Raw genomic sequence first — 94,166 nt, 5'->3', positions numbered from 1 at the left:
GATGTAAGGAAAGACTTGGCAACCCTTGCATCTTTTCGGCTAACCGGTTTGATGAATTGCTTTCCTTAGGCGATGATGAAGGCGGTAAAAAAATAATCAAAAAGCATCTTGACGAGACTTTGTTTGTGGATATAGAGGATGAGGACGAGCTTTTAGATATTGATACAAAGGAAGTATATCAATATGTTTTAGATAAGATACACAAAGAAACAAGAAAAATATAGAGATATTATGCTGAAAAATTATTGATTATATCAATAAATAGCAGCCTGTATTTATGCAATATTACAGAAATATATTTGACTTATACAGAGATAGATGTTATTATATACATAAGTATTGACTTAAGTTTAATATTTACTTGGATATAAGACAATAATATTTTAGTACAGGACTTATATATGCTCATAATCGGATGAGCGTCTCTACCAATTACCGTAATAATTGACTATAAGCCCACTGACATTGTGGGATTAGTGAGGTGTTTCCATACACAATGTTGGACACCTCATTTTTATTTAGGGGGAAATGTGATAGTTAAGGGGAATTTGATAGATTGTACCGATAAGCGTACAATCCGGATAAGAGAAAAAAGTTGTATATTGATTAAGAATAATGTTATATTTAATGTATATTCAGAGAATATGCTTCCTGATTCCTATAAAGATGAAAAAGTGGTGGACTATAAGGATGCTCTTATTTTTCCGGGGCTTATAGATATGCATTTGCATGCGCCGCAGTTTCCTTTCAGAGGACTCGGAAGTGATATGGAGTTGCTTGACTGGCTGAATACATATACATTTCCCGAGGAAGCAAAATATAGGGATATAGTTTATTCAAAAAAAGCTTATACAAAATTTGTAGACGCACTTAAAAAGAGCTTTACCACAAGGGCAATTATATTTGCAACATTACATAAAGAAGCGACTGTTTTACTTATGGATTTGCTTGAAAAGAGCGGATTGAAGTGCTTTGTAGGTAAGGTAAATATGGATAGAAACTCACCTGAAAATCTTATTGAGAGTACGGATGAGTCGGTAGAGTCTACAAAGGAGTGGCTTGATATTTGTAAAAACAGGTATAAAAATACATTTCCTATAATAACACCGAGGTTTATACCAAGCTGTAGCGATAAGCTTTTGAGAGAGTTGGGTAAGATACGAGGAAGTGAATACGGGCTTCAGTCACATTTATCCGAAAACCCGAAAGAGGTGGAATGGGTAAGAGAACTTTGTTCGGATTCTTTCGGTTATCTTGATGCCTACGACAAAAGGGAGTGTCTACATAAAAGCAGGCTTTCTACGGTTATGGCACATTGCGTATACTCCGATGAGGCTGAAATGAAGCTTTTAAAAGACAGAGATGTTTTTGTGGCACATTGTCCGCAGTCAAATATATGTCTTGCATCAGGTATAGCGCCTGTAAGAAAGTTTTTAGACAGAGGTATTAAGGTGGGACTTGGCAGTGATATTGCGGCAGGATATTCACTTAATATACTTAATCAAGCGGTTGAAGCAATAGGGCTTTCAAAGCTCTATTGGAGATATATAGATAAAAATTCAAGACCTTTAAAACCTGCGGAAGTCTTTTCCATGGCTACAAGAGTTGCAGGGTCTTATTTTGGAAAGGTAGGTGCATTTGAAGAGGGGTTTGAAGCCGATTTATCGGTTGTAGACGATAGTGTTTTAAACGAAGGAATAGATGATGTAAGAAAGCGATTTGAAAGATTTTTATATTTGTCTGATGAGTGTTCTTTGGTTGCCAAGTATGTAGCCGGAGAGCAAATTTTATAATAGAGAGGAATAGATATGGAGGTTGGAAAGAGTATTGTCAGAGTGGATGCATTTGACAAGGTCACAGGCAGAACAAAGTATACTGACGATTTATGTGACGCAAGTGCATATGTGGCAAAGATTTTGCATTCTACGATAGCTCATGGTAGAGTGATTTCAATTGATACCGCAGAGGCTGAAAAAATTGAAGGTGTTGTAAAGATTGTTACCTGTTTTGACTTGGGAGAGTATAAAAACTACTTCCCTACTGCAGGACATCCTTGGTCTACAGATCCGGGTCATCAGGATGTGGCGGACAGACTTTTGCTTACAGATGAAGTCAAATTCTACGGCGATGATATTGCAGCGGTTGTAGCTGAAAATGAAGTGGCTGCAAATCAGGCAATCAGAGCATTGAAAGTTGAATATGAGGAGTATCCTGTAGTTACAGATGTGCTTGTAGCCATAAAGGACGGAGCACCACAGATACACAAAAATTATCCTAACAATATTTTAAAGCATACAAGTATCAGCAAAGGAAACTACGCAGAGGCTATAAAAGAAGAGGGACTTACAGTAGTTGACAGATGGTATGAGACTCCGACCGTACAGCATTGCCATATTGAAAACTTTATCTGCTATGCTTATGCTGAAGGTAAAAGAGTTACGGTAGTTGCATCTACACAGATTCCACATATCGGAAGGAGAGTTGTAGGACAGGCTCTCGGTATTCCGTGGGGAGATGTAAGAATAGTAAAACCGTATATAGGCGGCGGATTCGGTAACAAACAGGATATTTTGTATGAGCCGCTTTGTGCATTCCTTTCACTGAAGGTAGGCGGACATCTTGTAAAGCTTGATTGCAGCAGAGAAGAGACCTTTGTTGCCAACAGAGTAAGACACGGAATCAAGTTCCATATAATTTCTCATGTAAGAAAAGACGGCACATACGCAGCCAGAAAGATAGAAATATTCTCAAATCAGGGAGGATATGCTTCACACGGACATTCAATAGCGGCTAAGGGACTCGGATGTTTCCCGCAGCTTTATCCATGTGACAATATAGAGGGTGATGCATACACCGTATTTACAAACAGACCTGTAGCCGGAGCGATGAGAGGATACGGAATACCGCAGGCTATGTTTGCGGTGGAATCACATACTGAGGATGTAGCCAAGATAATGGGCATACCTTCTATCGAGTTCAGACTTAAGAACCTTATGCCTGTAGGCTTCAAAGACGGATTCTCAAAGAATGTCAACTACTACGATACATTCAGACAGTGTATTGAAAAGGGTAAAGCTTATATGGACTATGACAATAAGCTTAAAGAATATTCAAATCAGACAGGAAGAATCAGAAAAGGCGTCGGAATGGCCGTGTTCTGGTATAATACGGCGGTTTGGCCTATTTCACTTGAGTCTTCATCATCAAGACTTGTACTCAATCAGGACGGTTCCGTATCACTTCAGCTTGGTGAAACCGAAATCGGACAGGGCGCCGATACCGCATTTTCACAGATGGCGGCAGAAGCAATCGGAATCAGAGTGGAGGATGTACATGTTGTATCATGTCAGGATACGGATGTTACTCCTTTCGGTACAGGTGCATATGCTTCAAGACAGACCTATGTCGGCGGATTTTCCATAGCAAAGACTGCAGGACTTTTAAAGAAAAAGATTCTTGACTATGCATATATTCTTACAAATATGCCGCCTGAAATCACAGATATCAAAAACGGTATGATAGTAAGGACTACCGATAATATGGAGCTTATTTCACTTAAGGATCTGGCAACAGAGGCTCTTTATTCAACAAGTGACAGCAGACATATAACAGCCGAGGCTACAGCACAGATAAAATCAAATGCTTATTCATTCGGATGCTGCTTTGCAGAGGTGGAAGTGGATATTGATATGTGCAAGGCAAAGCTTGTAAAGATAATCAATGTACACGACTGCGGTAAGCTTATAAATCCTGCACTTGCAAAAGCACAGGTGGAGGGCGGTATGAGTATGGGTATAGGATATGCGCTTTCCGAAATACAGCTTGTAGATGAGAAGACGGGTAAAGTGCTCAATGATAATTTCCTTGATTATAAATTATCAACCGCCATGGATCATCCTCATCTTGAGACTGCATTTGTGGAAAATCCTGAGCCTACTTCACCGTTCGGAACGAAGTCTTTGGGCGAGCCGCCGGTATGTCCGGTAGCACCTGCCATAAGAAATGCCGTTATGCAGGCTACAGGAGTGGGAGTGAATGAGATTCCGCTTCGTCCGGCAAAATTGTTTGAATATTTTGATAAAGCAGGTTTACTTAAGTAGGAGGAAAAAATGTACGATATAAAAGCTTTATATGAGGCTGAAAGTGTTGATGACGCTTGCAGACTTCTAAAGGAACATCCGGGCTCACAGGTTATTGCCGGCGGAAGCGATGTCTTGGTACAGGTAAGAGAGGGTAAAAGAGCAGGCAAGGAGCTTGTAAGTATCTATATGCTTGACGAGCTTAGAGGAATCTGCCTTGATGAAGGTGAGAATATCAGAATAGGTTCTTTGACCAGCTTTTCACATATCACAAAGAACCCTATTATCCAAAAGTATATAAATGTACTCGGTGAGGCGGTGGATCAGATAGGCGGACCTCAGATCAGAAATATAGGAACTATCGGCGGTAATACCTGTAACGGAGTTACATCTGCAGACTCCGCATCGACTCTTTTTGCATGGGATGCACAGGTTGAGATAGCCGGAGAAGGTTACAGAAGAGTTGTACCTATAAATGAATTCTATATAAAAGCGGGAACTGTGGCATTGAAAGAGGGAGAGATACAGACTGCAATCATTATCCCTAAGAAAGCTTATGAAGGTTATAAGGGTCACTATATAAAGTATGCCATGAGAGAGGCGATGGATATCGCAACTACAGGTTGTTCCGTGAATGTAAAACTTTCGGCAGATAAAAAGATATTTGAAGATGTCAGAATTGCCTACGGTGTAGCAGGTCCTATACCTATGAGAGTTTTTAGTGCGGAGAATTTCCTAAGAGGAAAAGAAGTAAATGATGAGAATATGGAGGCTTTCTCACAGAAGGTACTTGATGATATAAATCCTCGTGATTCATGGAGAGCAAGCAAGGCTTTCAGATGCCATATAGGTGTTGTAATGGCAAAGAGAGCTTGTGAAAAGGCTGTAAAACAGGCAGGAGGTGCGGTCGATGACAGGACAGAGATATAAACTGGTCACTTGTACTATAAACGGTAAAAAGTGTGAGAAGATGGTGGATGTAAGAAGCTCTCTTACAGATATGCTTAGAAATGACTACAGACTTACTTCTGTAAAAAAGGGTTGTGAAGTAGGAGAATGTGGAGCCTGCAATGTGCTTATAGACGGTGAGGCGTTCAACTCATGTATTTATCTGGCAGTATGGGCTGAAGGTAAGGATATTTTGACACTTGAAGGTCTTATGGGACTGAACGGTGAGATTTCCGATTTGCAGCAGGCATTTATAGATGAATCTGCAATTCAGTGCGGTTTTTGTACACCGGGATTTGTAATGTCGGCTACAGAAATCTTAAACAGCGGTAAGCTCTATACAAAGGAAGAGCTTAGAAAACTTCTTTCAGGACATCTTTGCAGATGTACAGGTTATGAAAACATACTTGTAGCGGTTGAAAAGACTATGAAGAAGAGGCTTGGAGTAGAGTAAACTTTATCATGGAGGGGGTATGATAGAGAAGGACAATTTAAAGAAGCTGATAGATGTGGCAGCAGGCAGAAAGAAGGCCGATTTGGTGCTCAAAAACGGCAACATTGTGGACTTGTGTGGAGGAAAAATATTAAAAGCCGATTTGGCAATTGTAAACGGACTTATAGCAGGTTTTGGCGAATATGAAGGTGAAAGAGAGATAGACGTAACGGGAAAGTATATCTCTCCGGGACTTATGGATGCACATATACATATAGAGTCGTCATATACCACACCTGAAGAGTTCGGAAAGATGGTGGTGCCTCACGGTACTACCACGGTAATTGCGGATCCGCATGAGATAGTGAATGTATGCGGACTTAAAGGATTTTCGTATATGCAAAATGCGGCCGGGAATACCGCGCTTGATATAAAATATATGATGCCTTCCTGTGTTCCGGCTACCAATCTGGAGGATTCAGGCTATGTTATATCGGCTGAAGATATGAAGGATGATATTATATCGGATGATGTTTTAGGTCTTGGCGAGTTCATGGACTTTAACGCAGTAATACAAAAAGATGATACTGCACTTGATAAGATACTTTTGGCAGGTCGTTATAAAAAGATTATAGACGGTCACAGTCCGAATCTTAAGGGTAACAGTCTAAACGCCTATGCCTGCACAGGTATAAATACGGACCACGAATGTTCTACACTTGAAGAGATGGAAGACAGGCTGAGCCGCGGTATATATGTCCAGCTGCGACAAGGTTCGGCCTGTCACAATCTTAAGGCGCTGATTCCCGGTATTAACGAGTTTAATTTCAGAAGATGTCTGTTATGTTCTGATGACAGACAGCCTAAGACCATATTTGAAGAAGGTCATCTTGAGTATCATCTGCGTACTTTGGTAAGAGCGGGAATTTCGCCTGTTATGGCACTTGCTATGGCTACAGTCAATGTAAGCGACTGCTATCATCTTTTTGACAGAGGAATTATTGCTCCGGGAAGGAGAGCCGACATTGTTGTGTTTGACGATTTGTACGATTTCCCTGTGTCATCGGTATTTATTTTGGGTGAAGAGGTGGCAAGAGACGGGAATTATTTGAGAGAGACAAAAAGATATGATATCAGTGAAGTATCCGATACCGTGTACCTTAATAATTTCAAAAAAGAAATGCTACAAATGTGGCTTAAATCAGATGATATCTATGCGATAGAGATGATTGTAGGAGGGGTATTGTCAAAGAAATCAAAGATCAAGATAAAAAGGAGAGACGGACTTTTTGTCTTTGATAAGGATATAGATGCCTGTAAATGTGCCGTTATAGAGAGACATCATAATACAGGTAAGGTAGGACTCGGAATAATAAAGGGCTACGGCATCAAGAGCGGTGCAATAGCGGCATCGGTTGCACATGACTCACACAATATCATATGTATAGGTACAAATGATGACGATATGTATCTGGCTATAGAAAACATAAAAGAAAACGGTGGCGGATTTGCACTGGCAAAGGACGGTAAGATATTGGAGAGTCTTTCGTTGCCTGTAGCAGGTCTTATGAGTGATTTGAGTGGCGAGGAAGTATCAAAAAAGCTGCTTGATTTGCATGAAAAGGCTGTAAATGAGCTTGGTGTAAACACGGAACTTGAGCCTATAATGTCACTTACTTTTATGTCTTTGATTGTCATTCCCGAGATAAAGCTGACAGCAAGGGGGATATTTGACGTTTTTGAGAACAGATTTATAGATATTGAGGCATAATAAATTTAAAATATCAAAAGGCAGTGATAAAAGTAATCAAAGACTTATAAAAATAAAACTCCGGGCCGAATACCGGAGTATAATAAAAAAAAGGAGACTATATATGGAAAAGTTTTTTAAGCTAAAAGAAAACAAAACGGATGTTAAGACTGAGATAATAGCCGGTATTACAACCTTTATGACAATGGCTTATATACTGGCAGTCAATCCTAACATTCTCAGTGCGGCAGGTATGGACAGAGGAGCCGTATTTACCGCAACGGCGATAGCTTCATTTGTAGGTACACTGCTTATGGCATTGTTTGCAAATTATCCTTTCGCACTTGCACCCGGTATGGGACTTAACGCATATTTTGCATACACTGTAGTTTTGGGTATGGGATATACTTGGGAGACCGCACTTACAGCGGTATTTGTAGAGGGTATTATATTTATTTTACTTTCTGTTACAAATATACGTGAGGCAATCTTTAATGCTGTTCCAAGAAACTTAAAGTCGGCAGTGAGCGTAGGAATAGGGCTTTTTATAGCCTTTATAGGACTTCAAAACGCCAAGATTGTTATCGGCGGTGCAACTCTTGTAGAGCTGTTTTCCATTAAGGGTTACAATGCCGTACATGGTGTTGAGGGTGCAGTTGCTACAACTAATGATGCCGGAATTACGGTAATTATTGCAATTATAGGTGTGCTTATAACAGCATTCCTTGTTGTAAAGGAGGTAAAGGGAAATATCCTCCTTGGAATCCTGGCTACATGGATAATTGGAATTATTGCGCAGCTTTCAGGGCTTTATGTGCCGAATCCTGCACTCGGTTTTTACAGTGTGTTACCTGATTTTTCAAACGGACTCAGTATTCCGAGTATAGGACCGATTTTATTCAAGCTTCAGTTTGATAAGATTGCATCACTTGAATTTGTAGTGGTAATGTTTGCATTCCTTTTTGTGGATATGTTTGATACCATAGGCACTTTAATCGGTGTGTCTACAAAGGCAGGTATGCTTGATAAGGACGGTAAACTTCCGAATATCAAGGGTGCATTACTTGCAGATGCGGTAGCTACTACAGCAGGTGCGGTACTTGGTACCACTACGGTTACTACATTCGTTGAGTCCGCATCAGGTGTTGCGGAAGGCGGAAGAACAGGACTTACAGCTCTTACAACAGCGGTTTTATTTGCACTTTCATTGCTTTTATCACCTATTTTCCTTGCAATACCTTCATTTGCAACAGCACCGGCTCTTATAGTTGTCGGATTTTATATGTTCTCAAATGTTGTGCATATTGACTTCAGTGATATGGCAGAGGCTATTCCTTGCTATATCTGTATAGTGGCAATGCCGCTCTTTTACAGTATTTCGGAAGGAATCTCAATGGGTATAGTATCATATGTTATCATCAACCTTTGCACAGGAAAGGCAAAAAAGATCACACCTCTCATGTATATACTTTCAGTATTGTTTATATTAAAGTATTTCCTATTATAGATTACCTTGATTCACTGCCTGAATAAATATTTTTATAAAGAGATATGGGGAGACTCGTATCTCTTTTTTATTGGATGATTTAATTGTATAAAGTTATTTTCAAAAACAGTCGGGTTATATCTTTGATAACTTAAGATTATATAGCAAATATAATATAAGATATGCATAAATAGAGTGTGGTAAAAATGGTGATTTTAACGGTGGTTTTGCAAGTTTATGAAAATAAAATCAGAATGAACTGGATATATTGAAATTATTTTTCAAAAGTGGTAATATACTTTCAGATGGAGGTAGTAAAAATGAATGAGAGAATCAAAAACCTAAAAGGGAAACTGATTGTTTCATGCCAGGCACTGGAAAATGAACCGTTACATTCAGACTTCATTATGGGGAGAATGGCTCTAGCAGCGAAAATGGGTGGAGCATGTGGCATCAGAGCAAATTCCGTTGTTGATATCAATGAGATAAAAAAACAGGTGGATTTGCCGATTATAGGAATCATAAAGAAAGATTATGATGACAGTGAAGTGTATATCACACCTACAATGAAAGAAGTTGACGCATTGGGTGAGGTGGGAGTTGATATAATAGCACTTGATGCGACACAGAGATTGCGCCCCGGGAAAAAGAGCTTGAAGGACTTCTTTAGTGAAGTGAGGAAAAAGTATCCGAATCAAATGTTTATGGCTGATTGTTCCACAGTTGCGGAGGCGATTTTTGCAGATGAGATTGGTTTTGATTTCATTGGAACTACTATGGTCGGTTATACAAAGGAGAGTGAGGGACTAAGGATTGAGGCAAATGATTTTGAAATATTGAGAGATATCCTTGCTAAAGTAAAGCACAAAGTCATAGCTGAGGGTAATATCAATACTCCGGCTAAGTGCAAAAGAGTAATAGAGCTTGGAGCATACAGCGTGGTGGTAGGCTCGATTATCACAAGGCCACAGCTGATAACAAAAGAATTTGCAAAAGCATTGGAGAATGTAGAAGTGTAAAAAGTATATTTGTAGTTTTGGAAAGCGCAAAAAATAAATTGGGAAGAGACTCGTAAGGAGGGAATATGAAGAAATTATTGTTGGCAGGTTTGACACTTACAGCGGCAGGAATGCTCGCGGCATGTGGAGGCGGAAAAGCGGATCAGGGCAGTGCTGCAGCCGATTCAAAAGCGGATACAAAGGCACAGGCATCGGCAGACGGCGAAACAGTCATCTCACTTTGGACATATCCTGTAGGTAAGTGGGGAGATGCGGCAACAGTTGACGGAATTGTAAAGAAGTTCAATGAAAAGCATCCTGAAATCAAGGTAACAGTTGAGTATCTTGACTATCAAAACGGTGACGACCAGATCAATACAGCTATTGAAGGAAAGCAGGCACCTGATATCGTACTTGAGGGACCTGAAAGACTTGTAGCCAACTGGGGTGCAAAGGGACTTATGGTAGACTTGAAGGATATGTTTGAAAAGGATGCGGCTTCAGATATCTATGACAGAGTAAAGGCGGCTTGTGAGAGTCCTGAAGGAGCATACTATGAGTATCCGGCATTCATGGTTGCACATTGTATGGCAATCAACAAGACAATGTTTGAGAAGGCAAATGCACTTCAATACCTTGATCTTGACAGCCACACATGGAGTACTGAGGACTTTTTAAAGGCTGTACAGGCTGTATATGATTCAGGACAGCAAAATGTAGGTGCTGTCTACTGTGCATCACAGGGTGGTGACCAGGGTACAAGAGCACTTGTAAACAACCTTTATTCAGGAACATTCACAGATAAGGATCATACAAAGTATACAGCAGATTCACCTGAGAATATTAAGGCATTACAGGCAATCGTAGATCAGGCAGGTTTGAACTTCGATCCTTCTATAGCAGGCGGTGACGAGATAACATTGTTCAGAAACGGAACACTTGCAATGTCATTCTGCTGGAATGCTTCACAGCAGACAAATACAGACAACGGTGCTGCAGGACTTACAAACGCAGGTGATGAGATAATACCTATGTTGTTCCCGAGTGATGACAAGGTTACAGAGCTTTGCGGCGGTATCTGGGGATACGGAGTTTTCAATAACGGAGATGAAAAGAAGATTGAAGCTGCAAAGACATTTATCGACTTTGTATGTAATGACGAGTCCGAGGTAAAGGAAAGTGTTAAGGCATCAGGATTCTTCCCTGTAAGACCTTCTGTAACAGGTGTTTATGACGGAACGGACAATGCTGAAACAATGAAGCTTTTTGAAGATAAGTTCATGCCTTCAATGGGTGACTACTATCAGGTAACAAAGGGATGGACTACAGCTCGTACAGAGTGGTGGAACATGCTTCAAAGAATAGGTACAGGCGGTGATGTAGCAACAGAAGTCGCAACATTTACAAAGAATGCAAATGCGGCAGCGGCTCAATAGTAACTGCTCTTAAATAGAGTTAGATAATCTAACGTGTTATAAATGTTGCTGAAGATTTTCTTTCAGCAACATTTTTTAGAAAGGGGAAACATGGCAAAGGGTGTTTATACCACCAGATCAAAGGAATTGGTAAGAAGAGAGACAACTTCAGCTTATTTATTCTTATTACCAAGCCTTGTATTCTTTATAGGATTTGTAATAATCCCGATGATTATATGTGTATATACAAGCTTCTTTGATTCCACAATGGGAAAGGATGCAAAGGATGTTTTCATCGGATTCGGTAATTATATAGAGTTGTTTAGAGACGGTATCTTTTTAAAAGCACTTAAGAATACCTTTGTTATAGTAATTATTTCAGTTCCTGTAGTTTGTATATTTTCGCTTTGGGTTTCATCCGTAATATACAATCTCAATGATAAAGTGCTTTCGGTTTTCAGATGTATTTTCTATCTTCCTGTTGTAACAGGTTCCGTAGCGGTTACAGTAGTTTGGAAGTGGATGTACAACAACTACTACGGTATTTTCAATTATATAGGAAAGAGCAGCGGTATTTTAAAGACAAATATCAACTGGCTCGGTGACGAGAGATTTGCACTTGCATGTATAATACTTATCCTACTTACCACATCTGTAGGGCAGCCTATAGTGCTTTATGTATCGGCTCTTGGAAATGTAGACAATTCACTTGTAGAGGCTGCCGAGGTGGACGGCGCCAATGAGATGCAATTGTTCTGGAAGATAAAGTGGCCGCAGATAATGCCTACCACACTTTATATACTTGTAATAACCACTATAAACAGTTTCCAATGTTTCGCCCTGATACAGCTTTTGACATCAGGCGGCCCGAATCATTCGACAGATACCGTAATGTATTATATTTACTATATGGCATTTAAGATGTTCAGATACGGATACGGAAATGCAATGGGAGTGGTTTTGGCGATATTCATAGCGGTATTGTCTGCGGTTCAGTTCAGATTGGCAAAGGAGAAATAATATGAAAACTTCAAATTCATTAAAAAAAGTCTATAATATAGTGTCAATCGTTGTGCTGATAGCTTTGGCGATATGCTTTGTATTTCCGCTTTACTGGATTGTTACGGGTGCGTTCAAAACACCGGTTTCCATAAATTCTCCGGTACCTGATTGGATACCGAAAGAGCTGGTAATGGACAATTTCAAAAAATTGTTTTCAAGACAGACAGCACCGATTTTTGAACTGGGCTTTATAAAGGGGCCTCAGGCGCCTGCAGCTGTCAGATGGATGTTGAATACAGTATTTATGGCAATTATGGCAATGGTTTTGACTTGCCTGAGTGCCTCAATGGCCGGATATGCTCTTGCAAAGAAGAGATTTCACGGCAGAGTATTGCTTTTTACACTTATAGTATGTGCTATGGCTTTGCCTAAGCAGGTTATATTGATACCTCTTATCAGAGAGATGTCATCATTGAAACTTTACAATACTATATGGGCTGTTATTTTACCTACTGTAGGATGGCCTTTCGGTGTATTCCTTATGAAGCAGTTTTCGGAGGGTATTCCTACAGAGATGCTTGAGGCGGCAAGAATTGACGGTGCAAGTGAATTCAGAACATTTACGGATATAGTTTTCCAGATGGTTAAGCCGGGAGTCGGAGCTTTGGCAATATTTACATTTATTAACAGCTGGAATGATTATTTTATGCAACTTATAATGTTAAGCTCTACTTCCAATTTGACAATTTCTCTCGGTATTGCTAAACTACAAGCAGAAAACTCGACAGATTTCGGGCTTATAATGGCAGGAGCTACACTGGCGGCAGCACCTATACTGATAGTGTTTATTGCACTGCAAAAGTATTTTACAAAGGGTATTACTTTGGGTGCCGTAAAGGGCTAAGTATAGTAGAAAAGAGGGGAAATGATATACGAAAAATCGGTGATTCCTATAATAGAATCAAAATACACACTATTTACAGCCACAGAAAAGAAGATAGCGGATTATTTCTTACAATGTGATCCGAGTATGGATATAAATATTCAAAATGTAGCTGAGAGACTCTATGTATCACAGGCGTCCATATCAAGATTTGCAAAGAAATGCGGTTTTGTAGGATTTAGAGAGTTTATATTCGCATTCCTTGACAGTGTAAGAGTGAAAAAGCCTAATGCAAATATGATTACTCAGAATGTATTCAACACATATCAGGATTTGCTTAACAAGGCTTATTCAATTCTTGACAACGACCAGATACAAAGGGTTGTAAGAATGCTTGTAAACTCCAAAAAGGTAATTGCAGTAGGAAAGGGCAGTTCCGGATATGCTGCAAGTGAGATGGAAAGCAGATTTGTAAGAGTCGGACTTGATATAGACTCTCTTACAGATTCGGACAGAATAAGGATGCAGTCGGTATTTTTAAAAGACGGAGATACAGTGGTGGCTTTCAGTATCAGCGGAAAGACCGAGGATATACTTTTTCTCTTAAAATCTGCACATGACAGAGGTAAAAAGACTATATTCTTCACATCGGCAGACAGTCAGTCATTACATGAGTTTTGTGACGAGGTGGTGGTTGTCGCATCACTTGAATACCTTGAGAACGGAAACCTTATATCACCACAGTTTCCGATGTTGCTTGTACTTGATCTTGTATACAGCGAGTACATAAATATTGACAGTGTCATAAAGAGCGCCATCCTTGAAGATACCGTAACTACTTTAAATAAGAAGGAAGACGATAAAAGATTCTATTTTTCAAGGCAGGACAGGTTCAGATAAGAGAAAAATCACTTGAAAAACTGCATCAAAAGTATTATAATGTCGATGCAGATAACAAGAAAAATACAATGGTATATGTATACCTTTATATTATTGATAGCTGCAAAAAAGAGGGAAGAACTTAGGTTTTTGCCTCTTTAAGCTTTACAATCTTTTACGGTTGTAATTAAAATAAAAAATAGATATGTCAATTGTCGGCAACTATTTGTGAAGGGATGATCTTAGTGGCTAAAGAAAACCGAAATACTACAGGAAATAAGGCATCAAAAGGCACGGAGAGTGCAAAGAAGAAGATGTCACCGCAGGAGTTCTTACAAAAACTGGAAGACCTTGTAAACAAGGGCATTGCTTCAGATATGAAACTTAATATCGGTGAGATAAATGATTTCTTTGCCGGTATCGAATTGAACGCTGAAAGCATAGAGCAAATATATTCTTATCTTGAGAATAAGGGGATTGAGATCAATGAAAATACCTCGGATGATTTGAATATTGACATTGATAATATAGACAATATCGCAGATGAGGATTCATTACTCTTAGATGACGACGATGAGTTCGATAAGGATTCTGAAGAAGATATTGACCTCAGCGCCATAGATCTTTTGGAAGGTGTGGGTACTGAAGACCCTGTCAGAATGTACCTCAAAGAGATCGGTACGGTACCTCTTTTGACAGCCAATGAAGAACTTGAGCTTGCAAAGAGAAAGCAGGACGGCGATGAATATGCAAAACAGCGCCTTATAGAGGCTAACCTACGTTTGGTTGTAAGTATTGCCAAGAGATACACAGGAAGAGGAATGAGCTTTTTGGATCTTGTGCAGGAGGGAAACTTAGGACTTATAAAGGGGGTTGAGAAGTTTGATTATACTAAGGGATTTAAACTTTCAACCTATGCTACATGGTGGATCAGACAGTCTGTGACAAGAGCGCTTGCAGACCAGGCAAGGACCATCAGAGTGCCTGTACATATGGTGGAGACTATCAACAAGATGAGTAAGATGCAAAGAAAGCTTACACTTGAGCTGGGATATGAGCCGAGTGTGACCGAGCTTGCAAATGCACTTGATATGACTGAAGAGAAAGTAATGGAAATAATGCAGATAGCAAGGGAACCGGCTTCCCTTGAGACTCCTATAGGTGAAGAGGACGACTCAAACCTTGGAGATTTTGTGGCTGATTCCAACGTTTTGACACCTGAGGGAAATGTCGAATCGGTTATGCTTAGAGAGCATATAGATACATTACTTGGAGACTTGAAGGAAAGAGAAAGGCAGGTTATTGTGCTTAGATTCGGTCTTGAAGACGGACATCCGAGAACCTTGGAGGAAGTAGGCAAGGAGTTCAAGGTTACAAGGGAGAGAATCAGACAGATTGAAGCGAAGGCGCTCAGGAAGCTCAGAAATCCTGTCAGATCAAAGAGAATCAGGGACTTTTTGGCATGATAAAGAGAAATTTACAAAAAGAATTGGAAGGTATTATAAAGAAGGAGGAAGCTTTGGGTCATCGCCCAAGGCTTCTTCTGCATGCCTGCTGCGGACCTTGTTCATCATATTGTATGGAGTATTTGGAGAAATACTTTGATTTGACTGTATTTTTCTATAATCCGAATATTGACGATAAAAAAGAGTACAAACACAGAGTCGAGGAGGCAAAGAGGCTTATAGAGGAGATGAACTTTAAAAGTGAAGTGAAGTTCATAGAAGGGGATTACGACCCGAGTATATTTTACAATAAGATAAAGGGCTATGAAAATGAAAAAGAGGGCGGCAAAAGATGTGATATCTGCTTTGAGTTAAGGCTTCATGAGGCTGCAAAGGCGGCATCGGATTACGGATTTGACTACTTTACAACATCACTTACCATTTCACCTATGAAAAATGCGAACAAGCTATGTGAAATAGGCGAGGAGGTGGCAAAGGAGTACAATGTACACTACCTGCCGAGCGATTTTAAAAAGAAAAACGGATATAAGCGTTCAGTGGACCTGTCAAAGGAGCATAATCTTTACAGACAGGACTACTGCGGTTGCTCTTTTTCAAAGCGTGAATCGATAGAAAGGGCTAAGGAAAGAGAGAATAATATTTGACGATTGCTATACTTTGCTTTATAATAATTCAGTAATAGTTATGCGGATATTTAATCCGACATTGTGAAAGGAAGAGTCTTATGTTAAGTAGAAAAATTACTATTAAAAATCCTTCAGGTTTGCACCTTCGTCCGGCAGGAGTTTTGTCACAGACTGCAATGAAGTTCAAGTCAGATATTATTATAGAGTACGGCGAGAAGAAGATAGTTGCAAAGAGCGTGCTTAATGTTATGGCTGCAGGTATCAAGTCAGGCACAGAAGTAAACTTGATAGTTGACGGTGAAGACGAAGAAGAGGCAATGAATACATTAGTTGAGGCTATCGAGTCAGGACTTGGAGAAAAATAACAGATTTTAACATATCACACTTGACAAATTTTAAGCTTAGTGCTTTAATAGGGAATCGTAGCTCAGATAGTTTGAGTTACGTTTTTTGAAAGAGGTGTTGATATGAAGGAAAGAAAAATACGCCTTAAGTCTGTTGAAGATGCTAAGAACTTCGTAAAAGTGACTACCGGATGTGATTTTGATGTAGATCTGTACGATAACAGCATAGTAATCGACGCAAAATCAATTTTAGGAGTGCTCAGCTTAGATCTTAGACATGTTTTAGTAGTATCTTATAACGGCGAGAACGAAGAATTGGAAGCATTCTTAGATGATCATATGAATGGTATTGAAAAGATTGCTTAGTTAATTTTAGATTACAATTTGATATGAAACCGGCTTGTCCGGTATTTACAGGCAGGTCATTGACTTGCCTGTTTTTTTATGAAAGGTAAATATGAGAATAGGACACGGATATGATGTACATAAGCTTGTAGAGGGCAGAAAGTTGATAATAGGCGGTGTGGAAATAGAGCATTCATTGGGACTTTTGGGTCACTCCGATGCGGATGTACTCTTGCATGCGATAATGGACAGCTTGCTCGGCGCCGCAGCCTTGGGAGATATCGGAAAGCATTTCCCGGACAGCGATGAAAGATATAAAGGTATAAGCAGTGTAGAACTTTTGAAAAAAGTTGCTAATATACTTGACGAGAACACATATATAATAGAAAATATAGATGCTACCGTCATAGCTCAAAAGCCGAAGCTTGCGCCATATATTGAAAAGATGAAAGAAGTGATATGTGATACTTTGAGCATTTCACCGAACCAGCTTAATATAAAGGCAACTACGGAAGAAGGACTCGGCTTTACAGGAGATGAAAGCGGTATTGCGGCACACAGCGTTTGTCTTTTGAATTCTGTCAGAGATGCATTTTATGTAAATCCGTCTCTCAGAGATTGCGAAAGCTGTGGAGGCTGCCAAAATAAAGAATAAAAAGGGAAAATATGAAAATTTTTAATACACTTTCCGGAAGAAAAGAAGAGTTTGTGCCTATAGAAGCAGGAAAAGTCAGAATGTATGTCTGTGGACCTACAGTATACAATTTGATACATATCGGTAATGCCAGACCGATGATTTTCTTTGATACTGTAAGAAGATATTTTGAGTACAGAGGTTATAAAGTAAACTATGTTTCAAACTTCACAGATGTTGATGATAAGATAATCAATAAGGCTATAGAAGAGGGCGTAGACGCAGCTGTTATTTCACAGAGATATATAGATGAATGTAAGAAAGATATGGAGGCTATGAATGTACTTCCTGCCACCAAAAATCCGCTTGCCACACAGGAAATAGGCGGAATGGAAGATATGATAGGAGAGCTTATAAAGAGCGGTCACGCCTATGTGGCAAAGGACGGTACAGTTTACTTCAGAGTAAAGAGCTTTAAGGACTACGGAAAACTTTCACATAAGAATATAGACGAGCTTCAGTCAGGTTTTAGAGAAATAAAGGTGACAGGAGAAGACGGTAAGGAAGACAGCAACGACTTCGTACTTTGGAAGCCTAAAAAAGACGGCGAACCGTATTGGGATTCACCGTGGTCAAAAGGCAGACCGGGTTGGCATATAGAGTGTTCCGTAATGAGCAAGAAATATCTGGGAGATCAGATAGATATCCACGGCGGCGGTGAGGATCTTATATTCCCGCATCATGAGAATGAAATAGCTCAGTCGGAGTCTGCAAGCGGCAAGAGTTTTGCAAATTACTGGATGCACAATGCGTTCTTAAATATTGACAATAAAAAGATGAGTAAGTCTGCAGGAAACTTCTTTACTGTAAGAGATATAAGTGAGAAGTATGATTTGCAGGTGCTTAGATTCTTTATGCTCTCGGCACACTATAGAAGTCCGTTAAACTTCTCTGCAGATCTTATGGAAGCTGCAAAAAACAGTCTCGAGAGAATACTTACAGGTGTTGACAACATAAAGAGTGCTATACAAAGGGACAATAAGGCGCCGATTACTGATGCCGAGCTTTCAAATCTTGAGATTGCCAAGGTGCTTAAGGATAAATTTGTAGCTGCAATGGATGATGATTTCAATACTGCAGACGCTATCAGTGCGATATTTGAACTTATAAAGCTTTCAAACACTACATTGAATGAAGATTCAACAGCCGAGTATGCAAAAGGACTTTTAAAAGTAATAGAGCCTCTTTGTGACGTCCTCGGAATTATCACGGAAAGAAAGGCTGAAATCCTTGACAGTGAGATAGAAGATTTGATAGCAAGGAGAACACAGGCCAGAAAGAATAAGGATTTTGCGCTTGCAGATAAAATAAGAAACGATCTTCTTGACAAGGGTATTGTACTTGAAGATACAAGAGAGGGTGTTAAATGGAAGAGATCTTAGATTATCTTCTGAAACCATTTAATATAGAAAGAAAAGAAGCTACAGAGTTTTCGCCTTTGGTACTTGCCTATATAGGTGATGCCGTATACGAACTGATGATAAGAAGTATACTGGTTTCAAGAGGCAACAGACCTGTAAACAAGTTAAACAAAGACGCCACTTCTTTGGTTAAAGCCGCAGCGCAGTCTGAGATTGTAAAGCTGATAAGTGATAATCTGAGCGAGGAAGAGTACATCGTCTTTAAAAGAGGCAGGAACTCTTCGCCTCATACTATGGCAAAAAACGCCAGCGTGAGCGATTACAAGTATGCTACAGGTTTTGAAGCGCTTATAGGATTTTTGTACTTGGACAACAGATGTGACAGAGCATTGGAACTTGTAAAACTTGGAGTTGATCTGTATTTGAATAAAAATGATATTGGAGTAAGGATATGAATGAGAATGCCGTTGAGGGTAGAAATGTGGTAATAGAGGCTTTTAGAAGCGGAAAAACTGTTGATAAGCTGTATATTCAGGACGGACTGAAGGATTATGCTATTTCCACTATTCTTCGTGAAGCGAAAAAGCACGGTACATATGTAAACTTTGTAAATAAGGACAGACTTGACGTCATGAGTGAAACAGGAAAGCATCAGGGTGTCATTGCAATAGTTGCCGCATATGAGTATGCAAGTGTGGAAGATATTTTGGAAAAAGCAAGGCAAAACGGTGAGCCGCCTTTTATATTTATTTTGGACGGTATAGAAGATCCGCACAATCTGGGTGCCATCATAAGAACTGCAAACCTCTGCGGTGCGCACGGTGTGATTATTCCGAAGCACAGAGCCGTAGGGCTTACCGCCGCAGTTGCCAGAGCTTCTGCAGGAGCAATCAATTATACACCTGTAGCCAAAGTTACAAATATCAACAAGACCATGAAAGAGTTAAAGGATGCAGGAATGTGGTTCGTATGTGCTGACATGGGTGGCGAAAAGATGTATAATATAGACTTGACAGGCAGTATAGGCCTCATCATAGGAAACGAGGGGGACGGAGTAAGCGAAGGCGTCAAGAAAAATTGTGATTTCATAGCTTCTATACCGATGAAGGGAGATATAGATTCATTGAATGCATCAGTCGCCTGCGGTGTACTGGCATATGAAATAGTCAGACAGAGGATTGCGAAAGGAGCAAAATATGAGAAGTGATAAAAGAAAAGTCGTACTTGTAGGATGCGGTATGGTAGGTATGAGCTATGCTTATGCCATGTTAAACCAAAATACAGTGGACGAGCTTGTTCTTATAGATGTCAACAGACTTAGAGCTGAAGGTGAAGCGATGGACCTTAACCACGGTCTTGCATTCTCGGGATCACATATGAGAATATGGGCAGGAGACTACAATGACTGTAACAATGCTGATATCGTGGTTATTTGTGCAGGTGTGGCTCAGGCTCCGGGTGAAAGCAGAAGAGATCTTCTAAAGAGAAATATGGAGGTCTTCAAATCAATAATAGACCCTATTACGGAGAGCGGTTTCAACGGTATCTTTTTGGTAGCTACAAACCCTGTAGATATAATGACTGAGATTACATATAAACTTAGCGGTTTCAACCCGAGAAGAGTAATAGGATCGGGTACAGCGCTCGATTCCGCAAGACTAAAATACCTTTTGGGCTCTTATATACAGGCCGATCCGAGAAGCGTACATGCCTATGTCATTGGTGAGCACGGTGACTCCGAGTTTGTGCCGTGGTCAAATGCACTGCTTGCAACCAAGCCTATCGACGACATCATTGTCGAGTCAAAGGGTAAGCTTAAGATGGAAGAGCTCAGCCGTATCGAGGAAGAGGTAAGAACTGCGGCTTACAAGATAATCGAAGCCAAAAGAGCGACATACTACGGCATCGGTATGAGCCTTACAAGGATTACAAAGGCAATACTCGGAAACGAGAACTCGGTCATAACAGTTTCAGCAAACTTGCGTGGTGAGTACGGACAGAACGATGTTTTCGTAGGAGTACCATGTGTAGTAAACAGTTCAGGTATCCAGAGAATACTTGAGATATCACTCACAGACGAAGAGAAGGCAAAGTTCGCGGAGTCATGTGAAGAGCTGAGACAGACATATGATGAGTTGAATGAGAAATAAAAAACGATGTTTTACTGATTTATAAGTATAAGAGTGCCATATTTGATAACAACATAATATGGCACTTTTGACATCTTTGTTTCATTTTGGAGGGGTGACTTGAAGGATAAATATTATTCTATCGGAAAGGTATCTGAGATATGTAATATACCGATAAAAACCTTGAGATATTACGACAAGATAAATGTAATGGTTCCTAACTTAAGACAGGAAAATAATAATTATAGATACTATAGCCATGATCAGATGGTTAGACTGTTTATAATTAAAAGATTAAGATATTTGGGTTTTTCATTGGAAGAGGTTAAAAATATCTTGAAAGAGGAAGATATAAAAAGCGTTGAGCAAATTGTAGAAAAAAAGCAAAACTCCATTAGAGCAGAGATTGAAGAATTGAATAAAAAGTATGAGGAAGCTACAACTTTAAAAAATAAAATTCATACAGCATATGAAATCCTTGAAAATAGTAAAAGTTATAGCACTGAATCATCTTTTAAGTTGGAAAAACAAAGAGAAGTTTATGTATTTAGTAAAACCACTATGATGCAGGCATATAAAAATGAAAATGTTAATCTGGAAAAATGGATTGATATAATAGAATCTGCTAAAGAAAGAAATTTGAATATTCAAGGTGATATACTTGTATCATATCATACAGAGATGTTTGGGCAATTCATAAACAGAGATTGCGAAGTAGAGTTCTCTATTGTTGTAGAAAATAATATTGAAGATGTTGAAGTGAAGAAGTTTGGTGATTTTTTTGCTGCTAATGCAATACATGTAGGAGAGTATAGTGATATAATTCATACATATATTTCATTAAAGAGATGGATAGAAGAGAAAGGTCTTGTGGTAAACGGTCCGGTAACAGAAAGGTTTATGTTGTCACCGGTTGATTTACCGAATACGAAGTCTCATATAGTAAAAATAATAGTTCCTGTAAAGCCGATTGTATGAGAAAATATCAAAAGTATAAAATAATATATTGCACAATAGGAAGTCTCCACTTGATGGAGACTTTTTTTAGTTGTGTTTTTCTGATAATAAAAATTTTTGATAGGCATATTAAACAAAAACATAGATTAGATATTGTATATGATTACTTTTTTAGCTTTGAAATATGTGTAAAAACATGGTTAATGTTACGTACTGTAAATCCAATCTTTTATTAAAATATATTTAAAAGTATAAAACTATAGGAGAATAATTGTAAATTGATTTACAAAATGCAATTTTTTTATAAAATAATGACTTGATTATACAATAGATGTATGTTTTAAGATAATAATTGAAAAAAATAAGTAATAAGTAAATAATAATTATTAAATTAACATTATTAATATAAATATATAGGAAAGGAGGGCAATGTGGCAGGATTTATTATATCAAATACCATATCAAACATAATTGTATGTGGCTTATGGACATATATATCAGCTATGTTTGCAGGTCCACTGATAGCAACTTGGGTAGGATTTGCGGGATGTACATCTTATTATGTAGCCGGCTGTGGTAAAAACGGTTTTATCAGATCACTGTGCAGTAATATTGCAGGTATCTTTATCGGATGTACTATCATTTGGCTATGTGTAAATGTAAATGGAAGTCTATGGTTTAACGGATTGATAACGGGGATTTTCAGTGGAGTTATCATATATATCACACATTGTGATTTGACCAGATTTGCAACTTGTACATTTATGGGCGGCTTCAGTGCATTTGCATCAGGTGGTAATTGGAAAATGCTTATTATTTGCTTTATCCTGGGAAATATTGTTGGGCTCGCAGCAGATTACCTGGGAAGATTTATATTAGCAAAGTTTTTCAAGAAGACCGATAAAAAAGACTGGGTCATTGCTAAATTTTTAGAGGATTAAGAAACAAAAAGTAAGGGGTTTTAATATGAGCAAAATTTTAAAATTGGCATATGGCATGGAAAAGTCAACAGGCTTTAATTACAGACTTGCCATGGAGGAAGCATCCAGATGTCTTCTATGTGAAGATGCACCTTGTTCTAAGGGTTGTCCTGCAGGGACAGATCCTGCTAAGTTCATTCGCTCACTGAGATTTAAGAACATAAAAGGTGCTGCGGAGACAATAAGAGAAAACAATCCTTTAGGCGGCTCATGTGCCTGGGTATGTCCTTATGATAGAATGTGTGAAGAAGAGTGTAGCAGATGTGGAATAGATAAGCCGATACAGATCGGTAAAATACAAAGATATCTGGTTGAAGAAGAACAGGCTATGTCGGCAAAATTTGTTAGTGCCGGAAATAAGATTGGAAAAAAGGTTGCACTGATAGGTGCCGGACCTGCATCACTGGCTTGCGCAAGAGAACTTGCACTTGCAGGAGTGGATACAACTGTTTTTGAAAAACAGGCTAAGGTGGGTGGAGTACTTAGATACGGTATCACTCCTACAAGACTTCCCGACAGAGTTGTGGATTTTGATATAGAACTTATTAAAGAGCTTGGAGTAAAATTTGAATTCGGCAAAGAGATCAAGTTTGAAGACATAGAAAAGCTTAAGAATGATTATGATGCCGTATTTGTCGGAGTCGGACTTTGGGATTCAAAGAAGGTAGCCGTAGAAGGTAGTGAGTTTAAGGGTGTTGAATCAGCTATTGATTTCTTGTTTAAAGCAAGAACCGGTGAGATAAAAGAACTTCCGGAGAGAGTAATTGTAATCGGTGGCGGTGATGTGGCAATGGATTGTGCTACAACTGCAAGACAATTGGGTGCTGAAAAAACATGTATCTGTTATAGAAGAACTATAGAAGAAGCACCTGCAAATATTGAAGAGATTTCTTTTGTAAGAGAGATGGGAATTCCTATTTATACAGGATTTGCTCCTGAAAAGATATGTGGAGAAAACGGTCATGTAACGGCTCTTGTTGCAAAGGGAATGAAGGATGATAATGAGATGACGCTTAAGGCGGACATGGTTATCTTTGCCATAGGTCAAGATCAGGTAGAGGATTATAGAGGCTTTGTGGCAGGTGACGGTGTATTTACCGGTGGTGATGCATTACATGGTGTAGGTATAACGGTGGTAGAGTCTGTTCATGAAGGAAAAGAAGCGGCTTACCAAATATTGGATTATATAAGGTGAGGAGATTAATATGGCTTTGAAAAAAGATTTATCAATAAATTTTTTAGGTGTCGATTGTGAGAATCCTTTTTTTCTATCTTCTTCACCTGTAGGTAGTAATTATGAAATGTGTGCTAAGGCACTTAGAGCAGGTTGGGGTGGTATTTTCTATAAAACAATAAGTGTTTTTATACCAAATGAATGTTCTCCAAGATTTGATATAGCTTCAAAAGAGGGAACACCTTGGACCGGATTTAAGAATATGGAGATGACTTCAGACAAGCCGAATGAAGTAAACTTTGAGTTCATTAGGCAATTAAAGAAGGACTTTCCGAATAAAGTGATAGTTTCAAGTATCATGGGTGCAAGTGATGATGAGTGGGCAATACTGGCTAAGGAATCTGAGAAAGCCGGAGCGGATATGATTGAATGTAATTTTTCTTGTCCGCAGATGACATCATCCACTATGGGTTCTGATGTAGGACAAAATCCTGATTTGGTAAAGCATTATTGTGAAGTTGCTTCCTCAAGTACTAAATTGCCGATAATAGCAAAGATGACACCAAATCTAGGAAACATGGAGATTCCTGCAAGAGCCGCTATAGAAGGCGGTGCAAAAGGAATAGCCGCAATCAATACGGTAAAATCTATCACAAATCTTGATATAAATTTAAGAACGGGTATGCCTGTTGTAAACGGAAAGTCCGCAATATCGGGTTACTCCGGTGCAGCTGTAAAGCCTATCGCACTTAGATTTATATCAGACTTAATGCATGATCCTATTGTAAGCAAGGTGCCTATAACCGGTATGGGCGGTATAGAGACCTGGAGAGACTGCCTTGAATTTTTGATGCTGGGTGCATCAAATCTTCAGGTGACTACGGCGATAATGCAGTACGGATATAGGATAGTTGAAGATATGATAAGCGGTATGTCACATTATATGAATGATTACGGTATCAATAAGCTTCAGGATATAGTGGGCAGTGCCGTAGGGAATATTGTCGGCGCGGATGATTTGGACAGATCATATAAGATTCTGGTTCAAATCGACAAAGAAAAATGTGTGGGATGTGGAAGATGTTATGTATCATGCTTTGATGCGGCACATCAGGCTATAGAATATGACTATGCGACCAGAGTCCCGACAGTGAATGAAGAAAAATGTGTAGGATGTCATCTTTGCTTAAATGTTTGTCCGGTAATGCAATGTATAACTCCGGGTAAGCTTATATATAAGGATAAGAATGACAGCCATGCTGTTAGTTTAAAGGAAAGTAACAGCTATCTATAATATATTCGGGGGGATATTTATGCTGGATTTGATTATTAAAGGTGGAACAGTAGTTACAGCAACAGACATGTTTTTATGTGATGTAGGTGTAAAAGACGGAAAAATCGTAGATATGGCTTTGAACTTGGACAAAGAGGCTAAAGAAGTGGTGGACGCCACAGGCAAACTTGTGCTTCCGGGTGCTTTGGATGTGCATACACATCTGGCTATGCCGTTTGGCGGAACTATTTCGGCTGACAGTTATCTATCAGGAACCAGAGCGGCAGCCTGTGGAGGAGTGACCACGATATTTGATTATCCGGTTCAGAGAAAAGGCGGTACTATTATGGATTTGATAAACTCCAAAAAAGCCGTCTTGGAAAAAGAAGCATGTGTGGACTGGGCATCACACTGTATCATTACGGATTTTAACGACGGTCAGATACTGGAAGAGATGGAAGAAGCTGTCAAAGAAGGTATTACCTCATACAAATGCTTTATGGTATATAAGAAAGCCGGAATGATGGTTGATGACGGAATGTTTGCAACCTTACTTCTTAGAGCTAAGGAACTTGGAGCGTTGGTAAATGTTCATGCGGAGAACTCCGATATGATTGATTATTTCGAGGCTAAGTTCAAGAAGGAAGGAAAGATGAGTCCGTGGTATCATTACCTTGCTCGTCAGGAGTTTGTTGAGGCTGAGGCGGACAAGAGAGCTCTGCATTGGTGTAAGCATCTGGATGCACCTCTTTATATAGTTCATATGGCGGATAAGGAAGGACTTGAGGCATGTATAGAAGGAAAGAAAGAGGGAGTGCCTATTTATATCGAGACCTGTCCGCAGTATCTTGAGTTTACATGTGATGTATATAAGAGAGAAGACGGAAGAAACTTTGTATGTTCACCTCCTATAAAGGGTGAGGAGAGCAGACAGGCTCTTTGGGAAGCGATAAAGAAAAATCAGGTGGATGTAGTGGCTACAGACCATTGTCCGTTCCAAAGCTATGAAAAGGATTGGGGTAAGGACGACTTTACAAAGATTCCGAACGGATGTGCCGGGTTGGAGAATCTGTATCCATATATGCTGGATGCCGCCAACTCGGGAAAGATTACATTCTCACAAGCGGTGGCACTTTGCTCAACAAATCCGGCAAAGATATTCGGATGTGATACGAAGGGCGGAGTCATAGTAGGTAATGATGCGGATATAGTTATTTATGACAGGGATAAGGATTTTACAATAAGTGTAAATAATATGCATTCGGATTATGACCATACAATATGGGAAGGAAAGAAGCTTCACGGATATCCTGTAAAGACATTCCTTAGAGGACAGCTTGTATATGATAACGGCGAGTTTGTAGGAAAGCCTGGAATGGGTAGATTCGTAAAGAGAGTACCTAGAAGTTAAAGTATTAATGATTGTATTTTACTGTCACTGCTTTATATATAGGTAGTGACAGTATGATTTTAAAGAATATGTTGTTTTAATAGGGGGTAATATGTATAAGTGTAGCGAAGATAGAATGGCAGATAAAATCAAAACCATGAGTCAGTTTGGTGATGCAGGACATGGCGGTATCACAAGATATTCTCTTTCAAAAGAAAATCTTATGGCAAGAGCTGAATTCAAGAGAAGAATGGAAGCTATCGGTGCAAAGATAAAGACCGATGATATGGCAAATATGTATGCAACATTAGAGGGTAGCGATCCTACATTACCTGCAATTGTTATGGCTTCACATTCAGATTCGGTTAGAAACGGTGGAAATTATGACGGTATTTTAGGTGTAATGGGAGCCATGGAGGTTTTAGAGACTGTTGCTGATCAGAAGATACCTCATAAACACAATCTTGTAGCTATGATTTGGACCAATGAGGAAGGCTCATTATATCCACCGGCTATGATGTCATCGGGTGTTATCTGTAATGATTATTTGCCTGAAGAGATTGGAAAGAAGTTTAAGCATGAGGATATGCTTGCCTCAACTTCGGTTCTTGATAAGAATAAGACCTTTAAAGAGGCACTTGAAGCTTCAGGATATAAGGGAGATAAAGCCAACAGATTAAATCCTAAAGATTATATGGCAATGTTTGAACTTCATATCGAACAGGGACCGATTCTTGAAGCCGCAAAGAATGATATCGGAATAGTTACCTGTGTGCTTGGAATGATAAACTACAGAATAAAGGCTTTCGGTCAGTCGGATCATGCAGGAACAACACCGATGCCATACAGAAAAGATGCATTATATGCTGCTGCCAAGCTTTTACAATATCTGCATGATGAGCTGGACACACTTGATAAGGAATTGGTATATACCACAGGCGAAATAGTATGTCATCCTAATGTACATACAGTTATTCCTGATTTTGTAGAGTTCTCAATAGATGCAAGACATGAGGATCCTAAGGTTATCGAGCAGGTAGTGGAAGTAATAAAGAATATGCCGAAAGAAATAGTAGGCTGTACTACAGGTTATGAAAGAGCATGGTCAAGAGATACGGTTTATTATGATGAGAAGCTGGTAGGATATGTAACAGAAGCTGTAAATGAGCTTGGATATTCAAATCAGAGAATCAACTCAGGCGCAGGACATGATGCACAGTTTGTAAGCTATATGATGCCTACTACAATGATATTTGTGCCTTCAAAAGACGGACATTCACATTGTGAAGAGGAGTTTACACCGGTTGAACAGTGTACAAAGGGTGCCAGTGTACTTTTGAATGCAGTATTGAAGTGTGATGCTCAATAATATGATTTAAGTGTTGGGGTCAAATATTTTGGCCCCAACATTATAGTAGAACAGAGGTGTGAAATGAGTGTTAGAAAAGTAGCGGAATTAAATTATAATATGACAACTGCCGATGCAAATAATGTAGACGGAAAAATACCGTTCGGAAGACAGTTTGATTTTATCGGTGATGTTGAAACCGAGCTGATGATATTAAATGACGGTGATGAATCATTATGTCTCGGATATACGGATGTAGAGCTGTATGAAGATGCATATGTAGGTGATCAGCTTAATTTCAGAGCAGAGATGTTAAAGGTGGGAAATACATCAAGAACATGTAGAATAAGCACATATAAAGTTGCAACTCCTGCATACAGAATGGGTATCAAAGATGCAAATCCGGGAGATATGTATTATTTTGATCCTCCGAAGTTGATTACTGAAGGTACTGTAGTACTTGTAGTAAAGAAAGAATTACAACGTGGAAATCAGCCAAGTGGTGAAGTTATTGACCCTTGGAGAGAACTTGAGCTTTAATAGGGGGGAGTATGAGTACTGAAGTTACATTAAGATATAGAATGTCGGATAGAGATGTTTTCTATGGTGGAGGAGTTGTAAACGGAGCCAGATCCATTACTTTGATGGAAGATACCGCAAACAGATTGATGACCAAGGTTTATGGAAATCAGAGCAGATGTGCAAAGGTAAGAAAAGTAAGATTGTTTGTGCCATGTTTTGCCGGGGATTATATGGAGTACAAGGCAAGACTTTTGGGTGAAGAAAACGGAAGAGCAATCATTGAAGTGCGTTCATTTAAGGTTGCAGTTATTCCTGAGAAGCCTGAGTTTGAAAGTTCTATAGATGTTTTGGAAGATCCTCCTCTTTCAACAGTATGCATTTTTGAATATATTATTCCTGCAAAGAAAGAGAAAAAGAAAACAAAAGCTCTTGAGGGATTGAAAGTTCTTGATCTCACACATGCATACAACGGTCCTTTCTGTACCGCACTTTTGGCGGACAACGGTGCCGAGGTTATAAAGATAGAGCCTCTTACAGGCGATCAGTCAAGATATTGGCCACCAATGGACGATAATAGCGGTGAGAGCGGATTTTATGCTTTTATAAACAGAAATAAAAAAGGAGTTACTCTTAATTTAAAGACAGAAAAAGGAAGAGAAATTTTCTATGATCTTGTAAAAGAAGCAGATGTGGTGGTGGAAAACTTCAGAGTCGGAGTAACAAAAAAATTAAAGGTTGACTATGAGACATTAAAGAAGATAAATCCTAGAATAATTTATGCTTCAGGAAGCGGATTCGGACAATATGGTCCTTTCTCAAACAGACCATGTTATGATATTGTGGCTCAGGCACTTGGAGGTATGATAAATCTTACAGGTTATCCGGATGCACCTCCTGTAAAATGCGGAGTTTCAGTGGCTGATAATGTTACAGGAATTTACCTGTGCGTAGGTGTACTTATGGCTCTGTACAGAAGAAATATAAGCGGTGAAGGTCAACAGGTGGATGTAGCTATGGCGGATACTATCTTTACATTGCTTGAAAATGCTATTATTTATACTACCTTAAAAGGAATTATACCGCAGAGACAGGGAAATATAGACGCTACAGTATCACCTTTTAATGTATATGAGGCAAAAGACGGATATATTGCTTTAGGAGTAGGAACAGACAAACTGTTTAAGGTATTCTGTGATGTAATAGGTAGACCTGATCTTGTTACAAATGAAAAGTTTGCAACCAATGATTTGAGAATTAAAAATTATAATGACGGGTTGCATGAGATAATTGTGGACTGGGTAAAGCAAAGAGGAAAAGCTGAGGTTGAGAGTATGTTTGAAGAGGTTGGAATACCTTGCGGACAGATACTTGATATGAAGGAAGCTATTGAGCATCCTCATTTTAAAGCAAGAGAAATGATGGTACATGTTGAACATCCTACTATCGGAGATATGTATATACAGGGTTGCCCTATAAAACTCAGTGAAACACCGGGAAGCGTAGATACACCGGCACCTTTACTCGGTCAGCATAATAAAGAAGTATACGGCTTTGATGATGAGACATTAAAGCAATTAAAAGAAGAAGGCATAATCTAGTGGAGGAAAAGAAATGGATTTTAATTTTTCCAAAGCGCAGCAAATGCTGAAAAAAACAGTGGCTGATTTCAGCGAAAACATAGTAAAACCAAGAGCTGAAGAAATAGACAGAAGCGGTAAATTCCCAAAGGATTTATTCCTGGAAATGACAAAGATGGGGTTAACAGGTATAGGAACCGAGGAAAAATACGGTGGAAGCGGTGGTAGCGATATTGAAAAAATAATTGCTGTAGAAGAAATAGCAAAACATTGCGGTTCTACCGCCGCCACACTGTCGATTCATACTATCTTTGCCTCTGTGCTTGATAAGTTCGGTACTGAAGAACAAAAGCAAAAGTATTTACCTGTAGTATGTGCAGGTGGCGAGTTGGGGGCGTTTGCCCTAACCGAACCGAATGCCGGCTCTGATGCGGGAAGTGCAAGAACAACTGCAATATTTGATGAGAATACACAGGAGTTTGTTTTAAATGGTACAAAATGCTTTATAACAGGCGGAGGATTAGCAAAGTATGTATTGGTGTTTGCGCTTACATCACCTGAATTAAAGACCAAAGGACTCAGCTGTATACTTGTGGAGCGTGGAATACCGGGATTTTCAATAGGTAAGATTGAAGATAAGATGGGACTGCATGGCTCTGAAACGGCAGAACTTATATTCGACAATTGCAGAGTTCCTAAAGATAATCTTATCGGTCCTCTTGGAAAGGGATTTAAGATTGCAATGACTGCCCTTGACGGTGCAAGGATAGGAATTGCGGCACAGGCTGTGGGAATTGCAGCAGGTGCTCTTGATGAGAGTATAAAGTACACAAAGGAAAGGGTACAATTCGGCAGACCGATTTCTTCATTGCAGGGCTTACAATGGTATTTAGCTGAAATGGCTACAAAGGTTGAATGTGCGAGATGGATGACCTATAGAGCTGCAAACTTGAAAGTTAGTGGAATGCCATATACAAAAGAGGCGGCGATGGCGAAGCTTAATGCATCAAAAGTAGCCGTTGAAGTAACAGATAAAGCATTGCAGATACATGGCGGATATGGGTATATGAGGGATTATCCTTTGGAAAGAATGTATCGTGATGCAAAAATAACAGAAATATATGAAGGTACTTCAGAGATTCACAAGGTTGTTATAGCCAGAGAAGTGCTGAAATAGGGGGTAGATTATGAAAATCATTGTATGTATAAAGCAGGTGCCAAATACAAGTGAAGTCAAGATTAACCCTGAGACAAAAACACTTATCAGAGACGGAGTGGAGAGCATAATCAATCCTGATGATAAAAATGCCCTTGAAGCGGCATTAAGGTTAAAGGATGAAAAAGGTGTACAGGTCATTGTACTGAGTATGGGACCTATGCAGGCAAAAGAGGCTTTACTTGAAGCTTTGGCTATGGGTGCAGACAGCGCTTATCTTATAAGTGACAGAAAATTCGGCGGTTCAGATACTTGGGCTACGGCAACTATATTGGCAGCGGCTATAGAAAAAATAGGTGATTATGATTTGATAATATGCGGAAGACAGGCTATAGACGGTGATACCGCACAGGTAGGACCTGAGATTGCGGAATTTCTTAATATACCGCAGGTGACCTATGCCAAGGAAGTAGAACTCAAAGAAAATATAATCAGAGTCAAGAGATTTTGTGAATCAAAGGATTATGAGTTTGAGGTAGAATTACCGGCACTTATTACCGCTATTAAGGAACTCAATACTGTAAGATATCCAAGTGTTAAGGGAATATTTAAAGCTTATGAGAACGGAGATGATTTGATTAAGGTATTGACCTTTGATGATTTGAATGTGGATGAAACTCAAATCGGTATCAAAGGTTCGCCTACCAATGTGCATCGCTCCTTTGTACCTGTAAAAGAAAAACATAGTGAGTTTGTAGAAGGAAATACAGCAATGGAAAAGGCAAAACTTCTTTTGACAAAGCTATATGAAAATAAATTGATACAGTCCGGAGGTGCCAAATAGTGGAAAGAGCAAAGGTAAATCAAGACATAAATCTTAATGAGTATAAAGATGTTTGGGTACTTGCAGAAACTGTAAACGGTAAAATTTTGCCTATCACTTTGGAACTGATGGGAGAGGGCAGAAAGATTGCAAATGAACTTGGGAAAAAGCTTATTGTTATTGTTCCCGGATATGAGATAGAAGAAGCGGTAAAAGAACTGCTTGAGTATGATGTTGATAAGGTATATTACTTAGAACATGAACTTTTAAAAGATTTTTCTACATTGGGATTTGTCGAGGTACTCTCAGAAGAGATAAAAAAGAGAAAGCCCGAGGTGCTTTTAGTAGGTGCGACTTCCATAGGAAGAGATATCGGACCGAGACTTGCTGCAAGACTTGGCACAGGACTTACTGCAGATTGTACCGGACTTGAGGTGGATGCTGAGGATAAAAAACTCCTTATGACAAGACCTGCATTCGGTGGAAATATTATGGCAACGATTATTTGCCCGAAAAATCGTCCACAAATGGCTACAGTAAGACCGGGAGTAATGTCAAGAGCAAAGAAAGCAGAGAAAAATGATGCAGGTTTTGAGAAAATACTTCCTAAACTTAGTAAAGAAGATATAAGAACAAGGCTTATCGGCACAGTCGAACATAATCAAAGGCGAGTAAATTTAACAGACGCAAAGATTATCGTATCAGGAGGCAGAGGGATAAAAAATAAAGACGGCTTTGCACTGATAGAGAGTCTTGCAAATGCTCTTGGTGGTGAAGTCGGATCATCTCGTGCCTGTGTTGATGCGGGGTGGATTGACTCCTCTCATCAGGTAGGACAGACAGGAACGACTGTAAGACCTGATTTATATATTGCCTGCGGTATATCAGGTGCTATACAGCATTTGGCGGGAATGAGCGAATCAAAATATATAGTTGCAATAAATACAGATAAAAATGCACCTATATTTGATATTTGTGATTATGGTATCGTAGGCGATTTGAAAGAAATTATACCGGCACTTGTTTCAAGTATAGAATCCGGAGATTTCGTATTATAGTTTTGGTAAAATTATGAATATGGGGTGGCTGAGGCTGCCCCGATTTTGTTATCATAGGGTTAGTAAATTATCATTATAAGGAGGGGAAATGGAAGGAGTAAGTACAAAAAATAAAATGGAGGTGGAGCCTATAAAATCTCTTATTTTAAAAATGTCCATACCTCCGCTTATTTCCATGTGTATGCAATACTCATATAATCTGATAGATTGTATTTTTGTATCATGTATCAGTGATAAATCTTTGAGTGCTGTTTCTATAATTTTTCCTATTACGACATTGTTTTTGGCTATTGCCATTTGGATAGGGGTAGGTGTCAGTGTGCTGGTTGCAAAATACCTTGGGGAAAAGGATGAGGAAAAGGCGAATACAATAGTAGCCAATGGAATAATTGTTTCTTTTGTGGTAAGCAGTACTGTAACACTTATCACTATGAATATTATAAGAGGATTTATAATGTCATTTACAAGTGATACGGAGATTATAAATCAGGCAATGGCATATATGGATATATGTGTATTTATGGCTATACCATGTGCAGTACATATCTGTATTCAAAAGGTATTGCAGGGAACGGGAAATATGCTTGCTCCTATGTGCTTTCAGATAGCAGGTGTTGTAGTAAATCTTATATTTGATCCTGTTTTAATATTCGGTTATTTGGGATTTAAACCTATGGGAGTCAGAGGGGCTGCCATTGCTACGGTTATGGGATATACTTTCTCTACGATTTTGGCATTCCTTGTACTCATATTCCAAAAGCAAAAGGTTAAATTGGGTTTAAAATACTTTATAATCCGTGTTAATCATGTAAGGGATATCTTTGTAGTGGGTTTCCCGTCTTTTATAATGAATGTGCTTGGAGCGGCAATGGTATATAATACAAATCTCTTTCTGAAACAATATTCAGAGATAGCAATTGCCTTCTTTGGAGCGTATTTTAAGATACAGCAGATGGTAATAATGACATTGAACGGACTTATACAGGGGTGTATACCGGTGATGAGCTATAATTACGGGGCAAAAAGAGAGGATAGATTAAAGGAGAGTCTAAAGATAGGCACAATTGTTGCAATAATGCTCACATCATTCAGTATAGTAATGCTTTGGACTTTTACTGAAAATATATTGCAGACCTTTAATCCGCCAAAAGAGATGTTTGAGTTTGGAATTTTCGGTATCAGGATAATGAGTCTTAGCTATGTGTTTGTCGGTATTACAACTATGATAGCATCATATATGCAGTCTACAAAGAATGTAGGTAAAAGTATATTGATAAATCTTTGCAGACAGCTTTTATTGCTGATTCCTATAATGTTTATAGGTTCAAAGACTCTCGGGCTTGAAGGTATATGGAGCGCCTTCCTTGCAACCGAGGTAATCTGTGTTGTACTAAGTTTGATTTTATATAAGAATACAAAGATAGATATAGGCAGAGAAGTTGTATAGCGATTTTAAGGAGATGTTTTTTAAGTATGATGTAATTGATACCATGTTTTTCATGTACCGGTGTATAAAAAATTTTAGAAATTTGTGTAACAGAAAAGTGGCTTAGAGCCTTGTGTTTGCAAGGTTTTAAGCCGCTTTTTTGATTAGATAAAGATATATGTATCTTTAATTTGTGCTGTTACAGTGTAGAATCCGTCATATTTTCAACATATTGCCCATATCAAAATAATAGATATAAATATGAAATTAAAAACAAAATAAATTAACGTAAGAAATAATATTGAAGTAAAATTTTGTTTAAATTGTACTAATATAAGTGATAGTAATATTAGCTCTTTCAATATTTCTATATATCTTTTTCGACATTTTGAAATATACGATAATTAATTATTGAATAATAATAAAAATATACAAAATACTTGACAATATATATATATATATATAATGGACATAGATATAATTTTCACACACTAAATAAAGGAGGTTGAAATATGAGTAAAAGGAAATTGCTGGAAGGGATACGAGTTATTGAATATGCTAATTTCGTGGCGGCTCCTATCAGCGGAAGAGTGCTGGCAGACTGGGGTGCAGAGGTTATCAAGATCGAGCCTGCTTTTGGAGATATGACCAGAGCTGTAGGTATGCAGTGGAATTTTCCAACCGGTGAAGATGAATGTCCGTTGTTTGAGATGGAAAATTCAGGGAAAAAGGGAATAGTGGTTGATACCACTACAAAAGAGGGAGTGGAGATTATATTCAAACTCCTGGAAACTGCTGATATTTTCCTGACAAACACTCGTGAGAAGGCTCTGTTAAAAAGCGGCTTAGACTATGAAAGTGTACACAAAAGAGCACCGCATATTGTATATGCACATTTGCTTGGATATGGAGAAAAGGGCCCTGCAAAGGATAATCCGGCATTTGACTACACAGCATACTTTGCCAGAGGAGGTGTAGCTGCAAGCCTTATGGAAAAAAATACATCACCTTGTAATTCAGCTGCGGCACTTGGAGATCACTATGCCGGAATGAATCTGACAGCCGGTATTTTGGCAGCTCTTCACAGCAAGGAGCAGACCGGAGAAGGAGAAAAGGTTACAGTTTCACTGTTCCATACAGCAGTATTCGGATTAGGACTATATGTGAATGCGGCACAGTATGGATACAATATGCCTATCACTCGAAAGGAACCACCAAACCCTCTAAACACTACCTATAAATGTTCTGACGGAAATTGGCTTCAATTGGCATTTTTCCAATATGATAAGTGGTTCCCGGGATTTTGCGATATTGTAATAGAGAGACCTGATCTTAAGGGTTCAAAGTACAGTACTATGAAGAGCGTGGTGAATTATATTTCAGAGTTCGTTGATATGATGGAAATAGAGTTTGCAAAGCGACCGATTGATGAGTGGTGTGAGCGCTTGCAAAAAGCCGGAATACCTTTTGAAAAATTACAGACTCCTGTGGATATATTGAATGATCCGCAGTGTTGGGCAAATGACTTTTTGATAAAGATGAAGTATAGGAATGGCAATGAGAGGACTATGTTCACAAATCCTGTTCAATTCCCTACAAGAGAAAGAGAAGATTATCACTTAGCACCTTTACTTGGAGAACATACACAAGAGGTATTGAAGGAAGCAGGGTATTCTAAAGAGCAGATAGAGGCTTTAAAAGCAGATAAAGTAGTAGGGTAGTCAGATAATAAGACAATGAGGTAGCACAGTGTATACGATGGGATTAGATTTTGGCTCTACGGCATCAAAAGGAGTCATTTTGAATGATGGCAAGGATATAGTCGCTTCGGCAATTATTACATCAGGTACAGGTACAAGCGGACCGGGTCGTGTAAAAGAGCAACTTTTTTATGAAAGCGGGTTATCTGAAAAAGATATGGCGGCGGTTGTAGTGACAGGTTATGGAAGAATGACATATAAGGATGCAAACAAGCAAATAAGTGAGCTTAGTTGTCATGCCAGAGGAGTAAGTTTTCTTATTCCGGAAGCAAGGACTGTAATAGATATCGGAGGACAGGATGTAAAGGCACTGGCACTTGATAAAAACGGAAGACTTGACAATTTTGTTATGAATGATAAATGTGCTGCCGGAACAGGCAGATTTTTAGATGTGATGGCAGGAGTTTTAGAGACTGAGGTTTCAAAACTTGGTGAAATATCGGAAAAATCTAAATCTCCTGTAAGCATCAGCAGCACATGTACGGTGTTTGCAGAGTCAGAGGTGATATCACATCTATCAGCGGGTTCAAAAAAAGAAGATATAGTAGCAGGAATTCATGCATCTGTAGCCGGTCGTGTGTCAGCACTTGCCAAACGAATCGGGGTAAAGGAAAAAGTAGTTATGGTAGGTGGAGTGGCAAAGAACAAAGGCGTTGTAAAGGCTATGGAAGATGCATTGGGGATCAAGATCGAGGTGCCTGAGCTTGCTCAGCTTACAGGAGCTTTGGGGGCAGCATTGTTCGCATTTGATGAAATTAAAGATAAGTAGAGGAGGAAAAGATGTCAGAAGAGAAAAAAACAGAGGAGAAAAAGACGGAAGAAAAGAAAGTCACTGCAATGAAAATGATCAATGGCTTACTGGCTAAGTCCTATAAAGAGGCATGGGAAGCCAAAGAAAAGGGGATTCCTGTGGGATGGTCCACTTCAGTTTTTCCACAGGAAATAGTAGAAAGCTTTGGACTTCCTCTTTTATATCCTGAAAACCAGGCGGCAGGAGTGGCAGCAAAGAAGGAATCATTATCATTACAGGAAAAGGCAGAGGCAAGGGGATATTCTATAGACCTGTGTGCATATGCCAGAACAAATTTCGGATTGCTTGAAAATGGCGGCTCTGAGAATTTGAATATGCCTAAGCCTGATTTTGTTTGCTGTTGTAATAATATCTGTAATGAAGTGATTAAGTGGTATGAGAGCCTTGCCAGAGAGCTTAACATTCCACTGATAATGATTGATACAGCATACAATAATTCAGGAGAGGTCAGTCAAAGTCGTATTGACTATTTTGTTGCTCAGTTTAAAGAGGCTGCAAACCAGCTTGAAAAAATATCAGGAAAGAAATTTGATCCAAAAAAACTTGAAGAAGTTATGGCGATTTCTGCTGAAAACGGAAAGTTGTGGAAGGAATCTATGTCTCTTTCAAAAGATGTATATCCTGCACCTATGAACGGATTTGATCTATTCTCATATATGGCGGTAATAGTATGCTACAGAGGTAAAAAGGAGACTACAGAGGCATTTAAATTGCTAATTTCAGAGTTGAAAGAACATATAAAAAACGGTACAACATCCAACAGATGTGAAGAAAAGTACAGAATAATGATGGAAGGTATTCCTTGTTGGCCATATATAGGATATAAGATGAAAACTTTCGGCAAATATGGTGTAAATATGACAGGAAGTGTCTATCCTCACGCTTGGGCTTTGGTATATGAAAAGAATGATTTGGAAGGGTTGGCAAGAGCATATTGCAGTATGTTCAATAATGTCGATTTGTACAAGATGTCAGATTACAGGATAAATGCTTTAAAGGATGGAAATTGTGAGGGTGTATTTTATCACATGAATCGCAGTTGTAAGTTGATGAGTTTTATTCAGTATCAAATGGCGAGAGATGTATATGAAAAGACCGGTCTGCCATATGCTTCATTTGATGGGGATCAAGCTGATCCAAGAGCTTTTTCAGATGCACAGTTTGAGACCAGACTTCAGGGACTTGTGGAAGTTATGGAACATCAGAAAAAAGACGGAGGTAGCACAAAATGACAGAGATTAAAAAAATAATAGATGAGCTGGAATATATTGCAGAAAATCCTAAGAAGGCAGTTGGTGAATATATAGAAAAAACCGGAGGAAAGGCTGTGGGAGTTGCTCCTGTGTATGCACCTGAGGAGTTGGTTCATGCGGCCGGAATGCTACCGGTAGGACTTTGGGGCGGACAGAATGTGAATTTGGATCTGGCAAAACAGTATTTTCCGGCATTTTGTAATTCAGTTGCTTTCACGTGCATGGAATTAGCTTTACAAGGCAAATATAAGCAGTTATCGGCAGCAATAATTCCGGGAATGGATGACACATTTATATCTTTAGGACAGAACTGGAAATCAGCAATAAAAGATATTCCTTTTATCACACTTGTGTACCCGCAGAACAGAAAGCTTGAGGCAGGAGTAAAGTTTTTAGTTTCAGAACTTAATAATGTAAAAAAAGAGCTGGAAAAGATCGCAGGAAAAGAGATTTCTGAGGAGGCTATTTTTAAAAGTATTGATATTTACAATGAGCATAGAAAGTTGATGAGAGAGTTTGTAAGTTTGGCGGCATCTCATCCGAATTCTATCAACAATGTACAGAGAAATCGCATTATAAAATCAGCTTATTTTATGCTTAAAGAAGAGCATAGTGAAAAGGTAAAAGCATTGAATAAGGCATTGAAAGAGCTGCCTGAAGAAAGATATGAAGGTCACAGAGTTATAACTACAGGCTTTATATTGGATTCAAAAGAAGTGCTTGAAATAATGGAGAAAAATAAATTAAGAATTGTGGGAGATGATATTGCTCATGAAACAAGACAGTTCAGAACGGATGTGCCTAAGAAGGAAACCGCTCTCTTAAGTATAGCAAGTCAGTGGTCAAATATTGAGGGATGTTCATATGCTTTTGATCCTTTAAGACTTCGTGGCAAATTGATTGCAAAGCTGGCAAATGAGAGGAAAGCAACCGGTGTAGTATTTGCACTTTTGAAATTTTGTGACACTGAGGAATATGATGCTCCTATTATGTTGGATGATATACATGACGCCGGAATCAAGGCGGTGACAATAGAAATTGATCAGGAATCCGGAAGCATTGAACAAATAAGAACGAGAATTCAAACATTTGCTGAGATGCTTTAAAAAGTAAAAGCTGGAGGAAAGCATGATATTAAAAAAGGAACATGAATTGTTAAGAAAAACTGTCAGAGATTTTGTGAAGAGGGAGATGGCAGTTTATCCGGATGAGGTGGATAAAACCGGAAAGATACCTAAGGATGTAATAGACAAACTGGCAAAGTACAAGTTCATATCTTCTATAATTCCAAGGGAGTATGGTGGTGCAGGAGCCGACTATGTATCCTACGCTATTATAATGGAAGAAATCAGTAGAAGATGTGCGTCTACAGGTACTTATATCACAGCGGCATCTTCTCTTGTAGCACTTCCGTTGGTGAACTTCGGAACACCTGAGCAAAAGGAAAAGTACTTGAGACCTTTAGCAGAAGGTAAGTATATAGGATGTTTCGGACTTACTGAACCCGGAGCCGGTTCAGATGCCGGAGCAGGTCAGACAATAGCTGTAGATAAGGGTGACTACTATGAGCTTAGTGGAAGAAAGTGCTTTATAACCAATGCTCCTATTTGTGATTTTGCAATAATATCGGCAATGACTGATAAGAGCAAGGGAACTAGAGGAATAAGTACTTTCATCGTTGAGTCAAAGTGGGAAGGTTTTTCCGTAGGTGCTCATGAGGATAAGATGGGTATTCGAGGCACGGAGACATCTGACATTATCCTTGATAAGGTTAAAGTACCGAAATCCAATTTGCTTGGAAGTGAAGGACGTGGATTCAAGATTATGTTGAACACTTTGGATTATGGTCGTATAGGCGTTGCCGCACAAGCTCTTGGAGTAGCACAGGGTGCTTTGGATGAGGCTATAAAGTATACACAGGAGCGTGTTCAATTCAACAGACCTTTGGCAAAATTTCAAAATACCCAGTTTACCATTGCAGATATGGCAACAAAGGTGCAGGCTGCGAGACTTCTGGTATATGATGCCGCAGTGAAAAAAGACAATGGAGAAGTTCCCGGACTTGAATCTGCGATGGCTAAGTATTATGCTGCTGAAACTGCAAATGAGGTTGCTTATAAAGCGTTACAGTTGCATGGAGGATATGGCTTTATTAAAGATTACCCTATAGAAAGAATATACAGAGATGCCAGAATTTTGTCTATATATGAGGGTACGTCACAGGTGCAGCAGATGGTGATTGCAGGTAATGTGATTAAAAAATCATAAGTGAGCTTTTTATCAAGTTTATAAATATGGAGGATTAACTTTGAGAATTATAGTATGTGCAAAGCAGGTGCCTGATACCACAGAAGTACGTATAGATCCAAAAACAAATACGCTTATAAGGGAAGGAGTGCCAAGTATTTTAAATCCTGACGATGCTAATGCACTTGAGGCTGCGTTAAAAATAAAGGATGAGTATTCGGAAACAGTGGTAAGTGTAATATCTATGGGACCGCCTCAGGCAGAGAATATGTTAAGAGAATGTTTGGCTATGGGAGCTGATGAAGCTTATCTGATTTCGGACAGGGCTTTTGGAGGATCTGATACTTGGGCTACTTCAAATGCATTGGCGTCAGCTTGTAGAAAGTTTGAAAAATTTGATTTTATATTCGGTGGTCGTCAGGCTATTGACGGAGATACTGCACAAGTGGGGCCTCAGATAGCAGAAAAACTGGGCATACCACAGGTTACATATGTACAGGATATAAAGTTAAATGATGATAAAAGTGTAACCGTTCAAAGACAGCTTGAGGACGGGTATGAGGTAATAGAGGTAAACTCTCCGGCAATGCTCACGGCAGTAAAAGAACTGAATGACCCAAGATATATGCGAGTAGACAGGATATTTGATGCTATGAAGATGGATATTACACGCTGGAGCATTGATGATTTGGATGTGTCACCAACTGAGGTGGGACTTAAGGCTTCTCCTACAAGAGTTGCGAGATCATTTACTCCTGAACCTAAGGGTAAATCAGTCATTCTTGAAGGAACGGTAAAAGAGATGGTTGAAAATTTGGCTGTGAAGTTTAAACATCAACATATTATCTGATAGGAGGAGCAATGGATAACAGGGATATAAAGCAATTTAAAGATGTATGGGTATTTGCCGAGCAACATCAGGGAACACTTACACCGGTGGTTGTTGAGCTGTTAGGGGAAGGCAGAAAGCTGGCAGATAAACTTGATGTGAAGCTTTGTGCACTTCTTGTCGGCAGCAATGTAAAAGATTTGATACAAACTTTGATCCATTATGGAGCTGACAGAGTTTACTGTGTTGACAATGAGTTGTTGGAGAAATATACCACTGACGGATATTCTAAAGCAGTGTGTATAGCTGTAGAAAGTTATAAACCTGAGATAATTATGATGGGAGCTACACATATAGGAAGAGATCTGGCTCCAAGAATTGCATCAAAATTAAACACAGGTCTGACAGCAGATTGTACCGGACTTGAAATAGATCCTGAAGATGGAAAGCTTAGGCAGACAAGGCCTGCTTTTGGCGGAAATCTGATGGCCACCATCATTTGTCCGGAGACGAGACCGCAAATGTGTACAGTACGTCCAGGAGTAATGGATAAAGCAATAAAGGACACAAACAGAACCGGTGAAACAATAGAAATAGAAGTTGACATATCTCAAAAAGATATCAGAACAAAAGTGCTTGAGATAGTGAAGATTAAAAGGGATATGATTCCACTTACAGATGCGGATGTCATTGTATCAGGCGGTATGGGAATAAAAAATGCCGAAGGATTTAAGATGCTTAAGGAGTTGGCAGATGTTTTAGGAGGAACGTTAGGAGCTTCAAGGGCGACTGTGGATGCAGGTTGGATTGACAAATCAAGACAGGTTGGACAGACAGGTACTACTGTAAGACCTAAGCTCTATATTGCCTGCGGTATTTCCGGAGCTATACAGCATCTGGCAGGTATGCAGGAATCCGGAATGATTGTTGCAATAAACACGAATCCCAATGCACCGATATTTGAGGTGGCAGATTATGGAATAGTGGGAGATGTATATGAAGTTGTGCCGCAGTTGATTGAGCTTTTAAAGGATGAAGTGCGTTTAGATGAATTACTAAGTAAAGTTTAGGGAGAAGAGTATGGATAAAGACAATTTGGGTAAGTCCGGTCTTGCAACTATGTTTTCGGTGGCTGCGGTTTGGTTTGGAACTCATGTGGGAGGTGGATTTGCTACAGGAAATCAAACTGTACAGTACTTTGTGAAGTTTGGATATACCGCCTTATTTATGCCTGCTATTATAATAATTCTTTTAGGCTGGTGTTATTATAACGGAGCGGTAATGGCAAAAAATCATAAGGCATTCCGCTATGATGAACTTGCCCATCATTTGTATGCTCCTTTTTCAACAGCAGGAAAATTATTTTTTGATATTGCATTTTTTGTGTTGGTTGTGGTAGGAGCAGGTATTGCTATAGCCGGAGGAGGAAAACTCTTTGCCAGTCTGTGGGGTCTGAATTTCTATCTTGGATGTATTATTACAGGTGCAATATTTTTCATATTGACAATATTTGGAGCGGGGCTTGTAAGAAAGGCGTCTACAGTTATAACAATAATGATTTTGATATGCCTTATTGCATTGCTGATACCGGGATTATCTCTTGGAAGTCAGGGATTGAAAGAGGTCATCAGTACAAAACATGTGGAAGGTTCTGTTTTTTCGGCGATTTGGAACGGTTTATTGTATGCAGGATTTCAAAGTTTGGTAGTGGCATCTATTATCAGTACATCACAGTTGCTTGACACCACAAAGAAGTGCAGAGGATTTGCAATTATAGGAACAATAATAAACGGTTTGATGACTGCATTATGTGCAATAATGATACTTGGAAATTTTGCCGCTCTTTCACAACTTGATGACGGAATGAGCTTGCCGATATTTAATATTGCAAAATTTTTGAACAGACCGGTACTTCTGTATGCATATTCTTTGATATTATTCAGTGCATTTGTTTCCACCGGTGTCGGAGTTGTATTTGGTCTGGTTACAAGGTTTGAAAAGGTAGGGTTACAGTCTCTTTCACTTGAACAAAGAAGAATCATAATTTCACTTGTGTCAATTGTGTTGGCTACGTTGTTGTCATTTGCAGGACTTACAAAGCTTATTGCAGTCGGTTATGGATGGATTGGAAGAGTGTGTGTGTTCTTACTTGTGATACCTCTTGCAATTGTGGCTCCAATAAAGAATGCAAAGTTTAAAAAAGAACATCCTGAAGTGGAGTAGTGATATAAAATATTATATTAGGTTGGTGTAGTCTAAAAACTGTACCGACCTATTTCATTTTCTGTATTTTTAATATTGACTTTTACTGTATGTATGTCTAAAATTCTTAGTAAGTCGGTTATTCGGCTTAGTATATTTTCTTAGTATTTAATGATATCTGTATTTGTAAATATCCCCGATAAAATGAAATATAATTTATTTATTTTAAAAGGTAGTGTTTTACATTTGAGTTAGTAAATACTAACTTACAGAGAGTTTTTAGCTTACAGGAGGAGATTATGGCAGAGAAAGGTCATGAATTTTTGGCAAGAATAGGTAAGACAAGGTTAAGACCGGGTGGTGTGGTGGCTACCGATTGGTTACTTGAGAAGGGAAATATCAAGGCTGATTCAAAGGTTTTGGAGGTGGCTTGTAATATGGGAACCACCTTGATTCATATAGCAAAGAAATACGGTTGTGATATTATAGGAGTGGATTTGGATGAAAAAGCGGTCGAAAAGGCAAGGAAGAAGATAAAAGATAACGACCTGGAAGACAAAGTAAAGGTTATGGAAGGTGATGCCTTCAAGCTTCCTTTTGAGGATGAAAGCTTTGACGTTGTGGTAAATGAAGCCATGCTGACAATGCTTTTGGGTGATAAAAAGGAGAGAGCGTTAAAAGAATATTACAGAGTATTGAAGCCCGGCGGAGTTGTATTAACTCAGGATGTTGTTTTAATCACTGATGATGAAAACAGAGCAAAGGAACTTCGTATCGGTCTTAGCAGGGCTATAAATGTAAATGTGGAACCGCTTATAGAAACGGAGTGGAGAGCCTGCTTTGAAAGATCCGGATTTCAAGTGGAGGAAAAGAGCGGTCCGATGAGTCTTATGAGTATTCCCGGAATGATGAAAGATGAGGGTATTTTTGGAGCATTCAGTATTATAAGAACAGGATTGCAGGAGTTTAATAAGGAATACTTTCAAAGGATGCGTTCATTTATGATGGATAATAAAAAAGAACTTGGATATATATGTTTTGCGGGGAGAAAAGAATAAAAATATATAACAGTACGTTGTAACTTTATCTTTAGCATCTGAGGTATGTAAAAGTGGTTTAAAGTCTTGTATTTATAAGGCTATAGCCACTTTTTTCCTTGTCAAAATATTGAGTGGAAACTTCAAATATCTTTATAAAAAAATATAGTGAATCTTCTATATGGGTCAGTGCGGTTTAAAACTGTACAGACCCTTTTTTGACGAAACATATTACTGTAGTCCAATTTGATTTTTTACAAAGTAAAAATATAAGAAACTACAATCAATTATAATATATATATTATACAATAATATTATTAAAATATATATATTATAAATAAAATAAAAGAGGATAACTTTGATAAAAAATAGATTATTAGTATAAAATGATATAATTCACATATTTTTAAAAAAGTAATTGATATATATATATATATATATGGTAACATTAAATAGTAATAAATAAAAATGCTATCAATATTAGATAAAAATATATAATGTTGATGTTATTTTGTTGACGTGATTATAAAAGAGTTAAATATGGAAGTGCAAGAGAATACTTCGTTATAAATTACATTAACAATGTTTCAAAGTGTGCTTTGAAATAAAATATAAAAATTAATGGAGGCAATATTATGGCAGGAAAAAGTATTGACGAGATTGTTATTGGAGAGAAAGCGTGCTTTTCTAAAACGATCACAGAGGGAGATGTGTATTTGTATGCTGGAATAATTGGGGATTTGAATTCAGCACACATAAATGAAGAGGCTGCAAAAAAAGGTATTTTTGGTAAGAGAATAGCGCATGGAATGCTTACAGCAGGTCTTGTGTCAACTGTTCTTGGAATGAAATTACCCGGAGAAGGTACTATATACATGGGACAGGAATTAAAGTTCACAAAACCGGTATATTTTGGAGATACTGTCACAGCTACAGTAGAGGTATCAGAAAAGATAAAGGATAAGTTCTTAAAATTAAAGACAGTTTGTATGAATCAAAATGGAGAGGTTGTATTAGAGGGGGTTGCAATGGTTCTGCCACCAAAAAAGGAGGCCGGTAAATGAGAGTACAATTCTTAACGGCAAGAGAAGCGGCAAATTTAATTACGGACAATGCAACTATAGCAATAAATGGGTTTGTCGGTATAGGTGCGGCAGAGGAGGTTCAGGAAAAAATAAAAGAAAGATATGAAGAGACAAACGCACCTAAAGGTTTGACACTTTATTATGCTGCAGGTCAAGGTGACGGGAAAGACAGAGCTCTTAATCTCTTAAATGGTGAAGGTCTTTTAAAGAGGGTTGTAGGTGGACATTGGAATTTGGCACCAAAACTTCAGAAGTTGGCTCTTGATAATAAGATAGAAGCATATAATTTTCCGCAGGGAGTTATTTCACATATGTTTCGTTCATCAGCATCTGGAGAAAAAGGAACAATTAGTAAGATTGGATTAGATACGTTTGTAGATCCGACACAAGATGGTGGAAAGTTAAACAGTATAACAAAAGAAGACCTTGTTAAGAAGATAGAGCTTGAGGGGGAAGAATATCTCTATTATTTAGCACCTAAAATTGATTTTGCAATTATAAGAGGTACTTTTGCTGATGAATATGGAAATATTAGTTTAGAGGAAGAAGTTGCTACACTTGATGCAACAAATATGGCAATTGCTTGCAAGAATAATGGGGGTAAAGTTATTGTACAGGTCAAGGATATTGTAGGTGCAAATACCCTTGACCCAAGATTGGTAAAGATTCCCGGAGTGCTTGTAGATGTTGTTGTTAAATGCACCGATATAAATGCATATCATGATCAGGTTTTTGGTGAGGTTTATAATCCTGCTTATTGTGGAAATGCTAAGACATTGCTTAATAGAGTTGCACCTCCAAAATTGGATAATAGAAAAGTTATCGGCAGAAGAGGTGCGATGGAGATACACGCATATTCTTTAGTTAACTTAGGAATTGGAATTCCTGAACTTGTTGGTGCAGTTGCTAATGAAGAAGGTCAAGGTGATAAAATTACGCTTAGTGTGGAGTCGGGAATAACCGGAGGAGTACCACTTGGAGGTATAAAATTTGGTGGAGTAATAAATCCACAGTCTATCATAGATCAGGATATACAATTTGACCTCTATGATGGTGGTGGATTGGATGTAACATTCCTTGGATTAGCACAGTGTGATAAAGAAGGTAATATAAATGTATCTAAATTTGGACCGAAGATTCCAGGATGTGGCGGTTTTATTAATATTTCGCAAAGCACAAAGAGAATTGTATTCTGTGGTACATTCACTGCAGGCGGATTAAAAGAAAAAGTTGAAAATGGAGAACTTATTATTCTTGAAGAAGGTAGGGAAAAGAAATTTGTCAAGAAGGTTGAACAAATAACTTTTTCCGCAAAATATGCTAATGAAACAGAACAGGAAGTTTTATATATTACAGAAAGGTGTGTTTTTAGGTTGACAAAGGAAGGGCTTATGTTAATAGAAATAGCACCGGGTGTAGACCTTGAACGAGATATTCTTGGAAATATGGATTTCATACCGATTATTCCTGAAAAATTGGAGATGATGGATGAAAGGATCTTTAGAGATACTTTAATGAGCTTGGAACTTAAGAATATATAAAATTTAAAAAAAGAGGAATAAAAATGCAAATTATTGGAATATTAGGAATTATTCTATCACTTGGTCTTCTTATGTACCTTGCATTTAGAGGCTTTTCAGTTGTTGCTGTTGCACCACTTTTAGCACTACTTGCTGTAGTTATAGGTACTATTTCAATGGGAGAAGATCCACATTTAATGGCTCATTATACAGAAGTATTTATGGCCAGTCTTGGGAAATATGTTCGTAATTATTTTCCTATCTTTTTACTGGGGGCAATTTTTGGAAAAATGTTGGAGGATTCAGGTTCAGCAGATTCCATTTCCGGTTTTATAACCGCAAAATTAGGTAGCCATATGGCTATATTGTCTGTTGTATTATCCTGTTCGCTATTAACTTATGGTGGAGTTTCGTTATTTGTTGTTGCTTTTGCGATATATCCGATAGGAGCGAAGCTTTTTAAAGAGGTTGATATTCCAAAGAGAATTTTGCCCGGTGCAATAGCATTGGGAGCATTCACATATACAATGACGGCAGTTCCGGGGTCACCTCAAATTCAGAACGCTATTCCGATGAAGTATTTTGGAACAGATGCTTTTGCAGCTCCGATACTTGGAATTATTGCTACAATCGTGATGTTTGGGCTTGGTATGTTTTGGCTGTCATTCCGTGCCAGAACAGCTAAACAAAAAGGCGAAGGATATGGAGAACACAATGAGCATTTTAAAACAAATGATGAGAAAAAAAGTTCACCTTCATTTGCTGTAGCACTTGCACCTATTATTGCGGTACTTGTAATTAATTATGTTTTATCCAGAGTGATTTATCCAAATATTGATGGCGGTTATTTGGAGGGTGAGCCATATAAGACAAATTTAAAAGCTGTAACCGGAAACTGGTCTTTGATTATTGCTTTATTTGTTGGAATTATTATAACTGTTATACTTAATTTTAAGAGATTTGAGAATGTGGTAAAGACCATTACTACAGGAACTAACGGGTCTTTCTTGGCAATATTTAATACTGCTTCTGAAACAGGGTATGGTAATGTTATTGCAGGTTTATCTGCATTTGCGATTATCAGTGCCGGGATCGTAAGTATATCGTCCAATCCATTGATTGGTACGGCTGTATCAAGTTCGGTTTTAGCCGGTGTTACAGGTTCAGCATCAGGTGGACTATCAATTGCATTAGAGACAATGGGAAAGCAGTTTTTAGAGATAGCACAGACAATGGGGATTAACCCTCAAGTACTTCATAGAGTAGCTTCAATAGCCTGTGGAGGTATGGATACATTGCCACACAATGGTGCAGTTATCACATTACTTGGAATTACAGGAATGACACATAAAGAGTCATATGCAGATATTGGAATGTGTACAGTAATAATTCCACTGATAGCTGTTACAATAATAATAATTTTTGCCAGTTTTGGTATTGTTTAGTATATGTTGTAGTTATTAATTTATGTTATAAGGTGATATAGGATGTGCATATACGTAATACACTGTAAATATTATTAAAAGGAGGTATTGTTTGTGAATTTTGTAAAGTATGAGCAAGATGAAATGATAGGTATCATTACCATCAATAGGTCGGAAGCTTTGAATGCTCTAAATTCTTCCGTATTGGATGAAATAGGTGATTGTTTTGATAATATTGACATAAATGCTATTAGGGCAGTTGTATTGACAGGAGAAGGAATCAAGTCTTTTGTAGCGGGTGCTGATATTGGAGAGATGAGTAAGCTAAGTAAAACTGAAGGAGAAGCTTTTGGGAAAAAGGGAAATGATATATTTAGGAAAATTGAGACATTCCCAATACCTGTTATTGCAGCTATAAACGGATATGCACTTGGTGGTGGATGTGAACTTGCAATGAGCTGTGATATAAGAATCTGTTCAGATAATGCAGTATTTGGACAACCTGAAACAGGACTTGGCATTACACCGGGATTTGGGGGGACTCAAAGACTTGCTCGTTTAGTTGGACCCGGAATGGCAAAGCAGTTGATTTATACAGCAAAGAATATAAAAGCGGATGAGGCATTAAGAATAGGTCTTGTAAATGCCATATACACACAAGAAGAGCTTTTGGAAACAGCAAAGAAGATGGCAAAGGGTATTGCGAAAAATGCACCTATAGCTGTCAGGGCATGTAAAAAAGCTATAAATGATGGACTTGATGTTAAAATGGATGATGCTATAGTTATTGAAGAGAAACTATTTGGAAGTTGCTTTGAGACACATGATCAGATAGAAGGTATGAGTTCTTTCCTTGAGAAGAGAAAAGAAAAGAACTTTATTAATTCATAGAGTTTCAGGAGTGATAATAGTTGTAAAAGATCATTTTACATTTGTTTATATATAAAGGTGAAAGAAAACTAAGAAAGGATAATGCAAACAAAGACTTTCACTATTTAAGTTTGCACTTGGATTTATTCAAGTAGGGTATTATTCATGGATTTTACTTTAGACAAGAAACATGAGATGGCAAGAACCCTCTTTAGGGAGTTTGCCGAAAAGGAAGTAAAACCTCTTGCAATAGAGGTAGATGAAACAGAAATATTCCCAAGAGAGACCGTAAATAAGATGGCAAAGTACGGTTTTCTTGGAATTCCTGTAGCAAAGGAGTTTGGCGGTCAGGGAGCCGATTCTCTGGCATATGTTATGTGTGTAGAGGAAATCGCAAAAGTATGTGCTACAACGGCTGTTATTGTTTCTGCACATACATCACTTTGTGCCGACCCGATTGCTATGTACGGTACACCGGCTCAAAAGGAGAAATATCTGATTCCGCTTGCAAAGGGTGAGAAACTCGGAGCTTTTGCACTTACAGAGCCTAATGCCGGTACAGATGCACAGGGAGCGGTTACAACGGCAACGCTTGATAATGATGAGTATGTACTTAACGGTTCAAAAATTTTCATTACAAACGGTAAAGAAGCCGATATTTATGTTGTAATCGCATGTACAGAGGTCAAAGTGGATGCTAAGGGCAGAAAGAAGAAAATTTTCTCGGCATTCCTTGTAGAAAAGGGTACACCGGGATTTAATTTCGGAACAAAGGAAAAGAAGATGGGTATCAGAGGCTCTTCTACATATGAGCTTATCTTTAATGATTGCAGAGTTCCAAAGGAAAATATGCTCGGACCTGCCGGCAAGGGATTCGGTATTGCAATGCATACTTTGGACGGCGGTCGTATAGGTATTGCCGCACAGGCACTTGGTATTGCAGAGGGTGCACTTGAGAGAACTATTGCCTATGTAAAAGAGAGAAAGCAGTTTGGAAGAACTATCAGTGCATTCCAAAATACACAGTTTGAGCTGGCAAATATGGCAACCAAAGTAAAGGCGGCACAGATGCTTGTATACAGAGCGGCAATGGCTAAGGCGACACAGAAGACATATTCGGAGGAAGCGGCAATGGCTAAGTTGTTTGCAGCAGAGGTGGCTATGGAAGTAACTACCAAGGCGGTTCAGCTGCATGGCGGATATGGTTATACAAGAGAATACGAGATCGAAAGAATGATGCGTGATGCCAAGATTACAGAAGTATATGAAGGTACAAGTGAAGTACAGAGAATGGTAATCGCCGGTGCATTGCTTAATTAATGTTGCTGTTATGAATGGAGGATGTCATGAAGATAGTTGTTTGTATTAAACAGGTGCCGGATACAAAGGGTGGCGTTGTTTTCAACCCTGACGGCACACTTAACAGAGGAGCTATGCTTACAATTATGAACCCTGATGATAAAGCGGGTCTTGAGGCGGCTCTCAGAATAAAAGATAAATATAATGCGGAAGTTACTGTAGTTACTATGGGACTTCCAAAGGCGGATGAGGTACTTAGAGAGGCACTTGCAATGGGAGCCGACAAAGCAATTCTTATAACTGACAGAGTGCTTGGCGGTGCGGATACATGGGCTACATCACAGACTATAGCGGGAGCATTAAGAAAGCTTGATTATGATCTTATAATCACAGGTCGTCAGGCTATTGACGGTGATACCGCACAGGTAGGACCGCAGATTTCCGAGCATCTTGGGATACCGGTTATAAGTTATGCACAAAAGATTGAAATTGAAGGCGACAGTGTAGTGGTAGAGCGTCAGTTTGATGACAGATATCATGTTTTGAAGGCAAAGATGCCTGTACTTATTACAGCTTTGTCGGAGTTAAATGAGCCGAGATATATGACTCCGGGTGGAATCTTTGATGCTTATGACAAGGAAGTGACTGTATTTTCAAGAGCCGATCTTGTAGGTGTGGATGACTCAAATATAGGTCTTAAGGGTTCACCGACACAGATTGCAAAGGCATCCGATAAGGTAAGAAAAGGTGCCGGAGAGCAGGTAAACTTAAGTGCATCAGAGTCTGTTGACTACATTTTAGGCAAATTAAAAGAAACACATATCATCTAAAAAGGAGTCGTTTATGAGACAAAATACAGAAGAATACAGGGGAGTGTTTACATTTGCCCAGCAGGTAGACGGCAAATTAAGCGGTATTTCCCTTGAACTTATAGGAAAAGGTAAGGATTTGGCTGCCGACCTTAATACGGAGGTGACAGCAGTACTTTTAGGATCCGATATAAAGGGATTGGTAGATGAGCTTGCCGAGTATGGTGCAGACAGAGTAATTGTAGTTGATGATCCCAAACTTAAGGAGTATCGTACAGAGCCATATACACAGGCACTTGCAGCGGTTATAAATGAGTATAAACCTGAGGTATTTATTATCGGTGCTACAGCTATAGGCAGAGATTTGGGTCCGAGAGTATCGGCAAGAGTAGGAACAGGACTTACAGCAGACTGTACACAGCTTGATATAGGTGACTATCCGCTTGTGGCGATTGCAGGCAGAGAGCAAAAGCATAATCAGCTTCTTATGACAAGACCTGCATTTGGCGGAAATACTATAGCAACTATTGCCTGTCCTGAGAACAGGCCGCAGATGGCTACAGTCCGTCCGGGTGTTATGCAAAAGAAGGAAAGAGTTGCAGGAGCAAAGGCCGAGGTTATTGACTTTGATGCCAAGCTTGAAGAGAATGACAAGTATGTTGAGATCCTTAAAATCGTAAAGAACACTAAGACTACAGAAGATATAATGGCCGCAAAGATTTTGGTATCGGGCGGTAGAGGTGTAGGAAGCGCCGAGAACTTTAAGATACTTAAGGAACTTGCAGATGCACTTTGCGGAACTGTAAGCTGTTCAAGAGCTGTAGTGGATGCCGGTTGGATGCCTAAGGATATTCAGGTAGGACAGACAGGCAAGACGGTTCGTCCGCATCTATACTTTGCAATAGGTATTTCAGGTGCAATACAGCATCTTGCAGGTATGGAAGAGAGTGATATCATCATTGCTATTAATAAGGATGAGAATGCACCTATCTTTACTGTTGCAGATTATGGTATCGTAGGAGATTTAAATAAGATAGTTCCTGCACTTACAGAGAAGATTAAGGCTGAACTTGCTAGGGAAAACTGAAACTTTTAAAGAACTGTAACTTTCTTATATAAATAAAATATTAGAGCTATTATGGATTTGGGTTAGTGAAAAATTCATAATAGCTTTTTTAATAGGTGGAAGTGTTATATATTGACATATAAAAATATTCGTTGTATTATATTCAATGTTGAATATGGAGGTGGATTTGTGATACGTTTATTGGTGCTTTGTCTGCTGGATAACGAACCTATGTCAGGTTATGATATAAAGCAGATGTTACAAACAATGGATGCAAAAAGATGGGGAGGAGTGCTTATAGGCTCTATTTATTATGCTTTAAAAAAGCTTGAAAAGAACGAATATATCTGTGTAACGGACAGGGAACAGGCACAATACAGACCAAGAGTAACTTATAGTATTACTCAAAAAGGGAAAAAATATTTGAGAACATTAATTTATGATTCGTTGACGGAGTTTTCTCTTTCCTATCCGTCATCTTTATATGCCGGAATATCATTATGTGATAAGCTGACATCCGGTGAGGTTTATACCGCCTTGGAAAGTCAACTTAAAAGGCTTGATATTGAATATGAATCTGTTATGAAAGGCTGGAAAGAAAAGTGTGAAGCAATGAATAATGATGTTGCGCCTATGGTAAAGTTGGTTTTTGATAATATGTTTGCAATGATTAGGCAACAGCAGGATTTTATAAAAAAAGTATTAGAATGTTTGGAAACATGATATGGAGGTATACATTTGAAAAGTAGACAGGAACTGGAGCAATTATTATTTTCAATAAACGGTCAGGGATATGGTGCATATAAATCTATAAAGGGAGAGTACAACTTCGGGAAATATATTCTTTCCATTGACCATGTACAAGTTGACCCGTATGCACCGCCGTCAAAAGTGCGGATTATTATGAACAGGAAAGTAACAGGTATTCCTGATGAATTACTTGATTCAAAAAGTAAAATTATTGCCGTTTCGGATTTTTTAACAAGGGAGTTTTATAAAAAAGCTGAAATTTACAGTAAGAAAATAAATGCTACAGGTGGTAGCGGTATGATTGTAATTGACAGATGCGGACAGGAGATGCTGGAGAGAACCTCCGTTTTGATTAAGGATAACAGAGTTGAGGTAAGATTTGAGATAGGGCTTCCGGCAGCCGGCAGACGCGTTTTAGGAAAAGAAGCCAATCGGATTTTTTCACAAACTCTTGTAAAAATTGTGGATGCGGCATTATTGTATGAAAATATTGATCATAATGAATTGAAAAATCAGATTTCTTTAATGATCGACCAAGAGTATATAAGGGAAGAATTAAAGCGAAGGAATTTGGTTGCATTTGTTGCCAACGGATCTGTTTTGCCACGTGAGAGCGGTGTTTCAGATAAGCCTTTGCGTGACGGTATTCCTTTTAAGAGTCCAAAAAGTTTTGAAACGGATATAGATCTTCCAAGCGGAAAGCATATATCCGGGATGGGAATTGAAAAGGGCATTACATTGATTGTAGGTGGAGGCTACCATGGTAAGTCAACACTGCTGAAAGCACTTGAACGTGGAGTATATAATCATATTTCAGGTGACGGGCGTGAAATGGTGATTACATGTTTTGATGCGGTCAAGATTCGTGCAGAGGATGGAAGAAATGTTGAAAAAGTAAATATAAGTGCTTTTATAAATAATCTGCCGGGAAATAAGGATACACATTTATTTTCTACGGAAAATGCCAGCGGAAGCACATCACAGGCGGCAAATGTAATGGAAGCTTTAGAATCCGGAACTTCACTTATCTTGATTGACGAAGATACTTCCGCCACCAATTTTATGATATGTGACGGTCGTATGCAAAAGCTGATTGCAAGAGAAAAAGAGCCTATAACACCTTTTATTGATAAAGTAAAACCTTTATATAAAGATTTGGGAGTTTCCACCATACTCATAGTGGGAGGTTGCGGAGATTACTTTGATGTTGCCGACAGAGTTATAATGATGGATGAGTATATTCCAAAGGATGTCACCGACAGAGCAAAGGAGATAGCGTCTACCGACGGATATAAAAGAGAATTTTTATCAGATAATGTTTTTGGTAAAGTAACACATCGTGTTCCTTTAAAAACAGGATTCTCTCTGTCAGGTAAAGAAGATCGCCTGAAAGCCAAAGGAAAATATACTATTTTGTATGGATGGAACAATATAGATATTTCAGGGCTGGAGCAGCTTGTTGATGAAAGTCAGACAAATTGTATCGCCGTTATGATCGGGTTTTTAAAGAATAAAGTGATTGATGAAAAGAAGACAATTGAACAGTCACTGGATCAGATGTACAGACATATTGAAAAGTCCGGATTGGATTGTATATCACCATATACAGGTCATCCCGGTAATCTTGCAATGCCAAGAAAACAGGAAGTTTTTGCGGCTATCAGCAGATATAGAGGGTTGGTTGTAAAAGGATAAACACCAACTTATATTTATTCTTAATTATCTGACCGGTAAAAAACTCACCGTCAAACCGGTACAAAAACCGCTTGCAAATATCCTGCCGTTATGCTAATATTGTCAGGTAGTAAGCCGGTGTGGCGGAATGGCAGACGCGACAGACTCAAAATCTGTTATTCGAAAGGGTGTGCGAGTTCGAGTCTCGCCACCGGCATTTAGCTGTATGATTTTCATACAGCTTTTTTATGTGGAAAAGTATTTTCTTTTATGCTAGAATACATCAAAGAATTTTTGTAATTTTTTATAAAGGTGGTAATATGGACTATAGTAAAGAAGCATTAAAATTGCATGAAAAAAACGGCGGTAAAATCGCTGTTGCAAGTAAGATAAAGATAAATAACAGAGATGATTTGAGTACTGCATATACTCCGGGAGTTGCAGCGCCTTGTAAAGAGATAGCAAGTAATCCTGAAAATGTGTGGAAGTATACGGCAAAGAAAAATCTGGTAGCGGTGGTATCGGACGGTACGGCGGTGCTGGGGCTTGGAGATATCGGACCGAAGGCTGCAATGCCTGTAATGGAGGGTAAGGCAATACTTTTTAAAGAGTTCGGAGATGTGGACGCCTTTCCTATATGCCTTGATACTAAGGATACTGAGGAGATTATAAAGACTGTAAGGAATATCGCACCATGCTTTGGAGGTATCAATTTGGAAGATATAGCCTCACCGAAATGCTTTGAAATAGAAGAGAGACTTGAAAAAGAACTTGAGATACCTGTATTTCATGACGATCAACATGGTACTGCAATAGTGGTTACAGCGGCACTTATCAATGCACTTAAGCTTGTAAATAAGAAGATGGATGATATAAAGGTGGTACTTAACGGACCGGGAAGTGCAGGTACGGCTATTATTAAGATGCTTTTGGAGTCTGGTGTCAAGGATATAACGGCCTGTGATGAGTTCGGTATACTGTATAAAACCAGACCGCAGGGTATAAAAGATCATAAGGAGTGGCTGTGTACGGTTACAAACCTTAACGATATGAGAGGAAACTTATCAGATGCTCTTGTAGGTGCGGATGTGTTTATAGGAGTTTCTGTAGCAAATATCCTTACAAAAGATATGATAAAGACGATGGCAAAGGATCCTATAGTCTTTGCTATGGCAAATCCGAATCCTGAGATCTCATATGACGATGCTATGGAAGCCGGTGTGGCTGTAATGGGTACGGGAAGAAGTGACAGACCGAATCAAATCAACAATGTGCTTGCCTTCCCGGGAATATTCAGAGGTGCTCTGGATGCAGGTGCAAGAGATATAAATTACGATATGAAAAAGGCTGCGGCCAAGGCTATCGCGGAGTATATAAAGCCTGAAGATTTGAATGCGGAAAATATTATACCTTCCGCACTTGATAAGAATGTGGCAAAATCTGTAGCGGATGCTGTAGCTAAGGCGGCTAAAGAGAGCGGATGTGTTAGGAAGTGATTATGACAGATATAAAAGATATATTTTTGTTCTCATATAGGGAACTTAAGAAGGTTAGAACTATTACAACAGTAGCTATGTTTGTGGCGTTGTCGATTATTTTGGGGGCTTTTACAGTCCCTATCGGCAATTTTTTAAAGATCGGTTTCTCATCTTTGATTACTGTAAGCGTGGGATACTTGTTCGGACCTATTGTGGGTTCGGTTTTTGGAGCTGTGACAGATGTTGTAAAGTATGCTATTAAGCCTACAGGACCTTTTTTTCCGGGATTTACTTTAAATGCGATTATTGCCGGATTTATTTACGGAAGTGTATTATATAAGAAGCAAGTGAGTATAAAGAGGATTTTTATTGCAGAGTTTTTTGTAAGTCTGCTTTGTAATATCTTACTTGGTACACTTTGGCTGAATGTTCTATATGGTAAGGCTTTTCTTGCTATTTTGCCTATGAGAGCGTTGAAGAATATAATTCTTTTGCCTATAAACAGTTTTATGGCATTTGCTATACTCAAGTTTTTGGAGCAGTACAAACAAATAATAAAACAAAAAAGTGCTTGCATTTACTTTTCATCTGTGATATCCTGGAACAGCTGTGACATTGATAGCTAAGAAGCATAGGTTGCCGTTTAACGGGTTTTATGTGGAGCGAAGGTCATGTTGCAAAAACTGGCGACAAGTCACTGTACAAACAGCATCTCATATTGAGTATTTCGTGTGGTTAAGATTTACGACACGCACGGAAGAGTGTACAGTCACCGCTTGTCAATTTCTTTTATAAAGATTGAAAAGGAGGCGGCTTTTTTTATGGCAAATCAGGTAATGAGAATCACATTAAAAGCTTATGATCATCAATTGGTTGACAGCTGTGCTGCAAGAATTGTTGATACTGTAAAGAAGACAGGAGCAGCTGTTTCAGGACCTGTTCCACTACCAACAAAGAAGGAAGTGGTAACTATCCTTAGAGCTGTACATAAGTACAAAGACTCTCGTGAGCAGTTCGAGCAGAGAACTCACAAGAGACTGATTGATGTCATTGCACCATCACAGAAGACTGTTGATGCACTTTCCAGATTGGAAATGCCTGCAGGTGTGAATATTGACATCAAAATGAAGAGTAGATAATCCGCTATAAGCGTTAATCCTGCTCTAGGATGAGCACATAGTGCTCCGCTGTAGAATAAACCAGGAGGTATAATAATGAAGAAAGCAATACTTGCTAGAAAAGTAGGTATGACACAGATTTTCGATGAGAACGGCGTGTTGATACCTGTAACAGTTCTTCTTGCAGGACCATGTGTAGTTACACAGGTTAAGACAGAGGAGAATGACGGATACAATTCAGTTCAGGTTGCATATGGACAGATCCGTACAAAGTTGGTTAATAAGGCTAAGGCAGGTCATCTTGTTAAGGCAGGAATTGAGAAGACTGTAGTTGAGAACGGTGATAAGAAGAGAGAGGTTTTTGCTGCCGGAAGATTTATCAGAGAGTTCAAGTTCGAGAATGCATCCGAGTATGCTCCAAAGGCTGAGATCAAAGTAGATATCTTCACTGCAGGAGATAAGGTTGATGCAAGCGCTATCTCAAAGGGTAAGGGCTTCCAGGGTGCTATCAAGCGTCACGGACAGTCAAGAGGACCTATGAGTCACGGTTCAAAGTTCCACCGCCATCAGGGTTCAAACGGTTCATCTTCAGATCCGAGCCATGTATTCAAGGGCAAAGGAATGCCGGGACATATGGGTGCAAAGAAGGTGACAACACAGAATCTTGAAATAGTAAGAGTTGACGCCGATAAGAATCTTATCCTTGTAAAGGGTTCAATGCCGGGTTCAAAGAAGGCTCTAATAACATTAAAAGAGACTGTTAAGAAGAAATAACTAACAGAAAGGAGGAACACAAATGGCTAATATATCAGTATTTAATATTGAAGGAAAAGAAGTAGGTAGTATAGAATTAAATGATGCTGTGTTCGGAGTTAATGTTAACGAGCATTTAGTTCATATGGCAGTTGTTGCACAGTTGGCAAACAAGCGTCAGGGAACACAAAAGGCAAAGACCCGTTCCGAAGTTAGCGGTGGCGGTAGAAAGCCTTGGAAGCAAAAAGGTACAGGACATGCACGTCAGGGTTCAACAAGATCACCTCAGTGGAAAGGCGGCGGTGTTGTATTTGCACCTACTCCAAGAGATTATACAATCAATCTCAATAAGAAAGAGAAAAGAATCGCTCTTAAGAGTGCTCTTACAAGCAGAGTTCTTGAGAACAAGTTCATCGTAGTTGATGACTTTGCAATGAGCGAGATTAAGACAAAGAAGATGCAGCAGACTTTGAACAACTTGAATGTTAAGAAGGCGCTTGTTGTATGTGCTGAGAATGAGAAGAACACTGTACTTTCTGTTAGAAATATATATGGTGTTAAGGCTGCTTCACCTAAGACTATCAATGTATATGATATCTTAAAGTACAATACAGTGGTAGCTTCAAAGGACGCTGTTAAGACTATAGAGGAGGTATATGCGTAATGGCAAACATACAATACTATGATGTAATACTTAAGCCGGTTATTACAGAGAAGAGCATGCTCGGCATGACTGATAAAAAGTATACTTTCCTTGTACATCCTGAGTCAAACAAGACAATGATCAAAGAAGCTGTTGAGAAGATGTTTGACGGCGTTAAGGTTTCAAGAGTAAATACTATGAACCAGGACGGAAAGTCAAAGAGAAGAGGAATGACAACAGGTAAGACAGCAAAGGTTAAAAAGGCTATTGTATGGCTTACAGAGGACAGTAAGGATATAGAGTTATTCCAGGGATTATAAGCAACAAATGTTGCTTTTTCTCAGATAATATCTGAGTAATATTATACGGCATCCTGCCGTGATAAAGTGCATAGCACAAGAAGGAGATAAAATGGGAATAAAGAAGTATAGTCCGTATACACCGTCAAGAAGAAACATGACAGGTTTGGACTTTAGTGTAATTACAAAAAGCACTCCTGAGAAGTCATTGTTGGCACCTATTAAGAAGAACTCAGGAAGAAACAATCAAGGTAAAATAACAGTAAGACATCGTGGTGGCGGTGCAAAGAGAAAATACAGAATTATCGACTTTAAGAGAAATTCAAAAGACGGAGTTCCTGCAAAGGTTGTTGCAATAGAGTATGATCCTAACAGAACAGCAAATATTGCACTTATCTCATATGTAGACGGCGCAAAGGCTTATATCCTTGCCCCTGAGGGACTTCAGGTTGGAGCTACAATCGTAAGCGGTTCAGGTGCTGAGGCAAGAATCGGAAACTGTTTACCACTTGCAGAGATTCCTGTAGGTGCACAGATTCACAACATCGAGCTTTATCCCGGAAAGGGCGGACAGCTTGTTCGTTCAGCAGGAAATGTTGCACAGCTTATGGCTAAGGAAGGAAAGTATGCAACTCTTCGTCTTCCTTCAGGCGAGATGAGAATGGTTCCAATCATTTGCAGAGCTACTATCGGTATAGTAGGAAACGGTGAGCATTCACTTGTTAAGCTTGGTAAGGCAGGAAGAAAGCGTCACATGGGTATCAGACCTACAGTTCGTGGTTCTGTCATGAACCCTAATGACCATCCACACGGTGGTGGTGAAGGTAAAACCGGAATCGGTCGTCCGGGTCCATCTACTCCTTGGGGTAAACCGGCTCTTGGTCTTAAGACTAGAAACAAGAAGAAACAGTCTAATAAGCTAATCATCAGAAGAAGAGATGGTAAGGCCGCTACTAAATAAAGGAGGAAAGATAAATGTCACGTTCACTTAAAAAAGGACCATTTGCAGATGCAAGTTTATTAAAGAAAGTTGACGCAATGAACAAAGCCGGCGACAAGAGTGTCATCAAGACATGGTCACGCCGTTCTACAATCTTCCCACAGATGGTAGGTCATACTATTGCTGTTCACGATGGAAGAAAGCATGTTCCGGTATATGTTACCGAGGATATGGTAGGACACAAGCTTGGTGAGTTCGTTGCTACAAGAACTTACAGAGGACATAAAGCTGACGATAAGAAAGCTTCAAGATAAGAGAGGGTTGAAAGGAGGTTTTTTAAATGGCAAAAGGACATAGATCCCAGATTAAAAGAGAAAGAAATGCAGTTAAGGACACCAGACCATCAGCTAAGCTCTCGTATGCCAGAGTACCTGTTCAGAAGGCATGTTTCGTGCTGGATGCTATCAGAGGTAAGAATGTTGGTGAGGCTTTGGGTATTCTTATGTATAGCCCAAGATATGCGTCAAGTGTTATCAAGAAATTGGTAGAGTCGGCAGTTGCTAATGCCGAGAACAACAACAATTTAGATCCGTCTAAGTTATATATTGCAGAGTGTTACGCAAGTGACGGCCCTATAATGAAGAGAGTTAAGCCTAGAGCACAGGGTAGAGCTTATCGTATTGAAAAGAGAATGAGCCATATCACAGTGGTCTTAGATGAAAGATAGGAGGAGACGCGAAAATGGGACAGAAAGTTAATCCACATGGACTTAGAGTCGGTGTTATAAAAGACTGGAGCTCCAGATGGTACGCTGATAAGGATTTCGCTGATTGTTTAGTGGAAGACTACAATATCAGAAAGTTCTTAAAGAAGAAACTTTATTCAGCAAGCGTATCTGATATTGAAATAGAGCGTGCTTCAGACAGAGTTAGAATAATACTTCATACTGCAAGACCGGGTGTTGTTATCGGTAAGCAGGGTGCTGAAGTTGAGAAATTAAAGAAGGAAGTATCAAAGTTTACAGATAAGAAAGTATTCATTGATATTAAAGAAATCAAGAGACCTGACAGAGATGCACAGCTTGTAGCTGAGAATATCGCTGCACAGCTTGAGAACCGTATTTCATTCCGTAGAGCAATGAAGTCAACAATGTCAAGAAGTATGAAGGCAGGAGTTCTTGGTATTAAGGCAAGCTGCTCAGGACGTCTTGGCGGTGCGGATATGGCTCGTACAGAGTTCTATTCAGAGGGTACTATCCCGCTTCAGACATTGAGAGCCGACATCCAGTACGGTTTTGCAGAGGCAAACACAACATACGGTAAAGTCGGTGTTAAGGTTTGGATTTATACAGGTGAGGTGCTTCCTCAAAAGAAAACACAGGAAGGGAGCGTAAAATAATATGTTAATGCCTAAGAGAGTAAAGCGTAGAAAACAGTTCAGAGGTTCTATGGCAGGTAAGGCCCTAAGAGGCAATAAGATCACTTACGGTGAGTATGGTTTAGTATCCCTTGATCCTTGTTGGATAAAGTCAAACCAGATAGAGGCTGCCAGAGTTGCTATGACTCGTTATATCAAGCGTGGCGGTAAAGTTTGGATAAAGATTTTCCCTGATAAGCCTGTTACAGCAAAACCTGCTGAGACTCGAATGGGTTCAGGTAAGGGTGCTACAGAGTATTGGGTAGCTGTTGTAAAGCCGGGTCGTGTATTATTCGAGATCGCAGGCGTACCTGAAGAGATTGCCAGAGAGGCACTTCGTCTTGCAATGCATAAGCTTCCTTGCAGATGTAAGATAGTTTCAAAGGCTGATTTGGAAGGCGGTGAAGCAAGTGAAAACTAAGAATTATGTAAACGAATTAAAGTCAAAAAGCTTAGAACAGTTAAATGAGGAATTGGTTTTGGCAAAGAAGGAACTTTTCAACCTTAGATTCCAAAATGCAACCAGCCAGTTGGATAACACTTCAAGAATTAAGGAAGTTCGTAGAAACATTGCCAGAATTCAGACAGTTATCACTGAGAATGCAAAATTGGCATAAAGATAAAGGAGATAAACCGTGGAGAGAAATCTTAGAAAAACCCGTATCGGCAAGGTTGTTAGCGATAAGATGGATAAGACAATCACTGTTGCAATCGAAGACCATGTAAAGCATCCACTTTATGGCAAGATTGTAAAGAAGACTGTTAAGTTCAAGGCACATGATGAGAAGAATGAATGTAACATTGGCGATACTGTAAAGATTATGGAGACAAGACCTCTTTCAAAGGATAAGAGATGGAGACTTGTACAGATAATTGAGAAGGCAAAATAATTAGGTAGGAAGGAGTATCCGGCATGATTCAGCAGGAAACAAGATTGAAGGTAGCCGATAACACCGGAGCAAAGGAATTGCTTACAATTCGTGTTATGGGTGGTTCAACTAGAAGATATGCTCATATCGGCGATATAATCGTCGCTACCGTTAAAGATGCAACACCCGGCGGTGTTGTTAAGAAAGGTGATGTTGTTAAGGCTGTTGTAGTAAGATCAGTCAATAGCACACGCCGTAAAGACGGTTCATACATCAAATTCGATGAAAACGCAGCAGTTATAATCAAGGATGACAAGACTCCAAGAGGTACTCGTATCTTTGGACCGGTTGCAAGAGAACTTCGTGAGAAGCAGTTCATGAAGATTGTATCTCTCGCACCTGAAGTATTATAAGGAGGTCTAGCGTGCATAAAATCAAAAGAGATGATATGGTTAAAATCATATCTGGAAAAGATAAAGGCAAGACAGGTAAAGTATTAAAGGTTGATACTAAGAAGAACAGAGTAATAGTTGAAGGCTGTAATATGATTACAAAGCATACAAAGCCAAGTATGGCTAACCAGAACGGCGGTATCGTAAATACAGAGGGAACTATTGATATATCAAATGTAATGTTGGTTGTTGACGGTCAGGCTACAAGAGTCGGTTTTGAAGTAAAAGACGGCAAGAAGGTTCGTGTAGCTAAGAAGACCGGTAAGGCTATCGACTAATTGGAAAGGAGGAAAACATGGCAAGATTAAAGGAAATGTATGACAACGAAATCGTCAAGAAAATGACTGAGAAGTTTGGATATAAGAATCCTATGCAGGTACCGAAGCTTGATAAGATCGTTATCAATATGGCTGTCGGTGAGGCAAAAGACAATGCAAAAGTGTTAGATGCTGCAGTTAGAGATCTTGAAATTATCTCCGGACAGAAGGCGGTAGTTACAAAGGCTAAGAAATCAGTTGCTAACTTTAAACTTAGAGAGGGTATGCCTATAGGTTGTAAGGTAACTCTTCGCGGTTCAAAGATGTATGAGTTTGCTGACAGACTTATAAATCTTGCTCTTCCTAGAGTGCGTGACTTTAGAGGTGTAAATCCTAATGCATTTGACGGTAGAGGAAATTATGCTCTTGGAGTTAAGGAACAGCTTATCTTCCCTGAGATAGAGTATGATAAGATTGACAAGGTTCGCGGTATGGACGTTATTTTCGTTACTACTGCAAACACAGATGAAGAAGCTAGAGAACTTTTGACATTATTCAATATGCCATTTTTCAAATAATTTAGGAGGAAGATTTCATGGCAAAGACTTCAATGAAGATCAAGCAGGCTAGACCGGCAAAATTCTCTACAAGAGAATACAGCAGATGCAGAATCTGCGGTCGTCCACATGCTTATCTTAAAAAGTATGGTATCTGTAGAATTTGCTTCCGTGAATTGGCTTATAAGGGTCAAATTCCTGGAGTTAAGAAAGCCAGCTGGTAGGCACCACACACTTAGCGAACGCAAGCGAAGCGAGGTGTGAGCTTAGTCGAGTGGACGCCACCCGGCAGATATGCGTTTGCCGATGTTGAGTGGACGTATTTATCAAAAGGCTTAATCAAAGCAAAAAAGTAGTAATCAGATACATTTAAAATAAACAGGAGGAAAAAATTCCATGACAATGAGCGATCCAATTGCAGATATGCTTACCAGAATCAGAAATGCAAATACTGCAAAACATGACTCAGTTGATATTCCTTCCTCAAAGATGAAAATAGCAATAGCTAACATACTTGTAGAAGAAGGTTATGTAGAGAAGTACGAACTTGTTGACAATGGTAACTTCAAGGATATCAGAATATTCCTTAAGTATACAGCTAACAAGAGCGAGAGAATAATAAGTGGATTGAAGAGAATTTCAAAGCCGGGCTTACGTATATACGCAAGCAGAGAAGAGCTTCCAAGAGTTCTTGGCGGTCTTGGAACAGCTATTATTTCAACAAATAACGGCGTTATCACAGACAAAGAAGCAAGAAAGCTTAATGTAGGCGGAGAAGGATTAGCTTTCGTTTGCTGGGCATTGAACACTTAACGAACGTGAGCAAAGCGAAGCGTGAGTTTAGTGTGAAAGCCCGTCCCGATGCATTTCAACCTTAGTGAGCATAGCCTTGCTATGCGAACTTAGTTTGAAAGTACACCTAATACGAGCAAAGCGAGTATTATGGTGTTCCACTGCAAAGCGAAGTTTGAGCGCTAGTGGAGTCGAACCCACCGGCAGATATATGTTTGCCGATGTCGAGTGGACGCCGCCCGGCACATATATGTATGCAAATGTCGAGTGGACAAAACAAATATAAATTAAGTTTCAACTCTAATAGCATTAGTCATAAAGAAATATTTCTTTAATGGCTGCTATTAGGTGATATAAACCTGAAAACCTGAGCGAAAAGCTCACGACAAATTTAAGGAGGAAGACGGCATGTCACGAATTGGAAGAATGCCTATCGCAATTCCGGCAGGAGTAACTGTTACAATTGCAGAAAATAATCATGTGACTGTAAAAGGTCCTAAGGGTACACTTGAGAGAGCATTACCTTTAGAGATGACCATTAAGCAGGAAGGTGATGATATCGTAGTAAGCAGACCTAACGACTTAAAGAAAAACAAGTCATTACACGGTCTTACAAGAACCCTTATACATAACATGGTAGTCGGTGTAACCGAAGGCTATGAGAAGGTGCTTGAGGTAAACGGTGTTGGTTACAGAGCGGCAAAGCAGGGAAATAAGCTTGTGCTTTCACTCGGATATTCACATCCGGTAGAGATGGTGGATCCTGAGGGTATCACATCAGTTCTTGACGGACAGAACATCATCAAAGTACAGGGTATCGACAAGGAAAAAGTCGGACAGTACGCTGCAGAGATCAGAAGCAAAAGAAAGCCTGAGCCATACAAGGGCAAAGGTATTAAGTACTCTACTGAAGTTATCAGACGTAAAGTCGGTAAGACCGGTAAGAAATAATAGGAGGGTAATTAAATGGTTAGCAAAAAATCAAAGAGCGATCTTAGAATCAAAAAGCATTCCAGATTGCGTAATCGTCTCAGCGGAACTACTGAGAGACCACGTCTTGCTGTATTTAGAAGCAACAACCATATGTACGCTCAGATTATTGACGACACAGTGGGAAATACAGTAGTAAGTGCATCAACACTTGAGAAGAGTGTAAGAGAAGAGCTTTCAAAGACAAATGATGTAGACGCTGCAGCATATGTCGGAACTCTTGTTGCAAAGAGAGCCCTTGAGAAGGGTATAGACAAAGTTGTGTTTGATAGAGGAGGATTCATCTATCAGGGTAAGATTGCCGCACTTGCAGAAGCTGCACGTGAAGCAGGATTACAATTCTAATAGGAGGAGAAACATACATGAAGAGACAAATCATCGATCCAAGCAAATTGGAGTTAAATGACAGAGTCGTAAATATCAAGCGTGTATCCAAAACCGTAAAAGGTGGACGTACAATGAAGTTTTCTGCTCTTGTTGTTGTAGGTGACGGTAATGGCCATGTCGGTATCGGTCTTGGAAAGGCAGGAGAGGTACCTGAGGCTATCCGTAAAGGTAAAGAGGCTGCAACTAAGGCATTAGTTGAAGTTAGAATAGATGAGAATTCAAGTGTTCCACATGATTACACAGGAAAGTTCGGAAGTGCAAGCGTACTTTTGAAGAGAGCACCTGAAGGTACAGGTATTATCGCAGGTGGTCCTGCACGTGCGGTATTGGAGCTTGCAGGATATAAGAATATCCGTTCAAAGTCTTTAGGTTCAAATAACAAGACAAATGTATGTCTTGCTACACTTGCAGGTTTGGCAGCACTTAAGACACCTGAAGAGATTGCAAAGCTTCGTGGTAAGTCAGTTGAAGAAATACTAGCATAATAGGAGGAAAATATGGCAAAGTTAAAAATTACATTGGTTAAGTCTCCTATCGGTGCTATCCCAAAGCAGAGAGCAACTGTAGAAGCACTTGGTTTGAGAAAGTTAAACAAGACAGTTGAAATGCCTGACAATGATGCTGTAAGAGGTATGATTTGGCATGTAAGACATCTTGTAAAAGTTGAAGAAGTCTAAAGAAGGAGGTGTAGTGATGGATTTATCTAATTTACAGCCTTCATTAGGCTCAAAGCACAGCGATAATTTCAGACGTGGCCGTGGACACGGTTCAGGTAACGGTAAGACTGCCGGTAAGGGTCACAAGGGTCAGAAAGCGCGTTCAGGACCTACAAGACCGGGATTTGAAGGCGGTCAGATGCCTTTATACAGACGTATCCCTAAGAGAGGATTTACAAATCGTAACTCTAAGGATATCGTAGCTGTTAACGTTTCAGTTCTTGATCGTCTTGAGGACGGCGTTGAGGTTACTCCTGATACATTATTGGCTGTCGGAATTATAAGACATACAAGAGACGGAGTTAAGCTTTTAGGCAACGGTTCAGTAACAAAGAAATTTACTGTTAAGTACATTGCTGTTAGTGAAAGTGCAAAAGCTAAGATTGAAGCTGCAGGCGGAACTTGTGAGGTGATCTAATGCTCACAACACTCCTAAATGCATTTAAAGTAAAGGATGTACGAAAGAAGCTTCTGTACACATTTATAATGCTGGTAATTATTCGCTTCGGCAGTAATTTACCTATACCGGGTGTGAATACAACTTATTTCAAAGATTTCTTTGAAAAACAAGCCGGAGATGCGTTCGGATTTTTCAACGCCATCACCGGTGGATCATTTGAAAGTTTGAGTGTGCTGGCACTTAGCATCACTCCTTATATTACTAGTTCTATCATAATACAGCTTTTGACCATTGCAATTCCGGCACTTGAGGAATTACAACAGGATGGTGAAGACGGAAGAAAAAAGATAGTTGAATATACAAGATATTTGACTGTCGCACTAGCCCTATTACAGTCTTCAGCCATGGCGATCGGATTCGGTAGACAAGGACTTTTAATACATTTTGGAATAAAGAGTGTAGTTGTAGCTATAGTTACAATGACGGCAGGTAGTGCATTTTTGATGTGGATTGGAGAAAGAATTACAGAGAACGGAGTAGGAAACGGTATTTCAATAGTACTTCTTCTGAATATTCTTGCTTCATTACCATCTGACTTTAACAATCTTTATGTGAGATTTTTAAAGGGACAGACAGTAGCTAAGATGGTGGTTGCCGCAGCTATTATAATAGCCTTTATAGTAGCGATGGTTGTATTTACCATTGTATTGCAGGATGCTGAAAGAAGAATTCCTGTACAGTATTCATCCAAAACGCAGGGTAGAAGAAGTGTAGGCGGAACATCATCAAATATTCCGCTTAAAGTAAATACTGCAGGTGTTATTCCTGTGATTTTCGCTTCTTCAATATTCTCTACACCTATAGTTATTGGCCAATTCTTGCAAGTTAATAACGGTTCAATAATAGGTGAGATATTAACATATATGAATTCATCAATGTGGTTTAAGCCTGAAGCTCCGAAGTATTCAATCGGACTTATAGTTTATATCATTTTGATTATCTTATTTGCTTATTTTTATACATCAATTACTTTTAACCCGCTTGAGGTTGCTAATAATATGAAGAAGTCGGGCGGTTTTATACCGGGAATCAGACCGGGTAAGCCTACCAGCGACTATTTCTCAAAGATATTAAGTTATATAATCATTATAGGTGCTGCAGGACTTATAATAGTATGTGTCATCCCTATAATAATTTCAGGATTGTTCAATATCAGTAGACTTTCGTTTACCGGAACATCTCTGATAATTATTGTCGGTGTAGTCCTTGAGACATTAAAAGCAATTGAATCATTAATGCTTGTAAGAAATTACAGAGGATTCTTATTAGACTAATCATCTTACGAAAAACCACTGGAGGTATATTCTTCAGGGGTTTTTCGTGGTTACTAACAAAATTTGGGGAGATACACCATGAAGATTATTATGTTAGGTGCACCGGGTGCCGGAAAAGGTACACAGGCAAAGAGAATTGCAAAAAAGTATAATATACCGCATATATCCACAGGCGATATATTTAGAGCAAATATAAAAGAAAAAACCGAGCTTGGAAATAAAGCAAAAGAGTATATGGATAAGGGAGAGCTTGTTCCTGACGATATTACTATCGGAATGCTTTTAGACAGAATACATAAAGATGATTGCAAAGACGGCTTTGTACTTGACGGTTTCCCAAGAACAATACCGCAGGCGAAATCTTTGACTGAGGCTTTATCAAAGCTTAATGAGAAAATTGATTATGCTATAAATATAGATGTTCCGGACGAGTCGATTATTACAAGAATGAGCGGCAGAAGAGCTTGCTTAAGCTGTGGAAGTACATATCATATAAAGTACTCCGCACCGAAGAAGGAAAATATATGTGATAATTGCGGCAGTGAACTTGTTATAAGAGATGATGACAAGCCGGAAACTGTAAAGAAAAGACTTGATGTATATCACAAACAGACACAGCCTTTGATAGACTACTATGACAATGAGAAAATACTTGCAAGTGTAGACGGTACAAAGGATATGGAAGAAGTGTTTTTAGACATTATTGCAGTTTTGGGATAGATTGTGAGGATTAAGATGGCGGTAACAATAAAATCTGAAAGGGAAATACAGTTGATGAGAGAGGCCGGTGAAATACTGGCAAAAACTCATGAAGGACTGGAAAAGGCATTGCATGCAGGCATGAGCACATATGAAGTAAACAAAATCGGAGACGAAATAATAAGGTCATACGGTTGTGTTCCTTCATTTTTGAACTACAACGGCTACCCTGCTTCAATATGTGTATCTGTAAATGAAGAAGTGGTACACGGTATTCCGTCAAAGAAAAGAATTTTAAGAGACGGAGATGTAGTAAGTCTGGATGCAGGCGTTATTTGGAAAGGCTACCATTCAGATGCTGCCAGAACCCATATAATAGGCGAAGGAAGCGAAGAGGCAAAGGCACTTGTAAAGGTAACAAAAGAGTGCTTTTTTGAGGGAATCAAGTACGCGATTGCAGGTAATCACCTTAATGATATCTGTAAGGCTATAGGCGCATATGCAAAGGACAGAGGATACGGTGTTGTAAGAGATTTGGTGGGTCACGGTATCGGTACACATCTGCATGAAGACCCTGAGGTTCCTAACTTTGATATGAAGAGAAAAGGAATCAAATTACAGGCGGGTATGACACTTGCCATAGAGCCTATGATTACAGCGGGAAGAGACGAAGTGTTATGGCTTGATGATGACTGGACGGTTGTTACAGATGACAACTCACTTGCGGCACATTATGAAAATACTATTTTGATAACTGACGGTGAGCCTGAGATTCTTTCTTTAAGAAAATTATGATAAATATAGGTGATATCGTAGTATCGATAGCGGGTCATGACAGAGGAGAGTATTATCTGGTTATAGAATGTGACAAAGATTTTATCTATGTTGCGGACGGCAGATTAAAGACTCTTGACAAGCCGAAGAAAAAGAACATAAAGCATGTAAGCAGGCTTGGAAAAAGTGATGAATTTATTGATATTAAGAACAATGATGATAACTTTAATGACGTTAAGTTAAAATATCTCTTGAAAAATTGGAGGAGTAAATGTCTAAATCAGACGTTATAGAGATTGAAGGAACAGTTGTTGAGAAATTACCTAATGCAATGTTTCAGGTAGAACTTGAAAACGGGCATCAGGTATTGGCACATATCAGCGGCAAACTCAGAATGAACTATATAAGAATTTTGCCGGGTGATAAAGTTACTATCGAATTGTCACCGTATGATTTGACAAAAGGTCGAATCATTTGGCGTGATAAATAAAATAAGACCTTGCATATTGTACCTGTTAATGGTATAATACTATGGCGTCTTTATTAGTAGCGATGAAAGGAGAGTTACAATGAAGGTCAGATCTTCAGTGAAACCGATTTGCGAAAAATGCAAAATTATTAAGAGAAAAGGTTCCATCAGAGTAATTTGTGAGAACCCAAAGCACAAGCAGAGACAAGGTTGATCTGCATAGGAATAAGGAGGAAGTAGGTAAATGGCTCGTATAGCAGGCGTTGATTTACCAAGAGAAAAGCGTGTTGAGATTGGTTTGACATATATCTATGGTATAGGTCTTACAAGTTCAAGACGTATCTTGAAAGAGGCTAATGTAAATCCTGATACAAGAGTAAAGGATCTTACAGACGATGAAGTAAAAGAGTTGGCACAGGTTATTTCCGATACTCAGATGGTAGAAGGTGATCTTAGAAGAGAGATCGCAATGAACATCAAGAGACTTCAGGAAATAGGTTGTTATCGTGGCATTCGTCATAGAAAGAATCTTCCGGTTCGTGGACAGAAAACTAAGACAAATGCAAGAACACGTAAGGGTCCAAGAAAGACAGTAGCAAACAAGAAGAAATAATAAGTGATGCACTTATATTTTTTCGAAAAGTAATTTTCGCTGTATGTTTTAAAAACAGGAGCGTAGTAAAGTTTGAAAAGGTAGGTTAGTTTAATGGCAAAGAATGCGTCCACCAAGAAGGTGACAAAGAAGCGCGTAAAGAAAAACGTTGAACGCGGACAGGCACATATTCAGTCATCATTTAACAATACAATTGTTACATTAACTGATACCCAGGGTAATGCAATATCATGGGCAAGTGCCGGTGGTCTAGGATTTAGAGGTTCAAAGAAATCTACTCCATATGCGGCATCTATGGCTGCAGAAACTGCTGCAAAGGCAGCTTTAGTACATGGACTTAAGTATGTAGATGTTATGGTAAAGGGACCCGGTTCAGGAAGAGAAGCAGCTATTCGTGCGTTGGCTGCATGTGGAATAGAAGTGACAAGTATTAAGGATGTGACTCCGGTACCACATAATGGATGTCGTCCACCAAAACGCAGAAGAGTCTAATAGGAGGTACTAAAAGTGGCAATTAATAGAGTTCCCGTTCTTAAAAGATGCAGATCACTTGGCCTTGAGCCTGGTTTTCTGGGAATAGATAAAAAGTCTAACAGAGATACAAAGAGAGCAGGCCGTAAGCTTAGTGAGTACGGCATGCAGCTTAGAGAAAAGCAAAAAGCAAAGTTCATCTACGGCGTATTGGAGAAGCCGTTCAGAAACTATTATGCTAAGGCTGAGAGAATGAAGGGTCAGGTTGGTGAGAACCTTATGATTCTCTTGGAGAGAAGACTTGACAATGTTGTTTTCCGTATGGGATTCGGAAGAACCAGAAAGGAAACAAGACAGATTGTCGATCATAAGCATGTTTTAGTAAACGGCAAATGTGTAAATATTCCGTCTTATCTTGTAAAGGCAGGCGATGTTATCGAGATCAAGGAGAAGGCAAAATCTTCTGCAAGATATAAGGAAGTTGTAGAGTCAACAGCCGGAAGAATCGTACCGGCTTGGATTGATGCAGATCTTGAAAATTTAAAAGGTACTGTAAAGAGCCTTCCTACAAGAGAAGAAATTGATGTTCCTGTAGACGAACTTCTTATCGTTGAGTTGTACTCTAAGTAATAGGAATCTTAACAGCTGATACTTATTTTCGTATCAGCTGATTTGCTAATAATAGAAATATAGCCTGAATTATCAGCGAAGGCTCGGTTTTGTCAGGCGTTGGCATAGTTTATCTAAAAGGAGGGACATTCGTGTTCGATTTTGAGAAACCAAATATTGAGATTGCAGAGATTTCCGAGGATAAGAAGTTCGGCAGATTCATATGTGAACCACTGGAGAGAGGTTATGGAACAACTTTAGGTAATTCCCTAAGGAGAATCATGCTCTCATCCCTCCCAGGATCAGCTGTCAGTCAGGTTAAGATTGACGGTGTGTTACATGAATTTTCTTCTATACCGGGAGTAAAGGAAGATGTAACAGAGATCATAATGAATGTAAAAAGCTTGGCGATCAAGAATTCAGCTGAAGACGGCGAGCCGAAGGTTGCTTATATAGATTTTGATGGTGAGGGAGTTATCACTGCAGAAGATATTCAATGTGATCCATGTATAGAAATCATTAACAAAGACCAGGTTATTGCAACAGTTTCAGAGGGCAAGTTCTATATGGAATTGACAATAACCAACGGTAGAGGTTATGTAAGTTCAGATAAAAACAAGGGAGAGGATACTCCTATAGGCGTTATAGCAATTGATTCTATATACACACCTGTAGAGAGAGTAAATCTTCGTGTTGAAAATACTCGTGTAGGTCAGATGACAGACTTTGATAAGCTGACACTTGATGTTACTACAAACGGTACATTGGCACCTGATGAGGCGGTAAGTTTGGCTGCCAAAGTTTTGAGTGAGCACCTTAATCTGTTTATAGATTTGTCTGACAATGCTAAAACTGTTGATGTAATGGTAGAAAAAGCAGAGGATGACAAGGAAAAAGTTCTGGAGATGAATATAGATGAACTTGAGTTGTCAGTTAGATCCTATAACTGTTTGAAGAGAGCAGGAATCAATACAGTTGAGGAGTTGTGTTCACGTACACCGGATGATATGATGAAAGTCAGAAATCTGGGTAGAAAATCATTAGAAGAGGTTCTTCAGAAACTTGAAGAGCTGGGTCTTCACCTTCGTGAGAGCGAAGAATCATAAAAAAGAATAATAGACATATATAGTAAGTCCAATGTTAGCATATGTATGTTTCCTATGGAGGAGAAAAAATGGCAAAGTATAGAAAACTTTCAAAGACATCCAGTCAGAGAAAAGCATTATTAAGAAATCAGGTTACAGCACTTTTACAGCATGGTAAGATTGTTACAACAGAGGCAAGAGCAAAAGAGATCAGAAAGATCGTTGAGCCGCTTATAGCATTGGCTGTTAAGGAGAAGGATAACTTCGAACTTGTAAAGGTAAATGCAAAGGTTGCAAGAAAAGATGCAAACGGCAAGAGAGTAAAAGAAGTTGTAGACGGCAAGAAAGTTACCGTTTATGATGAGGTAGAGAAGGAGATCAAGAAAGATAAGCCTTCAAGACTTCATGCAAGAAGCAAAATCAATGCTGTAGTTTATGTTCCTACAGAGGTTCCTACAAAGGGCGCTGCTAAGAAGAAGAACACAAAGTCACTTGACCTTGCTAAGAAGCTTTTCGATGAGTACGGTCCTAAGTATGCAGATCGTAACGGTGGATACACAAGAATAGTTAAGATCGGTCTTCGTAAGGGCGATGCAGCTATGGAAGTTTTACTTGAGTTAGTATAATCTTAAACATAAAATGATAGCAGTCACTGACTGCTATTTTTTTCACCATAATGATGAAGTTATAGCTTGAGGATAAAACTTAACTACCATTGACTGTTACAGGAGCTTTTTATGATAGAGAAAAAACTTAGAGGATATATCCTACCAAATATTTTAGCGACAACAGGTACATCATGCTATGTATTGGCAGACACATTGTTCATATCCTTAGCTGAAGGAGCCAATGGAATAACAGGTTTGAATTTGGTACTGCCTATATTCGCAATAACATACTCAATAGGTGCAATGATAGGTATAGGTTCTGCAACAAAATATGCACTCTTAAAGTCACTGGGTGAAAAAGAGGAGGCGGATAAATACTTTTCAAATTCATTTATATTTACATTATTATTCAGTCTGTTCTTTTTGATGCTTGGAATATTTGTTCCGGATGTGGTACTCAGATTGATGGGTGCGGATGATGTGATAGAAGCGGTAACGCATTCATATATGAGAGTGATACTTTGTTTCTCGCCTTTCTTTATGCTGAACTTCACATTTACAGCATTTGTAAGAAACGATAATGCGCCGAAGACGGCAATGGCGGCAACACTTTTAAGCGGAGTGTTCAATATCATATTTGACTATGTACTGATGTTTCCGCTTGGACTTGGTATGCTTGGTGCGGCACTTGCAACCGGATTTTCACCTGTTGTAAGTATGTCTATATGTATGACACATTATCTTTCAAGGAAAAACAGTATACGTTTTGAACTCGTTTTGCCTTCAATCAAAAGATTTATATCAGCTTGCAGTCTGGGTGTAGTGGCATTTGTAGGCGAGATATCAAACGGTATAATAACCATTGTATTTAACTTTATACTGCTTAATCTCGTCGGAAATATAGCGGTTGCAGCCTATGGAGTTATTGCAAATACGGCACTTGTGGGAGTGGCGATGTTAAACGGAGTTTCGCAGGGATTACAGCCTGTAGCAAGTGAAACCTACGGCAGAGCTGAGAAAAAAGAACTGAAAAAAGTACATATATATTCACTTATAGCCGCTATGATTATAGCATTGACTCTGGTAGTTTCGGTACTTGTATTTGCGCCGTTTATTATAGAGGCGTTTAACAGTGAAAAGTCCGATATATTGGCAAAATATGCAATTCCGGGTATCAGAATATACTTTATCGGCTTTATACCTGCAGCATTCAATATCATTACCGCAGGATTTTATAGTGCAACAGGCAGAGGAAGAGAGTCGTCTATTATAGCTATATCAAGAGGAATAGTTGCAGTGATTGTACTTGCACTTATCTTGTCACGCTTTTTCGGGGTTGTAGGAGTGTGGAGCTCATTTTTCACTGCGGAAATATTTACCGCAATATTATGCGTAGCGCTTATGAAAAAGACTTCTTAAAAAATGTGTAAAAGCATGTAATAATATTGACAAACAACTAAAAAGGATTTACATTGTATACAGATACTCCTAACAAGGAAGAGGCTCTGACTTGAAAGGTGGTTTGTGAATGTATAAGATTGTGCGAAGGCACATTTATTTGAGTACCCAAAGCCACCGTGGCTTTGGGCTTTTTTAATACAAAAATCTATTATTTATAAAGGGGAAATATGGATAACAGAGTAGCATTGATGGCAATAATCGTGGAGGACAGAGATTCTGTAAAAGCACTCAATGATTTATTGCACGAGTACGGAGATTATATTATCGGAAGGATGGGAATACCCTATCATAAAAGAAACATAAGTGTGTTGTCGGTCGCTCTCGACGCACCTAACAATGTGATTTCAAGCCTTTCAGGTAAAATCGGAAAATTATCCGGAGTAAGTATAAAAACTGCTTATTCAAATGTGGGTGATGCCAATGGCTAAAGATATAACACTGTATAAGACAAAATTTAAGGACACTGAGTATGACAGAGATGTTGAGATTGACAAAAGTATCGCTCTGATAGATAAACTTGAAAGAGAAAGAAGTCTTGGCCTTGAAGAATATAAATATATTGTTGAGAACTTGAATGAAGAGGTATTTGAATATATCAGTAAAAAGGCGAGAATACTTGGGGACGAAAACTACGGAAAAGATATTTATCTTAGAGGACTTATCGAAATCAGCAATATATGTAAGAACGATTGCTACTACTGCGGAATTAGGCATTCAAATAAAAACTGTGACCGTTACAGACTCTCAGATGATGAGATAATTGAATGTGCGGATGAAGGATACAGGCTAGGTTACAGAACCTTCGTGATGCAGGGAGGTGAAGACGGAAAGTTTGAGCCGGAATATATATGCTCTATTGTAAGGAAAGTCAAGGACAAGTATAAGGATGTTGCCGTGACACTTTCTTTAGGAGAATATGAAAGAGATGAGTATCAAAAGATGTTTGATGCAGGTGCGGACAGGTATCTTTTAAGACATGAGACTGCGGATAAGGAGCACTATGAAAAGCTGCATCCTAAGCAGATGTCATTTGACCACAGGATGAAATGCTTACAGGACCTTAAGGAGATAGGATTTCAGGTAGGTTGCGGTTTTATGGTGGGCTCGCCGTATCAAACTTCCACCACACTGGCAAAGGATCTTAAGTTTATAGAAGAGTTCGGTCCGCATATGTGTGGAATAGGTCCTTTTATCCCACATCATGATACCGCATTTAAAGATGAGAAAAGCGGAAGTATACAGATGACGCTTTTTCTTATAGCGATACTTAGGATAATGAGACCGAAGATGTTGATACCTGCTACAACCTCACTTAGTACTCTTGACAATCTGGGCAGAGAAAAGGGAATACTGGCAGGTGCAAATGTGGTGATGCCGAATCTTTCACCGCTGAAGACAAGAAAAAAATATGAACTATATGATGGAAAGGTATGTACAGGAGATGAAGCTGCTCACTGCATCGGATGTATTACCAACAGAATCAATAATATAGGTTATGAAGTTGCAAAGGTAAGAGGAGATAGTAAATGTTCAAGTACGATGTAAAATCAAAAAAAGCCGAGGAATTTATAAACCATGAAGAAATATTGGAGACACTCAAGTTTGCCGAGGAAAATAAAAACAATATTCCTTTGATAGAAAAATACCTTGAAAAAGCAAGGCCGAAAAAAACGGATAAAGGTATTATAGCCGAGGGACTTACTCACAGAGAGGCTTCAGTACTGCTTGCTTGTGAGGATAAGGAAATCATAGAAAAGATTTATGCGCTGGCAGGTGAGATAAAGCAGACTTTCTACGGCAACAGAATAGTAATGTTTGCACCGCTCTATCTTTCAAACTACTGCGTAAACGGATGTGTATACTGTCCTTATCATGCAAAGAATAAGCATATCGCAAGAAAGAAACTTACTCAGGAAGAGATAAAGAATGAAGTTATTGCACTTCAGGATATGGGACATAAGAGACTTGCAATAGAGTCGGGTGAGGACCCTATAAACAGCCCTATTGAGTATATACTTGAGTCTTTAAAGACAATATACAGTATCAAGCATAAAAACGGCGCTATCAGAAGAGCCAATGTAAATATTGCGGCTACTACAGTGGAAAATTATAAAAAGCTTCATGATGCGGGTATCGGTACATATATCCTTTTTCAGGAGACCTATAACAAGGAATCTTATGAGAGCCTTCATCCTACAGGACCGAAGCATAACTATATATACCATACCGAAGCTATGGACAGAGCTATGGAGGGCGGTATTGACGATGTGGGACTTGGAGTACTTTTCGGACTTGAGTCTTACAGATATGAGTTTGCGGGGCTTTTAATGCACGCGGAACACCTTGAAGCCGCATTCGGTGTAGGACCTCATACTATAAGTGTACCGAGGATTAAAAAGGCTGATGATATAGATCCGGATGCTTTTGACAACGGACTTGATGACGATACCTTTGAGAAGATTATCGCATGTATAAGAATTGCAGTACCGTATACAGGTATGATTATTTCTACCAGAGAGAGTCAAAAGGTAAGAGAGAGAGCGCTGAAGGTAGGTATTTCACAGATAAGCGGCGCTTCAAGAACTTCGGTAGGAGGATATACCGAGGAAATCAGACCTACAGATTCCGAGCAGTTTGACGTATCCGACCAAAGAACTTTGGATGAGGTGGTGGATTGGCTTATGCAGATGGGACATATTCCTTCATTTTGTACAGCCTGCTACAGAGAGGGCAGAACAGGTGACAGATTTATGAGCCTGTGCAAGAGCGGACAGATTATAAACTGCTGCCATCCTAATGCGCTGATGACTTTAAGTGAGTATATGACAGACTATGCATCCAAAGATACCAAGGATGACGGAATGAAGATGATAAAGTCCGAGCTTGAGAAGATAAGCAACCCTGTGGTAAAGCAAAAGGCTACACAGTATATAAGTGAAATAGAGACTACAAATGCAAGGGATTTCAGGTTCTAGTATGAGCAGTTTGAATATGAATACCACTCCTTTCGGAGAGAGAGCAAGTATCGTGATATTCGGTTGCTGTAATGCCGGAAAATCAAGTCTTATAAATGCAATCACTTCACAGAATATAGCGATAGTTTCGGATATAAGAGGTACAACTACAGACCCTGTAAAAAAGACTATGGAACTTTTACCATTCGGTCCTGTGGTAATTACAGATACTCCGGGACTTGACGATAAAAGTACACTTGGCACACTTAGAGTTGAAAAAAGTCTTGATTATATAAATCAGGCGGATTTGATACTCTTTGTAGTAGATGCAAGCAGAGAAGCTACTTCTGATGAGCTGATATTTTTAGACAAAATAAAGTCCGTTAATAAGAAGTATCTTATAGTCGGAAACAAATGTGATTGTGAGAATATAAAAAATGAACTTAAGGTTGATATATATGTTTCCGCACTGAAAGCTGTCAATATAGATAATCTGAAAAATATGATGTCACAGATATTGTCTGAAGGTAAGAAGGAGAAAACCGTCTTAGGCAATATGATGAAGGAAAAGGATATAATACTTTTGGTGACTCCTATAGATGCTTCAGCCCCGAAGGGAAGACTTATATTGCCGCAGCAGCAGGTAATAAGGGAGATACTTGACAGACACGGCATTGTAATAGAAGTGCAGGTAAATGAGATAAAAGACGCCTTGGAAAGAATAGGAAATATTTCACTTGTGATATGTGACTCACAGGTATTTAAAGAGGCGGATGAGGCGGTACCGGAAGATATCCCGCTTACATCATTTTCCATAGTATTTGCCAACTACAAAGGAGCTTTGCAAAGCTTATACAGTGCGGCCAAAGTACTGGATACGCTGAAAAAAGGCGACAGAATACTGATAAGTGAGGGCTGTACACATCATAGGCAGTGTGAAGATATCGGAAGTGTGAAGATACCGAGACTGGTAAGAAAACACACCGGACTTTTTGATGAAGACGATCTTATTTTTGAGTTCAGCACCGGAGGAGAGTTCCCTAAGGATGTATCAATGTACAAGCTGATAATACATTGCGGTGCCTGTATGTTGAATGAAAATCAGATGAAAACTAGGATGAAGTTTGCAAAGGAAAGAGAAATCCCTATGACAAACTACGGTATTGCTATAGCATATATGAACGGTATACTAAAAAGAGCGATGAAGCCTCTAAAAAACATATAAAAATGCCCCTTGCAGTTAAGGCTGCAGGGGGTATTATCTTAGGCTTAACAGTGATATTGATTCCTCATCTCTAAATTGGAGTGAAATCTCGGTAAGTTCATCAGGAGTCTCATTCATATCTCTGCTCATCCAGAATATCAAATTGTTGTAGATTCCGCCTATGATATAAGAAAGCTCATATTGCTTTGTCAGCGGAAACTCGATTGCAATTTCACTGAACTGAAATCTTTTTGAGAGCACATCCAAAAGCAGTGAAGAAAGATTGGAATGATAAATAAGTAAGACTTCTTTCTTATAATTATAAAAAGCCATATATATCGAATGAATATACAGCGTAAAGTCTATGCTTGACAGATTTGTAAAGCCGTCAAGAGACTCCTTTAAAACCATATCAAAAAAGAATGATATGATGTCTTCTTTTGATTTAAAATGTCTGTAGTATGATGAACGGTCCACTCCGGCCTTCTTTGCAATCTCACCTATTGAAATCTTTGCATAGTCTTTTTCAAGCATCAATTCAAGCAAAGCGGAACACATATATCCCATCATCATTTCAGTTGTAGTATTTTTTCGTCTCATATACCTCTCCATAGCAAAAATACATCGACATTATAATAGTAAAAAAAATAAAAGGCAATATATATCGCAGATTTTAGATATATATTGCCTTAAAACGAACTATGAAATAAAGTTTATAAAGTTAAAGGATTAGTCTTCTTTTTTCTTAAGACCGATTGTTGCAAATGCCATACCGACAACAGAACCGAAAAGTACGATTACATTTCTTGCGATATCTGATGCATCTGCAGTCTTTGGAACTGAGAATCTGCTCTTTGTCTGCTTATTTAAAGACGGACCCTGTGGAGCAGGAACTCTTGTAACATTACCTGCTGTATTCTGATTGTTCACGTTTGAAGCAGGAGTAGAAGGAGTCTGAGCAGGTGTAGTTGTAGCAGGTGATGAGTAGCTGCTGCAGGTGTTTGAGCCGCACTTCTTACACTGTTTATAATAAAGATATACTGTGCATTTGAGTGTTTAGCTTTTCTTCTTACATAGATTGCATCATTTGCACCGAGGTTTTGGATGCTCTTTCCTGCAGGAAGGTTAAGTGTAAAGTTACCTGAAGCGTCTGAAGTAGCACTTGCATTTGAAAGAGCTACGATATTTGCACTTGCATTGAAGATGCTGTTTGCCATAGCTGTTGTAACGGAACCGCTTGTCTGCGGAGCAACAGTGTACTCATATGTGTAGTCGTTTAAGCTCTGTGCAACGGAGTTGTTATAAAGTGAACCGCCTGTTACCTTTGCTGAAAGTGTTGTAGCACCTACTGTAGGGAACTCAACGCTTATCTGTGTATCATTGTTTACAATCTTATTTGCCATAGCGGAGAAAGTAGATGTACCTACAGTTGATGTAACATTTATACCCATCTGCTCCGAGTTATGGAATCTTGTCTGCCAGTTTGCAGGAAGTTGGAAGCTGAATCCTGTCCAAGCACCTGTGCTGCCTGTCCATGTAAGTGCAAGGTTTGTAAGTACAGCGGCAGGAGAAGAACTTCTGCTGTCAGGATATATATCTACAACTGTACTTGCCTTTACAGCATCGCTTACACCCGTACCTTCAAGTGTTACACTGACTGTATTTCCTGAAATTGTAATATTATCGGTATTAGGAATTGCATGTCCATGTGCTACTGCCGGGTTTGTAGCAAAAGCGCCTGCAAAAACATTGATTGTAGGTATTGCTGTAGTTGATATAATCGGTGTAGCCAATGCAAGTGAAAGGGCAACTGCAACGGCTCTCTTATTAAAACTTAATTTCATAATATTTTCTCCTTGTTTTTATAACTTATTCAATATGCCTGTATTATATAATATTTTCAAAAGATTGAACAAAAAAGGTATGGATTGCGTTAATTAAGGTATAAACTGCGTTAAATTTGAAAATATTACGGGAATCTTACTTTTTTTATCTTTTTTTTATAACAAGATTAGGATATAATAAAAGAACTAGTGCAAGTTTACTATTCAATATTAGGGGGAAATATGGTGAAGAACAAGAATGCATTCGGAGTCATGATGTTGATGCTGGCGGCAATTATATGGGGGTCGGCTTTTTCCGCTCAAAGTATAGGTGCAAGATATGTGAATGCTTATACATTTCTTGCAATAAGAAGCTGGATATCCTTTATTGCCATGATTCCTGTAGTGTGTTTTTTTAAGAAGAAAAAGTCCGGTGATGAAAAGACAAAGGACAAATCTTATAAAAGAACATTATTTATTGCAAGTCTTTGCTCAGGATTTTTTTTGTTTTTTGCAAGTGCAATGCAGCAGATAGGTATAAAAGAGTCAAATGCATCAAAAGCAGGATTTATTACGGCACTGTATGTTATCCTGGTTCCTATTATCTCTATCATATTTTTTAAGGCAAAAGAAGGAATCAGACTTTGGATAAGTGTAGTACTCAGTATAATAGGAATGTTCTTACTCTGTATACACGGAGGGATCAGCTTACAATACGGAGATGCTATACTATTATTTTGTGCCCTTTTGTTCGCTTTGCAGATAATTACCGTAGGACATTTTGTAAAAAAGGTGGATGTACTTGACCTTTCCATCTTTCAATTCTTTGTAGTGGCGTGTTTTTCAAGTATTGTGATGATTGTTGTTGAAAAGCCGCCCGTTGATATGATAATGAAAGCATTGCCGGCTCTTTTATATGTAGGAGTTTTAAGCGGAGCCTGCGGATATACTTTACAAAATGTGGGGCAACTGTATGTAAGACCGAGTATTGCAAGCCTGCTTATGAGTCTTGAAAGTGTGTTCAGCGCGGTTTTTGCATGGATAATACTTGGTGAAGTACTTGGAGGTCGTGAGCTTATAGGAGCAATACTTATGTTTGTCGCTATTATAGTGGCACAGCTGCCTACAAAAGGGGATGAATGATGGATATTTATGATTTGATAAAGGATGAAGACAGGATATCTTTTATAGGTATGTGTAAAAATGCCGGTAAGACTACTGTACTTAACGAGGTGATAAAGAGTGTACATAACAGAGGTGAAAATATACTGCTTACTTCTATAGGAAGAGACGGTGAAGAACTTGACCTTGTCACCAACACAAAGAAGCCTGAAATATATATTTATAAGGATGACTATATTGCGACTGCAAGAAACCTGATAAAGTACTGTGATATAACCAAGGAAATAGTGGAAAGCACAGGTATATATACTCCGATGGGAGAGATAATAATAATAAAGGCGTTAAGTGACGGGTATGTGCAGATAGCGGGACCGTCCATTGCAACTCAGATGGCGAAGGTGTGTGAAAGCTTCAAAGGCTACAGTGACGGAAAGATTTTGATAGACGGAGCCTTGGAACGAAAGAGCATTGCTACAGGCAAGGTCAGCAATGTGGCAATACTTTCAAGCGGCGCATCATACAGTGTGGATATGGAAAAGACGGTCAGAGACACTATTTTTACATCAATGCTTTTTTCACTTCCCGAGTATAAACTGAATCTGCCTGATAATTTCAACAAGGAAAATTACAGTGATAAGTATTATATAATAGAAGAAAATCATCTGAAGAGAAGTAGTGAAAAGGTAGATTTAAAGGAGATATGGGCTAAGGAAAGTGATATAGAGAGTGTATTTGTAAACGGAGCTCTGACCGATGCCATGATAAAACCGCTGCTGCTCTCAAATGCAAAGCTTGAGGGGAAGAGATTGGTATTTTTTGACGGTTCACGAATATTGATAAATTATGAAAATTTTGAAAAACTCATACAAAGAGGTATGATATTTTCATGTATTGAAAGAATAAATATTTTAGCAATAACGATAAATCCTTTTTCGGCGTACGGAAATCATTACGATGCGGAGGAGTTCTTAGAAAAAATGAGAGAATATACAAGTCTGCCGGTTATAAATATTGCGGAAAAATATAGGGGGTAAAGATGGATTTTTGGCAAAGAGAAAATATAGGTTTTGAATTCATAAAGGGCAAAATGTTGCCTGCCACACCTTTCGGAGCCGAGCTTGTAAAGAGTATAAGACCTTTTAGAAAAGATGAAAGAGATGTTTTGGAGACTGAATTAAGCAATTTGAATAAACTCTCATTAAATTATGAAGAGGTAAAATCCGATATCAATGCAATCAGAAGAATATTTATGCAGATGAAGGATGTAAGGGGCTCTATAAAGTTCGGAAGAGACAATACAATTTCAGATATAGAACTGTTTGAGATAAAGATATTGCTTATGCAACTTGAAAAATTGAAACCGATTGTTGAAAGAGTAGCGGATGAGATTTTACTTGACGGATTTTTCATAGAGCCTGTAAGCATTGCGGTGGATATACTTGATCCTGACGGCAGGAGGATACCTACTTTTTCAATATATGATGAATATTCCGACACCTTAAAGGAGATTAGGAAGAAGAAGCGTGAAATTGAATTAAAGATGCAAAGTGAGGAGTCTTTATTTGAGGAGCTTAAGGATAAGAGACTTTATATTACGGTAGAAGAAGAGAAGGAAGAAAGAAGGATAAGAGAAGAACTTTCAATAAAGTTAAGGCCGTATTTTGATACCGTAATAAAGAATATAGATAGTGTTGCAAGACTTGATTTGCTCATAGAAAAGCACCGTGTATCAAAACTTTACCCTTCATGCCTGCCGCAAATCACAAAAGATATTCTTATATTGAAAGAAACAATCAATCCGTATATATGTGATATTTTGGAGAGCAAGAGACTTAAGTTTACACCTGTAAGTATAGAGATGGGACTTGGAACTACGGTACTTACAGGTGCAAACATGGGAGGTAAGAGCGTTACTCTAAAGACTGTGGCGTTAAACACATATCTTGCACTTTGCGGATTTTTCGTATATGCAGACAGTGCAAGTATTCCCGCTTTTGACGAGATAATTATGATATCGGAGGAGTCACAGTCCGTAGCAAAGGGGCTTTCAAGCTTCGGTGCACAGATTGTGGAACTTAAGAACCTTTTAAATGAAATAGAAAATAAATTTGTGTTTGCAATTTTGGACGAGTTTGCAAGAGGGACCAATCCGAAAGAAGGCGAGAGTCTGGTAAGAGGACTTGTCGCACTACTTAATACAAAGAAGACTGTAAGCCTTTTGGTAACTCATTTTGACCATGTTGCTGAACTTTCAAAAAGTCACTACCAGGTCAGAGGATTACAGGGAGTATCTGAGGAGAGGGTTTCATCCGCACTTCTTACAAAGTCGGATGACGATGCAAAGATTACAGCCATCTCACAGTTTATGAATTACGGTATCTTTAAGGTGGACAAAGATGCCAAGCCGCCTAAAGAGGCACTTATGATTTGCAGACTCTTAGGGTTGCAAGATGAACTTTTAGATATACTATAATAGAAAGGCCGGGTTATGCCACTTACTGTTAGGGACATCATTGAGAACAATTTTTTTCCGGGCACCGAACTTATAACAGGAAGAGAGAGTGCCGGAAATATAATCAGTTGGGTAAACGTACAGGAGATACTTGATTCTGTAGATATGGTAGGCAGCGGTGAACTGCTTATAACAACAGGATTTGATCTGGCGGATTATACAAGATATTTTAATTTGATAAAGAGACTGAAGGCAAAGGGCGTTGTCGGACTTATGGTACAGACGGGCTACTATGTGGACAGTATACCTGTATATATATTGGAGTCTGCCAGAAAGTATAAGTTTCCGGTATTGGAGCTGCCTGCAAGTTTTTCATTTTCAGAAGTTTTAAAGACTCTTATAAGTGAGATAAACAGAGAGTCGGTTATAGGCAATCAAAGCTATTTGGATTTCAACTATTTTTATCCCAAGCTTAAGAAAAAGCTTGGTGAGAGCCTTGAAAGAGGTATAGGAAGCGACAACATTATAGCTGTTTTGGCTGTTTCGGCAGTCAATGTATACAATGAAGTAGGACCTGATGTAGAAGAAGCGTTTGAAAATATAAAATCATTGTCTGTAATCAGCTGTGATACATATATCGGACATTATGAAAAGAATATACAGATGACATTTTGTCTGGGATTTGAAAATGCTACCAAACTCAGAGATTTGATGGATGAGGTACAGGTGGTACTTATAAGACTTTCAAACAAGATAGGATTGAATTTATTTGCTACAGCCGATATGGTTGAGAACAACAATCTTGAAAACTGTATTAAACACTGTATGGAAGCCTTACAGACCTTGCACAGTATCAGAGCTATCAGAGGTACCTGTATGTATGAGCATATGACATTTTTGAAAAAACTGTATTCAATATATAGAACAAATACACTTTATTCAAAAGAAAATAAGGTGCTCAGGCTTCTACTTGACAAGGACAGAGAATCCGACAGTGACTATATAAAGACTGTAAGGTTTTTTCTTGAAGAAAACGGTAATGTTACAAGGGCCGCAAAGCGACTTTTTGTCCATAGGCATACCTTGATAAACAGAATGGATGCTATAAAAGATATTACCGGATTCAACTTTGACGACTACTATGAGAGACTTGATTTGTCGTTGGCACTGATGTTAAATGATTACTTTGATTAGAATAAAGATACGGATGAGATAATACTGAATGTATTTTTTGTCCGTATCTTTTTTATTATGCAAAATATTCAATGAAATACTATAGTTTCAGTATAAAATAAGCATTTATAAAATTTTACAATCTGCTACACTGTCTAAAACTTATATGTGCATATCGTATATGAAATATGAATTTCAGTATAGTAAAATAATAAAGTATTATAATTCAAGTTAAAATATCATAGTAAATTCAAATATAAAAAAACCTTATATAAAGGATTCAAATATACGATATATACATTTTGTCCACTAACTTGTATTTTTTTATATACATTTAGTCAGTCCCCAATTTTTTAAGTTTATTGTAAAATATTTACATAAAAAAAGAGATGAGTACGGCTTATCTATGTAAGGAGGAAACATGGTTAAATCAACTATTAGGCTTCGTATGAGCGCTCATGATGCTCACTACGGCGGTGAGTTGGTAGACGGAGCAAGAATGTTGGGATTATTCGGAGATGTAGCAACTGAACTTTTGATCATCAATGACGGTGATGAGGGTCTTTTTAAGGCTTATGACAGCGTAGAGTTTTTGGCACCTGTTCATGCGGGAGATTTCATTGAGGCGACAGGTGAGATCGTTTCTGTAGGAAACACATCAAGAAAGATGGTATTTGAGGCAAGAAAGGTAATCACACCTAGAACGGATATCAATGATTCGGCATGTGACGTATTAAAAGAGCCTGTAGTGGTATGCAGAGCAAGCGGAACCTGCGTAGTACTTAAAGACAGACAGAGAAACAAGTAGGCAAATATGGAAAAACTTATTATTACAGCATGTATATGCGGTGCTGAAGTTACAAAGGAGCAAAATCCTAATGTACCGTATACGGTGGAAGAAATCGTAAGAGAAGCAAAATCCGCTTATGATGCGGGTGCGGCTATCATACATCTTCATGTAAGAGAAGATGACGGAACACCTACACAGAGTGCGGACAGATTCAAAGAATGTATTGATGCTATAAGAAAAGAGTTGCCGGATGTTATTATACAGCCTTCTACAGGCGGTGCGGTAGGTATGAGTAACGAAGAGAGACTTGCACCGATTGATCTTAACCCTGAGATGGCAACACTTGACTGCGGAACCTGCAATTTCGGCGGAGATGAGATTTTTGTAAACACTGAAAATATGATTGTGGATTTTGCAAAGAAGATGAATGAACATAATGTAAAGCCTGAAATCGAAGTATTTGATAAAGGCATGGTGGATATGGCGATTCGTCTTCACAAAAAGGGGTTTATAAAAGCTCCTATGCATTTTGATTTCGTAATGGGCGTAAACGGCGGCATTTCGGGAACACCGAGAGATTTATTATTTATGGCGGAGAGCATACCGCAGGGATCAACATGGACCGCTTCAGGAGTCGGAAGAGCGGAATTTCCGATGGTAACAATGGCTATTCTTATGGGCGGACATGCAAGAGTAGGATTTGAGGACAATATATATCTTAGCAAGGGCGTAATGGCAAAGTCAAACGGAGAGCTGGTTGAGAAGGTCGTGAGACTGGCAAAGGAACTTGGCAGAGAAATAGCTACGCCGGATGAAGCAAGAAAAATACTTGGTTTAAAATAGATTGGAGAAAGTATGTTAAAGGGAAATAAGTACGGTATTCACAGAGTAATTGAACCGCAAGGGGTTTTGACACAGGCAGCAAAGAAAATCGACAACGATATGACAAAGAGATATTCAAACGAGATTATCTGCGATGTTATTTCATTGAACATCGATTCTGCTTCATTTACACAAATTGAGGAAGCTTGCAATAAGGACACTGAAAAGATCGGACAGATGATCCTTGATATCGTAAATGAGAGAGGAAAAATGCAAAATCCTGTAACAGGTTCAGGCGGAATGTTTATCGGAACTGTAAGCTATATCGGTGAGGACCTTAACACAGATATTAAGGTTGGAGATAAGATCGCATCTTTGGTATCACTTTCTATGACACCTTTAAAGATTGACAAGATCAAAGCTATTCATCCTGAGATAGACAGAGTGGACATTGACGGTCAGGCAGTATTGTTTGAGAGCGCACTATATGCAAAGCTTCCTGACGATTTACCTGAGCCGCTTGCACTTGCAGCACTTGATGTAGCCGGTGCACCTGCTCAAACAGCTAAGCTTGTTCAGTCAGGACAGAGAGTATTGGTACTTGGCGGAGCAGGAAAGAGCGGAATGCTTGTTTGCTATGAAGCTATGAAGAGAGTAGGACCTACAGGTAAGGTAGTGGCTATGGACTACAGCAAAGAAGGTGTGGAAGAACTTAAGAAGATGGGACTTTGCCATGAAGCGTTCCAGGCAAGTGCCGCACTTCCTGTAGATGTACTTGAGAAAGCTTTAGAGCTTAATGACGGAAAAGAATATGATGTTTCAATATGCTGTGTAAATGTAAACAACTGTGAGATGAGTGCAATCCTTCCTGTTCATGACGGCGGATGTGTATACTTCTTCTCAATGGCTACAAGCTTTACAAAGGCTGCACTCGGAGCAGAGGGCGTAGGCAAAGATATCGATATGATTATCGGAAACGGATATACAAAGGGACATGATGTTATTACATTACAGGAGATTCGTGAAAATCCTGCAATCAGAGAAGTATTCGAGAAAAAGTACGTTTAATACACATAAGTAAGGGGAATCAAATTAAATGAGAAATAGTAGAGAAAACGGTTTATTCGTGGACGTTCCGGACAACGAGTGGAATGACTGGAAATGGCAACTTAGAAACAGAATCACAAATGTAGAGAGTTTAAAGAAGTACGTAAAGCTTACCGAGAAGGAAGAAGAAGGTGTAAAGAGATGCCTTGAGAACTTAAGAATGGCTATCACACCGTATTATCTTTCACTTATAGATCTTGATGATGAGAACGATCCTGTAAGAAAGCAGGCAATTCCTACAGTGTCCGAGCTTCATATAGCTGATGCGGACCTTGCGGATCCTTTACATGAGGATACGGACTCACCTGTTCACGGACTTACACACAGATATCCGGACAGAGTATTATTCCTTGTAACAGATCAGTGCTCAATGTATTGCAGACACTGTACAAGAAGAAGATTTGCAGGACAAAACGATACAAGCGTACCTACATCACAGGTGGATGCCTGCATTGACTATATCAGAAGACATCCTGAGGTAAGAGACGTACTTCTTTCAGGCGGTGATGCACTTCTTATCAGCGATGAAAAGCTTGAGTACATCATCTCGGAGCTTAGAAAAATAGATCACGTTGAGATTGTAAGAATCGGTTCAAGAACACCTGTTGTTATGCCTCAGAGAATTACACCTGAGCTTGTAAATATGCTCAAGAAATATCATCCGATTTGGCTCAATACACATTTCAATCATCCTAGCGAGATTACAAAAGAATCTGCAGAGGCTTGTGCAAGACTTGCAGATGCAGGTATCCCTCTCGGAAATCAGACAGTGCTTTTAGCAGGTGTAAACGACTGTGTACATATAATGACAGACCTTGTGCATGAGCTTGTAAAGATCAGAGTAAGACCTTACTACATCTATCAGTGTGACCTTTCACAGGGACTTGAGCACTTCAGAACACCGGTTTCAAAGGGTATTGAGATTATAGAAGGACTTAGAGGACATACATCAGGATATTGTGTTCCTACATTCGTTGTTGACGCACCCGGCGGCGGCGGAAAGACACCTGTTATGCCTAACTATGTTATTTCACAGAGTCCGGGCAAGGTAATACTTAGAAACTATGAAGGTGTTATCACAACATATACGGAGCCTGAGCATTATGAGAATCATTGCAACTGTGATATTTGCAAGGGTAAGAGAGAAAAGCAGTTAGGCGGTGTGGCAGGACTTGAGCAAGGAAATGCTATGACAATTGAGCCGGCTGATTTAGCAAGATTTAGAAGATCACATGAGAAAAAATAGGAGATAAAAACATGAGTAAACTTGGACTTGATCAAAGTTTAATCTCTAAAGCTAGAAATAGTGCAAAAAATGTTGCGCTGGATGTCCAAGCCTTTATTGATGAACATACTACAGTAGCTGTAGAGAGAACGGTATGCAGACTTTTAGGGATTGACGGAGTAAACAGCGTGGAGGTTCCGCTACCGAATGTGGTAGTGGACCACATGGTGGAACATAAGCTTCTTCCGATGGGTGCGGCATTCATGATTGGAAATGCAATGCTGGAGCTGTCACTCACACCGAATGAGATAGCACAGGGTATCGACAAAGGTGAGATAGATTTATCAAAGTTAAAGATTCATTCATCAAAGGAAATTGAGGATGCAATTGCACCGGTAGCAAAGACTATGGTGGACAGAATTCAGGTAAACGTTGATAAAAGAAATGAATACTTGGCAGAGTTTGGAGATACAAAGGGTCCGTATATATATTTGATTGTTGCTACAGGAAATATATATGAGGATATCACACAGGCGGTGGCAGCCGCAAAGCAGGGAGCCGATATAATAGCTGTTATAAGAACCACAGGACAGAGCCTGCTTGACTATGTTCCGTACGGTGCCACAACAGAAGGATTCGGCGGTACATATGCTACACAGGAAAACTTCAAACTTATGAGAAAGGCACTTGACGAGGTAGGTGAAAAAGAGCACAGATATATCAGACTGTGTAACTACTGTTCAGGACTTTGTATGCCTGAGATAGCGGCAATGGGTGCTATGGAAAGACTTGACGTAATGCTTAATGACGCACTCTACGGAATTCTTTTCAGAGATATAAATATGCAAAGAACATTGATTGATCAGTATTTTTCAAGAATCATCAACGGATTTGCAGGCGTTATTATAAATACAGGTGAGGACAACTACCTTACTACGGCAGATGCTATAGAAGAAGCACATACAGTACTTGCATCACAGTTTTTGAACGAGCAGTTCGCTCTTGAAGCCGGATTACCGCCTGAGCAGCAGGGTCTCGGTCACGCATTTGAAATTTCACCTGATGCGGAGAACGGATTCTTATTTGAACTTGCACAGGCACAGATGGCAAGAGAAATATTCCCTAAGGCACCTCTTAAATATATGCCTCCTACAAAGTTCATGACAGGAAATATCTTCCGCGGTCATGTACAGGATGCACTCTTTAATATGGTGACCATACTTACACATCAAAAGATACATCTTCTCGGAATGATGACAGAGGCTATACATACTCCGTTTATGTCTGACAGAGCGCTTGCAATAGAAAATGCACAGTATATCTTCAGAACAATGAAGGATTTGGGAGAGGAAATCGAGTTCAAGGAAAACGGTATCATTAGAAACAGAGCAAATGAAGTCCTTACAAAGGCTGCAAATCTTTTATCGGATATTGAGACACAGGGATTGTTTGCTACACTTGAAAAGGGAACATTTGCGGATATAAAGAGACCTTTCAACGGAGGTAAGGGATTAGACGGAGTCGTTGTAAAAGATAATGTATACTTCAACCCATTTATTCCTCTTATGAAGAAGGAGGTAAAAGATGAGTAGCGGTTTATATAATCTAAATAAGGTCGACTTTGATAAGACTCTTGACCTTACAAAGGTAAAGGCTTATGGCGATACCATGAACGACGGTAAGGTTCAGGTCAGCTTTACACTTCCTATAAAGAATGATGAGAGAGGTGAAGAGGCTGCAAGAATACTTGCAAAGAAAATGGGACTTTCAGATGTCAATGTGGCATACAGAAGATCACTTGATGCGGAGTTTACATTTTTCGTAGTTTATGGTAGTTTGGTACACAGTGTCGATTATACAAATATTCATGTGCAGACAGTTGAAGAAGAGACAATGAGCATGGAAGAAGTAAATGAATTTATCAAAGAGAACTTCCACAGAAAGATAGTTGTTGTCGGAGCTTCCACAGGTACAGATGCACATACTGTAGGAATAGACGCTATAATGAACAGAAAAGGTTTTGCCGGACACTACGGACTTGAGAGATATGAGATGATTGATGCATATAACTTAGGTGCACAGGTTACAAATGAAGAGTTCATAGAAAAGGCAAGAGAACTTAATGCAGATGTATTGCTGGTTTCACAGACAGTCACACAAAAGGATATTCATATAAAGAATCTTACAAATCTTGTAGAACTTTTGGAGGCTGAAGACCTTAGAGATAAGTATATTCTCATATGTGGAGGCGCAAGAATCACGTATGAGCTTGCTAAGGAACTGGGCTATGACGCAGGATTCGGAACCGGAAAGTTTGCAGACGATGTAGCAACATTTGCTGTTACTGAAATGGTAAAAAGAGGCTTAGGTAAGTAAAGGAGTAAAAATGACAGGACTTATTCATGTATACGAAGGCGACGGTAAAGGAAAGACAACTGCAGCTGTAGGGCTGGCGATAAGATGTGCAGGTAGCGGCAGAAAGGTCCTGTTTACACAATTTTTAAAAAGTGATACTTCAAACGAGCTGAAGGTACTGAGAAAAATAGATAATATAGAAGTTTATACAAAAAAAACTAATTTTGGGTTTACATTTAATATGACTGATGCTGAGAAACTTAAAGCAAAAGAGTTTTTCACAAATCATTTAAAAGACGTTATTCATCTTGCCGCTGAAGGTAAATATGACTTAGTGGTAATGGATGAGGTAATAGATGCTTACAATCTTGATATGGTGGATCATGATACATTGACGGATTTTCTTAAATCCCGCCCTGAAAATCTTGAAATTGTCATGACCGGACGAAATCCTAAAAATGAGATAGCACAACTTGCTGATTATTTTACACATTTTCAAAAGGTTAAGCATCCCTTTGACAAGGGGCAAAGGGCCCGTGTCGGTATAGAAATGTAAAAGAGAGGAAACGGTATGAATAGTGGGAATGACACTTGTAAACCGAGGTTTTTTAGAGATAAAAAATCATACGTGCTATGTTTAGCATTGTTTATTGCAGTTATGTGTCCGATGGTTGTATTTGGAGCGGAGGCGGAAGCACCGAAGCCTGCTCTGTACGCAACATTTTGGTCACTGATACCGCCGCTTGTAGCTATCGTGCTTGCACTTATAAGTAAGGAAGTATACAGCTCACTTGCAATCGGATTGATTTTCGGCGGTATGTTGGCGTCAGGATTTAACTTTGAAGGAACTATGAAGGCTGTATTTGAGCAAGGTATGGTTTCAGTACTGTCAAGCAGCTACAATGTAGGTATTTTGATTTTCCTTGTTATCTTGGGAATGGTTGTTGCACTTATGAATAAAACAGGCGGTTCTGATGCCTTCGGTAAATGGGCATCTAAAAGAATCAAGACCAGAGTAGGTGCACAGCTTACATCAATCCTTCTCGGATGTCTTATATTCATCGATGACTACTTTAACTGTCTTACAGTAGGTAGCGTTATGAGACCTATTACAGATAAGCATCAGGTTTCAAGAGCAAAGTTGGCATACTTGATAGATGCTACAGCAGCTCCTGTATGTATTATTTCACCTATTTCATCATGGGCAGCAGCAGTTACAGGCTTTGTTGACGGTGAAGACGGATTCGGACTTTTTGTGAAGGCTATCCCTTTCAATTATTATGCGCTTCTTACAATTGTAATGATGCTTGTAATAACACTTTGGAAGTTTGACTTCGGTCCTATGAAGGTTCATGAAGAGAATGCAATGAAGGGTGATCTCTTTACAACGGGAGAAGAGAAGTTTGAAGAGCTTGACAGAGGATGCCATAAGGACGGCAAACTTGTAGATATGCTCTTCCCGATCATTTCACTTATTATTTGCTGTGTAGTAGGTATGCTTTATACAGGTGGAATATTCAGTGGTGCAAGCATTGTAGAGGCCTTCTCAAATTGTGACGCTTCAGTAGGTCTTTCAATGGGTAGCTCTATAGCACTTATTATCACATTGATATTCTATATTTCAAGAAGATCACTTAAGTTTACAGAATGTATGGATTGCTTACCTGCAGGATTTAAGGCAATGGTTCCTGCAATACTTATTCTTACATTTGCATGGTCATTGAAGGCTATCACAGATGTACTTGGTGCAAAGCAGTTCGTAGCCGCTATGATGGAGCATTCGGCAGCAGG

At 39.0% G+C, this 94,166-nt stretch carries 104 protein-coding genes, 1 tRNA gene, 1 pseudogene and 1 riboswitch; of the genes and pseudogenes, 103 read left to right on the top strand and 3 right to left on the bottom strand.

Going from position 1 to position 94,166, the window contains the following annotated elements:
• The 91 genes and pseudogenes from ACO6FI_RS00570 to hydF all read left to right on the top strand — a co-directional run.
• Nucleotides 1-224 (top strand): annotated as a pseudogene (locus ACO6FI_RS00570) (nucleotidyltransferase family protein); the annotation flags it as partial.
• A 151-nt stretch (nucleotides 225-375) separates the two neighbouring features.
• Nucleotides 376-471, top strand: a riboswitch (purine riboswitch).
• 59 nt (nucleotides 472-530) lie between these two features.
• Nucleotides 531-1,793 carry an amidohydrolase family protein gene (locus ACO6FI_RS00565; protein ID WP_485455640.1) on the top strand — a complete coding sequence of 421 codons (1,263 nt, stop codon included), beginning with the start codon at nucleotides 531-533 and terminating at the stop codon, nucleotides 1,791-1,793.
• A 15-nt stretch (nucleotides 1,794-1,808) separates the two neighbouring features.
• Nucleotides 1,809-4,100: a xanthine dehydrogenase subunit XdhA gene (gene xdhA, locus ACO6FI_RS00560; RefSeq protein ID WP_485455639.1), complete on the top strand. Its 2,292-nt coding sequence runs from the start codon at nucleotides 1,809-1,811 to the stop codon at nucleotides 4,098-4,100.
• 9 nt (nucleotides 4,101-4,109) lie between these two features.
• Entirely contained in the window at nucleotides 4,110-5,009 is a 900-nt protein-coding gene (gene xdhB, locus ACO6FI_RS00555; protein WP_288914708.1) for a xanthine dehydrogenase subunit XdhB, read from the top strand.
• A complete protein-coding gene (gene xdhC, locus ACO6FI_RS00550; protein ID WP_485455638.1) occupies nucleotides 4,990-5,481 on the top strand; it encodes a xanthine dehydrogenase subunit XdhC in 492 nt (163 codons plus the stop codon). The genes xdhB and xdhC overlap by 20 nt, the downstream gene beginning before the upstream one ends.
• A gap of 19 nt (nucleotides 5,482-5,500) precedes the next feature.
• Entirely contained in the window at nucleotides 5,501-7,231 is a 1,731-nt protein-coding gene (gene ade / locus ACO6FI_RS00545) for an adenine deaminase (RefSeq protein ID WP_485455637.1), read from the top strand.
• Nucleotides 7,232-7,334: 103 nt separating this feature from the next.
• A complete protein-coding gene (locus ACO6FI_RS00540; protein ID WP_485455636.1) occupies nucleotides 7,335-8,717 on the top strand; it encodes an NCS2 family permease in 1,383 nt (460 codons plus the stop codon).
• Between the two features lie 299 nt (nucleotides 8,718-9,016).
• Nucleotides 9,017-9,715 (top strand): N-acetylmannosamine-6-phosphate 2-epimerase, encoded by a 699-nt coding sequence (locus tag ACO6FI_RS00535; RefSeq protein ID WP_485455635.1) that lies wholly within the window; start codon nucleotides 9,017-9,019, stop codon nucleotides 9,713-9,715.
• A 65-nt stretch (nucleotides 9,716-9,780) separates the two neighbouring features.
• Nucleotides 9,781-11,130, top strand: coding sequence for an extracellular solute-binding protein (locus ACO6FI_RS00530; RefSeq protein ID WP_485455634.1), 1,350 nt, complete (start codon nucleotides 9,781-9,783; stop codon nucleotides 11,128-11,130).
• Nucleotides 11,131-11,220: 90 nt separating this feature from the next.
• Complete coding sequence (locus ACO6FI_RS00525; protein WP_485455633.1) at nucleotides 11,221-12,129, top strand: carbohydrate ABC transporter permease; 909 nt, start codon at nucleotides 11,221-11,223, stop codon at nucleotides 12,127-12,129.
• Between the two features lies 1 nt (nucleotide 12,130).
• Complete coding sequence (locus tag ACO6FI_RS00520; RefSeq protein ID WP_485455632.1) at nucleotides 12,131-13,015, top strand: carbohydrate ABC transporter permease; 885 nt, start codon at nucleotides 12,131-12,133, stop codon at nucleotides 13,013-13,015.
• Between the two features lie 21 nt (nucleotides 13,016-13,036).
• A complete protein-coding gene (locus tag ACO6FI_RS00515; RefSeq protein WP_485455631.1) occupies nucleotides 13,037-13,894 on the top strand; it encodes a MurR/RpiR family transcriptional regulator in 858 nt (285 codons plus the stop codon).
• Nucleotides 13,895-14,109: 215 nt separating this feature from the next.
• The gene (gene rpoD, locus ACO6FI_RS00510) at nucleotides 14,110-15,339 is read left to right on the top strand and encodes an RNA polymerase sigma factor RpoD (protein ID WP_485455739.1); all 1,230 of its coding nucleotides are present in this window, start codon (nucleotides 14,110-14,112) and stop codon (nucleotides 15,337-15,339) included.
• A complete protein-coding gene (locus tag ACO6FI_RS00505; RefSeq protein WP_485455630.1) occupies nucleotides 15,336-15,983 on the top strand; it encodes an epoxyqueuosine reductase QueH in 648 nt (215 codons plus the stop codon). The genes rpoD and ACO6FI_RS00505 overlap by 4 nt, the downstream gene beginning before the upstream one ends.
• A gap of 80 nt (nucleotides 15,984-16,063) precedes the next feature.
• Nucleotides 16,064-16,330, top strand: a complete 267-nt coding sequence (locus tag ACO6FI_RS00500) for an HPr family phosphocarrier protein (RefSeq protein ID WP_009444566.1) — start codon at nucleotides 16,064-16,066, stop codon at nucleotides 16,328-16,330.
• A gap of 102 nt (nucleotides 16,331-16,432) precedes the next feature.
• Nucleotides 16,433-16,675: an HPr family phosphocarrier protein gene (locus tag ACO6FI_RS00495; RefSeq protein ID WP_060930116.1), complete on the top strand. Its 243-nt coding sequence runs from the start codon at nucleotides 16,433-16,435 to the stop codon at nucleotides 16,673-16,675.
• A 91-nt stretch (nucleotides 16,676-16,766) separates the two neighbouring features.
• The gene (ispF, locus tag ACO6FI_RS00490) at nucleotides 16,767-17,309 is read left to right on the top strand and encodes a 2-C-methyl-D-erythritol 2,4-cyclodiphosphate synthase (RefSeq protein ID WP_485455629.1); all 543 of its coding nucleotides are present in this window, start codon (nucleotides 16,767-16,769) and stop codon (nucleotides 17,307-17,309) included.
• 11 nt (nucleotides 17,310-17,320) lie between these two features.
• A complete protein-coding gene (gene cysS, locus ACO6FI_RS00485; RefSeq protein ID WP_485455628.1) occupies nucleotides 17,321-18,730 on the top strand; it encodes a cysteine--tRNA ligase in 1,410 nt (469 codons plus the stop codon).
• Nucleotides 18,715-19,164 carry a Mini-ribonuclease 3 gene (locus ACO6FI_RS00480; RefSeq protein ID WP_485455627.1) on the top strand — a complete coding sequence of 150 codons (450 nt, stop codon included), beginning with the start codon at nucleotides 18,715-18,717 and terminating at the stop codon, nucleotides 19,162-19,164. The genes cysS and ACO6FI_RS00480 overlap by 16 nt, the downstream gene beginning before the upstream one ends.
• Entirely contained in the window at nucleotides 19,161-19,916 is a 756-nt protein-coding gene (gene rlmB, locus ACO6FI_RS00475) for a 23S rRNA (guanosine(2251)-2'-O)-methyltransferase RlmB (RefSeq protein ID WP_485455626.1), read from the top strand. Before ACO6FI_RS00480 ends, rlmB begins: the two co-directional genes overlap by 4 nt.
• Nucleotides 19,906-20,859, top strand: coding sequence for an L-lactate dehydrogenase (locus ACO6FI_RS00470; RefSeq protein ID WP_485455625.1), 954 nt, complete (start codon nucleotides 19,906-19,908; stop codon nucleotides 20,857-20,859). Before rlmB ends, ACO6FI_RS00470 begins: the two co-directional genes overlap by 11 nt.
• Nucleotides 20,860-20,958: 99 nt before the next feature.
• On the top strand, nucleotides 20,959-21,816 hold the full coding sequence (locus tag ACO6FI_RS00465) for a MerR family transcriptional regulator (RefSeq protein WP_485455624.1): 858 nt from the start codon (nucleotides 20,959-20,961) through the stop codon (nucleotides 21,814-21,816).
• Nucleotides 21,817-22,226: 410 nt separating this feature from the next.
• Nucleotides 22,227-22,736 (top strand): DUF1097 domain-containing protein, encoded by a 510-nt coding sequence (locus tag ACO6FI_RS00460; RefSeq protein ID WP_485455623.1) that lies wholly within the window; start codon nucleotides 22,227-22,229, stop codon nucleotides 22,734-22,736.
• Nucleotides 22,737-22,761: 25 nt separating this feature from the next.
• Nucleotides 22,762-23,970: an FAD-dependent oxidoreductase gene (locus ACO6FI_RS00455; protein ID WP_485455622.1), complete on the top strand. Its 1,209-nt coding sequence runs from the start codon at nucleotides 22,762-22,764 to the stop codon at nucleotides 23,968-23,970.
• 10 nt (nucleotides 23,971-23,980) lie between these two features.
• The gene (gene preA, locus ACO6FI_RS00450) at nucleotides 23,981-25,243 is read left to right on the top strand and encodes an NAD-dependent dihydropyrimidine dehydrogenase subunit PreA (RefSeq protein WP_485455621.1); all 1,263 of its coding nucleotides are present in this window, start codon (nucleotides 23,981-23,983) and stop codon (nucleotides 25,241-25,243) included.
• 19 nt (nucleotides 25,244-25,262) lie between these two features.
• Nucleotides 25,263-26,633 (top strand): dihydropyrimidinase, encoded by a 1,371-nt coding sequence (gene hydA / locus ACO6FI_RS00445; RefSeq protein ID WP_485455620.1) that lies wholly within the window; start codon nucleotides 25,263-25,265, stop codon nucleotides 26,631-26,633.
• A gap of 91 nt (nucleotides 26,634-26,724) precedes the next feature.
• Nucleotides 26,725-27,981: an allantoate amidohydrolase gene (locus ACO6FI_RS00440; protein ID WP_485455619.1), complete on the top strand. Its 1,257-nt coding sequence runs from the start codon at nucleotides 26,725-26,727 to the stop codon at nucleotides 27,979-27,981.
• A 63-nt stretch (nucleotides 27,982-28,044) separates the two neighbouring features.
• Complete coding sequence (locus ACO6FI_RS00435; protein WP_009662974.1) at nucleotides 28,045-28,500, top strand: hypothetical protein; 456 nt, start codon at nucleotides 28,045-28,047, stop codon at nucleotides 28,498-28,500.
• Nucleotides 28,501-28,511: 11 nt separating this feature from the next.
• The gene (locus ACO6FI_RS00430) at nucleotides 28,512-30,080 is read left to right on the top strand and encodes a CoA transferase (RefSeq protein WP_485455618.1); all 1,569 of its coding nucleotides are present in this window, start codon (nucleotides 28,512-28,514) and stop codon (nucleotides 30,078-30,080) included.
• A 13-nt stretch (nucleotides 30,081-30,093) separates the two neighbouring features.
• Nucleotides 30,094-31,236, top strand: coding sequence for an acryloyl-CoA reductase (acrC, locus tag ACO6FI_RS00425; protein WP_485455617.1), 1,143 nt, complete (start codon nucleotides 30,094-30,096; stop codon nucleotides 31,234-31,236).
• A 10-nt stretch (nucleotides 31,237-31,246) separates the two neighbouring features.
• Nucleotides 31,247-32,059 (top strand): electron transfer flavoprotein subunit beta, encoded by an 813-nt coding sequence (locus tag ACO6FI_RS00420; protein WP_485455616.1) that lies wholly within the window; start codon nucleotides 31,247-31,249, stop codon nucleotides 32,057-32,059.
• The gene (locus tag ACO6FI_RS00415; RefSeq protein WP_485455615.1) at nucleotides 32,059-33,096 is read left to right on the top strand and encodes an electron transfer flavoprotein subunit alpha/FixB family protein; all 1,038 of its coding nucleotides are present in this window, start codon (nucleotides 32,059-32,061) and stop codon (nucleotides 33,094-33,096) included. The genes ACO6FI_RS00420 and ACO6FI_RS00415 overlap by 1 nt, the downstream gene beginning before the upstream one ends.
• Nucleotides 33,097-33,184: 88 nt before the next feature.
• Complete coding sequence (locus tag ACO6FI_RS00410; RefSeq protein ID WP_485455614.1) at nucleotides 33,185-34,543, top strand: MATE family efflux transporter; 1,359 nt, start codon at nucleotides 33,185-33,187, stop codon at nucleotides 34,541-34,543.
• Between the two features lie 491 nt (nucleotides 34,544-35,034).
• Entirely contained in the window at nucleotides 35,035-36,243 is a 1,209-nt protein-coding gene (locus ACO6FI_RS00405) for a CaiB/BaiF CoA transferase family protein (protein WP_485455613.1), read from the top strand.
• Between the two features lie 28 nt (nucleotides 36,244-36,271).
• On the top strand, nucleotides 36,272-37,051 hold the full coding sequence (locus ACO6FI_RS00400) for an acyl-CoA dehydratase activase (protein WP_485455612.1): 780 nt from the start codon (nucleotides 36,272-36,274) through the stop codon (nucleotides 37,049-37,051).
• Nucleotides 37,052-37,062: 11 nt separating this feature from the next.
• Nucleotides 37,063-38,325, top strand: a complete 1,263-nt coding sequence (hadB, locus tag ACO6FI_RS00395; protein WP_485455611.1) for a (R)-2-hydroxyisocaproyl-CoA dehydratase subunit alpha — start codon at nucleotides 37,063-37,065, stop codon at nucleotides 38,323-38,325.
• Nucleotides 38,322-39,452: a 2-hydroxyacyl-CoA dehydratase subunit D gene (locus tag ACO6FI_RS00390; protein ID WP_485455610.1), complete on the top strand. Its 1,131-nt coding sequence runs from the start codon at nucleotides 38,322-38,324 to the stop codon at nucleotides 39,450-39,452. The genes hadB and ACO6FI_RS00390 overlap by 4 nt, the downstream gene beginning before the upstream one ends.
• A 22-nt stretch (nucleotides 39,453-39,474) precedes the next feature.
• A complete protein-coding gene (gene acdB / locus ACO6FI_RS00385; protein WP_485455609.1) occupies nucleotides 39,475-40,614 on the top strand; it encodes a putative isocaproyl-CoA dehydrogenase AcdB in 1,140 nt (379 codons plus the stop codon).
• Between the two features lie 40 nt (nucleotides 40,615-40,654).
• Nucleotides 40,655-41,443: an electron transfer flavoprotein subunit beta gene (gene etfB / locus ACO6FI_RS00380; RefSeq protein WP_485455608.1), complete on the top strand. Its 789-nt coding sequence runs from the start codon at nucleotides 40,655-40,657 to the stop codon at nucleotides 41,441-41,443.
• 11 nt (nucleotides 41,444-41,454) lie between these two features.
• Nucleotides 41,455-42,492 carry an electron transfer flavoprotein subunit alpha/FixB family protein gene (locus ACO6FI_RS00375; protein ID WP_485455607.1) on the top strand — a complete coding sequence of 346 codons (1,038 nt, stop codon included), beginning with the start codon at nucleotides 41,455-41,457 and terminating at the stop codon, nucleotides 42,490-42,492.
• 10 nt (nucleotides 42,493-42,502) lie between these two features.
• Entirely contained in the window at nucleotides 42,503-43,645 is a 1,143-nt protein-coding gene (locus ACO6FI_RS00370) for a YkvI family membrane protein (protein WP_485455606.1), read from the top strand.
• Between the two features lie 278 nt (nucleotides 43,646-43,923).
• A complete protein-coding gene (locus tag ACO6FI_RS00365) occupies nucleotides 43,924-44,682 on the top strand; it encodes a class I SAM-dependent methyltransferase (protein WP_485455605.1) in 759 nt (252 codons plus the stop codon).
• Nucleotides 44,683-45,296: 614 nt separating this feature from the next.
• Complete coding sequence (locus ACO6FI_RS00360; protein WP_485455604.1) at nucleotides 45,297-45,725, top strand: MaoC family dehydratase; 429 nt, start codon at nucleotides 45,297-45,299, stop codon at nucleotides 45,723-45,725.
• Entirely contained in the window at nucleotides 45,722-47,287 is a 1,566-nt protein-coding gene (locus ACO6FI_RS00355) for an acyl CoA:acetate/3-ketoacid CoA transferase (RefSeq protein WP_485455603.1), read from the top strand. The genes ACO6FI_RS00360 and ACO6FI_RS00355 overlap by 4 nt, the downstream gene beginning before the upstream one ends.
• A gap of 23 nt (nucleotides 47,288-47,310) precedes the next feature.
• Nucleotides 47,311-48,711 carry a GntP family permease gene (locus tag ACO6FI_RS00350; protein ID WP_485455602.1) on the top strand — a complete coding sequence of 467 codons (1,401 nt, stop codon included), beginning with the start codon at nucleotides 47,311-47,313 and terminating at the stop codon, nucleotides 48,709-48,711.
• Between the two features lie 93 nt (nucleotides 48,712-48,804).
• A complete protein-coding gene (locus ACO6FI_RS00345) occupies nucleotides 48,805-49,581 on the top strand; it encodes an enoyl-CoA hydratase-related protein (protein WP_485455601.1) in 777 nt (258 codons plus the stop codon).
• A 144-nt stretch (nucleotides 49,582-49,725) separates the two neighbouring features.
• Complete coding sequence (locus ACO6FI_RS00340) at nucleotides 49,726-50,880, top strand: acyl-CoA dehydrogenase (protein WP_485455600.1); 1,155 nt, start codon at nucleotides 49,726-49,728, stop codon at nucleotides 50,878-50,880.
• 26 nt (nucleotides 50,881-50,906) lie between these two features.
• Nucleotides 50,907-51,689, top strand: coding sequence for an electron transfer flavoprotein subunit beta/FixA family protein (locus ACO6FI_RS00335; RefSeq protein ID WP_485455599.1), 783 nt, complete (start codon nucleotides 50,907-50,909; stop codon nucleotides 51,687-51,689).
• A gap of 13 nt (nucleotides 51,690-51,702) precedes the next feature.
• On the top strand, nucleotides 51,703-52,755 hold the full coding sequence (locus ACO6FI_RS00330) for an electron transfer flavoprotein subunit alpha/FixB family protein (RefSeq protein ID WP_485455598.1): 1,053 nt from the start codon (nucleotides 51,703-51,705) through the stop codon (nucleotides 52,753-52,755).
• A 168-nt stretch (nucleotides 52,756-52,923) separates the two neighbouring features.
• Nucleotides 52,924-53,457 (top strand): PadR family transcriptional regulator, encoded by a 534-nt coding sequence (locus ACO6FI_RS00325; protein ID WP_485455597.1) that lies wholly within the window; start codon nucleotides 52,924-52,926, stop codon nucleotides 53,455-53,457.
• 15 nt (nucleotides 53,458-53,472) lie between these two features.
• A complete protein-coding gene (locus tag ACO6FI_RS00320; RefSeq protein WP_485455596.1) occupies nucleotides 53,473-55,179 on the top strand; it encodes an ABC-ATPase domain-containing protein in 1,707 nt (568 codons plus the stop codon).
• 113 nt (nucleotides 55,180-55,292) lie between these two features.
• Nucleotides 55,293-55,375, top strand: a tRNA-Leu gene (locus ACO6FI_RS00315).
• 103 nt (nucleotides 55,376-55,478) lie between these two features.
• Nucleotides 55,479-56,654: an NAD(P)-dependent malic enzyme gene (locus tag ACO6FI_RS00310; protein WP_485455595.1), complete on the top strand. Its 1,176-nt coding sequence runs from the start codon at nucleotides 55,479-55,481 to the stop codon at nucleotides 56,652-56,654.
• 2 nt (nucleotides 56,655-56,656) lie between these two features.
• On the top strand, nucleotides 56,657-57,262 hold the full coding sequence (locus tag ACO6FI_RS00305; protein WP_485455594.1) for a folate family ECF transporter S component: 606 nt from the start codon (nucleotides 56,657-56,659) through the stop codon (nucleotides 57,260-57,262).
• 195 nt (nucleotides 57,263-57,457) lie between these two features.
• On the top strand, nucleotides 57,458-57,775 hold the full coding sequence (gene rpsJ, locus ACO6FI_RS00300) for a 30S ribosomal protein S10 (protein ID WP_007593367.1): 318 nt from the start codon (nucleotides 57,458-57,460) through the stop codon (nucleotides 57,773-57,775).
• A gap of 75 nt (nucleotides 57,776-57,850) precedes the next feature.
• Nucleotides 57,851-58,528 (top strand): 50S ribosomal protein L3, encoded by a 678-nt coding sequence (gene rplC / locus ACO6FI_RS00295; RefSeq protein WP_485455593.1) that lies wholly within the window; start codon nucleotides 57,851-57,853, stop codon nucleotides 58,526-58,528.
• A gap of 22 nt (nucleotides 58,529-58,550) precedes the next feature.
• Nucleotides 58,551-59,171, top strand: a complete 621-nt coding sequence (rplD, locus tag ACO6FI_RS00290) for a 50S ribosomal protein L4 (RefSeq protein ID WP_007593364.1) — start codon at nucleotides 58,551-58,553, stop codon at nucleotides 59,169-59,171.
• Nucleotides 59,171-59,470 (top strand): 50S ribosomal protein L23, encoded by a 300-nt coding sequence (gene rplW, locus ACO6FI_RS00285; protein ID WP_060930101.1) that lies wholly within the window; start codon nucleotides 59,171-59,173, stop codon nucleotides 59,468-59,470. Before rplD ends, rplW begins: the two co-directional genes overlap by 1 nt.
• A gap of 91 nt (nucleotides 59,471-59,561) precedes the next feature.
• Nucleotides 59,562-60,410: a 50S ribosomal protein L2 gene (rplB, locus tag ACO6FI_RS00280; RefSeq protein WP_040457988.1), complete on the top strand. Its 849-nt coding sequence runs from the start codon at nucleotides 59,562-59,564 to the stop codon at nucleotides 60,408-60,410.
• Between the two features lie 14 nt (nucleotides 60,411-60,424).
• Nucleotides 60,425-60,703, top strand: a complete 279-nt coding sequence (gene rpsS, locus ACO6FI_RS00275; RefSeq protein WP_009445657.1) for a 30S ribosomal protein S19 — start codon at nucleotides 60,425-60,427, stop codon at nucleotides 60,701-60,703.
• Between the two features lie 26 nt (nucleotides 60,704-60,729).
• A complete protein-coding gene (rplV, locus tag ACO6FI_RS00270) occupies nucleotides 60,730-61,116 on the top strand; it encodes a 50S ribosomal protein L22 (protein WP_485455592.1) in 387 nt (128 codons plus the stop codon).
• Nucleotides 61,117-61,130: 14 nt separating this feature from the next.
• The gene (gene rpsC, locus ACO6FI_RS00265) at nucleotides 61,131-61,787 is read left to right on the top strand and encodes a 30S ribosomal protein S3 (RefSeq protein ID WP_485455591.1); all 657 of its coding nucleotides are present in this window, start codon (nucleotides 61,131-61,133) and stop codon (nucleotides 61,785-61,787) included.
• 1 nt (nucleotide 61,788) lies between these two features.
• Nucleotides 61,789-62,226 (top strand): 50S ribosomal protein L16, encoded by a 438-nt coding sequence (gene rplP / locus ACO6FI_RS00260; protein WP_009445660.1) that lies wholly within the window; start codon nucleotides 61,789-61,791, stop codon nucleotides 62,224-62,226.
• Complete coding sequence (gene rpmC, locus ACO6FI_RS00255; RefSeq protein ID WP_008753880.1) at nucleotides 62,216-62,422, top strand: 50S ribosomal protein L29; 207 nt, start codon at nucleotides 62,216-62,218, stop codon at nucleotides 62,420-62,422. The genes rplP and rpmC overlap by 11 nt, the downstream gene beginning before the upstream one ends.
• A gap of 18 nt (nucleotides 62,423-62,440) precedes the next feature.
• Nucleotides 62,441-62,695: a 30S ribosomal protein S17 gene (rpsQ, locus tag ACO6FI_RS00250; RefSeq protein ID WP_007593341.1), complete on the top strand. Its 255-nt coding sequence runs from the start codon at nucleotides 62,441-62,443 to the stop codon at nucleotides 62,693-62,695.
• 23 nt (nucleotides 62,696-62,718) lie between these two features.
• Nucleotides 62,719-63,087 carry a 50S ribosomal protein L14 gene (rplN, locus tag ACO6FI_RS00245; RefSeq protein ID WP_008752092.1) on the top strand — a complete coding sequence of 123 codons (369 nt, stop codon included), beginning with the start codon at nucleotides 62,719-62,721 and terminating at the stop codon, nucleotides 63,085-63,087.
• An 11-nt stretch (nucleotides 63,088-63,098) separates the two neighbouring features.
• On the top strand, nucleotides 63,099-63,404 hold the full coding sequence (gene rplX / locus ACO6FI_RS00240; RefSeq protein WP_060930099.1) for a 50S ribosomal protein L24: 306 nt from the start codon (nucleotides 63,099-63,101) through the stop codon (nucleotides 63,402-63,404).
• Between the two features lie 17 nt (nucleotides 63,405-63,421).
• The gene (gene rplE, locus ACO6FI_RS00235) at nucleotides 63,422-63,961 is read left to right on the top strand and encodes a 50S ribosomal protein L5 (RefSeq protein WP_060930098.1); all 540 of its coding nucleotides are present in this window, start codon (nucleotides 63,422-63,424) and stop codon (nucleotides 63,959-63,961) included.
• 17 nt (nucleotides 63,962-63,978) lie between these two features.
• Nucleotides 63,979-64,164 (top strand): type Z 30S ribosomal protein S14, encoded by a 186-nt coding sequence (locus ACO6FI_RS00230; RefSeq protein ID WP_008752089.1) that lies wholly within the window; start codon nucleotides 63,979-63,981, stop codon nucleotides 64,162-64,164.
• Between the two features lie 172 nt (nucleotides 64,165-64,336).
• Entirely contained in the window at nucleotides 64,337-64,753 is a 417-nt protein-coding gene (gene rpsH, locus ACO6FI_RS00225; protein ID WP_485455590.1) for a 30S ribosomal protein S8, read from the top strand.
• 387 nt (nucleotides 64,754-65,140) lie between these two features.
• Nucleotides 65,141-65,683: a 50S ribosomal protein L6 gene (rplF, locus tag ACO6FI_RS00220; protein ID WP_040457989.1), complete on the top strand. Its 543-nt coding sequence runs from the start codon at nucleotides 65,141-65,143 to the stop codon at nucleotides 65,681-65,683.
• 15 nt (nucleotides 65,684-65,698) lie between these two features.
• On the top strand, nucleotides 65,699-66,067 hold the full coding sequence (rplR, locus tag ACO6FI_RS00215) for a 50S ribosomal protein L18 (RefSeq protein ID WP_009445666.1): 369 nt from the start codon (nucleotides 65,699-65,701) through the stop codon (nucleotides 66,065-66,067).
• A 17-nt stretch (nucleotides 66,068-66,084) separates the two neighbouring features.
• On the top strand, nucleotides 66,085-66,594 hold the full coding sequence (rpsE, locus tag ACO6FI_RS00210; RefSeq protein ID WP_485455589.1) for a 30S ribosomal protein S5: 510 nt from the start codon (nucleotides 66,085-66,087) through the stop codon (nucleotides 66,592-66,594).
• Between the two features lie 12 nt (nucleotides 66,595-66,606).
• Nucleotides 66,607-66,786, top strand: a complete 180-nt coding sequence (gene rpmD / locus ACO6FI_RS00205; RefSeq protein ID WP_007593325.1) for a 50S ribosomal protein L30 — start codon at nucleotides 66,607-66,609, stop codon at nucleotides 66,784-66,786.
• 16 nt (nucleotides 66,787-66,802) lie between these two features.
• Nucleotides 66,803-67,243 (top strand): 50S ribosomal protein L15, encoded by a 441-nt coding sequence (rplO, locus tag ACO6FI_RS00200; RefSeq protein WP_485455588.1) that lies wholly within the window; start codon nucleotides 66,803-66,805, stop codon nucleotides 67,241-67,243.
• Nucleotides 67,243-68,559 carry a preprotein translocase subunit SecY gene (gene secY / locus ACO6FI_RS00195; protein ID WP_485455587.1) on the top strand — a complete coding sequence of 439 codons (1,317 nt, stop codon included), beginning with the start codon at nucleotides 67,243-67,245 and terminating at the stop codon, nucleotides 68,557-68,559. Before rplO ends, secY begins: the two co-directional genes overlap by 1 nt.
• Before the next feature lie 78 nt (nucleotides 68,560-68,637).
• A complete protein-coding gene (locus ACO6FI_RS00190) occupies nucleotides 68,638-69,279 on the top strand; it encodes an adenylate kinase (protein WP_485455586.1) in 642 nt (213 codons plus the stop codon).
• 15 nt (nucleotides 69,280-69,294) lie between these two features.
• Entirely contained in the window at nucleotides 69,295-70,053 is a 759-nt protein-coding gene (gene map, locus ACO6FI_RS00185; protein ID WP_485455585.1) for a type I methionyl aminopeptidase, read from the top strand.
• On the top strand, nucleotides 70,050-70,325 hold the full coding sequence (locus ACO6FI_RS00180; protein WP_485455584.1) for a KOW domain-containing RNA-binding protein: 276 nt from the start codon (nucleotides 70,050-70,052) through the stop codon (nucleotides 70,323-70,325). The genes map and ACO6FI_RS00180 overlap by 4 nt, the downstream gene beginning before the upstream one ends.
• A complete protein-coding gene (infA, locus tag ACO6FI_RS00175) occupies nucleotides 70,304-70,522 on the top strand; it encodes a translation initiation factor IF-1 (protein WP_007593317.1) in 219 nt (72 codons plus the stop codon). Before ACO6FI_RS00180 ends, infA begins: the two co-directional genes overlap by 22 nt.
• Before the next feature lie 79 nt (nucleotides 70,523-70,601).
• Nucleotides 70,602-70,715: a 50S ribosomal protein L36 gene (gene rpmJ, locus ACO6FI_RS00170; protein ID WP_003497809.1), complete on the top strand. Its 114-nt coding sequence runs from the start codon at nucleotides 70,602-70,604 to the stop codon at nucleotides 70,713-70,715.
• Between the two features lie 30 nt (nucleotides 70,716-70,745).
• Complete coding sequence (rpsM, locus tag ACO6FI_RS00165) at nucleotides 70,746-71,114, top strand: 30S ribosomal protein S13 (protein WP_008752078.1); 369 nt, start codon at nucleotides 70,746-70,748, stop codon at nucleotides 71,112-71,114.
• A 93-nt stretch (nucleotides 71,115-71,207) separates the two neighbouring features.
• Nucleotides 71,208-71,606: a 30S ribosomal protein S11 gene (gene rpsK / locus ACO6FI_RS00160; RefSeq protein ID WP_007593313.1), complete on the top strand. Its 399-nt coding sequence runs from the start codon at nucleotides 71,208-71,210 to the stop codon at nucleotides 71,604-71,606.
• 15 nt (nucleotides 71,607-71,621) lie between these two features.
• Nucleotides 71,622-72,215 carry a 30S ribosomal protein S4 gene (rpsD, locus tag ACO6FI_RS00155; protein WP_009445673.1) on the top strand — a complete coding sequence of 198 codons (594 nt, stop codon included), beginning with the start codon at nucleotides 71,622-71,624 and terminating at the stop codon, nucleotides 72,213-72,215.
• A 131-nt stretch (nucleotides 72,216-72,346) separates the two neighbouring features.
• Entirely contained in the window at nucleotides 72,347-73,300 is a 954-nt protein-coding gene (locus ACO6FI_RS00150) for a DNA-directed RNA polymerase subunit alpha (protein WP_040457991.1), read from the top strand.
• A 68-nt stretch (nucleotides 73,301-73,368) separates the two neighbouring features.
• Nucleotides 73,369-73,905, top strand: a complete 537-nt coding sequence (locus tag ACO6FI_RS00145; RefSeq protein WP_124952400.1) for a bL17 family ribosomal protein — start codon at nucleotides 73,369-73,371, stop codon at nucleotides 73,903-73,905.
• Nucleotides 73,906-74,016: 111 nt separating this feature from the next.
• Nucleotides 74,017-75,306 (top strand): MATE family efflux transporter, encoded by a 1,290-nt coding sequence (locus tag ACO6FI_RS00140; protein ID WP_485455583.1) that lies wholly within the window; start codon nucleotides 74,017-74,019, stop codon nucleotides 75,304-75,306.
• A 209-nt stretch (nucleotides 75,307-75,515) separates the two neighbouring features.
• Nucleotides 75,516-75,776 carry a TM1266 family iron-only hydrogenase system putative regulator gene (locus ACO6FI_RS00135; RefSeq protein WP_485455582.1) on the top strand — a complete coding sequence of 87 codons (261 nt, stop codon included), beginning with the start codon at nucleotides 75,516-75,518 and terminating at the stop codon, nucleotides 75,774-75,776.
• Nucleotides 75,769-76,893 carry a [FeFe] hydrogenase H-cluster radical SAM maturase HydE gene (hydE, locus tag ACO6FI_RS00130; protein WP_485455581.1) on the top strand — a complete coding sequence of 375 codons (1,125 nt, stop codon included), beginning with the start codon at nucleotides 75,769-75,771 and terminating at the stop codon, nucleotides 76,891-76,893. The genes ACO6FI_RS00135 and hydE overlap by 8 nt, the downstream gene beginning before the upstream one ends.
• Nucleotides 76,875-78,323, top strand: a complete 1,449-nt coding sequence (gene hydG, locus ACO6FI_RS00125) for a [FeFe] hydrogenase H-cluster radical SAM maturase HydG (protein ID WP_485455580.1) — start codon at nucleotides 76,875-76,877, stop codon at nucleotides 78,321-78,323. Before hydE ends, hydG begins: the two co-directional genes overlap by 19 nt.
• On the top strand, nucleotides 78,301-79,527 hold the full coding sequence (hydF, locus tag ACO6FI_RS00120; protein WP_485455579.1) for a [FeFe] hydrogenase H-cluster maturation GTPase HydF: 1,227 nt from the start codon (nucleotides 78,301-78,303) through the stop codon (nucleotides 79,525-79,527). The genes hydG and hydF overlap by 23 nt, the downstream gene beginning before the upstream one ends.
• Before the next feature lie 33 nt (nucleotides 79,528-79,560).
• On the opposite strand, the gene ACO6FI_RS00115 is transcribed toward hydF, so the two are convergent.
• The 3 genes from ACO6FI_RS00115 to ACO6FI_RS00105 form a co-directional block, all read right to left on the bottom strand.
• Complete coding sequence (locus ACO6FI_RS00115) at nucleotides 79,561-80,106, bottom strand: TetR/AcrR family transcriptional regulator (protein WP_060930088.1); 546 nt, start codon at nucleotides 80,104-80,106, stop codon at nucleotides 79,561-79,563.
• 129 nt (nucleotides 80,107-80,235) lie between these two features.
• Nucleotides 80,236-80,436: a hypothetical protein gene (locus tag ACO6FI_RS00110; protein WP_485455578.1), complete on the bottom strand. Its 201-nt coding sequence runs from the start codon at nucleotides 80,434-80,436 to the stop codon at nucleotides 80,236-80,238.
• Nucleotides 80,433-81,350, bottom strand: a complete 918-nt coding sequence (locus tag ACO6FI_RS00105) for a hypothetical protein (RefSeq protein ID WP_485455577.1) — start codon at nucleotides 81,348-81,350, stop codon at nucleotides 80,433-80,435. The genes ACO6FI_RS00110 and ACO6FI_RS00105 overlap by 4 nt, the downstream gene beginning before the upstream one ends.
• Before the next feature lie 222 nt (nucleotides 81,351-81,572).
• Here ACO6FI_RS00105 and ACO6FI_RS00100 point away from each other — a divergent pair, with 222 nt between their 5' ends.
• From ACO6FI_RS00100 to ACO6FI_RS00045, 12 genes are all read left to right on the top strand, one after another.
• Complete coding sequence (locus tag ACO6FI_RS00100; protein ID WP_485455576.1) at nucleotides 81,573-82,472, top strand: DMT family transporter; 900 nt, start codon at nucleotides 81,573-81,575, stop codon at nucleotides 82,470-82,472.
• Nucleotides 82,472-83,485, top strand: a complete 1,014-nt coding sequence (kamB, locus tag ACO6FI_RS00095; RefSeq protein WP_485455738.1) for a lysine 5,6-aminomutase reactivase subunit KamB — start codon at nucleotides 82,472-82,474, stop codon at nucleotides 83,483-83,485. Before ACO6FI_RS00100 ends, kamB begins: the two co-directional genes overlap by 1 nt.
• A gap of 2 nt (nucleotides 83,486-83,487) precedes the next feature.
• Nucleotides 83,488-84,924, top strand: a complete 1,437-nt coding sequence (kamC, locus tag ACO6FI_RS00090; RefSeq protein WP_485455575.1) for a lysine 5,6-aminomutase reactivase ATPase KamC — start codon at nucleotides 83,488-83,490, stop codon at nucleotides 84,922-84,924.
• A 15-nt stretch (nucleotides 84,925-84,939) separates the two neighbouring features.
• A complete protein-coding gene (locus tag ACO6FI_RS00085; RefSeq protein WP_485455574.1) occupies nucleotides 84,940-86,097 on the top strand; it encodes a PucR family transcriptional regulator in 1,158 nt (385 codons plus the stop codon).
• 400 nt (nucleotides 86,098-86,497) lie between these two features.
• Nucleotides 86,498-86,884, top strand: coding sequence for a 3-aminobutyryl-CoA ammonia lyase (kal, locus tag ACO6FI_RS00080; RefSeq protein ID WP_298054195.1), 387 nt, complete (start codon nucleotides 86,498-86,500; stop codon nucleotides 86,882-86,884).
• A 6-nt stretch (nucleotides 86,885-86,890) separates the two neighbouring features.
• Nucleotides 86,891-87,709, top strand: coding sequence for a 3-keto-5-aminohexanoate cleavage enzyme (gene kce / locus ACO6FI_RS00075; protein WP_009445692.1), 819 nt, complete (start codon nucleotides 86,891-86,893; stop codon nucleotides 87,707-87,709).
• A 12-nt stretch (nucleotides 87,710-87,721) separates the two neighbouring features.
• Nucleotides 87,722-88,756: an L-erythro-3,5-diaminohexanoate dehydrogenase gene (gene kdd / locus ACO6FI_RS00070; RefSeq protein ID WP_485455573.1), complete on the top strand. Its 1,035-nt coding sequence runs from the start codon at nucleotides 87,722-87,724 to the stop codon at nucleotides 88,754-88,756.
• A 28-nt stretch (nucleotides 88,757-88,784) separates the two neighbouring features.
• The gene (kamA, locus tag ACO6FI_RS00065) at nucleotides 88,785-90,041 is read left to right on the top strand and encodes a lysine 2,3-aminomutase (RefSeq protein WP_485455572.1); all 1,257 of its coding nucleotides are present in this window, start codon (nucleotides 88,785-88,787) and stop codon (nucleotides 90,039-90,041) included.
• Between the two features lie 11 nt (nucleotides 90,042-90,052).
• Nucleotides 90,053-91,612: a lysine 5,6-aminomutase subunit alpha gene (gene kamD, locus ACO6FI_RS00060; protein ID WP_485455571.1), complete on the top strand. Its 1,560-nt coding sequence runs from the start codon at nucleotides 90,053-90,055 to the stop codon at nucleotides 91,610-91,612.
• A complete protein-coding gene (gene kamE / locus ACO6FI_RS00055; RefSeq protein ID WP_009445697.1) occupies nucleotides 91,605-92,396 on the top strand; it encodes a lysine 5,6-aminomutase subunit beta in 792 nt (263 codons plus the stop codon). The genes kamD and kamE overlap by 8 nt, the downstream gene beginning before the upstream one ends.
• Before the next feature lie 10 nt (nucleotides 92,397-92,406).
• Nucleotides 92,407-92,931, top strand: a complete 525-nt coding sequence (locus ACO6FI_RS00050) for a cob(I)yrinic acid a,c-diamide adenosyltransferase (protein ID WP_485455570.1) — start codon at nucleotides 92,407-92,409, stop codon at nucleotides 92,929-92,931.
• Nucleotides 92,932-92,946: 15 nt separating this feature from the next.
• The coding region (locus ACO6FI_RS00045) for a Na+/H+ antiporter NhaC family protein (RefSeq protein ID WP_485455569.1) at nucleotides 92,947-94,166 on the top strand (1,220 nt) is incomplete at its 3' end.

The organism is Lachnoanaerobaculum sp. (assembly GCF_057250505.1).
This window is presented reverse-complemented; position numbering and strand designations above follow the sequence as displayed.

Coding starts and splice junctions, on each gene's coding strand:
- xdhA (WP_485455639.1), top strand. CDS start 1,809: ATGGAGGTTGGAAAGAGTATTGTCAGAGTGGATGCATTTGACAAGGTC.
- xdhB (WP_288914708.1), top strand. CDS start 4,110: ATGTACGATATAAAAGCTTTATATGAGGCTGAAAGTGTTGATGACGCT.
- xdhC (WP_485455638.1), top strand. CDS start 4,990: ATGACAGGACAGAGATATAAACTGGTCACTTGTACTATAAACGGTAAA.
- ade (WP_485455637.1), top strand. CDS start 5,501: ATGATAGAGAAGGACAATTTAAAGAAGCTGATAGATGTGGCAGCAGGC.
- ACO6FI_RS00540 (WP_485455636.1), top strand. CDS start 7,335: ATGGAAAAGTTTTTTAAGCTAAAAGAAAACAAAACGGATGTTAAGACT.
- ACO6FI_RS00535 (WP_485455635.1), top strand. CDS start 9,017: ATGAATGAGAGAATCAAAAACCTAAAAGGGAAACTGATTGTTTCATGC.
- ACO6FI_RS00530 (WP_485455634.1), top strand. CDS start 9,781: ATGAAGAAATTATTGTTGGCAGGTTTGACACTTACAGCGGCAGGAATG.
- ACO6FI_RS00525 (WP_485455633.1), top strand. CDS start 11,221: ATGGCAAAGGGTGTTTATACCACCAGATCAAAGGAATTGGTAAGAAGA.
- ACO6FI_RS00520 (WP_485455632.1), top strand. CDS start 12,131: ATGAAAACTTCAAATTCATTAAAAAAAGTCTATAATATAGTGTCAATC.
- ACO6FI_RS00515 (WP_485455631.1), top strand. CDS start 13,037: ATGATATACGAAAAATCGGTGATTCCTATAATAGAATCAAAATACACA.
- rpoD (WP_485455739.1), top strand. CDS start 14,110: ATGATCTTAGTGGCTAAAGAAAACCGAAATACTACAGGAAATAAGGCA.
- ACO6FI_RS00505 (WP_485455630.1), top strand. CDS start 15,336: ATGATAAAGAGAAATTTACAAAAAGAATTGGAAGGTATTATAAAGAAG.
- ACO6FI_RS00500 (WP_009444566.1), top strand. CDS start 16,064: ATGTTAAGTAGAAAAATTACTATTAAAAATCCTTCAGGTTTGCACCTT.
- ACO6FI_RS00495 (WP_060930116.1), top strand. CDS start 16,433: ATGAAGGAAAGAAAAATACGCCTTAAGTCTGTTGAAGATGCTAAGAAC.
- ispF (WP_485455629.1), top strand. CDS start 16,767: ATGAGAATAGGACACGGATATGATGTACATAAGCTTGTAGAGGGCAGA.
- cysS (WP_485455628.1), top strand. CDS start 17,321: ATGAAAATTTTTAATACACTTTCCGGAAGAAAAGAAGAGTTTGTGCCT.
- ACO6FI_RS00480 (WP_485455627.1), top strand. CDS start 18,715: ATGGAAGAGATCTTAGATTATCTTCTGAAACCATTTAATATAGAAAGA.
- rlmB (WP_485455626.1), top strand. CDS start 19,161: ATGAATGAGAATGCCGTTGAGGGTAGAAATGTGGTAATAGAGGCTTTT.
- ACO6FI_RS00470 (WP_485455625.1), top strand. CDS start 19,906: ATGAGAAGTGATAAAAGAAAAGTCGTACTTGTAGGATGCGGTATGGTA.
- ACO6FI_RS00455 (WP_485455622.1), top strand. CDS start 22,762: ATGAGCAAAATTTTAAAATTGGCATATGGCATGGAAAAGTCAACAGGC.
- preA (WP_485455621.1), top strand. CDS start 23,981: ATGGCTTTGAAAAAAGATTTATCAATAAATTTTTTAGGTGTCGATTGT.
- hydA (WP_485455620.1), top strand. CDS start 25,263: ATGCTGGATTTGATTATTAAAGGTGGAACAGTAGTTACAGCAACAGAC.
- ACO6FI_RS00440 (WP_485455619.1), top strand. CDS start 26,725: ATGTATAAGTGTAGCGAAGATAGAATGGCAGATAAAATCAAAACCATG.
- ACO6FI_RS00435 (WP_009662974.1), top strand. CDS start 28,045: ATGAGTGTTAGAAAAGTAGCGGAATTAAATTATAATATGACAACTGCC.
- ACO6FI_RS00430 (WP_485455618.1), top strand. CDS start 28,512: ATGAGTACTGAAGTTACATTAAGATATAGAATGTCGGATAGAGATGTT.
- acrC (WP_485455617.1), top strand. CDS start 30,094: ATGGATTTTAATTTTTCCAAAGCGCAGCAAATGCTGAAAAAAACAGTG.
- ACO6FI_RS00420 (WP_485455616.1), top strand. CDS start 31,247: ATGAAAATCATTGTATGTATAAAGCAGGTGCCAAATACAAGTGAAGTC.
- ACO6FI_RS00410 (WP_485455614.1), top strand. CDS start 33,185: ATGGAAGGAGTAAGTACAAAAAATAAAATGGAGGTGGAGCCTATAAAA.
- ACO6FI_RS00405 (WP_485455613.1), top strand. CDS start 35,035: ATGAGTAAAAGGAAATTGCTGGAAGGGATACGAGTTATTGAATATGCT.
- hadB (WP_485455611.1), top strand. CDS start 37,063: ATGTCAGAAGAGAAAAAAACAGAGGAGAAAAAGACGGAAGAAAAGAAA.
- ACO6FI_RS00390 (WP_485455610.1), top strand. CDS start 38,322: ATGACAGAGATTAAAAAAATAATAGATGAGCTGGAATATATTGCAGAA.
- acdB (WP_485455609.1), top strand. CDS start 39,475: ATGATATTAAAAAAGGAACATGAATTGTTAAGAAAAACTGTCAGAGAT.
- ACO6FI_RS00375 (WP_485455607.1), top strand. CDS start 41,455: ATGGATAACAGGGATATAAAGCAATTTAAAGATGTATGGGTATTTGCC.
- ACO6FI_RS00370 (WP_485455606.1), top strand. CDS start 42,503: ATGGATAAAGACAATTTGGGTAAGTCCGGTCTTGCAACTATGTTTTCG.
- ACO6FI_RS00365 (WP_485455605.1), top strand. CDS start 43,924: ATGGCAGAGAAAGGTCATGAATTTTTGGCAAGAATAGGTAAGACAAGG.
- ACO6FI_RS00360 (WP_485455604.1), top strand. CDS start 45,297: ATGGCAGGAAAAAGTATTGACGAGATTGTTATTGGAGAGAAAGCGTGC.
- ACO6FI_RS00355 (WP_485455603.1), top strand. CDS start 45,722: ATGAGAGTACAATTCTTAACGGCAAGAGAAGCGGCAAATTTAATTACG.
- ACO6FI_RS00350 (WP_485455602.1), top strand. CDS start 47,311: ATGCAAATTATTGGAATATTAGGAATTATTCTATCACTTGGTCTTCTT.
- ACO6FI_RS00340 (WP_485455600.1), top strand. CDS start 49,726: ATGGATTTTACTTTAGACAAGAAACATGAGATGGCAAGAACCCTCTTT.
- ACO6FI_RS00335 (WP_485455599.1), top strand. CDS start 50,907: ATGAAGATAGTTGTTTGTATTAAACAGGTGCCGGATACAAAGGGTGGC.
- ACO6FI_RS00330 (WP_485455598.1), top strand. CDS start 51,703: ATGAGACAAAATACAGAAGAATACAGGGGAGTGTTTACATTTGCCCAG.
- ACO6FI_RS00310 (WP_485455595.1), top strand. CDS start 55,479: ATGGACTATAGTAAAGAAGCATTAAAATTGCATGAAAAAAACGGCGGT.
- ACO6FI_RS00305 (WP_485455594.1), top strand. CDS start 56,657: ATGACAGATATAAAAGATATATTTTTGTTCTCATATAGGGAACTTAAG.
- rpsJ (WP_007593367.1), top strand. CDS start 57,458: ATGGCAAATCAGGTAATGAGAATCACATTAAAAGCTTATGATCATCAA.
- rplC (WP_485455593.1), top strand. CDS start 57,851: ATGAAGAAAGCAATACTTGCTAGAAAAGTAGGTATGACACAGATTTTC.
- rplD (WP_007593364.1), top strand. CDS start 58,551: ATGGCTAATATATCAGTATTTAATATTGAAGGAAAAGAAGTAGGTAGT.
- rplW (WP_060930101.1), top strand. CDS start 59,171: ATGGCAAACATACAATACTATGATGTAATACTTAAGCCGGTTATTACA.
- rplB (WP_040457988.1), top strand. CDS start 59,562: ATGGGAATAAAGAAGTATAGTCCGTATACACCGTCAAGAAGAAACATG.
- rpsS (WP_009445657.1), top strand. CDS start 60,425: ATGTCACGTTCACTTAAAAAAGGACCATTTGCAGATGCAAGTTTATTA.
- rplV (WP_485455592.1), top strand. CDS start 60,730: ATGGCAAAAGGACATAGATCCCAGATTAAAAGAGAAAGAAATGCAGTT.
- rpsC (WP_485455591.1), top strand. CDS start 61,131: ATGGGACAGAAAGTTAATCCACATGGACTTAGAGTCGGTGTTATAAAA.
- rplP (WP_009445660.1), top strand. CDS start 61,789: ATGTTAATGCCTAAGAGAGTAAAGCGTAGAAAACAGTTCAGAGGTTCT.
- rplN (WP_008752092.1), top strand. CDS start 62,719: ATGATTCAGCAGGAAACAAGATTGAAGGTAGCCGATAACACCGGAGCA.
- rplE (WP_060930098.1), top strand. CDS start 63,422: ATGGCAAGATTAAAGGAAATGTATGACAACGAAATCGTCAAGAAAATG.
- ACO6FI_RS00230 (WP_008752089.1), top strand. CDS start 63,979: ATGGCAAAGACTTCAATGAAGATCAAGCAGGCTAGACCGGCAAAATTC.
- rpsH (WP_485455590.1), top strand. CDS start 64,337: ATGACAATGAGCGATCCAATTGCAGATATGCTTACCAGAATCAGAAAT.
- rplF (WP_040457989.1), top strand. CDS start 65,141: ATGTCACGAATTGGAAGAATGCCTATCGCAATTCCGGCAGGAGTAACT.
- rplR (WP_009445666.1), top strand. CDS start 65,699: ATGGTTAGCAAAAAATCAAAGAGCGATCTTAGAATCAAAAAGCATTCC.
- rpsE (WP_485455589.1), top strand. CDS start 66,085: ATGAAGAGACAAATCATCGATCCAAGCAAATTGGAGTTAAATGACAGA.
- rpmD (WP_007593325.1), top strand. CDS start 66,607: ATGGCAAAGTTAAAAATTACATTGGTTAAGTCTCCTATCGGTGCTATC.
- rplO (WP_485455588.1), top strand. CDS start 66,803: ATGGATTTATCTAATTTACAGCCTTCATTAGGCTCAAAGCACAGCGAT.
- secY (WP_485455587.1), top strand. CDS start 67,243: ATGCTCACAACACTCCTAAATGCATTTAAAGTAAAGGATGTACGAAAG.
- ACO6FI_RS00190 (WP_485455586.1), top strand. CDS start 68,638: ATGAAGATTATTATGTTAGGTGCACCGGGTGCCGGAAAAGGTACACAG.
- map (WP_485455585.1), top strand. CDS start 69,295: ATGGCGGTAACAATAAAATCTGAAAGGGAAATACAGTTGATGAGAGAG.
- ACO6FI_RS00180 (WP_485455584.1), top strand. CDS start 70,050: ATGATAAATATAGGTGATATCGTAGTATCGATAGCGGGTCATGACAGA.
- infA (WP_007593317.1), top strand. CDS start 70,304: ATGTCTAAATCAGACGTTATAGAGATTGAAGGAACAGTTGTTGAGAAA.
- rpmJ (WP_003497809.1), top strand. CDS start 70,602: ATGAAGGTCAGATCTTCAGTGAAACCGATTTGCGAAAAATGCAAAATT.
- rpsM (WP_008752078.1), top strand. CDS start 70,746: ATGGCTCGTATAGCAGGCGTTGATTTACCAAGAGAAAAGCGTGTTGAG.
- rpsK (WP_007593313.1), top strand. CDS start 71,208: ATGGCAAAGAATGCGTCCACCAAGAAGGTGACAAAGAAGCGCGTAAAG.
- ACO6FI_RS00145 (WP_124952400.1), top strand. CDS start 73,369: ATGGCAAAGTATAGAAAACTTTCAAAGACATCCAGTCAGAGAAAAGCA.
- ACO6FI_RS00140 (WP_485455583.1), top strand. CDS start 74,017: ATGATAGAGAAAAAACTTAGAGGATATATCCTACCAAATATTTTAGCG.
- ACO6FI_RS00135 (WP_485455582.1), top strand. CDS start 75,516: ATGGATAACAGAGTAGCATTGATGGCAATAATCGTGGAGGACAGAGAT.
- hydE (WP_485455581.1), top strand. CDS start 75,769: ATGGCTAAAGATATAACACTGTATAAGACAAAATTTAAGGACACTGAG.
- hydG (WP_485455580.1), top strand. CDS start 76,875: ATGTTCAAGTACGATGTAAAATCAAAAAAAGCCGAGGAATTTATAAAC.
- hydF (WP_485455579.1), top strand. CDS start 78,301: ATGCAAGGGATTTCAGGTTCTAGTATGAGCAGTTTGAATATGAATACC.
- ACO6FI_RS00115 (WP_060930088.1), bottom strand. CDS start 80,106: ATGAGACGAAAAAATACTACAACTGAAATGATGATGGGATATATGTGT.
- ACO6FI_RS00105 (WP_485455577.1), bottom strand. CDS start 81,350: ATGAAATTAAGTTTTAATAAGAGAGCCGTTGCAGTTGCCCTTTCACTT.
- ACO6FI_RS00100 (WP_485455576.1), top strand. CDS start 81,573: ATGGTGAAGAACAAGAATGCATTCGGAGTCATGATGTTGATGCTGGCG.
- kamB (WP_485455738.1), top strand. CDS start 82,472: ATGGATATTTATGATTTGATAAAGGATGAAGACAGGATATCTTTTATA.
- kamC (WP_485455575.1), top strand. CDS start 83,488: ATGGATTTTTGGCAAAGAGAAAATATAGGTTTTGAATTCATAAAGGGC.
- ACO6FI_RS00085 (WP_485455574.1), top strand. CDS start 84,940: ATGCCACTTACTGTTAGGGACATCATTGAGAACAATTTTTTTCCGGGC.
- kal (WP_298054195.1), top strand. CDS start 86,498: ATGGTTAAATCAACTATTAGGCTTCGTATGAGCGCTCATGATGCTCAC.
- kce (WP_009445692.1), top strand. CDS start 86,891: ATGGAAAAACTTATTATTACAGCATGTATATGCGGTGCTGAAGTTACA.
- kdd (WP_485455573.1), top strand. CDS start 87,722: ATGTTAAAGGGAAATAAGTACGGTATTCACAGAGTAATTGAACCGCAA.
- kamA (WP_485455572.1), top strand. CDS start 88,785: ATGAGAAATAGTAGAGAAAACGGTTTATTCGTGGACGTTCCGGACAAC.
- kamD (WP_485455571.1), top strand. CDS start 90,053: ATGAGTAAACTTGGACTTGATCAAAGTTTAATCTCTAAAGCTAGAAAT.
- kamE (WP_009445697.1), top strand. CDS start 91,605: ATGAGTAGCGGTTTATATAATCTAAATAAGGTCGACTTTGATAAGACT.
- ACO6FI_RS00050 (WP_485455570.1), top strand. CDS start 92,407: ATGACAGGACTTATTCATGTATACGAAGGCGACGGTAAAGGAAAGACA.